A 113407-nucleotide genomic window follows, 5' to 3' on the forward strand; every position below is an offset into this window, starting at 1 on the left:
TACAGTGCTGGTACCAACAACCGCTGTTGAGTTGTTGGTAAGTTTAAGGGTTCCTGCAGACATAATTTCTCCTGATTACAGGCGTAAAAAAACCCGCCGTGCGGGTTAGTTGTAAGGTTTGTTTAATACATGCTTTCCAGTAACAGCACGTTCATGCCGGTTATCACATCTATCGGTACGGCGTATTTGTCAGTCCAGTATTGCGCCGTGCGCCCTTTGCCAGTGCGCACTGAATTTCCACTGCGAATAAGGCCCACATACTTCGCGTAACACCATCCGCTGCTTTTCGCCGACATTGCGCCGTAGCGCCCCAGCATTATGAAACGGTCACCAATATCCGCCCAGGCCTTCGACGGACGATAATAGGCATTGCTGTAGACAAAAGGACGGCGGGCCGTGCTGAATGTGCAGACACCTGCGGCGTTAATAAAGTTAAGCCCGCGGGCGGGCGTGGGTGCCACACCTGCAGCAAAAATTACGATATCGAGAGTCGCTGTTGCGTCATACCCCATATCCTCACTCTCGCCGGTAATAATGATCTGGTTCCCGTCATACTCCACAACGACCCCGTCTGCGCTCCATTTTGCAAAAACCATATAAGTGGCGCGGTTCCAGCCAGTGTCAGGTGGCGTCCATCTGCCTGATATGGCAACCCTGCCCCGCCATACGCACTGGCCAACCACACTGGCATCAGTTATTGCAGTAAAATCGGTGCTGTCGGATATCAGCAATCCCCTGTTTCCGCTCTGCGAGGCAGGCAGGATTTGCCACATCGTGCCGGTCCACAAAATGTCGCGAAACCCCGGTACATTCCACCAGGTGGATATCTGCATACTTCCGCCATTTTGTGCCGCAGACGTCAGACAACCGACGGCAGGGATTAAAGACGTTCCGTTGGGGTATATCACAGCGGTCTGGTGAGGTGCGTAGACCAGCGCCGATCCGGGTATATAACCGGGTGCGTTATAAACCGTGCCGTTACCGTTAACCACGCCACAGAAAGACGGGCAGCGCAGGCCAGCGGTGATTTGCATGGCCGGCCCGCCGTCCTTCAGGTCAATAAATAAACCACGCATCACCATTCTCCCAGGACGATACGCCCGCCATTGCTGAGATTTACCGTCACACCATTGCCGTTAATCACCACACCGTTTCCTGCGCCGGACATTGAAAACTGGCCTTCTGTTGCAATGATGGTTCCTTTGACGGTTACGCCGGCGAAGTAGGCATAACCGCTTTTATTGATGTGCCATCCACTATTCCCCGAGCCATCCCAGGTATTTGACTGAATATAGGCACCGATCTTCGCGTTAATAATGGTCCCGTCCTGGATAAAGCCGGAGCTGAGAAACACCTGGCCGTTAACGATGGCGAACGGCGAATACTGAACGCCGCCCTGACCCGACAGCATCACGAACTGATCGGCATTAATCGCAACGCGGGTTTTCACCCCGGAACCGTCCGCGATAACCGCGACTGACAGCCCGGCGTCGTAATAATTGCCGTTGTATTTAACACCCGTTCTCAGCGTGTAAACTGCATTGGCACTGGCAACATCAGCGTAGGCCGTGTACTTCTCATTGATGGCCGCTTCCTGCTGACCAAATTTCGCTGCCACCTGCGTCTGATACTGTGCGAACGCCTGATCCGCGCTGGCCTGTGCGTTCTGAATGGTGGTGATGCTGCTGTTAACACCCTTAAAATCCGCAGCCACGGTCAGCTTATATTCTGCAAAAGCCTCATCCGCTGACGCCTGGGCGGTTTTAACCTCGTTGATTTCAGCAGCACTTTCACCGAACTGAACGGCTACCAGCTCCTGGAATTGTGCAAACGCTTTCTCTGCATCGGCCTGGGTGATTTTTACCTGTGAAATCTCAGCGCGGGCCGCTCCCACCTGCTCATACTGGATCTGCGCCCCTTCCACCTGCGCCAGTGTTATTTGCATCTGGCCCGCCAGGCTGAAATCAATCTGCTCTGTCAGGCGCTTGCCGTCCTCCGACGTCAGCAGGTCTTTGGCAATATCCTCCAGGTAGTCTGACGCCTGGTCGTTAGCCATCCCCCGAATCCATTCCGTCCAGCCCGACTCGTTTCCGGTTTTGTCGACCAGCTGCGCGCGGTACCAGAAAATCTGCCCGGCACGTAACCCGAGCTGGGTGTATTCGGCCTGCGGGTATGGCACATCAGAAAGCAAAATCGGATCAGCATGGTCATCACGCGGCGTGTACTGAATTTCCGTTTTCAGCGTATCTTCCGTGTTAGCAGGAAATGCCCAGCTCAGCCGGATACCCCAGTTGATGCCAGTAGCCGTGAACGCGATCGGCTTCGGCGGGTTACCGACCTTGCCTGTCAGCGCTTTTTCCGGCGAGTATCCCCAGCCGCTGGATATCTCCGCCGCGTTGATGGCGCGGACGCGCACCAGGTAGCGCCCTGCATATATGCCCGGCACTTCAAACGACGTGGTCGAACTGCGCGGCACGTTCACCCAGTTCCCGTCGTTGCGGCGCCACTGCGCTTCATACGCGATCGCGTTCGGTGCGGGGTCCCAGCTGACGCGCATCGTCTCGATACTGATGGTCTGATTCACCACAGAGTAAGAGCCAATGGTGATGTTTTCCGGCGCAAACTGACTGCCCGGCGGGATCACGCTTACCGGACGCTGGTCAATGATGGCGCCGGTATCGATGCGGGCATACTTATCCGGATCGTGAAACGCGCCTGAGATGGTAAATGTGCCGTCGCTATTGTCGCTGACACTCACCACCCGGTACTGCTGGGCATACAGTTCGTCAGATTCCACTACCCATACGCTTTCCGCCTGCGGTATCTCTCCGTAAGCGATACTGACCGTAACGGCCTGGCCGTTAACTGCCTGGATTGTCCGCGCCTGTGACGCGCCGGACGGCAGGTTGAGAATAAGCCGATCGCCCGGCCGGGCATCCGGCACGCGGTCGAGGGTGATCACGCGCCCGTTTACCGAACTGATGCGCCCACCAGTGACTTTACCGGACAGCATTTCGTCAGCGACGGCGATGATATAGCCCGGCTGCGGGATATTGCCGTCCAGCCCGACAGAGAACGTGACGATGCGGTCTTTATTGTTGGTCAGAATGCCCCAGCGCCCCTTTCGGTTTGCCTCGCTCTGCCGGGTGCAGCCAATCGCGGTCATCTCAAGCTGGTTAAATCCGTAACGCGCAACCAGCGGTTGTTCAAACACCGGCTCCATGGCGTCGGCGTAGCCGTTAGCCGGGTCGGAATAAGAGACCAGCGCTGTGGTGTAACGGGTTTTGGTGGTGCTGCTTGAGTAAACGAATTCGCCGTTGACCACGTTGGCGCGGGTGTAGCTGTAATCAATATCGCGCGGCATGTCTGCCAGCGCCACAATCTGATTACCGCCCCAGTACGTCATGCCCCGGAAGATGGCGGCAAAATCGCGCAGCACGGTATAAGCCTCGTTGCGGTCCTGCACATAGACGTTACAGGTATAGCGTGGCTCCACGCCGTTCCCGCCCCGCCCGTCCGGTACCATCTGATCGCAGTACTGCGCCACCTGATACAGCGTCCATTTATCGATATTCGACGCCGTCAGCCGGTGGCCCAGACCAAAGCGATCGGCGACCACGATATCGTAAAAAATCCACGCCGGGTTATCTGTCCAGGCCCATTTAAACCCGCCCGTCCAGGTTCCGGTATAGGTGCGCGTCAGCGGGTCATAATTATCGGGGACACGGATAACGCGCATGGCCGGTTCGCATGAAATCTGCGGGATGCTGCCATTGAACTGACTGGAGTCGAACTCGATATACAGCAGCGCGGTGTTCGGATAGCGCAGCTTGGCGTCGATCACTTCCGTGTAACTCTGCAACGTCATGGTGTCGCCGATTCTGGCGCTGTTGGCATCCGGCGTCAGTTTTCGAAGCCGTAATGTCCAGGTGCTGGCGCCACGCGGCAGGTCGATACGGTGGCTGCGCTCATAACCTGAGGTGGTTTTACCGGTTACCGCCGTACTGATAACAGTCTGCCATGCTCCACCATTAGTCTGCAGATCGACCGCATAGGCAACTGAGTTACCCACCAGATCCCCGTTATCCAGCTGCTGGTAAAGTGATGGCCATTTGATACGCAGGCGAACGGCAGATAACTGCGTGTTGGTAAACGTGCGTGTCCAGGCAGTGGCACTGGATACCTCCGTACCGACACTGATTTCGTTTTCAGAGCCTGGCATGCCCTGAATATAGGGCTGAGCCTGATTACCCGGTCGGAAATCCCAGGCGACGCCGGAAAAGTTACGGGAGCCGTCCGGGTTTTCAATCGGGGTACCATCCAGAAAAATGTTGCGCCCTGTCAGCCCACCAGCAAACTCCCCCTCGCCCAGGGCGATAAGGATTTTTGCTTTTGCCACCGACTGGAGGTCGTCCGGCTGTTCTGTGGGCGTGCGCTGTTTCGAGCCGCCACCTTTGCGCCCTTTAACGAGTTTTGCCATGTTGTGCCCATAAAAAAACCGCCAGGCGGCGGTAACAGTGATGGAATAATCAGATAAGGGTTATTGCTGATCTTCGACGTAAATCCCGGCGGAAATAATCGCGCCACCAATGCGGCGTTTACCATAGCCAATAGGTACCGGATAACCCTGTGCGGCTGTATTTGTTACACCGCCAAACGCATACGATGCGCGGTTATCGGCGTCCTGTTTGCTGGCTAGCCCCGTTGGCTGAGGGGAAAGCATCTGGACAATACCGCCAGCCATCATCCCTACACCAGCAGCTACAAGCGCTGCACCACCATACGCATAGGTAATTGCACCCACCACAACAAGAACAGCACCAAGAATAGTTTGTAGTAATCCTGCTTTTTTACTGCCAATAATAACCGGAACAATACGAATAACTTCTTCAGTTACAGGAAAACCGAGGTCATCCTCCCCGATATTCTTTTTCCCACGAAATACTGCATATGTTAGCCCGCGTCGTTGACTGGAAATCATATATTGCTCAAATCCCTTAATCGTAGCAGCTAGCGCACGGGGGGCTTCATGAATAGTACTAATCAGGCGATAGTGTGTTTTGCCAAAGTATTTACCAAGCAAACCACCCAACTCAATTTGCGTCATAATTTCTTGCATAGTGTTACCTATAAAAAAGCCCCTTTATCGGGGCTATTTATGAAAACGATTATAGATTAATATTAACTAATGATTCTTGCGAACGTCTTATGATTTTAAACTTAACCGAATCCCCGGAATGATATTTCCCCATTGCCTCGGTCATATCTGCTTGGGTTCTAATACGATCATCACCAACTGAAGTGACAATATCACCAACAAGTAATCCAGACTTTGAGGCAGATGAACCTGACTGAATATCCGAAATAACAAGACCAGCCGAATATGATGGGTTCTCTACAACCTTACCATTTTTATCAGCCATTCCCATCATGGCACCAATTTTAATTGGCGAAAAATTATTAACAACCTCTCCAACATATTTGTTAAATTCTATAACTGACTGATATTGATCTGGGGTGCACCCGAACATATTTGCACAAGAAACTGTAATATTTATTGAATTCACACCATTGGGATGTGGATTTTTAGTTACTTGACATGACGTATTTGTACTATTCCCAATGGAATTGTACGTTTCAATATAGTCATTGCTATAGTTCTGTATTTTCATTCCGCAGTTTTGTGTAACCCATTGCCTTGCTGCTGCCCAAGCAGCGTCGCATTGCCTTTGTGATGAGCATGAAGGAATAGTTTGGTTTATTTCACCCTGTTGTTGATTCCTGACGGACTGTGACACACACCCAGATAATAAAAAACCCAGAACAAATACAAACGCCCTTTTCATTCTGATCTCCTTAATTATTAAGAAATCAGATATTAGCACAGGGACTTATGACGTAAAATCTTCATGGTGCGTTCAATCCAGTAACCGCCGTACGGCACCCGCTGACTGAGATGTCCGTACAGATGGTGAAGCAGCATATTGCCTTCGAGCAATACTCCGGCGTGGTTCCACTTATTCGACTGCACCTGCATAATCACAACATCGCCCGGTTGTGGCGCTCCGGTGAATTCCCGGAAACCGCACTCGTACCATTTATCCTGGTAAAAATTATCCGGGTACTGGTCCTCCCACCATGGGTAATCGACGCGATAATCCGTCAGCTCGATACCATGGGTCTGGCGATAATAGCTCATCACCAGACCCCAGCAGTCGTAGACGCCGAGAACGAACGGGCGTTCAAGCAGCGGAATTTCACCGCGTGGCATGATGGTGCGTAAATCGCCTTCCGGCCAGTTGACGATATGCCAGGGGAGCGCCGTCACATCACACTGCGCCTTGTCCGTTTCGCTCGGCTGGGTAGTGGCGTCGGGGTGGCTGTGCACGATGGCGGTGACCGCTCCCCAGTCCTCAGCAGCGGCATAGTCTTCCGGGCAAAGGACAAAGTTGTCCTCTGGTGTTGCGGCGAGGTTGCGGCACGGGAAATACTTCTCAACCCTGCTTTTCTGCACCACCACCCCGCAGCACTCGCGCGGATATTCTGATTCCGCGTGGGCCATGATGGCCGCAATGGTCTTTTTACGCATATCAACTCCGGATTAGCGATGTACCCGGGAAGCCGCCGAACGACAGCTCGTTACCTTCACCGAACCGCAGTTTGCAGGCGGTGAGTGTCCCGTTACATTCATCGCGGGACGGGTCGTCCACCGGGTTGTTGTTTTTGTCGAAATAGCGCGTCCCGGCGTAATCGCAGCCATCGCCGGTGCGATACTTATTGCGGATGCACCAGGTGCACAGGGAATGAAGCTGGCGCGTCGGGATCATCAGTCCCTGCAAATCCATTGGGCTGGATAACGCGAACTCCACCACCTCACTGGTTTCGGAGGTTTTCGCATCGATATACCAGACCTGCAGCTTTTCCTGCGTGGCGTCTGCCGTCGGGTTTCCACCGGCAAAGTTTCGCGCATCAAGGTACTGCGCCAGCGTGTCATGGATTGTCACTTTAGCCTGCAGCAGATCGTCATACGCCAGGCACAGCGCGGTGATCGAGCCGTCCAGGTTGGCAACCGATAATTTCGGCTGTGCGCTGCTGCCGCTGGTTGACGCTTCGATCCCTTCAATCTGGCACGGCCAGGCTTTATATTCCTGCCCCTGCCACCAGATACTTTTTGCAGGTAGTTTTGATTCATCGCCGCCAGCGGCCACGATCTCCGCTTCGGTATGGGGAACGTTGTTGCTGTGGAAACGCAGCACCTCTCCGGTACCGAACGCTGTGCCGTCGACAGAAAAAAGCCGGACTGCATTGCCCGGCTCAAGTTTCTGGTAATCACTGTTTAAGCTCATGGTTTATAAGCCTGCTCAAAGGTTGCGGAAAGATTAAACAGCCCGGCACCAAGCGGTGTCGGTGTGTAGGTATCACAGCGGTAGAGGCCGAGAGGCTCAAGTGGCGGACGCCACTGAAACGACTTTACGCCCTGATGCCGATCGAGAAAGGCTTTAATCGCCGCGATGTACGTTTCTGTCCCGGTAAACTGAAGATTCCACTTTTGCGATCGTGGATTAATCCCGTCACCGGATACCTGTTCGTATCCGTCACCAAACTTCGCAGTGCGGCGGCGGAACGTTACCTCCTGCTCAGCGTTGATGCGCGGGCACCAGCTAAACGTTTCTATAGCCATCAGCGGCCTCCTTTGGCCATATTCCAGACTGCACCGCCCGGCGAAATGTCCCGGCTAATCAGTTCGCGGTAGCGTCGATCGACATAATTACCCACCTCACGCCCGAACTGTTCATAGCCGCCAGTCGCCTGGCTTTGCGTGTTTCCGTTGCTATCTATATGGATATTGACCTGTGGCGCTCCGCCACCCGCCGGCGCGACGCCACCATTTCCCACAGCACGCACACCAAGCGAACCATCGGCGGCGCGGGTCAGCGGCATGATTGCCTCCGGCCCGGCCTCTCCCATCAGTCCAGCGCCTTTGGCGAACGCAAACAGCGTCGGAGAACTGACAACGGAATTACTGTACTGGCTGAGATCGGCGGAAGAGTAAACACCGCCTCTGGCGTTGAACTGAAGGGTGGAACCGTAAGACTGAAGCGCGGTACCGGAGCTGGCAGAGGACGCTGCGCCGCCAAACAATGAACCGACAGAGCTGGCCGCGTTTGCGATCATCATGTTCACCATCACCTGTTCGATGATTTTCAGAACGCTGATGCCCCAGTCTTTCCAGCTCGCTTTGTTGCCGTTGAGCATGTCGACGATGTTACTGCTGATTCCGGATAGCGCGCTCTGCATGGCGTCAGCCGCCAGCGTTGCATAGTTCGTGGAGTCATCCACCCAGTCGGCGAGCCCGTCCCGCGCGCCGGTTACCCAGTCAGCCTGCAGCGCATCAATTTGTTTGTAGTAATCCTCCTGGATTTCCAGCCTTTCAGCCTGGGCATCTTTCAAAGCCTGCGTTTCGCGGTCATAAACCGTCTGGCTGATATCACCGGCCTGATACTGCTTTTGCAGCTCCCGCTGCTGGTCAAGGTAGTCGCGCTCAATACCCAGCCGTTCACGGAGCCGTTCTCGCTGTCTGTTGCCAAGTCCGGCCCCCTGAATATCGACGCTCAGATCCGCTCGCGCATTATCGTTCTGCGCCTGCAGGCCAGCGACAAACGCTGCCACCTTCGCGTTTTCTTCATTGGCTTTTTTCAGCTGGTTCAGGCGGTCCACTTCCTGCGCCAGCTGCTGAAGCCGGACTTTTTGCGCGTCATTAATTCCGGTGAGTTTTCCCTCCGCCAGATCGAACTGAAGTTTCTGTTGCTCGGTCACCTCCGCCGTTTTTTTGCCGGTGGTGTCGATAAGGGCGATCTGGCGCAGGTAACCCAGCTCCATGGATTTGAACGCGCTTTCCAGCTTTTTGGCACTGGCATCAGGTGTCACCTTGCCATTGGACTCGCCCGGTGCAAGTGAGTAGTCACCCGTTCCGGTAACGGGCAATGTTGCTGAAGAAATGACAGGTGCCGCCCCGGCAATAGACTTCAGGCGCGTACGCTGCGCCAGCAATTCATTCAGCTCTTTCTGCTTCCCTTCCGTATCCATACCAATACGGTTAACACCCGCCAGGAAGCCTTTGTCGTTAAGGTCAGCCTCAAGATTTCTGATCCGCCGTTCAACTTCAAACAGCGAGGCATTAGCGGAGAGCTTTTGCCCGCCCTGGTAATTATCAATAAGGTTACCCAGCGCTGACGCCGCTTTGCCCAGCCAGCCAACAAGAGAAGCAATACCACCGACCATTTCCGCCAGGCCCTGAAGCACTTTGGGATCGGTGAATACTGCCCGCAGATCTCCCAGTCCGGCCTGAAGAGGCGAAAGGTCCACACGGGCAAGGCCAGTGGCAATTTCCAGTTTCAGTCCCTGCGCCTGTGTCTCCATGTCCTCAAAAAGGGAGTTTACCTTCACCAGGTCATCGATGGATTTCGGATCCGGCGCTACGCCATATTCCCGCGACAGCTTAAGAAACTGCTGAAGCTTCTGGCTGTTGTTATCAAAAAGCGGTAGCAATTTTGACAGGTCATTGCCCAGGCTTTCGAGGATGGTGATCTTCTCAGCGTTGGTACCCACTTTTTCCAGCGCACCGGCAATCGCCAGTAACTGTTTATCAGGCGTTTCCGTTGAAAGCTTCTTCGCAGAAAGACCCAGCGCATTCAGCGCATCAACGGCTTCACCCGACTGGTTAAGTACCGCATCACCAATTTTGTCGCCAATGTCCTTGAAAATATCCGCCATCTGCTCGCCTGACACGCCCGCTTTCTGCGAGGCGAACTGCCAGGCCAGCAGGTCCTGGGTGGACATGCGCAGGGATTTTGCGAGCCGGTCGCTTTCGGCGATCTGCTTTGAGGTGGTTTTTAACAGGTTGATACCCGCCACGCCTGCAGATACTGCCGCCGCTGCGGCGATGGTCGCCATTGACCCCAGCGCGGCACCGGCAAGCCGGACATCCTGCTGGACCCGGCGCCGCCAGCTTTCGGACTGACGCTCCGCGCGGTTAAGTCCTGCAGCAAAGCCACCGATATTGGCAATCAGGTCAATGGTCAGGGTTCCAAGCGATCTGGCTGCCATACCGTCTCCGTGAGTGTTTAAGACCAGGTCCGCATGGCCTCATCAAGCGTGACGGGGCCAGTGGTGGTCGGTGTTTTCGTAAAGTGCAGGGTGAAATCCGTGACGCTGAAAGGCGGCGTATCTTTGCCACGGTTCACGTTGGCAATGGTGCTGGAGACCAGCCCGGCGGCCCATTCCGTACGCAGCATCGGGTTAAGACTCCCGTAACGCTCACGGTATTTCACCCAGATCTGGAATTCCCGGAAACTCAGGACTTCCTGAGCCTGCGCGATGGTTTGCCCGCCGATACCGTTGAGGACGAGCTCGCACCAGAATTCATCGTCGGCGCTGAGTTCATCTTTCCCAGATCGTTAACCTCCTGGATAGCCACCAGCAGGGCAATGGTCAGCGCGCCATCCAGCGCGCCGCGCTCCGGGTCCGCCTCACCGGTAATATCCGCTGGCGTGAAGACAGGCTTGCCGTTCTCATCGCAGACGGATGCGGCGATCCGCCCCGCCACACCGTCCACGCGCCCGTTTGCCGCCATCACGTCCGTCATGGCCGAGTGGTAGCCCAGCGGGCGGATATAGACAGTGGCGCTGAATTCTTCTTCGCCCTGCCGCCAGGTAATTTCTTTTTCCACCGGGCGGCCGGTGAATGCCCCGGCCTCTTTCAGTGAATCGAGTGTCAGTTTCATTAATCGCTCGCTTTAGGTACCCAGACCGACGCGCCGGAACGCTGGATGGTGGCGGAAGTGGTCACCACCGTGTTGGCGGAGAAGTCGAAGGGGAAGTCAGAGACATAGCCACGAAAAACAAACCAGGTGCGGCTGTCCGGCAGCGTCAGCCCATCCACTGCGCCCGCTGCGCCCTGTGCGGCAGCCGTCGGTGATGCAGTGCCGTCAGACCAGCCCACGGCAAACGTCAGCTCTTCGTGGTCGTCAGAGTTTGCCAGGTTGTGCAGCATGATATGGCTGGCGTTTTCCGGGTCAGCATTCAGGCCCACCGTGGCCTGGCCGGGCGTGCGCAGGCCGACCTTATAGGTGCGGCTGTTCCGCTCGGAAAGACAGGTGTCTTCAATCTGATCCGCCGGGTTTCCGCCCGGTGAAAAACTGGTGATACATTCGATTTCACTTACCGCGCCCTGGGCGAGCACAAAAAACTGAGTGCCTTGCGTCAGTACAGACATGGGTTTCTCCGTGCATAAAAAAACCGGCACAGGGCCGGTATTGTGGGGTTATCGCTTCACTATCCAGTCGACATCGAAGGAGTAGCGGTAGCGCCTGGTTTCGGGGTCTCTTTCCTGTCCGCCCCAGCGCGTGATATGCGCGTGCGGTTCAATGGCATCCCGCAGCGCGGTGGCCACGGCAATCACTTCATCCGGGGTATCTGCCCAGGCATCAACCTGTAGCGCCCAGGTATCCGCATCCGGGCGCTGGCCGAGATAGTTCTCCGGCGCGCCGCTCACGTTCTGCCAGACGACATAGGGGTAGATGACGTTATCGTCCTGCTGCCCGAACGGGTAAAGCCGCACCGGCGAATCGCCAATCAGCGCCCGTACCGCCGGACTGGATGCACAGACGGAAAACAGAGGTGCAATCACGATCCGCCTCCGTTTCGCCGCGCACGCCGCAGCGCCCGGTCGATGCTTTTTTCATATTCGGTGGTGAACGTGGCGATCACCTCCTGCATGCGTGATGTTGCCGCTGCGCGTACCAGGGGCTTCGGCGACATTTTTTCGGTACCAAACTCCAGCAGACGCCAGTGCGGCGTGGGTGCATCCGCAGCGAGGCTGGGATTCTTTTTAAGCTTCGCGCCCTGCAGGATGCCTATTCTGAAGCCGGGGTTACCGGTCTGTTTAAACAGCCTGCCGTTCCAGCGCAGCGCCGCGTTATCCGCAATGCTTCGGGCCGTTTGCGGATCATCAAGGCGCAGGGCATTGGCCTTAATCTGGTTCACAATAACGTTACCGGCCTTGCGCAGCGCCGCGCGCCCGCCCTTTCGCTTGAGGTCGTAATTCACCTCGTTGAGCTTCTGCTTCAGCGACTCAATACCGGTGATCTGAACTTCAATACCGTCAGCCATCGTTTATCCCCCGTGAGCATGGCAGGGTCAGGTATTCCCGGCCGCTTTTGTCATCCTCCAGCACACCGGTGATGTCGTAGATCCGCCCGCGATGTACGATACGGTGTTTATCCGTGACATCATCACGCCAGCGGATGGTGATGCGCGTGGTGACTTCATTCTGCCCGGCCTGCGCCGCCACAAAGTCGCGCGCTGAAAGGTCGGTGACATTCGCCCACAGCTCAGCCACATCCGCCCAGCCGTTGACGATCGCGCCGGTGGTCGGGCTCTGCGTTTTAACAGGCTTCTGCAGTGTTACCCGCTTGTTCAGTTTTCCTGCCTGCATGGTTACCCCCGGGGCTTTCCGCTCAGATAGGTCTGCGGCATTACCCCGTCGTCACCCTCATCATCGACCATCGACTGGTAAATCACGGCGACCAGGGCTTCATTTGACTCCGCCAGGCGGTTTATCGCGGCGGTCTGTTCCATCTGCGCTTTCGCCTGTGCCTCCAGCGCTTTCAGCAGTTCGTTTACCTGTTGCTCGTTCATAGGCAATAGCCATCCATTTTTTCAGCCACTCGCGGCGGCGTTCGCAACCTGAGCAGGCCATCAGTGCCACCGCCGGTGTCGTATCAGCAGCGCTTCAACACCCAGGGGTGTTTCCGTAAGGCTTGAGGCAGCTGCTTCGCGGTTGGCGTACCAGTGACCAATAAGGAGGAGCATTGCCGCCCATATGCCGGAAGTAAAAAGAACCTCACGGGGAGGTTCTTCATCATCAGAAGCCGGTGTCAGCGATTCCACCAGTGCGCCGTCGCAAAACTTTTCGACATAATCGACAGCCGCAGCGGTATAGGCCGCAATAAGCGCATCTTCAGTGTTGCCATCAACCCTCAGGTGCGTCTTTATCAGTGTCATCTGTTCCGCGCTTATTTCCACCTTTACCTCCGGTTTTGGCTTTTGCAGGCTGCTCAGGATCGGAGGTTTTCGCCTTTTCGGGCTCAACCTCTTCTGCCAGTTGCAGTTTCACCAGCGCTTCGCCGATTTCTTTCTTCACCACGCGGGTTTCGCCCTGGGATACCGTCCCCAGGTGATAATGCGAGAACATACGGAGAGCTTTAATTTTCATGCGTTAAACGCGGCCATTGCTGACCGCGCCCTTCTGTTATGCGCCGGAGGAAACCGCAATGTCACCGGTGACGATGGCTGCGGGACGGTAGTGCGCCAGCGCCAGGCGCTCTTCGCACAGGATGGTCAGCATGTTTTTCACGAAGTTATCGCGATCCTGGTTGCTGATCTCAATGGTGGCATCCATGCGATCCCACACCTGAGACGCCAGGCCAAACGCGCCAACGGTGAATTTGCCTGCCGTCTGCGCCGTGGTCGACACCACCGGCAGACCCCAGAGCACTTTCGAAGCAAACGCCTGCGGGCCGCCAAGAATGTAGTTCCCGTTAGCGTCTTTCAGCAGCGCGATGCGGTGCCAGTCCGCCGGGTTCAGAATGATGCCGTCGGCTTCGAACTCACTCAGCGATACCTGATAGATGGCATGCGCCAGAACATCAGCACCGGTATCCCCGGTCGCGTTGAGTGCAGTTTCGTAGTCGTTCGCCACCACATTCAGCCCCTGCAGGTTATCGCCGGTGCCATCCCCGTTCAGCATCTGGTTCTCTTCCACCAGCGCCAGACCGTACATCATGCGGGAGTTGATGTAGGACTGCAGCGCCGGGGCATCATCCATGATCTGGCGCGATGCCTGGATCCAGTGAGCAATGGTTTTAACGTTCGCCGTTTCTTTGGTGAACGTGATGTTGCTCTCTGGTTTCAGGGTGCCTTCAGCAACCGGCGCGGCAGCGTTGGTGAACACATTCTCGCGAACATATTCCAGCGCGTTACTGGTGATGCGCCCCTGCGCCAGCAGGTCACGCACGGTCAGACGGCGCAGGCCCGGCATCAGGATGCCCGGTTGCTGCTGGGGCAGAACCAGTGCGCCGGCGGAGTTGGCGCCAGACCCGATCGCTTTATCAAAGCTGGTGACTTTCGCTTTGGTGCGGGAGCCGTCCCAGCCTTTCATCAGGTCTTCGGACACGCGCTCTGCGAAGGACTTCTGTGCAGTCTGCTCGGGTGAGTTGCCAGCCAGCTTCTGTTCAAGATCGAACAGCCGGGTGCCGGTGGTCTTCAGTTCGTCCTGGGCTTTTGCCAGGTCGGCCTGAAGCTGTTTGTTGATTTCGCCGTTCTGGTTGATGGATTTACGCTGTTCTTCGATGAGCTCCTTTACTTCTTTCTGGGAGTTCTCGATCGCTTTTTCCAGTACAGATAATTCAGACATGTGTTACTCCGTTAATGCGTCCGCAGGTTAGCGGCAAATGAGGTAATGCGCTGTGCCAGCGCGTCAATGTCGCCGCTGCCGAACTCGCTTCGGCCTGCGGACTTAACACGGGCGATAAACACCTGTGCTTCAGAGCGCGAAAGCCCGACTGAATCCCTCAGCCAGGCCTCTGCGTCACGAATGGTTTTAATGCCGTCGATACTCTTCATGGCGGTTACACCCGCCAGCTCGTTGGCCGGGAAAGTGCAGACACTGATTTCCCGCAGGTAAGAAATGTTTTTGAAGATGAGGCCGGACGAGCCGACGGTGTAATCATCGGGTCCGACGGAAAAACCCACCGACATGCCTTCGACGGTGCCGTGCTGCATGGCTGCCTTAAGGTCTTCAGCCAGGCTTAACCCGGGAGTGAGTTGCCCTCGGACGTAAAGCCCCTTTTCGTCTTCATGCATCGCATCCCATTTACCTACCGGGATAGCACGGGTCTGGTGATTAAAGAACATCGCCACTTTTCGGCTCTGGTTTGTCACCACACCTGCGAACGCGCCAGGCAAAATAATGTCGCCATCGGCGTCGGTGTTATTGAACACCGACGCATACCCCTCAAACGTGCCTTTGCTGCCATCGCCGGTAAACTTGATTTCGGTCTGGTCGAATGCCAGCGTCTTATGAATATCAGGCATTGAAGCCCCCATAAAAATTAAGCCCCTCCAGTGAGGGGCCTTGTGTTTGTTCCAAGATCGGTGATCGGTATGTTCTGCGACTGGCGTGTCGCAACGTCACCACCGGGTAGCGGCGGAAGGTTATCGAGCCTGCGTACTTCATTAACAGTGCGTATGCCAGTGTTAACCATGATTTGCATAAATGATGCCCGGCTTGTGGAGTCGCCCCGCAGCAGCCCGTCAAGGTTATGCTCAGCGTGAATAACGCCCTGCTCAGATTCTTTTACCAGCCAGCGTTCAATGCTGTACTCCCACCGGTCAAGGTAGGGCTTAAGGGTGTACTGAAGAAAACCGAGATTTTGCTGCTCAATGCCGCTGCCCCATGATGTGGTTTTCTCAACATCCCCCACCAGGTGCGGCGGTACGCCGTAAAAGCGCGCCAGTTCGGCGACCTGGAACTTTCGCGCAGCCAGAATTTCAGAGTCCTGAGGTGAAACACCGATAGCCTGAGTCGTAAAACCGCTCTCAAGGATCCACAGTCGTTTTTTAACCGGTCCGCCCGCAATCTCTTTGAAGTTTTCCTCGAGCTGCCCGCGCTGCTCTTTGGTCAGAACTTTGCCGTCGGTCATCAGTATCTGCGGGGATTTCGCGCCGTTCGCAAAGAATTCACGCTGGTTGTCTTCCATGGCAATGGCGACACCCGCTGACTTCGCGCTGAACGCCAGCGGGGAGAGTCCGGTCAGGCCGTTAAAACCAAATCCCTTAAGATGAAAGATTTCTTTCTGGGAAAAGTCAGCATATTCAGTATCGCGCCGGTAACGGTATATGATGTTTTTACCGTTATCGCTGAGCCGCACCTCCATGTTGGCGCTCATAAGCGGCACCATGCTTATCACGTCGCCTACACTGTTTCTCTCGACATGCGCATAAGCGTTGCCGTAGGCGCAAAGCTGCATGGTCATAGCTTCACGAAACTCAAGCGCGGTCATAAAGTTGTTGGGACGGAAGCGTAGCAGCTTTGCCAGGGGATGAGTGCCTGCTACTTTCTTTCGCTGATCGTCTCTGGTCTCGTAGACATCGAGGGGTAACGATGCAGTAACGGTTGAAATGAGCCTGATACAGGCCCACACCGTGCTGATTTGCATGTTGCGCTCATCAGTGACGACGGAATCACCAACCACACCGTGCGCAGAAGTACCTGCCATCTGAGAGCCCTTATCCGGCGTGACCAGCCGTCCGCCGGTCAGGATAGAGGCCATGCGCGCCCAGAATGGCGATCGTGTCCGCAGGTCAATGCTGTAATCGGTATCTGCCATTTTTACACGCTCAAAAAGTTGTAAATGAAATCGTTAACGTCGCCCGGATCCTCCACCTCATCACTGGTCTGCGCGCCGATGGACATCGCCAGCGCGACCATGCCATCGATACGCCCGCTGGATTTACCCTTCACAAACTTGCGGTTGCCGGCGGGGTCGGTGATTACCGTGGCGTTTTTGGCGCACATTTCGAGGATTGGGTGGTTGCCGTGCCTCAGCTGCGCGCCGAGCAGTCTGGCTTCCAGTTCCCTGAGCGCAGGCGACATGGATACAAAACCCTGGCCGAATTCCACGAACCTCTCGAGCTCCGACTCAGTGAAACCGGCGTCGATGAGATGCGGGCGAAGGAAGCGCATGTTGTAGCGGTCGAACGCCAGCACCCTGACGTTACAGATATCAAAAACACGCCGCAGCTCCCGGGCAATAAAGGCGTATTCAATGGCCTTACCTGGCGTCGTATTCAGCCAGCCCTGTTTCGCCCAGATGTCATAAGGCACGCGATCGTTACGCGCCTTGTCCGCTAGCCCTTCCTCAGGTAGCCAGAACTTACAGTGCACATCGCCCTGCGTTGTGTTGAGCACCAGCGCCGTCAGGTCCGATACGCTGGAAAGGTCCAGTCCGCCCCATACGGTAGCGCCCGCCAGTTCGCCGGGCTCTTCTTTGTTCATGTGCCAGACGGTCTGGCTTACGAACGGGCTTTTAGCCTCCACGCGACGGTTAAGCACCAGGTTCTCAAACTCTGCCTGGCGCGACGGGAGGCGCTTCGCGCTGGCGGCCATATCAAGCACTTCTTTCTGATTCATGAACACATCGAAAGCCGGGTTTGCCAGCCGGATGGCTTCAACAGAGAAAGGATCGATATCTTCCGGTGCGGTCTGCAGCCTGACTACTGTACGTGGGTCAGCACCGGTCAGCCCATCGTCAATCAAAAGACTCAGCAGATCGCTGGCATCGGGTGCCTGTGTACTGATAATCACAGAGATCGGGTTTTCCTGAGCCGCGGTTGCCGTTTCCAGTGCCTCATAAAGCGCATCGCGCGGCCCCCGTACCTGCCCCAGCTCATCGTGGGCGACAAATCGCGGCGAGAAACCGTAAGCCGTGGTGGCCTCAGCACTCAGTGCGCGGTAATACGACCCCAGCTCCGGGCAGTGGATTTCCTTCGCAGAATCCTTAATAGCCACATACTGCATCAGTACCGGATTCATCCGGCACATTTTTGAAGCCAGGTTAAACAGGATTGCAGCCTGATCGCGTGAACGTGCTGCTGAATAAAGCTGGGAGTTAGGTGCCGCTTCCGGCCCGACCAGGTAAAGCAGCATCAGCATGGCGGTTTCCACCGTCTTGGCATTCTTCCGCCCCCTGCTGATAATCGCGCGTCGGGTGCCATGCTTGTTGTCAAAAATGGCCCTGAAATCGTCCTTCATGAATGGGGCCATCTTCAGCCGCTGCCCAACGAACTTGCCTTCAGGGATCAGGATGTTCTGCTCACACCAACGGATGTTTCGTTCAGCCCGCGTAAGGGTCTTTTTAACCATCAGTTAATCAGCCTTAATCAATTTCCCAGGGCTTCTTCTCCCGCGCCAGGTTGTTATGTGCCCGTCCCACTGTTTTCGGGTCGGCGGTAGCCTGGCGGGTGATCCGCAGGCGGGTTGCCAGAGAAGACGCTGAACGTACCTCGCGTTCCCGCATCGTCAGTAACTTGTCGTAGCGCTTCAGGCCATCATCACGGGCCAGCCATTCAAGCTCAAACTCCTCGATCTGGGTGGTGAGCAGCCGTGCCTGCACCACATGACGGCAGTACATCTCCAGCATGTCGCGGTGCGTTTCGGTGAAAGAGCTGGCCGGGTTGTCGTTCACCAGCCTTACCCAGACATTGATCTCCGGGTCGCTGAGGTGCAGCGACGGCTGCAGCCTGCTTTCAGCCAGAGCCGGAAGCGAGACAGCCGACGTCGCGGCCAGAGATTTCCTGCCTCGCTGAGCCATCATTTTTCCTTTTTTTCTGGACGTTTTTAAAATGAAACGGGGGAGCGCGGTCTTTTAGATGCCGCAGCCAGAGTTTTACCCTCCCCCCTGCCAGTACCTGGATGATTTCAGTTACCAGATCACCCGGCCTTCGTTGTCGAATTCGGTCACCGTTCCACCCTTCTCCATGCGTTGCTTAACCGAGTCGTGACAGCGCTTGCACAGGGACTGAAGATTATCCGGATCATGAAACAATGCCTCGTCTCCCTTATGCGGGGTGACGTGGTCAACAACAGTTGCCGCAATCACCTGATTGCGTCTGAGGTGGAACTCACAGAGTGGTTGCTTCTGAAGCTGGTGATAGCGGAGCCGGTACCAGCGCTTGGTGTTATAGAGGTGGTGCCAGGGTGAATTAGAAGCCATAAAACTACTTCCGAAAATGCAGTAAACCGCCCGGCTTCAGTGCGTCCTGTATGGCATCGTTCACCACCAGCCTGACACTGGTCTCATTGATGCAGCTTGTTTCAGCATCTTGCGCCTGCCTGTCTTCAATGCACAGATTGTCAGGGAAGTATTCAGGGATGCCATGCACTTCAGCGCGTACACCATAGCGATCGTAAGTCGCAGAACCAGCAGCATGCTCCAGTCTGTAACCATCATCACTAATAATGACTCGCAGCTTATGCATAACATTCTTAAGCGGTAAGGGTTTCATGGTGGTTTCCTTTTAGATGTGAGCCTGTCGCACGGGGCAGTCGCCCGAGAGAAACGGTTTTCCCAGGCTCACGACTGAAAGACTCTCTTTGGTGCGCGTACGAGGCGCATAAAAAAGCCCCGCTAGTGCGAGGCTAAAAAATGCAACTATGACAAATAGTTGCCGCTTACGCTTGTTACTACAGCATTACTAACCATACTCAAACTTCCTTTAGCACAGGAAACAGGCACCACCGCTTGACCCTTTTCATTGAGAAAATAAAAAGTGCGAAATGCACATGCCATAGACAATTCCGGTTCGCCCTCTTGATGGGGGCGTTTTTTTGCTTTACAGAGCGCCAGCGTGAATACAGAACATCATCAGGTGAGTTCGTAAACGCGCCCTGGACTGGTCATTTCACGGCGTTGTAGTACGCCTGCCAGCGGTACTTGTCGAGTCGCAGCTGGCGCAGGCATTCTGCCGTTTCGATATCCGCCGGCAGGTCTTCATCGCTATTGGTACCGGCATTACTTGCCCTGCACGGTTCCTGCATCAAATCCGCTGATGGAGTTGGCAGCGTCGATGGCACGCTGACGCAGCCGCACAGACTCATCATCAAAATCACACCTGGTACGATCCGGAGACTGAACATATTTCACCACGTCGCGGGTTATGGTCCGGTAAATCACCTTCGCCTCGGCACTGGCCGCAGCGGCTTTCTTCTCTACCGGCTGGATGGCTTTCTCGGCCTTTTCTTTTTTGACTGCCGCCAAGGCGTTGATATGGTCGGCGTGCGCATTCCAGCCAGAACGCCATGCTGCTAATGCTGTGACCACCAGCATTATGAGAAAGACACCGACGATACAGGCTATCGCCTTAATACGCGTCATGACTTCGACTCCACAACAAAACCGCCCGCCTCCCTAAACTTTTTCAGAAGGTCTTCGACTTTATGTTCGTACTGACCGTACCCTGCCCCCGGCAGCGATGCCCAGATGTTGCTACAACGATCGATAGCCTGGCGGATATTGCCGCTGTCGATTAATTCCAGCGCGCGGCGCTCTTTAATCTGCTGGAGTGCTACGGCATCCTGGCTGGCCGGAGAGAAGTCTTTCAGACCAAGTTGCTTACGGTATGCATCCCAGTAGCGCGCCAGTAGTTGATAGCGCCCTGCCGCTGTGGATTTAATTCGCAGTCTCGGCAGGTCAATCATCTTGCGGGGGTGATCTGCGTAGTTGTTAAATAGCGTTCCGCCAACAATCACGTCATAACCGCGATTGCGCGTTGGCTGCCCAGGCTTATCCGTTCCCTCGGACCATGCCAGCATGTCGAGAAACGCTTTTCGCTGAGGGTTGATTGTCTGCATTACTCAGGCCTCAGTACGTGGAAAATTCGCGCGACGTTGCCCCGGGCGCGGAACACGGCAGCGCAGATGATTAAGTTGATGGCGACCGTTGCCCAGTGCGCATGCAGGTAGGAGTCAAAGAGGTACCGGAACGGCACGGATGCATACGCCAGTATAATCAGGTAGGCCAGCCATGAGGCCCACGGGTTATGTCGCCCGCCAGGCTTACGGAACATCATCAGGCGCAGAACAATGGCGGCACAGGCCACCACGTTCGTCAGCACCAGCGGATCGTTAGTTACCATTGGTTCCCCCTCTCCAGCGTGCCAGCAGCTTTAGCGGGTCCTGTTCACTGAAAAATGTCAGTGTCTTGATTGCCACGGCAGACAGCATTACCGCGCCGAGCGCATCAAGCGGTTTATCGGCATAGCCGGTTATGCTCGCCAGCCACGAACCCACCAGCCCGGAGCCATAGACGCCAGCAAAATACGACACAACGAAATACGCGGAACGGCGGAAAATCGTCAGGTCGGCGGCGGTGGCCACGTAGAACACGGCCCCGGCAAACGCGCCGAACACCACGCCGTAATCAGTGCCGGTAAGCAGTCCATAAATACTCGCGCCGGTCAGCGCACTGCCGGCAGCCGCGGTACCGGAAAAAGGTTCGGACATTACGCCCCCTCGCTATTGATGAGTCCTCTCGAATGAGGGGAAATAAAAAAGGCCCACCGAAGTGAGCCTCAACTGAGAATGATTTTGAGATGTTAATGCAGCATATCGCGTTTAATAACCTCTTCCGGAAGAGGTGTTGCCGCAAGGTTGGGAAGATCTGCCTGGGCAAACTCAAGCTGAATAAAACGTAATTCTGACATACGCACTTCAGCTCCATTCGGGTACCTTGCGAACCTGGTACCCTCAGAGTCTGTTACGTCAGAGACAAGAACTGGATAAAGTTTTTCCGATCCGGATGGCTGGGTGTGCTTTATAAGCATCGGGATCGGATAAAAAGAACGTGGGGGGCGCATAGTTTTTTCTGCAAAGGTTTGAGGAATAAAAAACCCGCCTTCAGGGCAGGTTAATTTTTAAACTGGGCCGCCATCAAGGGCTCGAACCCCGCCCCTACTGTAAATAAAGCAATACTCTGGCCACGCTGAGCTAATGGCGGATTCTACACGCTTAAACTGCGAACACATTTCCAGCCGAAGGGCCTTTCGGACCATCTTCAACAGTGAACTCGACTTTCTGACCTTCATTCAGTGATTTGAAACCACCGCCCTGGATAGCAGAGAAGTGAACAAAAACGTCTTTACTGCCATTATCAGGGGTGATAAAGCCGAATCCTTTTGACCCATTAAACCATTTTACCAAACCAGTCATTTTGTTAGACATAGATATTACCTCAATATAAACAGAGCCTTCCGGCGTAATGGTTTCCGCCACAGAATTTAATTAATAACGATAAGGAGGCTCAATTTGGAGGGTTATCTATGGATAACTCTTTAGATGAGGACTGCTTTACTAAACCGCTTTATTGGGTCTGTGTACCAAACCGACAACCCATTAGTCACACACATACCCTTTGATAGCAACTCTTATTTTATTATTTAATCAGAGGTATACGAAGCCGTAAAAAAACCCGTCAAAGGCGGGCTTTCGGAGCAAATCATTTCAGACGCAACACTCCATGATTAAAAGCATACAGGACAAGTTCGGACAAAATCAAGCCCTGTGTATCGAAATAGCTAAATATTGTCTTTATCATCATGAAAACCGGTAGCTTCCTGAAACGCCCTGTCCGCCTGTCTTTCACCTTTCTGGCAGATATCCACCAGCATCTCGTAAAAAGGCTTCCAGTTTCGGGTCCAAGTCCTGACGTGCAGATCGGGCACTTGTTTAATGATCGCTTTATACGCTGCTGTAGACGGTACCGACGAATATCCGTTGCCTCCGCAACGTTCACACGTCTTGTACACCGGCGCGCCATGTTCCTGGGTAGCTTTGCGATCGAGCACTTCGCCCTTCCCCCCGCACCGACAGCGGGCGCTGATTACTCCCTTCCCTTCACATGCATCACAAATGGCTGGCACTATTTCAGTTATCTCTGTCCATTTCTCCCAGTCCGACGGACGAACGGCGCGGGAGCGATTTGCCCAGTATGGCGCTTTTCCCCACGGGTAAGATACCTTGCGTGTGGTCTGGGTCCGGGTGGCGCGTCCGGTACCGTTGCAGGTGATGCAGGTGCAGCTGGTAGCCGCAGAACGCGAATACTCCGCGAACGCATATTGCGCCAGCAACAGCATGCAGGTACCAAATTGATCACCGGCTGCTTTGCGGACGTTTTTCGGGGCAACATCCATCGCGTGACGCGCCAGCGCCTGAACTGCCAGCTGTGCGTCTGTTTTACTGATCCCGGCTTTCCCGAAGAATGCCGCAAGCCCGAACCGCGCCCGGCTGCTGGTGGTACCGATAGCCGCCATTACGTCAGTACCAGTGATCCGCTCGGGTGAGGTTCCTTTCACGCTGTCGTTGATATGCATTCCCTGAGGTGAAAAGTGCTTCAGTGCTGCTTCAAGTTTCATTGCTCACACTCCCCAACCAGATTAATAATCACCGCGGCACCGTCATCTTCCATGTATTCGCCCTTCCCGCTTTCCAGGAACCAGTGACACACTTCTACGGCTTCAGCGCGCGTTACCGGCGGGATGGTTGCCAGCAATTTGTCCAGATAAAACTCGCGGTCATATACAGATCGATGATGCTCGGAATAACCAAACTCATAGCCAAGCTCTTTGCCTGCGGTGTTGCGTGCCTGGTAAAGCCAGTCCCAGTAAACAAACTCACGAACAACATCTGACAGGGTGTGAGGATCTGGCAGCGCGTCACGGTAGCCATCAACAAACGCGCGGCGCTGATCATCAATTTCAGTCATACGTCCACCGCCAATATGCCCGGACTCCAGTTCTGCGGCGGTCCAGCCCCAGTCGTAATTATCAATAAATTTCGGTGAGGACTTAATCACAAGCTCAGCTTCAACATCATCGAATGCTGTTTCGTAGCTGCCGAACTGCGCTCTGACTGCTGCCGCTTTTTTGATGTTCTCCCGCGCAGCCTCAATCGCCCGCGCCGGGTTATCCATGCCGATGGTACCGAATGCAACCTGGAACGGATCGGCACCATTCGCCAGCAGGTAACTTGAGTAACGTTTCTCAGCATCTTTAGGGGAGATTTTGATTTTCTCCAGCGCGGCTTCGGCAGCATCAAGATGTTCAGGCTCATTCAGGCGAATTACTTCCAGTACCCAAAGATAAGCGTCAGTCTGCTTATGTCCGGTGATTTTTCGTTGTTCAGGCAGCGGCTTGATGTTTGCGAGGATGGTGCAGTGCGCTGCCGTCGGAATAGTGAAAAGTGCTTTATGTTCGGTGTTATCTGTGCGCATTATGCAGCCACCTTTTTCAAAAATGTCATCTCGCGAACCTGATCGCCGTTGACCAGCAGATCGTTAAAATCCCCGTTGTCGCACCAGCGCACACTAACTTTTTCAATGTCATTTTTTGCCAGCAAGTTAGCGTGGGCACACTCGAACGCCGCCGCATGGCCCGTTGCTGAATGAGGGTCCATGTCGGCAAAAATGATGAGATGCCGGACGCCAGATGGTGCGCGAAACTTCTTCATAAACCCGCTGTTCAGCGTTGCCCAGGTATTGCAGCCGTATAGCTGTACCCCGGATAAAGCCGTTTCAATACCTTCCGCAATACCCAGTGTGGACGCGACGGGAAACATCCTCACCGCAACCGACTGGGCATGATCCAGATAGGACTCCTCCTGTAACGAGTAAAGGCGTTTCTGCCCGTCGCCCATCGGTGCCTTTTTATCGCCGTCAAGATAGGTCCGGTGCAGATAACACAGCTCACCCCGGTTATCTGTCGCCAGCGAATACAACGACTGATATACGTGGCCCTGATAGCGTTCCTTCGGACAAAACCGCACCGCTTCAGCAGGTAGCTTTGTGATCCCCCGGTTCAGGAGATATTGAGCCGCGCTTGTGCCGCGAGGACCTTCCAGCTTTGAAAATTTGCTCACCACCCGCTGTCGCAGGCTGGTGGCTGTGGTGTTGATCGGTGTTGCGCGATGCCGGTAGTCATTACCAAGCAGGGCGTCGATTTCCCGGCAGACTTCAGCGAATGATTTCCCCTGGGTCTGAACTACAAGACTGATCCCGTTGCCGCTGCCACATTTGCAAATCCACGTACCGTTTCCGTCCTGATCATCAATGCGGAAACTTCCCCGCGTGGCGCAAAGCGGACACTCACCCTTGAAGTGCCGCCCTCCGGTAACAGGCGGGAGTCCGTAATGTTCAAAAATTTCCGGCCATCGGCCTTTTGCTGCTTCAGTGGTTTTCAAGTTCTCTCTCCCGCATGATTACGAAGTTGTTCAAACTGCTTTTTAGCGCTGATGATCCTGCTGGTCGGACAGCCCTCAGGAATGGTTGTCAATTGCTGAGGCTGCCCCTCAGTTCGGTTGTGAACGACGGGCGTCTGTTGTAACTGCCGTTTCTCCTGTCCTTTTGCCCAGGCGATTTGTTTATGCCGGATGTAATTGCTGACTTCGGGGGTGATCTCCATCGGGAAATCGCTCAACCCGTTAGGCCACTCCCCGAATTTGTCCCGGAAGGTGTGAAGGCACCACCCGTTACTGACGGGTTTGCCGGTTGAAGCGCGCTGGCGCTGGTAAAATTTAATCTGGCTCCACCAGGCCTGTTTGGTGCTTTTCGTTGCAACGGAAGAGCCTTTAGAAAGCTTTTTAATTTTGCGTGAGGTGTCGGTGTCCACGTCGGAACCGGCCAGCGGTTTAAAGCCGCACTTGGGGCAAACGTAAACGCCTGCCGGCTTCATGAAGTGACATTCTGGACACTCTTTAGGGATTTTTTCGGCTCGCTCTTCCGCTGCCCGTGCTGCCGCCTCCTTCATGCCATCGCTGGAATCCAGCAGAACGTCGTATTCGATAGCATCGGGAAAGCCCAGGCGGTGAACGGTTCCGCTGTGATCGAAGATCAGACAGGTATCCTTGCCCGGCGCAGTGCGAAGCCCGCGACCGATACACTGTATCCACCGTATTTCTGATTTAGTGGGTCGGGCATAGATGATGCAGCGCACATCGCTGTCGAACCCGGCCACCAGCACGCCCACAGACACGAGGATTTTTGTCGCACCAGTTTCGAAGCGGTGGATCATTACCTGGCGCTGGTCATGGGGTGTTTCCGCTGTCATGACTTCAGCGTTCACCCCGGCTTTGTTGAACTGAATGGTGACGAAATTAGCGTGAGCCACGTTTACGCAGAAAGCGATAGTGGGGAGGTCGCGCCCGTTCTCAAGCCAGTTACTCACAATGTCGCCCACCAGATCAGAGCCGCTCATGATTTCTGCCAGTTGGGTTTCGTTGTAGTCCCTGCCAAAATCCGACGCGGACATTTTCACGCCCTTCAAATCCGGCTTTGTGGGCGCATAAAACTCAAACGGACTGAGGTCGCCGCGTTTGATAAGTTCGCTGATGGTGGTGGGCTTAATCAGACGCTGATAGTAGTTGCCCAGGAACGATGAAAAAGGGGTACCGGAAAGCCCGATAACCTTAACGTCCGTTTCGCTGGTAAGGCGTTCAATCTCTTTCAGGATGGTGCGCTTACGGAGATGGGCTTCATCGATAATCAGCAGATTAATATTGTCGGGAAAATCACGGCGGATCAGGGTGTCGGCGCTGGCAATCTGGATCAGGCGCTCCGGATCTGCCTCACCCTTATCTGCTTCGGCCCATACAAGACCAATCTCGTCAGGATTCAGTCCATAGCTTATAAAACGGCTGGCGGTCTGCCGCAGCAAAACAGTGTACGGAGCGACAAAAAGCACCCGCATACCACGGCTGACAAAGCCGTCAGTGATGAAAGCGGCCAGTCCTGTTTTACCGCTGCCGGTGGGTGCATATACCATGAAGGAATTCTGTGCCCTCCACTCACGACGCAGCATATTCAGTGCCCGGTCCTGTGCAAAATTTGGTGTGATTGTCAGCATCTGCCGCCTCTAACTCTGTGCCTGTAAGTGAGCCTGAACTTTTCCAGGAAAAACCCACCTGTCCGCCTTTCATGTTTAGCCGTCTAAATGGCTGTGCTGTTTTTTTTGGAGGAGGTTACTGCTTACTGAGATCTACTTAACCTATGTACCTGTCTCCTGGAAAAGGACGCTATACCTGCCCCTTCTCCCAACTCCCCCCTTACCCCCCTCTTCCCTCTTCCCCACTTTTTGGTGGTTTAGACATCCAGACACCTTTAAGTCTGAACATTCCAAGAGGTGATCATCACTGACCGAATGAAGGGGGCTTTTCTGTGTAACCCTGTAAAGCTCGGTGATACTTTCTGGCGTACTCACGAAGGCGTGTGTTTGCTTCGTGTCTTGCTTTGTTCTCTTTGCGAAAGCTCACTGGCTCGCTGTTCAAAAACTCCTCGTAGACTTCTCCGTAACGAACGATTGCCTTTTGCCTGGCTGATGGGGGTAGCGCTGATAACTGTTCCTGTATCCACTCCGCATCGGCTTTGCTGTATACCTGCGGCATCACCGCGCTGTTAACATGCATGGTTCGAGTGCAACAGTTCAGGCCAAATTTTTTGCCAGTTGTTAGGGCTAAGCGCTTTACGGGTTACTTTTCCACCGCTGTGTATTTCAATCTGAGCGCAAATTTCTGGACCTATCGGTTTACCTGTGCTCATGACCTTCCTCAGGTAATTGAGGGTGGTACCGCAGTTCTTTGCGAAAACCCTTTTTTCTTCAGGCGTTAAAGTCGCCATGTATTGCTTCAAAGTTTCCATAGTTAACCTCTGTACAAACATCAGGATTGATATTACCCGTAGGTATCAAGATAATCAATACCCATAGGTTATTTACCACCGGGTAACAAAGGTTAAAATGAGAGCTATGGATAAATACGAAAAACGTCGTTTACGACTCATCCAATTGAGGGATGATTACTGTGATGGGAACGCCTCAAAACTCGCGAGAAAGATTGAGCGAGAGCCTTCCTACGTTATAAGAATGCTATGGCCTGAGGGCAAAGCAGGTAGAAAACGCATAGCCGACGATATGATCGAAGTTATCGAAAAATCGTTCGGTTTACCCCGGGGGTGGATGGATGGTATCAGTCAAGAAAAATCGAATGTCGAACTAGTTCAACAACCAAATCCAGGGAAGAGATATCCAGTGATCAGTTGGGTAAGCGCAGGAGCTTGGGCAGAAGCTATAGAACCGTACACACTCAACGACGTTGAAGAGTGGTGTGAATCGGATGCCCATGTAGAAGGTGAAGGGTTTTGGCTCCGTATAAAAGGGGACTCCATGACATCACCTGTGGGCATGAGCATTCCAGAAGGTATGATGGTTCTCTTTGATACCGGTCGCGAAGCTATGCATGGAAGTCTCGTACTGGCAAAGCTCATAGATGCCAATGAGGCAACCTTTAAAAAGCTAGTAATCGATGGAGGCGATCATTTTTTAAAGCCGCTCAACCCAGCTTACCCACTAATCCCTATAGACGGGAATTGCAAGATACTCGGTGTGGCCGTAGAGGCCAGAATAAAAATTATTTGATTAAACCCGCTACGGCGGGTTTTTTATTACCTTAAAAATCAAATCGATAAAAAAATTCACCAAAATTATTACCCGTAGGTGTTGACGAATATTATTACCCACGGGTATTCTCATATCACAGGCAAACAACAGGTCTAACGTTATGAGCAATTCAGAACTCCAAAAACCTTTCGATATACATCAGAAATTGAGATCCAATGCTTCACGCTGGGGTTACTTACATGCAGCCGAACCCTGGCAGGGTGATTGTAATTTTCAACTTATTACAGATCTTTCGGGAGAAGAATGTGAGTACGCATTATACCAGCGCGTAGAAGGAGATTATTTCTGTTTGGTGGACTTCTTCAAGAATTACAACGAAGCGTGTGAAGAAGCAAAGAATATTATTAATAGCAACCCTAAATATAAAGCAGCAATTAATTATTAAATTCCCCCGATAATAATTACAGCTTAAATGCTGGGGATAAACTCACCTCAAGGAATTTAAAATGATTAAATTTAATAAAAGAAAAAAATTAGCTTTACACAGACTTCCATTTATCGGCGGTAAGTCTAAATCCGATTTTGGGCTCAGCTTTTGGAACGTGCCATCAAAAGGCGGCTACTCGGGAGGATGCATTACGGGAGCTGCATTGGCATGGATCTGGCTTAAGCATCTAGAAAATGAAGCAAGGGAAGGTGCGGGAAATACCCCATTCACTATTTCACGCATAGTGAGTGAAATAAGTGATCTGAGTGAAAATGATTCGTTAAAAGGGCAGATGATAGGATTCTTTGAAATCATCGAGGTTGTTCATTTTAAATTAATTTCAGATTCCAGAATTCATTTTACGAAAGACGAAAAAAAACTTATCGAACAAGCTAATGCGGGACTGAAAGATATACCGGAGGGAAAGAATAATGAGTTTCATTAAGGATGTGGCTGCATACAAATCAGCGCTTATGTACATGAGCTGTGGTCATGAAGTGATTGCGTATCTTTATTTACGCAAAGCATATGGGAGATAACCATGCCAACACGACAGGATATTCAGGATATAACGACCACAACAGAACATCTTTACGCTTTGTTAGAGGTCATATCCCAACAATATAAATCCATTAACTCTTATCAAATGGAAAACCTCGTAGAGATAGCTTACCTCCTGTCTGCAAAGGTTAATTCATGGGCAGTTAAGGAAGAAAAAATAGTTCTTGAGATTGAGGAGCATCAACGCAATGGAAAACGTAATTGACTTATACCGCCGTCGGATTGCTCACGCTGCATTAAACAGGCTCAAAAATAAAACATCGGGAAATCTCCTGATTGTGAATCTTCCGAATGGCGCAATCGAAACGGTGGAAATAACAGAAAGTGTAATGACTCAGTTACTGAGACGATTCGAGCTAATGGCTCGCAGTGAATTTGGCAATCGGAAGGAAACTGAATCATTTATTAAAGCCACTTACCAGAATGCAATTGGCATCAATAAGAACACTGAGTACCTGACCGAATCAGGGAAATTAATTGTCGATGATTTGTTTAAAGAAGTCACCGACTACGTGAAAGAGAAACATCTAAGCGGAGGTGTCCAGTGAAAGAGTTTACTCAGGAACAATTGCGCGCGGCTGGGCTCCGCTGCGTATGTCCGGTGGATCTGCACGTTGCACCGAATTTTACAGGACGCGTCGTCGTCCACCTGAAAGAGGGGCGGGCCATCTGTGATTGTCGCCTAACCCTGGACGATCACATCACAACCCTTCAGGGTTTTATCGAACTGGCCCGTGAAGCTGGCTGGTGCATCAGCCCGCCTAAAGAGGTTATGCGATGACACTGACAGCTATCCGCGTTCCCGAATGGGTACATGTCCAAGCGATTAACGTTCTGCGCCGTTACCGCCAGCGCCGGGTTGCGCCGTGTCGTATCCATTGCGGCAACCTCAGTCTGAGGGTCAACCGCCGTTGGCGCCTTCTTTCCCGCGACGGCGGCCAGAACTGGCAGGTTTTATCGCACGAGTCATATAACAAATTGAAGGACCGGAAATGAAAAACGATAAAAGCACGAACGTAAAGCAACTGGTTGAGCGTCTGAGGGAAATACAGAAGCAATCCGACATAACGATTCCTGGCTGGATGCTTGATGAAAATCGTTATGGGAAGGGTGAGCTTACTGTTGAAGAACAACGTGAGTGGGCCGAAACCATCGTCCAGTCCATGCGCGGTACGGTCGCCCTGCTCTATCTCATCAGCTGCGAAAAACGCTGGGGGTTACGTGAGGGCGAATACCAGATCAAGACCGGGGAATTTACTTTCGGCTTAACCCGAGAACTTATCGAAAATCTGCTCATTAAGCATGTTGAAAGAACACTGATTGAACACAGACCGCAGGAACAATATCTGGCGGTATTCCAGTTCTATTACGCCGACGATCAGCGCGTGAAAGACGGAGGCCAGTCCTGGTTCAGCAGCTTTCTCGACGATATTTTCGTTGATCTCGCGGTTCGATTACGTACTGGCGAAACGATGCCAGTTAAACCGGTTATGCACTGAGGAAAACGATAATGAGCACAGTAACCATTAACAACAAACAGCTTCCTGCAGTGGAATATCGCGGACAGCGCGTTGTAACTCTGGCGATGATTGATGATGTCCACCAGCGCCCGGACGGAACTGCTGGACGCAATTTCCGAGAAAACAAGTCTCGCCTTATTGAAGGGGAAGACTACTTCGAATTAGGTTCCGACGAAATTCGTCGACACCTCCCTGACGGCATTTTCTCAAAATTTGCAGCATCAGGAATTGTACTTGTCGAATCCGGTTATCTGATGCTGGTGAAATCATTTACCGATGATCTTGCCTGGCAGGTTCAGCGTGAGTTGGTTAACTGCTACTTCCGCACTCGCGCACCGCTGACTGAAATTGAGATGATCGCAGCGATGGCCGCTGATGCTGTTCGCCAGCAGAAACGTCTGAGCCAGGTTGAAGAACAAATCGAAGCAGTCACCGAGACGGTGGATAACATAAAGCGCGGCAACATGCGGGCCGGTTATGTTGGTTACCGCCAGGCAGTAGCCAAAAGTGGATTATCTGACGCCAAGTGCCGAACCCTTGTTAACGCTTATCGCATTCCTACGGATACGCACGAATTTATGACCCCTGACGGTCTGCTGTCACGTCGCGCCATTGTTGAGCTGGAGCCATTCATGAAGGCTTTCCGCCAGATGATGAGCGAAGCCGAGCCACGCGGCACACGCTGGTTTCACCCCAGAATGGGGTTATTCCAGGCGATCGGGTGGGAGAATAAACCATGATTAATCTCGATGTCATACCCATTACAAGCTACTGCAAATCTGTAGGCGAAACGCTGGATGCCGTTAACAAACGGTTACATCGTGGAGTATGGAAAGAAGGCGTTCATGTTTTAAAAGTTGATGGTTCCAAAGAACGATGGATCGACTTAACAGAGGTTGCAAAATGGGCACGCAAAAACAAGGACCCTTATCTCTCCCAAGAGGAATAACTGTCCGCAATCACAAAACAGGCTCCACGCTGGTTATCACTTTCACCTACAAAGGGGTTCTCTGCCGGGAGCCCCTATCCAAAATGGAAGCAAGCGCGCGCGGCGTGAAGTATGCCGAGCGCCTGCTGGGGGAAATACAAAATCAGATCGTCAGTGGCACCTTTGAATATGCAAAATATTTCCCCAACTCCAAAAAGCTGGAACTGTTCGGGGTAGTGAAGAAAACGAAAAATATTAAGTCCTATCTGGACGAGTATCTGAAAATCTGCGTGAACCGCAATCTTTCGCCGTCCACTATAAACGGTTATGAAAAATGCCTTTCGGCGCTGTCAGCCCTGCATAAACTCCATGTGTCAGAACTGACGCCAGCGGTCCTTAAAAACTGGATAGCCAGCCGGAAAACAAAGCTGAAAACGACCAGGAATAACCTTTCGTTTCTGCGCAGCGCCATAGATGAAGCGGTTACGGATGGCTTGCTGACCATTAACCCGGTAACCCTCGTCAGCGCCAGCCGGTACCACGTGATCGACAGCAGCCCGAGCGCCGACGATTACGAGGTTGACCCGTTTACGCCAGCGGAAACCCTCGCTATTTACCAGAGCTGTAGATACCCGGAATGGGAAAACCTGTTCCGCTTCGCCTTCAATACCGGTCTGCGGAGCTCGGAACTGTGCGCGCTGCGCTGGCCTGATCTCGATACTATAGCGAACACAGCTCACGTGCAGGCGGCCAGTGTCGTAGGGGTACTTAAAGGCACCAAGACAAAAGCCGGTACGCGTAAGGTGGAACTGAACAATGAGGCGTTGGCAGCCCTGCAGGCGCAGAAACAATTCACGTTTATGAAAAGCGAATTCATATTTAGCGACCCGAAAACTGGAGAGCCCTGGGCGAACGCCGACGCGATCCGCAAAAAAGCATGGGTTCCGACCCTTAAAAAGGCAGGCGTACGTTACCGTAACCCGTACCAGACCAGACACACATTCGCCACCAAGCATATTAGCCAGGGTGTTAACCTCTTCTGGCTTGCCGGGCAGATGGGCCACAAAGGGCCGGAAATGTTATTCCGCCACTACGGTTCGTACTTGGCTGTTTATGAGGGGCATACATCGCTTCAACATTCAAAGATCGAATAAAGCAAAGAGCATGCTGGTTCGTCGAAATTGCAATTTTATGAAGGTTGTACAAATCCTTTGGATTAAAGCATATTTTGCCTTGCAAACTTGACTCATATGACACTATTTTATAAGTGAACTTAGTGCAAAGAAGGGTGTCCTAAGTGTTGTACAGAAAGCACTCTCTTCCCTTCACTCACTGGGTTATGCTAGAATCCCGCGCCCTTTAAGTCGGGACTACAAGAGCCTTAAAAGGAAGCTTAAGGCCACAGAAGGAGGTCTTTATGTCTGAACTCGTCATGAAGATGTTTGGTTTGAGCGGCTTTGTCAAAGGCGGACAAGCCATGGCTGAGCGCTTGAACAAATCGGGTGTGAAGAACATTAAAGTTGTTGGTCGGGGCGCTGTTATCGTTGACGGTTCAGCGGATCCTGAAAAAATTAATCGCCTCAGAAAAGCTGCACGTAGGTTTATCGAACAGGATGCAGAGGCAGTAGCCGCAGCCAAAGCCACCACTAAGGACAGCGACGATTAACTAATGTTTGCATTACTTATCATACCGCTATTAATTAGCGGTTCTTTGCTAGTAACGTCGCCCCATAACATCAAACTTTTTTTTCGTTTACACCGATACGATGGCCAACTTCTTTATATGAAGGCGGCCACGTACGGTTTCTATGCATGCCTTTCGGCCGTCATCTTTGCATATTCTATCAAGTACCTTTTCCCTGGCTTAACTTTTGTCACTTGGTTATCGCATCTCATTGATGGCAGTTCTGACCCTAAAGAAAATCGCATAACCTCATGGCTCATTCTGCTATCAGTGACCACAGTGGGGCTTGCATGGCTTTGGTTGCAATACTGCCGGCTTCGAATTTATCTTGCCGCATGGCTAATCACTCACGAACCAAAAGATGAAGAGAGCATCAGCTTTTCAAAGCAAGTAATTAGGCTGAATGAGTTAGGCAAAATACTCTCTGATGGTTCACTTGGGCAGTTGTTTTTCGATTCAGCGACCGAAGATAGGCCTGTATTAGTAAGCCTAAAATGTCGAAAGGTCTATGTTGGTACCGTTAACATGATAAGCGAGCCCAACGAAAAACAAGGACCAAACCTCGAAATTTCGATTAGTCCCATCATGTCCGGGTACAGGGATAAAGATACACTCAGGGTGCTGTTCTCAAACGACTATAATGACCTTGAAGAGGTTGACACCAGTATCATTTTTCCGCTCAGCGAAGTATCACATGCATCCTGGTTCAATATGGACATACATGAGAAGGTCGATAACAATCGTGAGACGAAGCCGGTAAGCAATAGGAAGGCAAAGAGGAAGTACGGCAGAAACCGAAAGTAAAGATCGCGAAAGCGGTCTTTTTTTTGCTCAACGGAGCAATTTTTAATCCTAAATATTTCAAAATACTGGACAGAATCAGGACGTTACGAGGACAACAATATGCACGTGAAATGCACTTGAGACATTTAAAAATTGAGAAAGTGCTAATATTCAACGGGTTAAGTATATTTCAGACACGGGTTCAACTCCCGCCAGCTCCACCAAAATTCTCCATCGGTGATTACCAGAGTCATCCGATGAAGTCCTAAGAGCCCGCACGGCGCAAGCCCTGCGGGCTTTTTTGTTTCTGTTTTTTTTTAGAAAAATGGCCCGACAGAACTCCACCTCCACTACTATCTGATCACCCTCCATTCATCTAAATCTGACCTGCATTCCCATACAAAATCAGCGCCACACAATCCAGGAATCCATAACATTGCCTTTTAACCGCAGCGGGCATAATTTCAACATGCACCCTCACTTAGAAGGAAAACATCATGTTTAGTCATCGTCGTTTACGTCTCGCTTTAGCGGCTGCTATCTCGCTCTCGCTGCTCGCCGCGCCGGTTATGGCGAATCCGGGCAATGGGAATGGAGGCGGTAATGGCAATAGCGGCAATCATGGCAACAATGGCGGTAACCATGGTAATAAAGGCAACAGCGATAACCGTGGCAACAGCCAAAAGATGAACGGTAATGCATCCGACAAAGATGCGCCGGGCAAGCGTAAAAACTATGGCAAACCGGATCACGTTGAGGCCGATATCAGCTTTAACACGGCTCGCCAGCTGGCGGTGAATTACGGTCTGACCGGCTATGACTCGCTGCCTCCCGGCATCGCTAAGAATTTAGCCCGCGGTAAACCGCTTCCTCCGGGGATCGCCAAAAAAGCCGTTCCGCTCTCGATGCGTGATAGCCTGCCCTACTATCCCGGTTATGAATGGCGAATTGTCGGCGATGACCTGGTGCTGATCGCGCTGAGCACCGCTGTGGTGACCGCCATTATCAACGGCGTATTTGATTAAACTACGATGGCCCCGCTTACGCGGGGCTTTTTTTGACCATCAGTCATAGGTCAGAGTAAACGTCGCCGTCCCGTTCGCCGTTCCGCCCGTGAGGGTATTCTCCGTCTGGTAATACCGCGCCTTTAGAGGAATGGTGTAGCTTCCGGTGGCGCTGGCGGTACCGGTGGCAATCGGTGCGGCAAGCTGTAACGGCGCGTTGTTATACAGCACCTGGATACCCACGCCTTTGGCGCTGCCTTCGCCTGTGCTGCTGAGATTCAACACGCCGCGCGTGGCGTCCTTGACGTTGCCATCAATCTGCATCGCGACGCTGGTGCCGGCATAACAGGTCAGCGGCAATTCAAAATTCTGCGTATAGCTGTCTCCCGGCGAGGTCCCCTGCCCATGGAACGCATTGCTGGGAACGTCGCCCATCGGTACTGAAATAATCGTTTTATCCACCGTACAACCCAGGGTCGTAATATTGAACGCGCCGGATGTCACCGTCACCGCTGGCGAATACCACAGCAGGTTGTTGTTCAGCATGGCCAGCGCCCCGACTTGTTTAGCTGCCACCATCCCTGAACCCGTCACCGTCGCGGTTTTATAGTAAGTAATGAATACCTGCCCTTTGATCGGTTGCGTGGCCAACATCCCTTGCTGATTCGAACACAGCAATACCGTATCAATCCGGTTGCGGATAGTGCCGCTGCCCGATACCCAGCCCGACACGTTGCAATCCGACGAGATGGTGCCGCCAATGGCGTAACCGACCCCTTCGATATTGGTCTTATAGACGCGTCGCCCGTCGATCATCATCACGTATTCGCCATAAGCCTCTACACCCAGAAACTGGTTCGAGATGACGCCGCTCGGCGTGTTATAGCAGTTATAAGCATTAATAACGCCTGTCGCGACCTGGTTGCCAATCACCGAACCCACCGGTAAATTCGGCGAAATCACAATCGACGCCGCAGGTGGCTGGATTGTCACCGAGGGCGTCAGCGTGTCGCAATCCCACGCATTGGCCGCAGACGAAAAGAAATACAGCGGCCACAGCAGGGCGCTCCATAAAAATAAACGCATGAGTTTCTCCAAATCAGCGGCACTGAGCCGTTACCGTGGCCTGGCCATCGGATGGATTGTTAATCTGGTACGCCGCCTGGCAGCTACCGTTTTCCCAGCGCACGCTGAGGGTTCCCTTCTCCGGTACGCCGGAGAGCCAGACCCGCTGGCGGTCGTCCACGATGCTTTCCGTCGTGACGCTGCCGTTCTTCACGCTAACCGTCGCGCCAAAGGGGATTGTCGCGCCCTGTAAATGGAACATCGCCTTGTAGCCCGTCACCGTTGGGTATTCCGCCAGCGTCAGCGCGCCTTTGGTCGGCACCACCGTGGTGGTGTCGTTTAAAATGTCGGTCCGGCTGTTCAGGGATGAGCTGTCCAGCGTCAGGTGATTGCGGCGATACGGCGTGACGCTTGGGATCACCGCAAAGCCTTTGCTGTCGGTATAAATCCCGGTGTTGTTCGCCACTTTCACTTTGCTGGCGTCATCCGCTTTCACCAGCGCCATGGTTTCCCCCAGCGGCTGGGACAGCGACACGCCGTACGGGTGCACCACCACCCCGCCCATCGCCCCGACGGTAGTCTGGTGCTGGTGGCGCGAATAGTTGTAGCCCAACTGGTACTCGCCAAAGGACGCTTTGTAATCCGCCGACGCGCTGCCGGAAGCGTTACCGCCGCGGCTGTCATAGCCCTGCTGCACGTTCCAGCTCAGGTTATTGTCCGCCAGCGCCACGCCAGAAACGCCGGCGCTGGAGGCGACATCCCCTTTCTTATTGCTGCTGGCCGACATGTTCAGCCAGCTATTCGGCAGAAAGCGCGACAGGGGCACCTGAACGGTGAACGACACCACATGATCGCCATTGCCGTGCCAGGGCTGACGGGAATAGCTGTAATTCAGCCCGTAATTGATGGCGTCGATGCTGGTGTTGTAGCCAAAATTCACCGTCTGCTCTTTATCGCCACTCCAGTACTGCTGCTGATACAGCGAAAGGTTGATATTCCCCCAGTCGCCGACCTGCTGGTTAATATCGATCTGCGCCTTGCTGCGCTTATTCTGCCGGTGCTGCCAGTTCTGCTCGCCATTGGCTTCCTGGAAATCGTGAAAGCCTTCCGTCGAATAGCGATAGCCCATTAAGGTAAAGTGGGTGCCGCTCCAGGCAATGTCTTTGGAATATTGCGCCCGCAGAGATACCCCGTCGTCTTTGTTGCCGTCCGGCATATTGCTGTGCGCCCAGGTGGCATCAAAGGAGAGCGAGCCCCAGTCGCCGAAACTTTTCCCTATGCCCAACGCGCCGGAAAAATAATCTTCCGAGGCTATAACGCCGCCATACAGCGTGGTGGTCCAGGGCAAGCCGTAGCTACCGGTCAGTTGTAAAAAATTCGGCTCAGTTTGGCTGTCATTTGATGCGCGATATTTCCCCGCCGTTAGCGCATAGCTGAATTGCCCTTCGCGCCGCATAATCGGCACCGCGGAAAACGCCTGAGTGAACTGGCGAACCGTGCCATCCGCTTCGCGTATCGAGACCTGCAAATCGCCGCTGCTGGAAGTTGGATACAGATCGTCAATGGCGAACGGCCCCGGCGGCACATACGATTGCCAGATAATATTGCCGTTCTGACGGATGGTGACCTGCGCGTTGCTCTGGGCGATGCCGCGAATAACCGGGGCAAACCCGCGCTGGCTTTCCGGCAGCATGCCGTCATCGGAATAGAGCTGCACGCCGCGAAAACCAAAGCTGTCGAACACTTCCGAAGAGGTGTAGCTGTCGCCAACGGCAAACTGGCTGCGCAACGCTTTAATATCCCGCTGCAATGAGGTACTGATGCTGTTCCAGTGGCTGCCCCGGTCGCCGTCATTCCAGGTGGAATAGTTACGCAACCGCCACGGGCCGAGGTTAATACCGCTGCGCAGGTTGGCGTACTGGCTGTGGGTGCTGCCGTTTTCATTACTGCCCGTCGCGCCTGAATAGGCGTAGTTCAGGAACAGCGCGTTAAGGCCGTCATCCCATTCGGATGCAGGGACCGTGCCCTGCGGGTTACGCTGCATATACTGTTGCGGAATGGAAATCTCCAGCCGCTGCGCTTCAAAATCGAGGCGGGCATAGCTGCCCGGCAGAAGCGTCGATAACGTGTCGATTTGCTCATCATCCTGCATCGCCATGAATTCCGGCAGCGCATTCGCCTCCACGCCCCAGTGCAGCAGATCCGCTTTGGTGAGTACCGGGCTCAGTGCGTCATCCACCTGTTCAAAACGCACTTCCCGCTCGTCAACCTGCTGGTTATTCAGGGTGACCGTCACCAGCCAGCTGCCAGGCGATTGACCGCCCGCCTGGCTGAAGCGCGAAATATCAATATCACGCGCGATATTGCCGCGCATTTCAATCAGGTCCGGCGAGAAATAATCTGCCGCTTTGGCTGCGGGAATATGAAGCGCGCAAAAAATAACAGCGCTTAATATGCGTAAGGGATAACCATTTTGACGAACAGATATTAAATGCGACACGAATCTACTCAACCTATAGCTGTACTTTTACTGGAGCGGTAATCCCCCCGAAGTCATTGATTGCCTGCCAGTCAATCTGCTGTCCCGGAGAAACATTATTTGGCAATGTCATTTCCTGTTGCGGTAACACCATTGGCGCTTTGGATATCGCCTTGCCATTGATCTTTACCGCATGTAATGAAACGCTAAACGGCGTGGGGTTTTTCACCACCAGCTTGCCCGCCCGCTGGCTAAACTGAAGCTGCTGGTACGCCGTTGCCGGGTCGCCTTTAATGCCGGCGGGCCGGTAAATCAGTTTCATTTTGCTTTTCACCGCAATGGTTAATTCATTTTTCGCATTGGGTGCTGACGCAGGAATCGATTTAATATTTAACCAGTACACCGACTCTTTATCGGTGGCGGGCGGTTTTCCGCTTAATACTACCCGTACCGAATTTTGTTTATGCGGATCGAGCCGGAATAACGGCGGCGTGGTAATAAACGTATCATCGTTATCATCCGAATTTTCATTTTTATTTACCCACGCCTGAATGAGATAGGGTCTGTCATCCGGGTTATTTACGCTGATAGCAGCCTGGTTTTTGTTACCATCGTAAATAAGGCGGGTCCCGCCGATTTCCACGCCGCTAAATGCGCTGGTGGAAAATAGCGCCGCCATCAGCAGCGCTGCTTTTGAAACTTTCATCACTATTGCCTTCCTGAAAGGCAGGGCGGCTGACCGCCCTGCTTAATTCTTACTGATACGTAATGGTAAATGCCGTTGAGGAGTTCGCAGAACCCGCGCCGACGGCAGTTGCAGTCGACATATATTTCGCGATATAGCTCAGCGTATTACTGCTCTCTGAATCCAGCATCACACTCGCAGAAGAGGTACCGATCGGGATCAGTGTCGCGCTGTCTTTTTCATAAAGCGCGATGCCGACGTGAGTGGCGGTTTGGCCGCTGCTCAGCGCCAGGATCGCGCTGTTTTCCGCATGGGTCGTGCCATCAAAACGCACGCTGGCGCTGCTGACAGACTCTGGGCAGCTCTGAAGCACGATATCAAAGGTTTTGGCCGCTGCCGTAACCCCTGCAGTGGTGCCAAACGCCGTATTAGAAATGGTCCCCATCGGAACGGTCTGGGAAGCGGAGTTCACATCAACAGTACAGGCCTGATCGGTGATCGTACCGGTAAAGTTAATTGTGCCGTCGGCGGCCTGCGCAACAGACATAACAGAGCACGCGACCAGCGCAGAAATAAGAGCGATCTTTTTCATGGTAAAATCCAGTTAATTTTAATTGCAGTAAAATAATAAAATAGCGTTCAGATAATAAATAATAAAACAGGTCTCCTTAGGGTGTGCCTTCTCCTTTAATTCACATAGCTTTATCAGTGCGTTTATCACGCCTGTTGGGGGCAGGTACTTTCCAGACGCGCGATATTTCGATACAGCGAGATACGATTACCGACGCGTAATTTCAACACCATATTTCGTCGATGCGCGTAAAACGTTTTTATTTTCAATCCCATCAGCGAGGCGATTTCTTCCGCGCTATAGCCTTTATGCATATAGTCGAGGATTTGGTATTCGCGCTGTGAAAGCGCAAATTTAATCTGGTAATGATGCCTCATGTCATTAGCGACTAAAAAAGAGAGGATCTCATTTACCTTGCGCTTTCGGTCAATAAATAAAACATTGCCTACGGATTGCAGTGCATAATAATCAATATCATTTGAGATAAACGCGACCAGTTGCTTCCCTCTGGCGTCCAGTTTTTTCACTTTTGCGGCAAGTACCGTATCCATATCGACAAGAATAAAATTGTCATCAATAAGCTCTGGCGAAAGTAACGTGCAGATACCCACTTTGAAAAAGTGGTCATTGGAAATAATTGAGTGTGACAGCCGCATAGAAATCCCTGTTAGTTTTATCCCCTTTCGAAAACTCAATGATCAACATCTGCATTCTCTATTTAAAATTTACCTTATATTCCCCGGGGAGATCACCCGCAAAAAATTAGTGATTCCCCGATTGAGATCAAAACGATCGTTTAATTCAAGCAAAGCGACAAATTCAGACGGATAATCTGAATTCGACTAATAAAAATAAATCAATCAGAACAAAACCCTGGAATAATGATTTTCAGGGTGTTTTTTGTCATCGATTTTTCTTTATCATTTCTCCGCTTCGATAGCCTAAACTTGTCAATCTGTTAAAAATGGAATTTTCTTAGGAAATATTCCAGGACGCGTTTTGGAATATATTCCCCGCGACCTGTGAACAATTATACAGACGCCCTGATTCAACCCTATCGGCGGATGCTTATTGTTGTGCAAGCCAGGCCCTACAAACGTAAGCCGTTTCTTAAGAGGTGGCAATCACAAGGCTAATCCCCATCGCGGATAATACGCTGCGCTTCACTATCCAACTCATCCAACAAACCGTCCATACGTTGCAGCTTCGCTAACATCCCCTGGCTATTTTTGTTATCCACCAGATCCTGTTCGAGCCGGGCGGCCAGATCGTGTAACCGGATAGCGCCCAGCAATTGCGCGGTGCCGTTAAGCCGATGTAGATGGTGGCGCACCGCGACCCAGTTGCCCTGCTCTGCCGCCGCTTGCGCCGCTGACAGGTCGCGGCGATTTTCTCGTTGGGCATCTTCCAGCGCGTTTTGCATCAGCGCCTTGTTGTTCATGGTCAGTCGCGACAGTTTTTCCACATCAAGAACCGGTTTGTCCGGCAACGCCAGCGCCGCAAGCATGGCATGTAGCTGCGACAGACTCAGCGGTTTGAACAGGCAGGCATTCATTCCCGCCGCCAGACAGTGCTGCTGTTCTTCCTCCTGCGCCGAGGCCGTTAACCCCCAAATCACCAGGTGTTGCCCGGCGGCACGCAGGGCTCTGGCAAGGGCGATACCATCCATTTCAGGCATATTGAGGTCGGTGATCAACAGGTCGTACTGGCGCTGCCGGAGCGCCGCCAGCGCCTGCGCGCCATCACTGACTTCATCCGCCCGCTGCCCGAGCGCGTGCAGTTGTTCCTTTAACAGCAGGCGGTTGGTGGGATGGTCATCGGCAATCAGTATTGCCAGACGCTGCGCCAGGACATCGGGCTGGGCGGGCGCGTGCGACACCTTTTGCACCCGGCCACGCTGGCTGGCCGCCGCCAGTGCCAGAGTAAAGGTCGTGCCCTGGCCTGGCTCGCTTTGCAGATCCAGGGTACCGCCCATCTGCGCCAGCAGTTCCTTGCTGATTGCCAGCCCCAGGCCCGACCCGCTCTGCGCGCGGCCCGTATCGGTCTGGCTGAACGGCGTAAACAGCTGGCTCTGCTGCTCAACCGGAATGCCCGGCCCGGTATCGCTCACCTCAATAATCAACTCGACCTGTTTTTCGTCCACTCGCTGCGTCTGGGCCGTTACGGTGACGCTGCCCTGGTGGGTGAATTTCACGGCGTTGCCAATCAGATTGGTTAATACCTGGCGCAGCGGTTGCGGGTCCAGCCACAAGCGGAGATCCGCCAGCGTGCTGTTAACCCGTAATGACAGCGATTTTTGCGCCGCCAGGCCGCTGAATAATTGCGTGACCTCCGCCAGCAGCGCGTTGATATCCACCCAACGGGGCATGAGTTCGACTTTGCCGGATTCGATTTTCTCTAAATCCAGCACGTTGCCGATCAGCATCATCAGCGACTGGGAAGCCTGCCATGCGCGATCCACGGCGGTTTTATCATGCCCGGCGCGGATTTCCCGGGAACGGTGCAGCAGCTCCAGAAAGCCCATGATGGCGCTCACCGGGGTGCGGATCTCGTGGCTCATGCGCGCCAGAAAAACGCGCTTCTCTTTATTGGCCCGCAGGGCGTTGTCTTTTTCCTGCTCCAGCTGGTGCTGCGCCCGTTTTCTTTTGCGGATTTCCGACAGCAAATACAGCCCCCAGACCAGGCTGCTCAGCACCAGCAGCCCCGCCAGTAGCGCAACCAGATAAAATGGCCGGTTGTATAACTCCCAGGTGTCGATGGTGACATCGGGTAAGCGCACCCATTTACCGACGATTTGCAGGATCTCTTTTTGCGGGATGTTATCCAGCGCCTTATCGAGTATCTGCCGTAACTCGGGCTCTGAACGCGGCATGGCAAAACCAATCGCCGACGGCGGTTCATCGGGCAGCGGCGTAAAGGCAAGTTGGTCAGGATAATAGTGCTCGCTGAAGTAGCGCACGGTTAACTGGTTGGAGAGCGCCGCGTCCACCTCGCCGTTCGCCACCAGATTCAGCGCCACGCTGGCGTTATCCACCTGCCGCCAGCGAATGCCCGGATAGTTGGCGGTAAGCACCGGGATGAGATTGTGCAGCGAGGCGATGGCGACGGTCATGCCGGGCCGCAGCGCTATCGCCTGCGTCTGACCGCTTTTCATCACAATGACGTTGGGCGTGGTAATAAACGGATGGGTATAGGAAACACTATCGATACGGTTTAAATCCCAGGTCGCGGTCTGCATTAAATGCCAGCCGCCCTTGCCCATGGCCTCCAGCATTTCATCGTTGGATTTGACGACGATGGTTTCAAATTTCAGGCCGGTTTGCAGGCTGATTAAATTCAGGATGTCGCCAATAATCCCCCGGGTTTCCAGATTGCTGTCCAGCAGGGTATAAGGCGCGAAATACGGGTTAACAATGATCCGCAGCGTTTTGTGCTGGCTTAGCCACTGCCGTTCCCGACTGGTGAGGTCCAGCTTATCCAGCGCAAAAGTCAGGTTGCCTTTTTCAATCCACGACTGGGTGATTTGATTATGAAGGTGTTCATCAATCGCCCCGAGAAAACGATTGACGATTTGTTGCAGCGGTTCCTGCGATGGCGCTATCAGGAAATAGCTTCGCTTCTGCTCGTCGCCCCAGTATTTAACGGTGGTCAGCGCCAGGGCGAACTCCTGGGAAATGATCGCGCTGCCCGGCAAACTGTCGCCAAGAAAATAGTTGTTCTTCCCCTCCGCCACCGAGGAGAGCGCCGCATGGTAGCTGGCGTAGCGGTGAATCTGCGCATTGGGGAACGACTGATTAATCCACGTCTCGGGCGGATAGTCTTCTACCGTCGCGACGGTGACAACTTTCTCGCTGCGCAGCGGCTCCATCACGTTAGCCAGGGTGGTTACCAGCGCGGGCCAGGAGGCGATAACCGGCGCGGAAAGCATCACGCCCGCAGGCGGTTCAGGTTGATACTGCAAACCGGTGAGTAACAGATCGACGTGGTTCTGCTTGAGGGCCTCCAGCGCCTGCGCTTCATTCTGATAGCGCCACACTTCAAGAGTGATATCGAGTGAGCGCTGCATTAGCGCCAGATAATCGGCGTTCATCCCCCGGTAGCGACCCGATACCGTGTTGAGCACCAGTGGCGGAATATCCGGTGGGAAGATGGCCACCCGTAAGGTTTTTTTCTGCCGCAGCCAGCGGTTTTGCTCATCGGTGAGATAAAGCTGCACGGGCTGCAAGGGATTAAAACCAGAGAGATCGAGTTTTTCAGCCTCAGGCATTTGCGCTTGCGCCGGGGTAACCAGCGCGGCCAGCACAATGAACAAAATAACCAGCAGGCTTTTCATCGGTCAGATCAGCTTATTCTGGCTGGCAAAGGCCAGTAACTCGATAAGCGTTTTGCAACCCAGCTTTTCCATCAGCCGGGTTTTATAGGTGCTGACGGTTTTCGCGCTGATATGCATCTGCTCGCCGATTTTAGTGTTATCAAAACCCTCCAGCATATAGCGCATCACTTTCATTTCCTGCGTGGAAAGCAACTCGAGCTTTTCGCGATCGCCTGGCGGTACGCCGGTAAAATCATCCAGCACGAACGGAAAATAGCTGTAGCCATTTTGCGCCGCCCGGATCGCCGCCATGATGGTGGTCATTTCTTGTTTCTTGCTGATAAAAGCGTGCGCGCCCGCTTCGGCGCTGCGTCGGCTGTAGTAACGATCGTTTTTCGCCGACACCACAATCACAATGCCGCGGTAGTACTGTTTGCGCAGTTTTTCGATCAGGTCGATACCGTTAACGCCAGGGATATCCACATCAATGACAATAATATCCGGGCGTTCGTGGCGCAGCGCGTTAAGAGCTGCCGTCCCGTCTTCGAACTCCTGGGTCACGGTAATGGCGTGCGTTTCCAGCACGCCGCGGATCGCCATACGCGCCAGAGGATGATCGTCGATAATAATGGCAGTGGTCACGGGCGACATCCTCCTTCAGGCAGGAAACGCTGGGCACGGGCAGACTTTTACTGAGCATAGCCCAAACCGCAGCGCAGACGACAGCACATTCACGCGATCAATAGCAAAAAGAGGGGGTTACAGCGCGGAAGAAAACGGCCCCCCGCGGAGGCCGTTGAGGTTAACTACCGATAATGCCGCCGTCGGCTTTGACAATCACCACGGTGGACGAGCGCGGACGGCTCGTTTTATCGCCATCAGGCCAGGTGGACACGGCGGTCGGGTTAGCCGGATCGCTGATATCATCGCCCGGTTCGCCAGGATGCTGGATATTGATAAACAGCGTGCGGTTATCCGGCGTAAAGGCGATACCGGTGATCTCGCAACCGCGTGGCCCGGTGAGGAAGCGGCGATATTCATTGGTGCCCGGTACGGTGGCGAGCATCTGGTTATTGCCCATGCCCTCGTAAGCTTTTTTATTGATGGTGCTGGACGAGACGTCGGTCTGGATCCACAGCACGCCGCGATGATCGAACGACAGGCCGTCCGGGCTGCCGAACTCCGCGCCCTTCATCGAGCCTTTTGCCTTCTCGTCGGCGCTGTCCGGCTTGCCGCCCATCACCAGGATATCCCATTTGAACGCGGTGGATGCCGGGTCACTGTTCTCTTCGCGCCAGTGCATGATATGCCCGTAGACGTTATTGGCGCGCGGGTTGGCGGCATCGACCGGCGCTTTGCCCTCTTTGCCGCGATCGCTGTTGTTGGTCAGGGTACAGTAAACGCTGCCGGCGGCGTGCGGATCGACGGCAATCCACTCCGGGCGGTCCATTTTAGTGGCGCCCACGATGTCGGCGGCGAGACGCGTTTTGATCAGCAGTTCGCCCTGGCTGGCGAACCCGTTGCTGGCATCCAGACCCGATTGCCCGTAAACCAGCGGCAGCCAGCTTCCGCTGCCGTCTTCGTTAAATTTCGCCACGTAGAGCGTCCCTTCAGAGAGCAGATCCATGGCGGCGTCGCGCTGGCTGGCGTCGTATTTATTGGCGGAAACGAACTTATAGATGTACTCGAATTTCTGGTCGTCGCCCATGTAGGCGACCACGCGATTGTCCGCCGCCAGGGTGATGGCCGCGCCTTCATGTTTGAAGCGGCCTAACGCGGTATGTTTGCGCGGCGTGGACTGCGGGTTGTACGGGTCGATTTCTACCACCCAGCCGAAGCGGTTGGGTTCGTTCGGCGTGGCGTCGACGCTGAAACGCGCATCGGCTTCGCTCCAGCGGTAGGATTCGTCGCTGTCGCTGATGCCGTAGCGTTTTTCCAGCGCGTTCGGGGCCGCTTTCTTAACGAAAATATCCGACCAGTTCTCTTCGCAGGTCAGATAGGTGCCCCAGGGCGTGTGCCCATTGGCGCAGTTCTGCATCGTGCCGAGCACTGTTTCGCCCTGCGGATCGGCGTCGGTTTTCATCAGCGCATGATTTTTTGCCGGGCCGGTAAGTTTCATCGGCGTATTCACGGTGATGCGGCGCGCGAATTCAGACGGGCGCACCACGGTCCAGTTGTCGCCCTGTTTTTTCACCTCAATCACCGAAATCCCCATGGCATTCTGCCCTTTGCGGACCTTGTCGAGGTTCCAGTTGGCGACGCCGTCTTTAAACAGCAGGCCGTTATCAATATATTCGTGGTTCATCGCCAGCAGCCCGTGGTGCGGATCGTCGCCGCCCAGCGGCAGGCTGAACCAGGCCATCCCGTCGTGATGCATGCCCGCCTGTGCGGCCTGTTCATCGGTGGTGTTGCTGCCGTCGGTTTTGAATTCCGGCAGGTTGCCCTTTAAGCCCACCGCATCGCCCCAGCGATAGAAGGGACGCGCCACGTATCCCTCCGGCACGCGCACGGTATCGTCGGTCGAGACCGCGATACTGGTGAAGCCCAGCGAGGAAGGACGCGCCATCGCGGTTTCCACCGCCCAGGCCGCGGGTGATTTCATCAGCGCCGGGAAAGAGACCGCCGCACCAGCCACCACGCCCATCTGTAAGAAACGGCGACGGCTTAAAAAGGCGTTGGCGACATCGGAAAAGACGGGGTTAGCGCTGCGGTTATTGATTTCGTCGCTGTGTTCCTGTTTAAACAGCGGCTTAAGGGGTCTGCTCATCATGGCTTCCTGTCGGTATTGGTATCAGAAGTGAGCAGTGTAAGAAGTTTTTATTACAAATTTATAACAATGAAAAAGGGGCATCGCTGCCCCTTCGGTTTTTGCACGCTTAAAAGTCGTAACTCATCGAGACTTTCAGGGTTCGCGGTTCGCCCTGGAAGATGTAGGTGCCGCCGTCATCCACGCTCGACCAGTAGTTCTCGTTGGTGACGTTATCCACGCCCACCCGCCAGGTCATTTCGTTGCGATCCTGATTCAACTGCATTTTGTAGCGAACGCCCAAATCCAGCGTGGTGTAAGCGTCGAGTTTTTTGGTGTTCGCCGCGTTGGCATATTGCGAGCCGGTACGGTTAATGCGCGCCGTGGCGGTCAGCCCCTGTACCGGCTGGATGTCATATTCCGCGCCCAGCACCATCACGTATGATGGGATGCCGATCGGATCATTGCCTTTATTGACGCCGTTTTGCGTTTTGGTCAACTCGGCGTCAATCCAGGTAGCGCTGCCGTTAACACGCAGGCCCAGCAGCGGTTCGCCGAAAACGTTCAGCTCAATGCCGCGGTTACGCTGTTCGCCGTCCATTTTCCAGGTTGGCAGCGCATTGGGATCGCTGGAGGCGACGTTAAAGCCCGACGGCTTTTTGATTTCATACAACGCCAGCGAGCCGCCGATGCGGCCATAGTCCATTTTTACGCCCACTTCGTTTTGCTTCGAGTGAACGATGTCCGTGCTTTCGCCATAGTTGGAGGTGCCTTTCGGCGCGGCCTGGCCAGGCTGTAGCGCTTCGGTATGGTTGGCGTAGAAAGAGACTTCCTCCCAGGCTTTGTACACCATGCCGTAAGTCGGCATCCAGCGGCTCTGGTCATAGCGCGAGTTGGCGGTCTCCGCGCCGGTGGCGTTACTGTAGTTGCGCACCGCCACTTTCTGATGGCGCGCCCCCAGAGTCAGCAGCAGCTTATCATCCAGCACGCCCAGGGTATCGCTCAGCAGCCAGCCCTGAGTGCGGGTGCGGCCAGTGGTGAGCGGATCGCTGTAATTACCGCCTTTCAGGTCGGCATCAGGCATCGGCACATCCTGCGGATCATAGATATTCACCGGTACCGCCGGGTTTTTCGACAGCATCGCCCATGCGATATTGTCGCGGCGCAGCAGCGCGGAGTAGCCGACGTTGACTTTATGGGAGACGAAGCCGGTATCGAAATTACCGCGAATGCCGCCCATGCCGCTGTAGGAATCGCGGATGGCGTTCGTATCCAGACGGCCAATTGTGGCGTTGCCGTTGACGTTATTTAGTTTCGGCGAACTGTAGATTCCGGTTTCATGGCTGTGCTGCATGCCGAATCCAAGATAAGTGGTCCAGTTGTCAGTCAGATCGTATTCAGCACGCGCCAGGCCGAACTCGTTTTCGATATTGCTGTAACCCCACTTCTGGGCGTAGTTACTGGTGTTGCGCGGCGGATCGGGTATGAAATCCACGGCGCTGACGTTAACGCCCACGGTGCCGCCATGGAAGGTCTTTTTCTGGTAGCCCATGTCCAGCGAGCCGCGCAGGCGTTCACCCTTATAATCCAGCCCAACAGACGCCAGGGTGGTGCGGCGCTTATCGTCCTCAATCGGGCTTTCACCTTCGCGATGCAGCAGGTTGACCCGCGCGCCAAACTGGTTGTTGTCGCCGAAGCGGCGGCCCATATCCAGCGAACCGCCCAGCTGGGAGGCGGAGGTATAATCCACGCCGACACGGGTAATCGGCGTTTCGCTGGCGTGTTTTGGCTCAAGGTTGATCATCCCGCCCACGCCGGACGAGGCTGCGCCGTTGACCAGCGCGTTAGCGCCTTTAAAGATTTCCACACGCTCAAGCATGGCGGCGTCAACGACCTGGCGCGGCACCACGCCCGCCAGCCCGCCGAAAGTCATGTCATCGCCATCCAGCTTAAAGCCGCGAATGCGGTAGGTTTCGGCGTAGTTACCGTAACCCTGCACGTTCTGCACGCCCGCGTCGTTGCTGACCACATCGGCAATGGTTTTTGCCTGCTGATCTTCTATCAGCTTCGAGGTGTAGCCAATAACGTTAAAGGGCACGTCCATGGCGCTTTGTTCACCCAGCATCCCCAGCCGCCCGCCATTGGCCATCTGGCCGTCAAGGAAAGCGGGAACCAGCTCATCACCGCCGGGCGTAAAGTCGTTCCCGGCGGCCTGGACCACAATGGTGTCTTCCTGACTTTGTTTAGCGGTTTCCGCGCTAGCCGCCTGCGCGCCCTGCACAGTCGCGCCAATCGCCAGCGCCAGTAGTGTTTTCGTTTTTATGTTCATACCTGGTGACTCAAAAATGCAAAAGAGAATGCCCTTTAACGGAGCGGTTTATTGATTCAGCGAAATTCGCACAATGCTGTCCGGGCCTTTGGTGGAGTGATCCTTGTTAAAGCCCTGTTTGACGGTGACATAGAGCGTTTGCCCGTCGGCGGATAGCAGCAGGCTGTTAGGATGCGGCGGCAGATCGAAGTGCTTTTTCACTGCATAGGTGGTGGCGTCGAGCACCAGCACTTTTCCGCTTTCACGTTGAGAGAGGTAGATTTCGTGGCGCTTCGGATTGAACTTCACGCCCAGGGTGTCGCCGGTATCCAGCTTTTTGATGGTCTTACCGGTGTGGATATCCAGCACCAGGGTGGTTTTGGCTTTGGAGTTGTCCGTCACGAACAGGCGACCCGTTTCAGGATCTTCCGCCAGGTTCAGCAACAGCGCCTTATCTACGCCGAGCGGCGCCCAGCGCTGTTCAATGCGCTGCGTTTTGGGGTTAATAACCAGGATTTCGCCGCCGCCGTTAGCCGCGTAGAGACGCTGAGTCTGTTCAGAATAATGCAGGCCGGTGACCCATTTCCCCGCGTTATCAATACGTTTTTTCAGCTTCATGGTGTTGGCGTCAACCACCCAGATCACCGCCGGATCGGCTACGCCACCTACATACAGCAGGCCATCATGCAGCAGAATTTCACGCGCGCCGTAAGGGAAGCCCTCTTTATTCCGCTCTTTAAACAGGGTACGGGTTTTCACTTTGCCGGTTGCGGTGTCCAGCGCGCTGATGCCGCCGTCCAGCGAGTTGGTGACATACAACGTGCTGCCGTCCGGAGAAATCGCCGCGCCAAAGTTTTTCAGATCGGTATGGGCTTCGCCGAGGGTTTTCAGCGTCTTCGGATCGAGCTTGTAAACCACGCCGCCCTGCACGTCTTTGAAACTTAATGCGCTGGCGACATACAGCGCGTCGCCTGCCGGAGTGATGACCATTTCATACAGGCCATTCGCCAGTTCGCGATGGTTAATATTTTGATTTTTCTCCACGGCCTGAGTGGCAGGCGCGGCGGCGGTTTGCGTGGGCTCCGCTTTATGCGCGGTGCAGCTGACCAGCGACGCGGCAACGGCAAGTGCCAGCAGAGTGTATTTGATTTTCAATGGTAGCTCCTTGCTAACCATCCTGACGCGGGCTATTACCGCAAACGACAAGCGCCAGAACAGGAAGATGTTGTGTCAACCGGTTATTACTCAACCGCTTTTAGCCCACGGTTGAGTAATACCGGTCATGTTTTAGTGATTTATTGGCCTTGTCGGAACGAGTTGTGAGGCGCACCCTCTCTCACCCAGAAAAGCAAATGAGAATTGTACGCATTTACTTTCTCATGGCAAGCGTTGCGGCCCGCGGACGGGAAATGAGGAGAATGGGGTAATGCAGAATTATCGGGCGATAAGCGCAAATAACCCGGTCATACACGGGTTATGGCTGTGATTGCAGAGAAAAGCGTTACCGGGAACGCTTCCCGGCAGCAGTATCCGCCAGGATGTTTTTTAACGGGATTTTACATAGCGCATATGCAAAAGCGGGAAAGGACGCCCCTGGCCGTCCAGCGCGGAACGCCCAATAACCTCAAACCCACAGTGTTGATAGAACGCCAGCGCCTGCGGATTTTGTTCATTGACGTCCAACTGGTTTGCGCCCTGCTCTATGGCCCACGTTAGTAACGCGCGGCCAATCCCCTTGCCCCGGCTGCGGGCATCGATAAACAGCATTTCAATCGTCTCGCCCGCCAGGCCAACAAAGCCCTGGATTTGGCCCTGCGGATCGCGGCAGACGCGTAATGTCACCATCGGGAAATAGTCAGGAATTTGGGCGCGTAGCGCAGCGATGTCCTGTTCGGAAAGAAAATCATGGGTCGCGCGCACGGCGTTTTCCCAAACGGGGATCAGAGCGGGGAATTCTTGCGGTGTAATGGTAGTAATCATAATCATCCTTAATAGTACAAGGACGAAGCATATCAGAGAAGGAATAACAGATATAAAAAAACCCGCTCAATGGCGGGTCTTTATCGCTTTATTTAACTGCTCGGGTTAAACCGTCTTCGCTATCGTAAATCAAGCGAGAGATTCAGCACTTACAGAACAACAACGTTCGCAGCAGCCGGGCCTTTAGCGCCGTTCTCGATAGAGAATTCTACTTTCTGGTTGTCTTCCAGAACTTTAAAGCCGTTAGTCTGGATTGCGGAGAAGTGTACGAACACATCTTTGCCGCCGTTGTCAGGAGTGATGAAGCCGAAGCCTTTATCAGCGTTGAACCATTTTACTAAACCAGTCATTTTATTAGACATTGATACTTCCTCGAAAAAATATAGTGCCGCTTGATGCGGATATCGTGGCTCGCGTTGCAGAATTAACTTATTTAGAAGCTTAGGAGGAGACTCACGAGAAGGGGTATCAAAGATAACGCTCTAACTGAGGACTGCTTTACTAAAACTGCTTTCATAAGGTCTGTCTGACAAACCGAGGGCAATCATACAGGGGTAGAATAGTTTAGCAAGAACTATTTTCATCTGGCCGGTTCAGCAATGATTTCCTGATGTTTCAGCGTCTCGCTTGAAATCGCGGAGCCTGATGCCAGGCCCCGCTGCGGATCAGTACTGGTTAAACAGGGTCTGGATTTGTTGCGGATCGCGGGTCTGCGTCAACGCCAGTTGCAGTAACACGCGCGCTTTTTGCGGGTTGAGCGTCCCGGAGGCGACAAAGCCATATTTAGCGTCATCCACTTCGGCATCCTGCGTAGTAGAGCCTGTCGGTACGCGCGATGAACGCACCACGGCAACGCCGTTATGTGCGGCGGTAGCCAGACTGTCAAATACGGTTTTATACAGGTTGCCGTTACCCACCCCTGCGCTGACGATGCCCTGATAACCGCCATCCACCAGCGTTTTCACCGGCAGATCCGACGCATTGGCGTAGTTATACACGATCCCAACTTTCGGCAGTTCCGTCAGGTTATTGACGTTAAATGGCGTCTGGGTAGTGTGTTTACGAGCCGGAGCACGCTGGTAATCGACTTTGCCATTATGGATATAGCCCAGCGGGCCGAAGTTGACGCCTTTAAACGTGGCGACATCGGTGGTATTGGTTTTGGTCACATCGCGTCCATCCAGTACCGTATCGTTCATCGCCACCAGCACCCCGCGATTGGCGGATTGCGGATCGGCGGCGGTAATCACCGCGTTATACAGATTGAACGGGCCGTCAGCGCTCATGGCGGTAGAAGGACGCATGGCGCCGACCATCACCACCGGCTTATTGCATTTAACCGTTAAATCCAGGAAGTACGCCGTCTCCTCCATGGTATCGGTGCCGTGAGTGATCACGAACCCATCAGTGCTGTCGCAACTGCTGTTGATCTTCTTCGCCAGCGTCAGCCAGACATCATCGTTCATATCCTGAGAGCCGATACTAACCACCTGCTCGCCTTTTATTTGCGCGATAGACTTTAATTCCGGTACGGCGTCCACCAGGTTTTCAACCGTAACTTTACCCGCCTTGTACGCAGACTGGGTGGCTGACGCCCCGCCGCCTGCGATGGTTCCGCCAGTTGCCAGAATGGTAATATGAGGTAACGCCAGCGCGGCACTGCTGCATCCCATCACAAAAGCCGCCAGAATCGTCTTTCTAAATAACGCCATGTGCACACTCTCCATCGGTTTTAGTTTGCGCGAATTATCCCTGTCGGCCAGATAAAAAATGTGACATGCCGCCCTTTGCCGAACACTTACGCTAAGGAATTTCTAAATATTAGAGATAGATACCAAAAAACGGCCAGGAAGGCGTTGTATCGGGCAGGAGAAGTTGAGCGGGAAAAACAGTACGGCTCAGCGTAATGCTGAGCCGTTAATTTTTTACGGGCGCGACTGAACCCAAAATGCGTGAATCAGGCCAGGAATATAACCCAGCAGGGTGAGGATAATATTCAGTATAAAAGCCATACCGAATCCTTTACCCAATAACACGCCTAGCGGCGGTAAAAGAATAGTAATAACGATTCTCCAGAAACCCATATTGACGTCCTTATTATGCAGGTGATTATAAAACAACATGTTTTTTAAAGTTTAGCCTGCCATTAAAAAAACGCCACTATGATGACATTACTTTACCGATACTCACCCCACCCTACACATCACATTAAAAATACGCATTCCCTGGACAGATTTAAGAATATTACTATTTAAAAGTGCGCTCCAGCCTCTATTTCAGTCAACATTCTGTATCCGAAAAAAGGTTCTCAGCCAACTGCCTTTGCCCCGCCTGTATCCCGGCCTGGTAACTGACCTCCGTCAGTAACAACACAATCCGCGACGCCAGACTGATTAATTCCGCATCAGTTAATTTATCAAACCTCACTGCCTGCGGATCGCTGAACATAGATTTAATATTTTTGAGGTCCTGGGATAATTTATGCGGAAGATCATTCTCATTCAGATTGATTAACTCGTTAAAATAAACATTAAGTAACTTTTTATTCAAAGGCGCATCTTGCATTAATTCCACTATGAGATGTGCAAGCCGCCAGCTTACAGCTTGTAAATTCATTTTTTTCCTTCCTGAAACAGTATGGCGACAGAATAAGTTAAATCGTTCCAGCTTGCTATATCTCATCGATGAGAATAATTAACGAATTAACCTAATAATATTTAAAACATTGACCACGTGAATGATTGCGTAACACCTATACGCGCTAAAAATTGCCAGAAAAAACCGGAACGACAAAAAGTGTAACCGTTTGATTAATAATAAATTTATAAGTCAGCCAATTATTTATAGCGGCAACGCGCACAAAACGTTCATTTCAGAGAATTTTATCGAAAGAAAGCCAACAAATAAAAATTAATCACTAGTTGTTAGTTTTTATCCAGCAATATAATCTATTGAAAGGCTAAATACCAAACCATATAACTGGCATGATGATGTTAATCTTCATCACGCTACTTTTACGTTAACCACTTGTTTTACAAAGGAGTGCTGACATGTTCTCGCCCCACTCGCGCCTGCGTCATGCGGCGGCGGACACTTTCGCCATGGTGGTGTATTGTTTTGCTGTGGGGATGGTTATTGAGATTTTCATCTCCGGCATGAGCTTTGAACAGTCGCTCTCTTCCCGTCTGGTATCTATTCCGGTCAACATACTGATAGCCTGGCCTTATGGCATCTACCGGGATTTCTTTATCCGTCAGGCAAGGCGCGCCAGCGCCGGAAGTTGGGCTAAGAATCTGGCGGACGTGCTGGCCTACGTGACGTTCCAGTCGCCGGTATATGCGTTAATCCTGCTGTTCGTGGGGGCAGACTGGCATCAGATGGTGGCGGCGGTGAGTTCCAACGCGCTGATCTCGATGCTGATGGGCGCGGCTTACGGCTACTTCCTGGATTATTGCCGTCGCCTGTTCCGGGTTGCTGAGGCTCAGCCGCGCGTCCAGTTGTAACGGCGGCGTTGGAAAGCGTGGGTTATTGCGGCTCGCCGAATAAACCGGAGAGATAGCGCTCCAGCGCCATGCGGGAACTAAAGCCATGCGGAATGCCATAGTGCTGCTCTGCGTCCCCACCCAGATAGAGCGGGAACTGCTGATAGTGATCGCAGGTTTTGATCTCTGAGGCTGGCTCGGCAAGGGTCTGGCTGCGTTCTTTCAGCGTGGGATGGATCACCAGTGCCGTACGGCCCATCCGCGCTTCTCGATTCACATAAACATAAGCTTCACCACGGCGATAGCCATAGGTTTTCGGCGTTACCTCTTGCATGGTAAAGCCCACTTTCTCAAGAACGCGCGCTACCTCATCGGGTCGTAAATACATTTTTTTTCCTCGTCATCTTTTCACTGCATTGCCAACCTTACAGTAAGGAGCATTAGCAACGCTTTCGGAAAAGTCCATAAACCGCCTCATAAGGCGTGACCCACCTCAACGGCAAAAAATTCTGGTCTACACTGTTAAACACAGCTAACCCATTGGGAGAATTACAATGTTTAATAAAATAAACCGTAAGCAAGTCGATGATGGCGTTCAGGAAATAAATGACGATGTAAGCCGTCTGGCTGATTCGCTTGAAGAGGTGCTGAAATCCTGGGGAAGTGATGCAAAAGATGAAGCCGAAGCGGCGCGCCGCAAAGCAAAATCCCTGCTGCGCGAAACCCGCGCTCGGATGAGTGGCCGCAATGGCGTGAGCCAGGCCGCGTGCGACGCGATGGGTTGCGCCGATACCTATGTTCGCCGCAATCCGTGGTGCAGCGTGGGCGTCGCGGCAGCGGCGGGGATCTTTATCGGCGCCCTGCTCAACTGCGGCCGCAAATAATCGCCCCTGCTCCCCACACGCCCTGGCAGCCGCCGGGGCTTTTTTTTGCCTTCACGATGCCAACCCGCTGAAATTTTCGCCGCGCCCCCCGATTCAGGAATGCATCCGCCCTCTTCGCGCCTGGCAGCTACGTTTCGGTATCAGTTAGCTAAAATAACTATATATTGTGCGGTTGAAACTAAAACGATCTACATCTAGTATTCATTACATCAACCACCCCCTATGGCTCTGCTCGTTAACTACCACGCAGCGTCATTCTAGATGGAAATACGAATCATGAGCATTACTATTTACACTCGTAACGACTGTGTTCAGTGCCATGCAACCAAACGGGCGATTGAAAGCCGGGGCCTGGAGTTTGAGCTGGTCAATCTGGATACCCAGCCGGAAGCCATTGAGGAGCTGCGCGCCCAGGGGTTTCGTCAGTTGCCGGTGGTGATCGCCGATGCGCTGAGCTGGTCGGGGTTTCGCCCGGACATGATTAACCGGCTGCGTCCAGCGCAGCAGGCGGCGAACGCATGAGCCAACTGGTCTACTTTTCCAGCCGCTCCGAAAACACCCATCGCTTTATTCAGCGCCTGGGATTGCCGGCGCTGCGCATTCCGGTCGATGGTAAAGCGCGATTAAAAGTAGACCAGCCCTACATTCTGGTGGTGCCGAGCTACGGCGGCGGCGAAACCAAAGGCGCGGTGCCGCGCCAGGTTATCCAGTTTCTCAACGATGAACAGAACCGCGCGCTATTGCGCGGCGTGATCGCGGCGGGCAATCGCAACTTCGGCGAGGCATTCTGCCGGGCCGGCGACGTGATTGCTCAAAAATGCCACGTGCCCAGGCTCTACCGCTTCGAACTCATGGGCACGATGCGCGACATCGAAAATGTGCGTAAGGGAGTGAACGAATTTTGGCAACCATAGAAAACTCACCGGCGATCTCCGGCACACCGGATTACCATGCGCTGAACGCCATGCTGAATCTGTACGATGCGCAAGGCCGCATTCAGTTTGATAAAGACAAGCAGGCGGTGGCATCGTTTATGGCGCATCACGTACTGCCCAATAGCGTGGAATTTTCCAGCCAGCAGGCGCGGCTGCGCTGGCTGGTGGAGGAGAATTACTACGATCCGGCGGTGTTAACGCGCTACCGCGAAGAGTTTGTGATCTCGCTTTTCGCCCATGCCCACAGCGCCGGTTTCCAGTTCCAGACTTTCCTCGGCGCCTGGAAGTTTTACACCAGCTATACGCTGAAAACCTTCGACGGCAAGCGCTACCTTGAGCACTTCCCGGATCGCGCCTGCATGGTGGCGTTAACCCTGGCGCAGGGCGATGAAAACCTGGCGACCGCGATGCTGGATGAGATGCTCAGCGGACGCTTCCAGCCCGCGACGCCTACCTTTCTTAACTGCGGCAAACAGCAGCGCGGCGAACTGGTTTCCTGCTTCCTGTTGCGTATCGAAGACAATATGGAGTCCATTGGCCGGGCGGTAAACTCCGCCCTGCAACTGTCAAAGCGCGGCGGCGGCGTGGCCTTTTTGCTGTCGAATTTACGCGAGGCCGGCGCGCCGATTAAGCGCATCGAGAACCAGTCATCCGGCGTGATCCCGGTAATGAAAATGCTTGAAGACGCCTTTTCCTACGCCAATCAGTTAGGGGCGCGTCAGGGCGCGGGCGCGGTATATCTGCATGCCCATCACCCGGACATTCTGCGCTTTCTGGATACCAAACGGGAAAACGCCGATGAAAAAATACGTATCAAAACGCTCTCGCTGGGCGTTGTTATTCCGGATATCACGTTCCAGCTCGCCAAACAGAACGCGCAGATGGCGCTGTTCTCGCCCTATGACGTGGAGCGCCTGTACGGCAAAGCCTTCGGGGATATCAGCATCAGCGCCATGTATGACACGCTGGTAGCCGATGACCGGGTGCGGAAAAGCTGGATCAACGCGCGCGATTTCTTCCAGACTCTGGCGGAAATCCAGTTCGAGTCGGGTTACCCCTATCTGATGTTTGAAGACACGGTCAATCGCGCCAACCCGATCGCCGGGCACATCAATATGAGCAACCTGTGCTCGGAGATTTTGCAGGTCAACAGCCCGTCGCAGTATGACGAAAATCTTGATTACGCCACGGTGGGTAAAGATATCTCCTGTAATCTCGGCTCGCTGAATATCGCCCATGCCATGGATGCGCCGGATTTTGGCCGTACCGTAGAAATGGCGGTGCGGGCGCTGACGGCGGTTTCCGATATGAGCCAGATCCGCAGCGTACCGTCAGTTGAAGCGGGCAATAATGCCTCCCACGCCATCGGTCTGGGGCAGATGAACCTGCACGGTTATCTGGCGCGGGAAGGCATCGCCTACGGTTCGCCGGAAGGGCTGGATTTCACCAATATCTACTTCTACACCGTCACCTGGCATGCGTTGCATACCTCAATGCTGCTGGCGAAAGAGCGCAACACGCGCTTTGCCGGATTCGAACAGTCGCGCTACGCCAGCGGGGAATACTTCACGCCGTATCTGGCCCAGCAGTGGCAGCCCAAAACGGCGACCGTCGCCCGGCTGTTTGCCCAGGCGGGTATCACTATCCCAACGCGGGAGATGTGGCAGCAACTGCGCGACGATGTGATGCGTTACGGTATCTACAACCAGAATTTACAGGCTATCCCGCCGACCGGGTCGATCTCATATATCAACCACGCCACGTCGAGCATTCACCCGATCGTGTCGCGCATTGAGATCCGCAAAGAGGGCAAAACGGGCCGGGTTTATTACCCCGCGCCGTTTATGACCAATGACAACGTGGCGCTGTATCAGGATGCCTACGACATCGGGCCGGAAAAAATTATCGATACCTATGCCGAGGCCACGCGCCACGTCGATCAGGGGCTGTCGCTGACGCTGTTTTTCCCGGATACCGCCACCACTCGCGATATTAACAAAGCGCAAATCTACGCCTGGAAAAAAGGCATCAAAACGCTGTATTACATCCGCCTGCGCCAACTGGCGCTGGAAGGCACCGAAATTGAGGGATGCGTCTCCTGCGCATTATAACGCCATGAAATTAAACCGAATCAGCGCCATTAACTGGAACAAAATCCAGGACGATAAAGATCTCGAGGTCTGGAACCGGCTGACCAGCAATTTCTGGCTACCGGAGAAAGTGCCGCTCTCCAATGATATTCCGGCGTGGCAGTCGCTTACCCCGCAGGAGCAGCAGCTGACGATCCGCGTATTCACCGGCCTGACGCTGCTGGATACGGTGCAAAACAGCGTCGGCGCGCCCGCGCTGATGCCCGATTCCCTGACGCCCCACGAAGAGGCGGTGCTGTCGAACATCTGCTTTATGGAAGCGGTGCACGCCCGCTCGTACAGTTCGATTTTCTCAACCCTGTGCCAGACCAAAGACGTCGATGCCGCTTACGCCTGGAGTGAGAAGAACGCGCCGCTACAGCGCAAAGCCCAGCTGATCCTCGAGCACTATCGCAGCGATTGTCCGCTGAAGAAAAAAATCGCCAGCGTATTTCTGGAGTCGTTTCTGTTCTACTCCGGTTTCTACCTGCCGATGTACTGGTCGAGCCGGGGCAAACTGACCAATACCGCCGATTTGATCCGCCTGATCATCCGCGATGAGGCGGTACACGGTTATTACATCGGCTACAAATACCAGCAGGGATTAGCCGCCCAGGACGCCGCGAAACGCGAATCGTTAAAGCATTTCGCGCTGGATTTGATGATGGATCTGTATGAAAACGAAACGGTTTACACCCACGAACTGTACCACGACGTGGGATGGGTCGACGACGTTAACGCTTTCCTGTGCTACAACGCCAACAAAGCGTTAATGAATCTTGGCTACGAGGCGCTGTTCCCGCCGGAAATGGCCGAGGTAAACCCGGCGATCCTCGCTGCGCTGTCGCCTAACGCTGATGAAAACCACGACTTTTTCTCCGGCTCCGGCTCGTCCTATGTGATGGGAAAAGCGGTGGAAACCGAAGACGACGACTGGGATTTCTGACCGGTTTTTGACATTTTTATGACGTCTTAAAACGCACGCAAATTATATTCTGATTAGCGTGCGTTTCCTGTTTTGATTACCTTCGCGCACTATCCAACAGTCGTGAATAACCCCTGGCACATTATTGACAAATAAGCCTGCCGAAAACGTCGCTTTGCGTGGCAAATTCGCTACCGAAATCAAAAAATATTCATTTTTTTCGATTCCCGCTCAGCCCTTATATCATGGGAAACTCACGCCGTTCACTCGCTGTTATTGGCCTCCCATGCGGGTTCGCAAGGGTTGCCTCAGATTGAGAGTGTGTTAGGGTAATGGCCGTTCAATATTTCCTGCAGGAATGAAACCGTTATCGATAAATAACAGGACCACGACCATTGCATGGCAATTAAATTAGAAATCAAGAATCTGTATAAAATATTTGGGGAAAATCCACAGCGCGCCTTTAAATATATTGATAAAGGCCTTTCGAAAGAAGAAATACTGGAAAAAACCGGGCTTTCACTTGGCGTGATCAACGCCAGTCTGGCCATTGAAGAAGGCGAGATATTCGTCATCATGGGGTTATCCGGCTCAGGAAAATCAACCATGGTTCGCCTTCTCAATCGCCTGATTGAACCCACCCGGGGGCAGGTGCTGATTGACGGCGAGGACATCGCCAAAATATCAGACGCGAAGCTCTCTGAGGTGCGCAAAAAGAAAATTGCGATGGTTTTCCAGTCATTTGCGCTAATGCCTCATATGACGGTATTAAATAATACCGCGTTTGGCATGGAATTAGCGGGCGTAGGCGTACAGGAGCGCCAGCAAAAAGCGCTGGAAGCCTTACGTCAGGTTGGGCTGGAGAATTATGCTCACGCGTATCCGGATGAATTATCCGGCGGGATGCGTCAGCGCGTCGGATTAGCCCGTGCGCTGGCGATTAACCCGGATATCCTGTTAATGGATGAAGCCTTCTCGGCCCTCGATCCCTTAATTCGCAGCGAAATGCAGGATGAGCTGATTAAACTTCAGTCCCGACATCAGCGCACCATTGTGTTTATTTCCCACGATCTCGATGAAGCCATGCGGATTGGCGACCGAATTGCGATTATGCAAAACGGCGAGGTGGTGCAAATCGGCACGCCGGACGAAATTCTTAATAATCCGGCCAATGATTATGTGCGCACCTTCTTCCGTGGCGTGGATATTAGCCAGGTGTTTAGCGCCAAAGATATTGCCCGCCGGACGCCGGTTGGGTTGATTCGTAAAACGCCAGGCTTCGGCCCGCGCTCGGCGCTGAAACTGCTCCAGGATGAGGATCGCGAATTCGGCTATGTGCTGGAGCGCGGCCAGAAATTCGTTGGCATTGTCTCTATCGATTCCCTGAAAACCGCGCTGGCTGCGGGTGCTGGCCTCGACAACGCGCTGTTGGACACTCCTGCCGCCGTCGATGCCCAGACGCCGCTCAGTGAACTGCTGTCCGTGGTCGGCCAGGCACCCTGTGCGGTGCCGGTGGTCGGCGAAGAGGGGCAGTATGTGGGCATCATCTCGAAAGGGGTGTTGTTGCAGGCATTAGATCGTGAGGGGGCAACCAATGAGTAACGAAACCAATCCGTGGGATACCGGCAGCCAGGCTGCCGATAGCGCGGCCAGCGCCGCCGACGCATGGGGAACGCCTGCCGCCACGCCGCAGGATGCCCCCGCAGCCGACTGGCTGACCAGCGCACCGGCCCCCGCGCCGGAGCATTTCAACATTCTCGATCCGTTCCATAAAACGCTGATCCCCCTCGATAGCTGGGTGACGCAAGGGATCGACTGGGTGGTGATGCACTTCCGCCCGGTGTTCCAGGGCATTCGCGTGCCGGTGGATTATATTCTTGGCGCGTTCCAGCAGTTGCTGCTGGGGATGCCTGCGCCGGTGGCGATTATTCTGTTTGCGCTGATCGCCTGGCAGATCTCCAGCCTCAGCATGGGCGTCGCCACCCTGATCTCGCTGATCGCTATCGGCGCGATCGGCGCATGGTCACAGGCGATGATCACCCTGGCGCTGGTATTGACCGCCCTGCTGTTCTGTATCGTCATCGGCCTGCCGATGGGGATCTGGCTGGCGCGCAGTCCGGGTGCGGCGAAAGTGATCCGCCCACTGCTGGATGCGATGCAGACCACGCCCGCGTTCGTCTATCTGGTGCCGATTGTGATGCTGTTTGGTATCGGCAACGTGCCAGGCGTGGTGGTGACGATTATCTTTGCCCTGCCGCCGGTGGTCCGTCTGACCATTCTGGGCATCAACCAGGTGCCTGCCGATTTGATTGAGGCATCGCGCTCGTTCGGGGCCAGCCCGCGCCAGATGCTGTTTAAAGTGCAGCTGCCGCTGGCGATGCCGACCATCATGGCGGGCGTGAACCAGACGCTGATGCTGGCGCTTTCTATGGTGGTGATCGCCTCGATGATCGCCGTGGGCGGCCTCGGCCAGATGGTGCTGCGCGGCATTGGCCGCCTGGACATGGGGCTCGCCACCGTGGGCGGCGTGGGGATCGTGATCCTCGCCATCATCCTTGACCGTCTGACGCAGGCGATGGGCCGCGATGCCCGTTCGCGTGGCAACCGCCGCTGGTATGCCACCGGGCCGATTGGCCTGCTGATCCGTCCTTTCTCGAAATAACCGCAAGCACCTCCGGGGCGGCACGCGTTAGCCGCCCCGCTTCCCTTCTTTACTCAATAAAAGGAACAACGATGCGACACAGCCTGATTTTAGCCACAGCCATTGCCACCCTTGTTTCCGCGCCCTCTTTTGCCGCCGATCTGCCGGGCAAAGGCATTACCGTTCAGCCGGTGCAGAGCACCATTTCTGAAGAGTCGTTCCAGACGCTGCTGGTGAGCCGCGCGCTGGAGAAGCTCGGTTATACGGTGAATAAAACCAGTGAAGTCGATTACAACGTCGGCTATACCTCCATTGCTTCCGGTGATGCGACGTTTACCGCCGTTAACTGGCAACCGCTGCATGACGACATGTATAAAGCCGCGGGCGGTGCCAATAAATTTTACCGCGAAGGGGTATTTGTTACCGGCGCGGCGCAGGGATATCTGATCGATAAGAAAACGGCCGAGCAGTACAAAATCACCAACATCGAACAGCTTAAAGATCCCAAAATCGCCAAACTGTTTGACGGCAACGGTGACGGCAAAGCCGACATGATGGGCTGCTCGCCGGGCTGGGGCTGTGAAGCGGTGATTAATCACCAGAACAAAGCCTTTGAGCTGGAAAATACCGTGACCGTTAATCACGGCAACTACGCGGCGATGATGGCCGACACCATTGCCCGTTATAAAGAAGGCAAACCGGTGCTCTACTACACCTGGACGCCGTACTGGGTAAGCGACGTGCTGAAGCCGGGTAAAGACGTGGTATGGCTACAGGTGCCGTTCTCCTCCCTGCCGGGCGAGCAGAAAGATATCGACACCAAGCTGCCGAATGGCGCGAACTACGGTTTCCCGGTGAACACCATGCACATCGTGGCAAATAAAGCCTGGGCCGAGAAAAACCCCGCAGCGGCCAAACTGTTCTCCCTGATGAAACTGCCCATTACCGACATCAACGCCCAGAACGCCATGATGCATGACGGTAAAGCCTCTGAAGCCGATATTCAGGGCCACGTCGACGGCTGGATCAAAGCCCACCAGCAGCAATTCGACGGCTGGATCAACGAAGCGTTAAAAGCACAGAAGTAACTCGATCCCATCCCCACTCCGCGGCCAAAGCCAGTGGGTTTTAGTCCGGCATCAAAATCGCCGGGAGCGTTTTGAACAACGCTAGCTTTGGCCCGGAGGGATGAGACTCAAGGATGAGCCGACTAATCCGGGCCTGAGGGCGAGAAAAACAAAGGGGCGAAGCTTATACTGCCCCTATCCTGAACTCGCTACTATTACTGAATAAATAAGACTTAAATATATTACGCTGTCGCCCGGTGATTCCAGGCGTCTTTGTAAATGATATTTCCATCGCAATGTTTCCATGTAATGGCTTCATATCTTAACTGAATAGTTTCGCAGTGTGTTCCAGTACCAGAACCTGGGAATAAGTTCGGAGTAATCCCCGTTATTTTCACATTTTCTAAAATAATATTGAAGTATTCGGTTTCTACACCTGCATCAAGAATTTGATACATTTTAATGATTGCTGATTTTAATGTCTGTCCTTCGCTTAGCGCTTTATATAAAATCGGCGTTGTTTTATCAAAATCTTTCTGTATCGCAACAGGACGATGTACTCGGGTGCCCGTTAATGCTCCAGTGTTCCCATCTACAGGAATCGATAAGTGGTGCGTTACCGCTTTTAATTCAATCGCACCAACACGTCCTGTAACCAAACAACTGCCAATTATAGGGGAGCCATTTTCATCCGTTAACCAAAGATACGCTGGATTTGACATAATTATTCCTTATCTATAAAAGAGGGGATCCAAAACATTACGATTACCCACAAGAACATTCCAATAACCTTCACAGGCCAAGGTTCGAGAAAAACGATACAAGCAATAGCACCTATAATTAATAATGGGCCCGATAACAAATCGAAAGCCCCACTCGCTATACGAATTTTTTCAGGCAGAAATCTATTCAATACAAGAACAATGATATAAGCACTGCTAATTGTAATAATTACCGCGATAGTTTTATCCTGCCAGGAATCAAACTCTATGAGACAAGCCAAGCATACTGCAACAATATAACTACAGATAACAACATTTATGACCGAGGTAATTAATTTACTCATATTACTCTACACTCGCATTCTCATTCAAACGCTCTTCCAGCTTTTCCATAATACTGGAGAAAGCGGGCCTGCCCTCAGTGTATCCCGCATGGATGGCATCAACAAAAGGTTGAACTGCATCGGCAAAAAGAAAATAAAGCAGATCGTAGTCGCGAGGTCTTAGTAGTTCATATATCTCAGGTGCTTCACCTTTGAGGTTATCAGATGTTCTGATCGAACGCTCAGCCATCCCTCCCAATAAAAGAATAGTACTTAAAAAGGCAATTGGATTACCTTTGTCTTGAAATACTACATGCGTGAATGAACTTTTTTCTATGACGGCTTTAGCAATATTAGATGCGATGATATTGGTTGATATCCTGCCCACAATAGAGGTAATTACGCCTCTGTATATTTTATCTTGCTCTGATTCAGATAAATATTTATTAAATAGATGAAAGATTAACATAACTGCGTTAATGATATTTTTATAATTAAGGATGTCGTTTCTTATAGCCATCATCATACGGATTCTCTCGGTTTCACGTTCATATTCTGTATCCGTATCAAAGATACCGTAAATCAGATAACCATAATCTAAAGGAACAGATAATCCACCATTGATAAGTCCCGTAACTGTATCAGGAGAAACAATGATATCGTATATCCTCCGTGCTATTCCTTCGATGTCTACCATAGCAATCCCTTACTCAAATGCATTGTTCAGATAACATTCAATTTATATTTCACCGAGAAAAGAACCAGTCTTTATAAAAAAACAATAGGCGCTTTAAATGATGTTACAACAATGCAGTTGTTACAAAACATATCACCTGGAAAGATCATCTTCCTGTCTAGCAGGCCATTTTATTGTTTATAAGGTAATAAAGCGAAACTGTGTATATTTCCAAAGTATGTATTTATCCAAGTCATAGTTATTTCTCAGATATTAATTAGGTATTGAGGTTATTATCTAATTATTCCTCAAGTCAATGAATGTAGCGAAGCTAATGGTTATATATAATTGCGATGAATATCCCTGTTGTCCCTGACTGTTCAAAGCAACTAGCTGTGTGATTTCCATGTGTACCTTTCCTCTTCAGAGGAAACCTCTGACAGAAGATCGGTAAATACATGGCCCTGTGCGCCGGCCCCCCTCCCCCACCGCACATTCCGACACTCAACAATTTAATAACATCCCTCCATGATGCGTTATCATGCCCGCCTGGCAAGAATGTATGAACCTGAAAGCGAATAATGACCAAAACTTCCCAAGGGCTTAGCCCGGCGCTGATCGCGCTGATGTCCCTCGCTACCGGCCTCGCGGTAGCCAGCAATTACTATGCGCAACCCCTGTTAGACACCATCGCCACCGCCTTTGACCTGTCGGTCAACCAGGCGGGTTTTATCGTGACCGCCGCCCAGCTCGGCTATGCCGCCGGCTTGCTGTTCCTGGTTCCGCTCGGCGATATGTTTGAACGGCGCGCCCTGATTGTCTCGATGACGCTGCTGGCGGCAGGCGGCATGCTGATCACCGCCAGTAGCCACAGCCTGTGGATGATGATTCTGGGCACTGCGCTCACCGGGCTGTTTTCGGTGGTGGCGCAAATTCTGGTTCCGCTGGCGGCGACGCTCGCCAGCCCGGATAAACGCGGCAAAGTGGTCGGCACCATTATGAGCGGCCTGCTGCTGGGTATTTTGCTGGCGCGTACCGTGGCCGGATTGCTGGCGAATCTTGGCGGCTGGCGTACTGTTTACTGGGTGGCCTCAGTGCTGATGGCGCTGATGGCGATAGCCCTGTGGCGCGGCCTGCCGGTGGCGAAATCCCGCACGCACCTGAATTACCCGCAGTTGCTGCGTTCGGTATTCACGCTGTTTATTCACGATAAACTGTTGCGCACCCGCGCCGCGCTCGGCTGCCTGACCTTCGCCAACTTCAGCATCCTCTGGACCTCAATGGCATTTCTGCTGGCCGCGCCGCCGTTTAATTTCTCGGAAGGCACCATAGGCCTATTTGGTCTGGCGGGCGCGGCGGGCGCGTTGGGCGCGCGTCCTGCGGGGGGCCTGGCGGATAAAGGCAAAGCGCATCTCACCACCACCGCCGGGCTGGCGCTGCTGTTGCTGTCGTGGGTCGCCATCGCCCTCGGTCAGGCGTCGGTGCTGGCGCTGATTATCGGTATTCTGGTTCTCGACCTCACGGTACAGGGCGTGCATATCACCAACCAGAGCGTGATTTACCGTATTCATCCGGATGCCCGTAACCGCCTGACCGCAGGCTATATGACCAGCTATTTTATCGGCGGCGCGGCGGGGTCGTTGATTTCCGCTTCCGCCTATCAACATGCGGGCTGGAATGGGGTGTGTATCGCGGGCGCAACGGTAGCGCTATTGAATTTGCTGGTGTGGTGGAGAGGTTACCATCGCCATAACGGCCAGGAGTAAACCAGGCGGCCAGGCTTATCCAATTGTGCTTAAGGGTGTTATGACGCTTAAGTCTCTGTTAAGGTTATCAGGATGTATTCATCCCAGTGATTTTACCCTAGATAACTAATTAACTATAAATATGGACAATCCTGCCGCCGTTACCGATAGTCACGTCAGCAATGAGGCTTCATTGTGGGAAGGCGTGAAAGATAGCCTGCCGATCGTTATCAGCTACCTGCCGGTGGCATTCGCGTTTGGAATGAATGCCACCCGTCTTGGATTTACCCCTCTCGAAAGCGTTTTTTTCTCCTGCATCATCTACGCGGGCGCCAGCCAGTTTGTGATTACCGCGATGCTCGCCGCCGGGAGCTCCCTGTGGATCGCCGCGCTCACCGTGATGGCGATGGACGTGCGCCATGTGTTGTATGGCCCTTCCCTGCGCAGCCGCATTCTCCGCCAGCTTGAAAAGCCGAAAACCGCGCTATGGGCGTTTGGGTTGACCGATGAAGTTTTCGCTGCCGCCACCGCGAAGCTGGTGCGCGATAACCGCCGCTGGACTGAAAACTGGATGATCGGCATTGCCTTCTGCTCGTGGCTCTCGTGGGTCACGGGGACGCTGGTGGGCGCTTACTCCGGTAACGGTTTACTGGAGGGCTACCCGGCCATTGAAGCGGCCATGAGCTTTATGCTGCCCGCGCTGTTTATGAGTTTCCTGCTGGTGTCGTTCCAGCGCGCCCAGTCGCTGAGTGTCGCCGCATCGCTGACCGGCGCGGTGCTGGGGGTGACGCTGTTTTCTATCCCGGTGGCGATTCTGGCGGGCATTGTCTGCGGTTGCCTGGTGGCGGTGATTGAACATATCCGAAGGAGCCGCGATGCGCACTGATGTCCTGCTGCTCGGCCTGTTGGTCGGCCTGGTGAACTACTTGTTCCGCTATCTGCCGCTGCGGTTACGCGCGGGCAGCGTGCGCCCGGCAAAGCGCGGCGCAACCGGCGTGCTGCTCGATACCATTGGCATCGCCTCGATTTGCGCGCTGCTGGTGGTATCCAGCGTGCCGGAAATGATTCATGACGCCCGCCGCCTGCTGCCAACGCTGATTGGCTTTGCGGTGTTGGGTATCAGTTTTTACAAAACTCGCAGCATTATTATTCCGACGCTGTTGAGTGCGCTGGGCTATGGAATAGCCTGGAAATTATTGACGGTAATATAGCGTTGCCATATTCGTTGAAATAAATAATACATTTACATTATTTGTTACCGTCGTTACTATATCGGCTGCAATTAATGAGGTCATACCTGATGGATAGTTCGTTTACGCCCATTGAGCAAATGCTTAAATTCCGCGCCAGTCGCTACGAGGATTTCCCGTACCAGGAAATTCTGTTGACTCGCCTGTGCATGCACATGCAGGGCAAGCTGCTGGAAAATCGCAATAAGATGCTGAAAGCGCAAGGCATTAACGAGACCCTGTTTATGGCGTTGATTACCCTTGAGTCTCAGGAAAATCACAGTATTCAGCCAAGCGAATTGAGCTGCGCGCTGGGTTCATCGCGCACCAATGCCACGCGCATTGCCGATGAACTGGAAAAGCGCGGCTGGATTGAACGACGTGAAAGCGATAACGATCGCCGTTGCCTGCACTTGCAGTTAACCGAAAAAGGCCAGGAGTTCCTGCGCCAGGTGTTGCCGCCGCAGCATAATTGCCTGCAACATTTGTGGTCGTCTCTGGACGTGACAGAGAAAGAGCAGCTGGAAAACATTACCCGCAAGCTGCTGACCCGTCTTGACCAAATGGATGCTGACGACACCATCCTTGAAGCGACGCGTTAATCGCTAAGTCGCTCGTTTCGCAAACGCCCAATCGATACATCTAAGCTACAGTTACAGGCCAGCAGTTCACTGCTGGCCTTTTCTGACAACAGGTCGGCTCAGCCGACGAGAAAATAAGAAGATCGTGGAGAAAAACATGAGCGCAAATGCGGAGAATACGACCCCGCAGCAAACGGTAAATAAGAAAGGCAAACGTAAAAGCCTGCTTATCTTATTGACGTTGCTCTTTATTATTCTGGCAGTGGCCTATGGCATCTATTGGTTTTTAGTACTGCGTCATTACGAAGAAACCGACGATGCGTATGTGGCAGGGAATCAGGTACAGATCATGGCGCAAGTCTCTGGCAGCGTCACGAAAGTCTGGGCAGACAACACCGACTTCGTAAAACAGGGCGATGTGCTGGTGACGCTGGACCCGGTGGATGCGCAGCAGGCGTTCGAAAAAGCGCAGACCGAGCTGGCCTCCAGCGTGCGTCAAACCCATCAACTGATGATCAACAGCAAGCAGTATCAGGCCAATATCGACGTGCAGAAAACCGCACTGGCCCAGGCGCAAAGCGACCTGAACCGTCGAATCCCGCTGGGCACCGCCAATTTGATTGGCCGCGAAGAGCTGCAACACGCCCGTGACGCCGTAGCCAGCGCCCAGGCGCAGCTGGATGTGGCGATTCAACAGTACAACGCTAACCAGGCGATGGTGCTGGGGACCAAACTGGAAGAGCAGCCAGCGGTTAAACAGGCGGCGACCGAGGTGCGTAACGCCTGGCTGGCGCTGGAACGTACCAAAATCGTCAGCCCGATTACCGGCTATGTTTCACGTCGCGCGGTGCAGCCGGGCGCGCAGATCAGCCCGACCACGCCGTTGATGGCGGTGGTGCCCGCTTCCAATCTGTGGGTGGACGCTAACTTTAAAGAAACCCAGCTGGCGCATATGCGCATCGGCCAGCCGGCTACCGTGGTGAGCGATATCTACGGCGACGAGGTGAAGTACACCGGTAAAGTGGTGGGCCTGGACATGGGTACCGGTAGTGCGTTCTCGCTGCTGCCCGCGCAAAACGCCACCGGCAACTGGATCAAAGTGGTTCAGCGTTTACCGGTGCGCATTGAGATCGACGCCAAACAGCTGGAGCAGCATCCGCTGCGTATCGGCCTTTCCACCCTGGTGGAAGTGGATACCAGCAACCGCGACGGCCAGGTGCTGGCAAGCCAAACCCGTTCAGAACCCGTCTATCAAAGCAACGCCCGCGAGATTAGCCTTGAGCCCGTTAATACGCTTATCAACGATATCGTCCGGGCCAACGCGAATTGAGTGGCGGAGGGGTTATGCAACAACGTAAACCGCTGGAAGGCGCGCAACTGGTCATTATGACCATTGCGCTGTCGCTGGCGACTTTTATGCAGGTGCTGGACTCCACCATCGCGAACGTGGCGATCCCCACCATTGCCGGCAACCTTGGCTCGTCGCTGAGCCAGGGAACCTGGGTGATTACCTCGTTCGGCGTGGCGAATGCGATCTCAATTCCCATCACCGGCTGGCTGGCCCGTCGCGTCGGGGAAGTGAAGCTGTTCCTGTGGTCGACCATTCTGTTTGTGCTCGCCTCCTGGGCGTGCGGCGTGTCGTCCAGCCTGAATATGCTGATTTTCTTTCGCGTGATCCAGGGGATCGTCGCCGGTCCGCTGATCCCGCTCTCCCAGAGCTTATTGCTGAACAACTATCCGCCCGCCAAACGCAGTATTGCGCTGGCGCTGTGGTCGATGACGGTGATTGTCGCGCCGATCTGCGGCCCGATCCTCGGCGGCTGGATCAGCGATAACTACCACTGGGGCTGGATTTTCTTTATCAACGTGCCGATTGGCGCGCTGGTGGTCCTGCTGACCCTCCAAACCCTGCGCAACCGTGAAACCCGTACCGAACAGCGGCGTATCGACGCCGTGGGCTTAGGGCTGCTGGTGATCGGTATCGGCAGTTTGCAGGTGATGCTCGACCGCGGAAAAGAGCTCGACTGGTTTAGCTCCAACGAGATCATTATTCTGACCATTGTCGCGGTGGTGTCGCTCAGTTTCCTGATTGTCTGGGAGCTGACGGACGATAACCCGATAGTCGATCTCTCGCTGTTTAAATCGCGCAATTTCACCATCGGCTGTTTGTGTATCAGCCTGGCGTACATGCTTTACTTCGGGGCCATCGTTCTGCTGCCGCAGTTGCTTCAGGAGGTATACGGCTACACCGCCACCTGGGCGGGCCTGGCATCCGCGCCGGTGGGGGTGATACCGGTCCTGCTATCGCCGATCATCGGGCGGTTCGCTCACCGCCTGGATATGCGCCGCCTGGTGACGTTCAGCTTCATTATGTATGCGGTCTGTTTCTACTGGCGTGCCTATACCTTCGAACCGGGAATGGATTTCGGCGCGTCGGCCTGGCCGCAGTTTATTCAGGGTTTCGCAGTGGCCTGCTTCTTTATGCCGCTGACCACCATTACCCTCTCCGGCCTGCCGCCGGAGCGCCTGGCGGCCGCATCGAGTCTGTCGAACTTTATGCGTACCCTGGCGGGCTCTATCGGGACATCCATCACCACCACGCTGTGGACCAACCGTGAGTCGCTGCATCATGCCCAGCTTACCGAGTCGGTTAACCCGTATAATCCGAACGCCCAGGAGATGTATAACCAGCTCCAGGGCCTGGGGATGAGCCGGGAGCAGGCGTCGGGCTATCTGGCGCAGCAGATCACCAACCAGGGGCTGATTATCTCGGCAAACGAGATTTTCTGGGTCTCTGCGGCGGTATTCCTGGTGCTGCTGGGGCTGGTGTGGTTTGCCAAACCGCCGTTCGGGGCGGGCGGCGGAGGCGGTGGCGCGCATTAGCGCCCTGTTGATAAGCAAAAAAAAGCGCCAGCGTTGATGCTGGCGCTTTTTTATTACACCGACAACTAGATATGCAGTTCTTTCAGCGTTTCTTTCGGCAGAGCCAGCTCTTCATTGCTGTTCACGCCTACGCCACGCTCAACGATATGACGGGCGATTTCCTGCGCTTCTTCCAGAGAGTGCATATGGTAAGTGCCGCACTGGTAAACGTTCAGTTCCGGGATCTGGTTCTGCTCTTTCACCTTCAGTACGTCTTCCATCGCCGCTTTCCACGCGTCAGCCACGCGCTGCTCCTGCGGCTCGCCAATCAGGCTCATATAGAAGCCGGTGCGGCAGCCCATCGGTGAAATGTCGATAATTTCCACGCCGTTGCCGTTCAGGTGATCGCGCATAAAGCCCGCGAACAGGTGCTCCAGGGTGTGGATGCCTTTCTCCGGCATGACTTCCTGGTTAGGGACGCAAAAGCGCAGGTCGAATACGGTGATGGTGTCGCCGTGCGGAGTGTGCATGGTTTTGGCTACACGCACCGCCGGCGCCTGCATACGGGTATGGTCAACGGTAAAGCTATCCAGTAATGGCATCGGGTCACCTCCAGGCAGTGATATTTTTTAAATTAAAATGAACTATTGGTTTCCAGGCGAGTCTGAATAAGTGAAAGACGCGCATTTGTTATCATCATCCCTGTCTTCAGAGATGAAATTTTTGGCCACACCGAGTGTGGCCTTTTTCTTTTCTTAGCTCTGCTTCGCCAAAAAATCTTCAAACGATTCGCTATCCGCCGCCTCAATCGCGCGCTGACGCTCCCAGGATTCCCTTTGCTCTTTCGCGAAATCGGCTTCGCTCAGCACTTCCAGCGGCTCTTCACGCAGCTGTGCGCGATACTGCTCCGCCAGCGCCCTACCGGTGCCGCCAATCCCTTTTTCAATCATCGAACTCAGGATACGCGCCGAGTACGTTAATTCAGGATTGTCAAAACAGGCGACCAGCTGTTGGCAAACGTCCTGATACTGACGGTTACCCGCAATGCCGTCGAGCGTTTGGGCCACGGTCATCAAATCGCGGAACAGATCTTTCCCCACTTTCTCCAGCGGATGTTGCGCCGTTTCGCAGCCTATGCCCAGGGTTAAACCCGGCTTACGGCCTTCGAGGATCACGCGGTTCCAGTTTTTACGGGTGCAAAGCAGTTCATCGCTGCTCATCTCAGGCGCATCCGCCAGCACGCACCAGATCATAAACAGATCCAGGAAACGTACCTGCTGTTCGTCCACGCCCGTCGCTGAGAACGGGTTGATGTCCAGCGAGCGCACTTCAATATACTCAATGCCGCCGCGCATCAGCGCATCCGACGGCGATTCGCCTTTGCGGGTAACGCGTTTCGGACGGATTGGCGCGTACAGCTCATTTTCAATCTGCAGAATATTGGTATTGATTTGCAGGTGCTTGTCGCCATCCTTCAGGCCGATTTTCGCGTACTCTTCCGACGGGGTTTTGATCGCACGCTTCAATCCTGCCACATAGCTGTCGAGATCGTTAAACGTAATCCCGAGATTGCTTTGCGATTTATTGGTATAACCCAGATCGCTCAGGCGCAGCGAGGTGGCATACGGCAGGTAATACATGCCGCAGTCGGTTTTTTCAAACGGCAGCGTGGTCGGCTTGCCCTGCAGGAAAGAGGCGCAAATCGCCGGCGATGCGCCGAACAGATACGGGATCACCCAACCGAAGCGGTAATAGTTGCGGATCAGGCGGAAGTAGCCGGCAGAAATGTCGGCTTTACCGCTGTCGCTGTCTTTCACGCCGCACTTCGCCTGCCAGAAGGCCAGCGGCAGCGAGAAGTTGTAATGCACGCCGGAGATGGTCTGCATCAGCGCGCCATAGCGGTTTCTCAGCCCTTCACGGTACAGCGTTTTCAGGCGGCCAATATTGGAGCTACCGTACTGCGCCAGTTCGATATTCTGACCGTCTTCGATATAGCACGGCATGCTGAGCGGCCACATACGCTCATCGCCCAGCTCGCGCGCCACGTGACGATGGATATCGCGCAGCACCGCCAGCATATGGTCGATGTCGTCATCAACGGGAGTAATAAACTCCAGCAGCGCTTCCGCAAAATCGGTAGTGATCCACTGATGGGTCAGCGTTGAACCCAGCGTCTCCGGATGCCCGGTTTGAGCCAGATGCCCCTCTGGCGTCACGCGTAGTGTTTCGCGCTCCAGCCCACGACGAATGCCCTGAAGCACATCAGGATGATTTTCCAGCCAGGCCAGCGCCTGTGATACGTCCGGGATCAAATTGACCTCCCGCCTGTCGAATTCATTTTTATTAAGCATAATTGTAATGGTTGACGATTAAAGGTCACTCAAACAATCCAATTAGTGCCACCACGCCATCCCCTGGAGCGTTGCCAGTGCCACAATCATGTAGCGCAGCGCTTTACCCAGGCATAAAAAAAGTACCACCGGACCCCACGATAACCGCAGCCATCCGGCAAGCAGGCACAACAAATCGCCTATAACAGGCATCCAGCTAAGTAATAGCGCAACTGGACCAAAACGTTGTAGCCAGTGAACCGCTTTTTCCTGCCAGCGCGAAGTTTCGCGTAACGGAAAAAACCGCCCAAGAATAACGTTAGTCAGCCCTCCAAGGCTATTACCTATTGTTGCTATTAAAACGAGTAACCACGGCTCGCACTTCCCGGCCAGTAACAATGCGATCAATACCGCTTCGGAACTGCCGGGTAATAAAGTTGCGCTCAAAAAACTGCTGGAGAACAGCGAGAACAGTGACAGCGCGTCACTCACAGTAAGCGTACGTCCACAGCATCCATCCCTGCCAGCCGCGCAGCCTGAATGCCAAAATCGGCATCTTCAAATACCACGCATTTTTCAGGCGCCACGCCCAACAGCGCTGCGCAACGCAGAAAAGTGTCCGGTGCGGGTTTGTGATGCTGTACATGATCGGCGGCGACAACCGCCTGGAAATAGTGGCGTAAACCTAAATGCGCTAATAGCGCCTCGGCAATGGCGCTTTCACTGCCGGTGCCGACCGCCATAGGACGACGGCCATGCCACTCTTTGACGACGTCGATTAACGGCAGCGGGCGCACGGTATCGAGCAGCATGGCTTTCACCGCCAGCGTTTTTTCGCGCGCCAGTTCATGCGGATCGAGCGTTGCGCCATTCATGGAGATAATCTCTTGCGCAATGCGCCAGGTGGGGGAACCGTTAAGCGCAACCATCGCTTCGAGGTCAAACTGCATACCGTAACGGCCTAATACCTCACTCCACGCCTTCCGGTGTGTGGGTTCAGTATCGAGGATGGTGCCATCCATATCGAAAATGAGTCCGTCGTAACGATGATACATTGAGCCCCCAAAGCTGATTACAGGAGCGTTACTTTAGCGTAAACAAGGGTAAATGTCGCTGACTGAACCGGAGGTAATGTTTGGGCGATGAAGGATTGAGCAAAAAAGTTTTTGATAAGGAGAGAATGGTGCATCCGGGAGGATTACTCGGCTGCGCCTCGCCCTACGGGCCGTTGCTCACGCAACGTTATCCTCCCTGGTGCGCGCGATGTTATCGCAGATCAGCTTAACAACAGTGTCGCTGTTACCACGGAGAATAATGGTGCATCCGGGAGGATTCGAACCTCCGACCGCTCGGTTCGTAGCCGAGTACTCTATCCAGCTGAGCTACGGATGCATCGGGATTACTGCTGTACTACTGAATCAATGTCACTCATCATACCGCAACACTGATGAAGATGGTGCATCCGGGAGGATTCGAACCTCCGACCGCTCGGTTCGTAGCCGAGTACTCTATCCAGCTGAGCTACGGATGCATCGGGGATACTGCTTATAACCGCTGAATTGTCTTCACTGACACATCAGGGAGAATAATGGTGCATCCGGGAGGATTCGAACCTCCGACCGCTCGGTTCGTAGCCGAGTACTCTATCCAGCTGAGCTACGGATGCATCGGGATTACTGCTGTACTACTGAATCAATGTCACTCATCATGCCGCAACACTGATGAAGATGGTGCATCCGGGAGGATTCGAACCTCCGACCGCTCGGTTCGTAGCCGAGTACTCTATCCAGCTGAGCTACGGATGCAAATGGCGGTGAGGCGGGGATTCGAACCCCGGATGCAGCTTTTGACCGCATACTCCCTTAGCAGGGGAGCGCCTTCAGCCTCTCGGCCACCTCACCACACGCCTCTTGCGAGTGCCCCGAAGAACGTGTTTCTGCTCATCGGCGCTGCGTGGCGCACATATTACTTTCTGGGACTTATAAGTCAAACAATTTTTCCCGACTCTGTTTCGTTTGCACAATTCACGCGCAATTCGTCTGCTTTGCCAACAAAAAGGGCGTTTAATCAACACGAAACCGCAGAGAAACTGGATATAAACGTAGAACCACAGGCAAAGCGAAAAGGGAAAGTCAGAGAAGATAAAGGCAGGAAAAATGAAGTTGCGTCTCGCCATACAGCGAGACGCGATAACTTTAGAAACTGGACTGTTGCGATTTTTCAGCCTGGATACGCTGGTAGATCTCTTCACGGTGTACGGAAACTTCTTTGGGGGCGTTTACGCCAATGCGTACCTGGTTACCCTTTACCCCAAGAACCGTTACAGTCACCTCATCACCAATCATGAGGGTCTCACCAACTCGACGAGTCAGAATCAGCATTCTTTGCTCCTTGAAAGATTAAAAGAGTCGGGTCTCTCTGTATCCCGGCATTATCCATCATATAACGCCAAAAAGTAAGCGATGACAAACACATAAAGTGTAAGCAGTCACGGCATCACATTCTGTTAAACCTAAGTTTAGCCGATCCAGAAATTTTCAACCCGACTTTATCGTTATATACCCGTTCACATCCATGCTACAGAAAGTCCTACAACCCGTTACATCTTATCGCAAACATCCTCTTTGCGACGGACTCACGAGACCTGCCAGCTCACTGACACACGAGAAATAAGGGGTAACGTGGGTAGAGAGAGAAAGGCGCCATAACAACAGATTGTTATGGCGCCTTCGCCTATACCTTATACATTATGAAAGTCGCGATGCGACCCAGTTTTCTACGCTGGAAAGGGCTGCCGGCAACGCCTGGGCATCCGTACCACCGGCTTGCGCCATATCCGGACGTCCACCGCCTTTACCCCCGACCTGCGAAGCTACCATCCCGATCAGTTCGCCTGCTTTTACGCGGTCGGTCAAATCTTTCGAGACCCCCGCAATCAGAGAAACCTTAGCATCGGCAACGGTTGCCAGTACGATAACTGTGGAACCCAGTTGGTTTTTCAGGTCATCAACCATCGTACGCAGCATTTTCGGTTCAACACCGGTCAGTTCGCTGACCAGCAGCTTAACGCCATTGAGATCAACGGCTTTGCTGCTGAGGTTCGCGCTTTCCTGAACGGCCTGCTGCTCTTTCAGCTGCTGCAATTCTTTTTCAAGCTGGCGCGTACGCTCAATCACCGCACGAACTTTCTCGTTCAGGTTCTGGCTGTCGCCTTTGAGCAGCTGCGCAATATCGTGCAGCTGATCGTTCTGTGCGTGAACCTGCGCCAGCGCGCCTTCACCCGTGACCGCTTCAATACGGCGCACACCCGCTGCGGTGCCGGACTCCGCAACAATGCGGAACAGACCGATATCACCGGTACGATCGGCATGGATACCGCCGCACAGTTCAGTGGAGAAATCGCCCATGCTCAATACGCGTACGCGTTCGTCGTATTTCTCACCGAACAGCGCCATCGCGCCTTTCGCTTTGGCGGCTTCCAGATCCATCACCTGCGTTTCAATCGGCAGGTTGCGACGGATCTGTGCGTTCACCAGATCTTCCACCGCGCGGATCTCTTCCGGCTTCATGGCTTCGAAATGAGAGAAGTCAAAACGCAGGCCTTTATCGTTAACCAACGAGCCTTTCTGCGCGACGTGGGTGCCCAGCACCTGGCGCAGTGCCGCATGCATTAAGTGGGTAGCGGAGTGGTTCAGGCGGATGCGCGCGCGACGCGCTTCATCAACCTGCGCTTTCACGCCCTCGCCCACTTTCAACACGCCGCTGGCGAGTTTGCCGATATGGCCAATTGCCTGGCCATACTTCTGGGTATCTTCCACAGAGAAGGCAAAACCGTTGCCCAGCAGCTCGCCGCGATCGCCAACCTGGCCGCCGGATTCCGCATAGAACGGGGTTTCGTTGAGGATCACCACCGCCTGCTCGCCCGCAGCGATTTGCTCAACGGCTTTGCCGTCAACGAACAGCGCAGTCACCTTGCCGGTCAGTTCGACATGGTCATAGCCTTTAAACTCGGATGCGCCTTCAACGCGGATCATGGCGTTGTAGTCAGCGCCAAAACCGCTGGATTCACGCGCGCGACGACGCTGCGCTTCCATGGCGGCTTCAAAGCCCGCTTCGTCAACTTTGATGTTACGCTCGCGGCACACGTCAGCGGTTAAATCCACCGGGAAGCCGTAAGTGTCATACAGGCGGAACGCGGTTTCGCCGTCCAGCGTGTCGCCGGAAAGTTTCGCCAGTTCTTCATCCAGCAGCGCCAGGCCACGCTCAAGCGTACGGGCAAACTGCTCTTCTTCAGTTTTCAGAATTTGCTCAACCTGAGCCTGCTGACGTTTGAGATCTTCCCCGGCGGAACCCATCACGCTAATTAGCGGGCCAACCAGTTTGTAGAAGAAGGTGTCCTTCGCGCCCAGCATGTTGCCGTGACGGATTGCGCGACGAATGATGCGGCGCAGCACATAGCCACGGTTTTCATTGGACGGGATAACCCCATCGGCAATCAGGAATGCGCAGGAGCGGATGTGATCGGCGATAACGCGCAGGGATTTGTTGCTCAAATCGGTTGCGCCGGTTTCTTTCGCCACTGCCTGAATCAGGTCGCGGAACAGGTCAATTTCATAGTTGGAATTAACGTGTTGCAGTACCGCTGCAATACGCTCCAGCCCCATACCGGTATCCACGGAAGGTTTCGGCAGAGGTTCCATAGTGCCGTCAGCCTGACGGTTGAACTGCATGAACACGATGTTCCAGATTTCGATATAGCGGTCGCCGTCCTCTTCCGGGCTTCCCGGAGGGCCACCCCAGATATGATCGCCATGGTCGAAGAAAATTTCGGTGCACGGGCCGCACGGGCCGGTATCGCCCATCTGCCAGAAGTTATCAGAAGCGTAAGCCGCGCCTTTGTTATCGCCGATACGAATAATGCGTTCGCGCGGGATGCCTACTTCTTTTTCCCAGATTTCGTACGCTTCGTCGTCGGTCTCGTAAACGGTGACCCATAAACGATCTTTAGGCAGGTTAAACCACTGCTCGCCGGTCAATAACTCCCAGGCGTACTGGATAGCATCATGTTTGAAATAGTCACCGAAGCTGAAGTTGCCCAGCATTTCGAAGAAGGTGTGGTGACGAGCGGTGTAACCGACGTTTTCCAGATCGTTGTGTTTACCACCCGCACGCACGCAGCGCTGTGCGGTCGTTGCGCGGGAATAATTACGCTTATCGAGACCAAGGAAAACATCCTTGAACTGGTTCATCCCGGCGTTGGTAAACAGCAGTGTGGGATCGTTATTAGGGACCAGAGAGCTGCTGGCAACTACCTGATGTCCTTTACTGTGGAAAAAATCGAGAAACGCCTGACGGATCTCAGCGGTGCTCTTGCTCATAATTATCCTGAAATCAAGCTAACGAATTGTCGTAAGCCGGACATGATAAACCGACTGGTGAATCTCTGTCCGCCCTGACGGGAAAAAAGTGGGAATAAGATAAGTTTTCTGAGGAGGGAAGTAAAATCCAGTATGCGCTCAACTGGCAAAATTTCGGTATATCTCCTGGATATCCTCCATCAGGAAGCCTCTGTACAGCAAAAATCGCTGCACCTTTATCTTCTCGGGATAGCTGCGCGGCAAGGGCTCGCCAAATTTGCGCACGGCAATATCCTGGGTAATTTGCTGCCAGTCGATGTCGCATATCCGAAACGCGGCGTCGCAGTGCTCACGGGTCAGCCCTTTTTGCTGTAACTCTTGGCGGATACGCTGTGGGCCATATCCTTTGCGCGCCCGGCTCGCGATATAACGAGCAGCGAAGTTGGCGTCATCAAGCCAGTTGTGTTCATAACACCAGCGAATCACGTTTTCAACGTCTTCAGGGGAGATGGGATCAACCTGATCCTGGGGCGATTTCACCATAAATGGCGCAGCCAGCTTACGGCGCAGCTCTTGCTCGCTGTGATCGCGCATGGCGAGTAAGCGGGTTGCCCGGTCACATAAACGTGCATATACCGAGCGGCGAGGAGAACGATCAGTCATAGTTACTCAGGCGTCAGTAATGAAAAAGGGCTGCCTGGGCAGCCCTGTGTATCAGAAGTCTTCGTTCGTTTCTGACTCGTCTTTCTCATACTCTTCAGTAGAGAAAGCCGGTTTGTCATCCTGATTGTGCAGCAGTTGCTCACGCAGCTTCTTCTCGATTTCCTGCGCGATGGCTTTATTTTCCTTCAGGAAGTTAGTGGCATTCGCTTTACCCTGGCCTACCTTCTCGCCATTGTAGCTATACCACGCGCCCGCTTTTTCAATCAGCTTGTGCTTCACGCCCAGGTCCACCAGCTCGCCGTAGAAGTTAATGCCTTCGCCGTACATGATCTGGAATTCAGCCTGTTTAAACGGCGCCGCAACTTTGTTCTTCACCACTTTCACGCGGGTTTCGCTACCCACCACTTCGTCGCCCTCTTTCACGGCGCCGATACGGCGGATATCAAGACGTACAGAAGCATAGAACTTCAGCGCGTTACCACCGGTAGTGGTTTCCGGGTTACCGAACATCACACCAATCTTCATACGGATCTGGTTGATGAAAATCAGCAGCGTGTTGGACTGCTTCAGGTTACCAGCCAGTTTACGCATCGCCTGGCTCATCATACGTGCCGCGAGGCCCATGTGTGAGTCACCGATTTCACCTTCGATTTCCGCTTTCGGCGTCAGCGCCGCAACGGAGTCGACGATGATCACGTCAACCGCGCCGGAACGTGCTAAGGCGTCACAGATTTCAAGCGCCTGTTCACCGGTATCCGGCTGAGAACACAGCAGGTTGTCGATATCAACGCCCAGCTTACGTGCATAGACCGGGTCCAGCGCGTGTTCAGCATCGATAAAGGCACAGGTTTTGCCTTCGCGCTGTGCTGCGGCAACAACCTGCAGCGTCAGCGTGGTTTTACCGGAAGATTCCGGACCATAAATCTCAACGATACGGCCCATCGGCAGACCGCCCGCGCCGAGCGCGATATCCAGGGAAAGTGAACCCGTTGAAATGGTCTCCACATCCATGGAACGGTCTTCACCCAGACGCATGATGGAGCCTTTACCAAATTGCTTTTCAATTTGGCCCAGAGCTGCCGCTAACGCCTTCTGTTTGTTTTCGTCGATAGCCATTTTTACTCCTGTCATGCAAGGTGAAGCACCATCGCCCACGTTGCCGCTATTATTTCGATGAAGCAATTATACTGTATAGTCATACAGTATCAAGCCTTTTGTAGAAAATGTTGCCAGAGCGTTTTTAACGCATAAACCGTGGCCTGACGGCGCACCGCATCGCGGTCTCCGCTAAAGCATTGATGACGCGTGACGGTATCGCCGTGGCGGCTGGCGAAGCCAAACCAGACCGTACCCACCGGCTTTTGTTCGCTGCCGCCGTCCGGCCCGGCGATGCCGCTGATAGAGAGCGCATAACTGGCGTTCGCGGCGGCCAGCGCGCCCTCCGCCATCTGGATAACGACCGGCTCGCTGACCGCGCCGTGCTGATTGAGCGTGTCGACGTCAACGCCGATCATCTGCGCTTTAGCCTCGTTACTGTAGGTGACAAAACCGCGTTCAAACCAGGCGGAACTGCCCGCAATATCGGTAATGGCTTTCGCAACCCAGCCGCCCGTGCAGGACTCCGCCGTCGTCACCGTTGCGCCCTGTTGCTTTAACGCCTCGCCCACTGACTTGCTCAGTTGCTTCAATTCATCGTCTGTCATCACGGCTCCAATTGTAGTGAGGGCAATGCGCTTAGCAACGCGCATTGCCCCTTTTCAGCGATTACATTTTACCTTTACGAGAACGATTCCAGAATCTCACTACTGGACGCGCGCCATCGCCACCGCCTGGCCCAGTTGCCACACCGCCATAGCATAGTGCGTGCTGTGGTTGTAGCGGGTGATGGTGTAGAAGTTAGGTAACCCGTACCAGTATTGATAGCGCGTCCCGATATCCAGGCGCAGCAAGCTGACCTGCGAGTGATTACCCAACGGCTGTTGCGGCGTTAAGCCCGCAGCGGCCAGTTGAGCCGGCGAGTATTGGGTCTTGAAGCCGTTTTCTAAACCAGGCGCTTCGCCATTGGCCTGCACGGCAACCGGTTCGCCTTTTTCCCAGCCATGCGCTTTAAAATAGTTCGCCACGCTGCCGATGGCGTCCACCGGATCCCACAGATTGATATGACCATCACCATTAAAATCAACGGCATATTCTTTATATGAGGATGGCATAAACTGCCCGTAGCCCATCGCGCCGGCAAACGACCCTTTCAGCTCCAGCGGGTCGTCGCCTTCGTCACGCGACATCAGCAAAAAGGTTTCCAGCTCGCTGGAGAAATACTCGGCGCGGCGCGGATAAGCGAATGAGAGCGTCGCCAGCGCATCCAGAATGCGGGTCTTGCCCATCACGCGCCCCCAGCGGGTTTCCACGCCAATAATGCCGACAATAATTTCCGGCGGCACGCCATACACCATAAAGGCGCGGTTTAGCGCGTCCTGGTATTGATTCCAGAAAACAACGCCGTTCTGGACGTTATCCGGGGTAATGAATTTATCCCGATAGCGCAGCCATGCCCCGTTAGGCCCGGTTGGCGGCAGCGTGGTTGGCGCTTGCCGATCCATCAGGCGCAACACGTAATCCAGGCGCTTAGCCTGAGAAAGCACTTCATGAAGCTGTTGACGGTTAAAACCGTGCTTGCTGACCATCATATCGATGAATTTTTCAGCGTTGGGGTTATTGGCGAAATCACCGCTGGAGAGATAAACATCATGCTGCGGCTGAAGTAAAAATCCGCCTTGCGGGGTGCCCGCAGTCTGGGTGGCGGCAGTTTCCGTGGTAGTTTTAGGTTTACTGCTGCATGCGGAAAGCAGTACCAGCAGTGGCAAAAAAGCAGCATAACGACGCTTAATCATGAGTTATCCATAAAGCAAATCAAACGAGTGAATATCATGGTAGAACATTCGGCGCGGGAGGCGAAGCGCGGTAAACCCTTATGGGAAATTATCGGAATCAAAGCGGCGGCTTACGCAGCCAAAAAATTGACCAAAATCAAACAAAGTTAATAGCATACAAAAACTTACACAACTTTGGGCGGCGCGCTTTTGACTCTCCCCTAAGGGGAAGGTTTAGAGTCTGACCACAAATTGTACCCAAAGGAAATTATCATGCGACGCACATTACTGCTTTCTTTACTCGGCATTGCTGTTTCCGGCTCCGCCATGGCGGCGACATCGCAATCTGACTTTTTAGCCCAGTATGGTCTGGCGGGTAAAAACACCCAGCAAATCGTGGAAGCAATCGATCAGAATCCGCAAGCGCGCCCGCTGCCGTTTAGCGCTTCCATCACCAGTACGGAATTAAAACTATCCGACGGTAAACAGGCTTTCGCATTCCCGTTAGCCGACAAATTTTATCTCTCCGTCGCGCCCTACGAGCACCAGACGCATCCGTGCTTTAACCACAGTTTGTCGGGTTGCCAGGGTGAAATGCCCAACACCACTTTTGATGTCAAAGTCACCGACCTCAAAGGCAACGTAGTGCTGCAAAAAAGCGTGAAGAGCTATCAGAACGGTTTTGTTGGCCTGTGGCTACCGCGCGATATGCAGGGCACGCTGGATGTGAGCTATCAGGGGAAAACCGCCTCATCGCCCATCAGCACGAACAGCGATAGCCAAACCTGCCTGACCACGGTGAAATTATAAAAACCAGCCAGGCAACAGAACAAACAGACAAAACCCTTTGTCGGGGTAATTCCGACAAAGGGTTGTTTTACCGGAAAACATTAACGGCGTTGACTGGTTGTCCGTATTGCCGGTTGTGTACGACGCCCTATCATACCCATCACACTCGCCAGTACGGCTTCGACAATTAACATGAAGAAAGTGAACCAGGCCGCTTTCGCTGTTGCCGCTGCGGCTTTTTCGGCTAACTCACGGCTTTTTTGCTCAGCCTGTTGTTTAAGCTGTTCATATTTAGCCCGCGCTTCCTGATAATTTTTTTCTGTTTGTGCCACTATTTGTTCAGCTTCCGCATCGGTTTTACCGGTACGCGATTTAATGATATTTTTTAACGCTTCTCTGTCAGCAGCCTGAAACATCTCTTCATTTCTGTCGGTTAACCCTTTAAAGAAATTTGCTAACGCATCATCATTCGCATTTGGATTTTGAGCAGCTTGATTTTGTGCGTTATTCATTTCATTTTGAACATTTTCCTGTACCGCTTCCGGTTGTAATTCGGGCTTTCCGGTTTGCCTTAATGTTGTTTCTAATTCACTCTGGATATTATTAAGGTTAAACCCGCTCTCCTCGAGTTTTTCTTTCGCCATTTCGGTCACGGGCGGGGCGACAGCTTTTATCCCGCTGCCCACGGTTTGCAAACCCGCGCCGAGAATATTCATCGTCCCCATCACAGCGCTGTTAGCGACGACCAGTAAGAACCATGTGCAAACAATAGTGTTTACGCCAAACATCAGAAAACCATGTAATGCGCCTTCGCGCTGCGCCAGACGGCCAGTGACATAACCGCCTGCCGCTACGGCTATCAGCATACTTAAACCGGTCCAGATAGCCGCGCCAATTCCCACCCCCTCAAGCGGATTTTGTTCATTTAAGGGATCAATGGTGCTGGTACCAATTGCTGTCCCTAAAATAGCCAACAGAAGATAAATAACCATTGATACAATAACGCCAGAAAAAACAGCGCTCCAGGATATGCGTTTTAACGGAACGCCCGTCTCGACTCTGTACGCTTCGTTATCTTCTTTGCGTAGCGTTGTGCGATGTTCAACCATTTTGTCCTCCCCGTTTTAGACAAACGCCTGGCGAGCAATGAGGCGCAACATACAAACTCAATAATATTAATAAGATTAGCTTGCAGGGATGTATTAAGCGAGCGCACAGAATGATTAATCCTTATTTACTATTTTAACGAGAGCTCGCTAATAATCCTGGGAATTAAATTTCAGAATGTATTAATCAAAGCGAAACACAATATATAGCGCTTCGTTTAAATAAATTCATCCTCTTTATCTCCAGACTTACTGTCACAACGCCTTGCCGAAAAAGGTTTTATTTTTGAAGATATCTCGCAACTCTGTTGTTTATTCTAAAAAAGCCATTCCCGATATTGATAAAAACATGATAATCCTTGTTAAAAGGTGACGGACGCCCCCGGATGAACCATAACGGAAAAGAGTGTTAAGATATGTGCCTTGAAACCCTAATGCCGCTGTGCGATTTAAAACGAGCAAAATCAGATGATTGAGTGTACTGACAAGGACTTTACCGACCATACGCCGATGATGCATTGGTGTTTTATTATTGATTAAAATAGATATTTATTGAAATTTAATTAAAACCTACAATTCAACCTATAGTATATGCAAACAGTGCATACGAGATGCCCATAGTTTTCGGGATCTTTATTCATGGCGCATCGCCAGATACTTACAAGCCCTATAAGACCCCCCTTCCCACTTAATGCCCTACAAAAAATCTTTCTGTGTACAGCATGTAAGCTCTACGAACGTCTGCTGGGTGCCAGAAGCAGACATTGATGACATCGCCGAACATGACGGAGATCGCATCGAGGGAATCGGTGCGAAACGGTTCCGAATGGATGCATGTTGCTTTGATACCGAAGAGCGCCAGTTCGAGGCTGAGCAATTCGGACCAGCCAGAGTGGTCGAGCTTCGTTATATCTTGCTTGCGAGCGGAATTACGAGTTGCTTCACGATAAAGTAAGAGGGCTTTTCTCTGTTGCTATGAAAACCAGCGATCGCATCAAGGTTGCGTCAAGGCCTAACAGTTACAGTGCATAGGTTTAAGGTTTAGTGACAAGTGAAGCATCATCAGGTGCTGAGCCACAAACTAAACCTTTTGTGCTGCGATGAGTATTGCGACGAGGAGAGTGGCCCATCACACGCTTGAAAGCGATGCTGAACGCAGCTTCGGAGTTGTAGCCAACCGACAGAGCGACCTTGGCGACTGAGCTACCTTCGCGGCGCAATTCATGTTCAGCGTGGCGCATCCGCCATTCAGTAAGATAGGTAAATGGCGGCATGCCAGCAATTACACGAAAGTGCTTAGAAAAGCTGGTTCGAGACATGGCGCAAGCACGTGCCAATTCGGTCAGAGTCCACTTTCGGGCCAGATCACTGTGCATTAACGCCAACGCTGGGGCTAACCGCGAATCACAGGCGACTCGAAACCAGCCCGCCTCGTCTGACTCCTGTGCGGAAAGGTAGCGGCGCAATATTTGGATCAAAAGTAGATGCGCTAGACTTGAGCAGGCCATTTCAGCACCGGGTACACAACCGGCCGCCTCTTCAACCAATTCCCCGATCAATGCGCTAAGTCGATTCGCACCACTTTCGGAAGCAGAGAAATGTAAAAAATCAGGCAAATTCTCAGCCATCAAGCGCCCGCCTGCATGATTGGTATCAATGTGACCGCCCAGAAACAGGAAATCGTCACCTTGTCCCACTGGGATGATGGGTGAATTTCTACCCGTGTAAACCTCGCTTGAAGGCAGAGGTACTAGCCTCAAATCGCTCGCCACGGTAAATCCGGCGTTGCGTGTGAGTAAAAAAACATCGCCTGTGGCAAGTCGGAAGGGCGTTTCAATTCCATCTAGTGCCAGCAGGCAAGAACCACGACCGATCACAAAAAACTTGATCTTACGTGGTGGCGGGAACCGGATTGACCAATCACCGCCGCCAATGAAGCCACCGGCATAGATTGTTCGCGCCTCGACAAGTTCCAGTGTACGGGACAGAGGGTCATGCATTACGTTTTGTACTTTCGCTAAAGAAAAAAGTATTTTAGCGTATTAAACGTACTAATTCACAGGTGCACACTACGGTTTAAAGCAACTAACCACTGGAGTGCTCTATATGACCACGTTGCAAAAGCCGCTCGGTTCAGGATTTACTGCCTATACAACGGCAATTGACGTCATTCGAAATATTGACTTGACCGGACAACTCGCGATCGTTACTGGCGGTTACGCTGGGCTGGGTCTTGAAACTGCCCGAACACTCGCTTCGGCTGGCGCACGAGTGATTGTGCCCGCCCGCGACGTAAATCGCGCCCGCCAAATAATTACTGAAATCGGTGGAGGAATTGAAGTCAGGCCGATGGACCTGACCGACCCTGTTTCAATCGATACCTTCGCGCACGGCATAGTGCAATCCGGGATGCCGTTGAATATTTTGGTTAACAGCGCCGGCATCATGGCTTTGCCGGAGTTAGCTCGAGACAGTCGAGGCAATGAGATGCAGTTCTCAACCAACCATCTCGGCCATTTTCAATTGACCCTACGGCTTTGGCCAGCTCTGCTTCGCGCGCACGGCGCGCGCGTTGTATCCGTTTCCTCGCTCGGCCACCGTTTGTCGGATATCGTATGGGACGACGTTAATTTCGAGCGCCGTGCCTATGATGGATGGAGTGCGTATGGTCAGTCAAAGACCGCCAATGTACTATTTGCGGTTGAGCTGGATCGGAGGGGGCGTGACTACGGCGTCCGTGCTTTCTCACTGCATCCGGGAGGTATCGTGACCGGGTTGGCAAAGCATATGTCGATTGAGCAGTTGAAAAACATGGGCAATCTCGATGCAAACGGTAATCCCGTGATCGCTCCTGAACGCGACATGAAATCCATCCCTCAAGGCGCAGCGACCCATGTCTGGTGTGCGGTCAGCCCACAGCTTAACGGAAAAGGCGGCGTCTTTTGTGCAAATTCAGACATTACCGGGGTTCTTGAAGATGACATGCTTAACACATTCAACCAGCCGAAAGAACTAACATTAGATGCTATGCCTTATGCTATCGACCAAGTCGCAGCCCAACGTCTGTGGAAGCTGAGCGAAGCTATGCTGAATATTTCTTTTTCAAAGTAATCAAACGCCCATGGTCGACCTCTCGTTCTAGTCCATACAGCATTATATCTAAAGCTAAAACGGTCGAATTCGTGCCATATACCCATGAAACTTAAGTGGGTATATGGTAAGCAGCACCAGTGGAAATCATGAATGCATAAAGCTACGTCATTTTCAACTTTTCTTACTGTTACTGAGGTACTTCATTTCACTTGTAGAACTGAACAATGACATCTAAAAACAAAGGCTTTGTACGGTGATAAAGTAAACTTTAATAATCTTCCTGTTTCCCAGAGATGTTGTTTACAGCGCAGTGAGGAGACATTAAAACCTTGATAGCGGAAATGCCAGCCTCGGCCTCGCGGAGAATACTGATGAACTGTTCGTCAGAAAAATGCTTCTTTATGGGGATGTCCTCACGTTGCTGATGAAGACATTACTAACATCGTGGTGTTAATCAATTGGGAGCAGGTCAACGAAGGATGGGGTAGGCCGTGCAAGCGGCCTAACAAATTTCGTTGAGAACACTTATTCCTGTTGTTAGTTATTCTCCTACCGAAATTATTCTTCCAATTTCATTAACTATCGCCTCCTTGCATTGCATGAGTTCTTGCCGATAAAAGGTTTCATGTTTATGGAAACGTGGCGCTGGAACTAATAATGAGATAGAAAAACGACCAAAAAGTGTGTCCAGCGCTACCGCTATCGTGCAGACACCCTCAAGAGTTTCACCCAGATCTATAGCCAGCCCTCTGGCACGAACATCGGCGATCAGCTCCAGAAGCTGTGGAAGCGTTTTAACTGTCATTCCGGTGAGATCTTCATAGGCTTCGCCTACCAGTATGCGGACATCTTCATCACTTTCCATAGCCAGTAACACACGCCCGCCGGAAGTGCTGTAGAGCGGCAAATTAAGTCCAATACGAGGTACAACACGTAATTCACGTGATGCTACGACGTAGTGGATGATTGCCAGCTGTGTACCGCTGGCACGTGCCAGGGTCACTGTTTCATTAATATTGGCCGAAAGTTGCTCCAGGAAGGGACGTACAAGATCCACGACATCGCTGTGCACACTGGAAATAAGTTTGAGTAGTGCAGGTCCCAGACGCAGGCCACCGGCCCCGCTGCTACGCACAAGTTGAGCGCTATCTAAAGCCGCGACAATACGCTGCACCGTTGAACGAGGGAGAGCAACCTCCTGCGCAATTTCTCCCAGACTCATGCCGCCAGGGTGTTTTCCCAGCACATTCAAAATTGCCGCTGCGCGGGCGATAACCTGAATCCCGCCGGTTTTTTCATCCTCAAAGCTTGAAGCATTTACGGCCATATAGAGCTCCTTATTGTCCGGTCACGGACAGCCTGTTACCTCAGTTCATGTATTAATTATCACATTGCAATGGACGCTATCGCAATGTAAGATGTCACATCTGTACCACAATATGGTACAGTGTATCGATATAATGCATGAGAACTTTGTATGAATGCACAGCGTTCTACCCCACCTTCGCCCCCCTTTACCTGGCGCCTTGCAATGGGATTTGTGGGGATACTAATCGCAGCCTTAACTTCCGGACTTAATGGTCGGGTTATAGATATAGCGCTTGCGGATGTGCGTGCCGGAATTGGCATGACTTATGATCAAGCCAGTTGGTTCACCTCTGCCTACCAGGCCGCAGAAGTAGTGGCGATGATGATCGCACCATGGTTTGCTGTGACTTTTTCGCTGCGTAAATTCGCGCTTGCTTGCGCTGGCGGTTTTATGGTTTGCGGCATACTTTTACCCTTATTCCCGAATGCGCCGCTGTTTATTTTCTTGCGAACGATACAGGGCCTGTTTAGCGGTGCCCTCCCTCCCTTACTCATGACTGTGGCGCTACGTTTTCTGCCACCATCGATAAAACTTTATGGACTTGGCGCTTATGCTCTGACTGCGACTTTTGGTCCAAATGTGGCCCCTTCACTGGCGGCATTCTGGACAGATGATGTGAGCTGGATGTTCATGTTCTGGCAAGTGGTCCCCGCCATTTTGATTTCGATGCTCTTTATTGGCTGGGGTTTGCCGCAGGACCCGATTCACCTCGACCGATTTAAACAGATCGACCTGTTCGGTATGCTTACCGGCTGTTCTGGAATGGCGTTTTTGATAATCGCCATCACTCAGGGTGGACGTCTGGACTGGTTTGAATCGCCGTTATTTAGTGGTCTGTTATCCAGCGCCATCGTCTGCCTGACGATTTTTCTGATTAATGAATGGTTTCACCCCCTCCCTTTGTTCAAATTACAGATGCTGGAGAGAAGTAACTTTTTATATGGCCTGATGGCGCTTGCTGGGGTGTTGGTACTGGCGCTTGCTGGATCGGCTTTGCCGTCCAATTTCTTTGGCAAAGTAGAGGGCTTTCGAACAGTACAATTTGCGCCGTTGGCTTTGACCATTGGGCTCCCGCAGTTAATTATTACCCCGCTTGTTGCCGCACTGCTTAGTCTGCGCTGGGTTGATTGTCGCTGGCTGATAGCTTTCGGAATTGCCCTGATGATTTCCGCCAGCCTGATGGGTATGCAGATAACCAGCGACTGGGCACGCCAGAATTTCTGGATCATACAGATTCTGCAGACGATTGGATTACCGTCAATTATTTTACCGTTGCTTATGAGCGCAACCAGCGTTGTGGCTCCCCCGGAAGGACATTATGCCTCTGCTATGTTCAATACCGTACGGGGTTTTTCAAGCATCGCTGCTGGCGTTTTAGTGGAATGGTTTATAAATGACAGAGAGCAATTTCATTCCAATGTTCTGATCAATAACGTAGCCAACCGCCCATGGTTGATATCGACACCGGTCAGTGAGCAGGCCAGCAGCAGCATTCCTTTATTACACGACGGCAGCATCAGCAACACCGAGAACATCGCTGGATTTATCACCTTATTAAAACATCAGGCAATTGTTCTGAGTCTGGGCGACAGCTATCTGCTGATGACTGGCTTTGCCGTCCTGCTGTTATTACTCACTGTCTGGTTGCCAAAACGTGTCTGGCCGCCCCAGACATGTTTTCAACCTGCCATGACCAAATAGAGGTGGTTAAATGAAATCTCCTGTATCAAGAAGAACGATTCTGCTCAGCGCATTATTAATTCTGATGATGACGATGATATTTTTCGTCTGGTCGACAATGCTGAATAATGATACCCGTACCAATGATGCCTATGTAAATGCGGATTACACACTGGTAGCACCAAAAGTATCGGGTTATATCAAAAATATCTATGTCGCAGATAACCAACGCGTTAAAGCAGGGCAAACACTGGCCAAGTTGGATGACCGTGACTACAAAATAGCGCTTGAAATGGCGCAAGCTAATTTGCAGCTTAGTGAAGCAAAACACCTGAGCAGCCTTGCACAACTGGAGCAGCACCAATCCATTATTGCTCAGACTAAAGCGACTCTTTTAGCCAGTCAGGCATCGGCGCAGTATGCCAGTCAGAACGCTGAACGTTTTAACAAGCTTTATCAAAGAGGTACCGTCGCTGCGGACGATCAACAAAAAGCCCATTCAACGCAGCGTTCTGCATCCGCAGTCGTTCGTCAGAACGAAGCTGCTCTGACCTCAGCAGAAAAACAGGTAGGCGTGTTGAGAGCTGCATTACGTCAGGCGGAAGCCGATGTTGCAGTCGCGCAGGCAAAGGTCAGTCAGGCGAGGCTTAACCTTTCTTATACGCGTATTGTTGCACCAGTCGATGGGATGGTAGGCCAGCGTTCGGTGCGCCTCGGTGCCTACGTTAACGCAGGGACACGTCTGCTGGCCGTGGTTCCGCTACATCAAACTTATATCATTGCCAATTATCTTGAAACACAGCTGGCAAATGTTCAGCAGGGGCAGAAGGTCTTAATTAAAATTGATGCCATGCCTGGCAAAAAGTTTACTGGACATGTCGATAGTATCGCTCCGGCAACCGGCGCAACGTTTTCAGCCATCCAGCCAGACAATGCAACGGGTAACTTTACTAAAGTCGTTCAGCGTTTACCGGTAAAAATAGTGCTGGATGATAATCAACCCGATGCAAAATTATTGCGCGTCGGGATGTCAGCCGTTCCTGAAATTGAGATTCGCTAATATCCCAGATATTATCAAAAAATCGCTATATTTTTGAACGTCTGGCTTAGAAACGGTGTTCCCGGTGTCTATACGTAATATCCTGTAGGAAATATATGGCATCGACACCAGACTAAATTACTGTTAAAAAACGCATGTACCATCACGATCATATTTAGTCGCCCCTCATTTACAGAGAGTGAGCGACTAAATATTTTTATCAGGCAACAATACTGTTAAACAATAGATTATTATTCACGCCCGGCTGTCAAAAAGCTTAATGCTGCATAAGCTCCAGTGTTTTTCCCTTAACGCGCTGCAAAATTTTCTGCGCCTCTTCGGTTGAACGAATATTAGTGTATCCAATTACTAATCCATAACGTTTCTGTGTCTGCGTATACCAGCTCGAGAGTGGCCGGACGTAAAGCTCGTGCTGTGTCCATAATGCAGCTAATGCAGTGTCTTCAATGCCACGTTGCAGGAAGGCAACAATATGCATCCCGCCATCTGTAAGCTCAAATTCAAATAACCCTGGAAAGCTCGTTTCAATTGCTTCAAGCACCATGCGACGCCGCTGTTGATAGAGTAAGCGCATCTTTTTTATATGGCGGTAGAAGTGCCCTTCGCTAAGGAATTGCGCAAGTATTTTTTGCGGCAGTAATGGCAGACCCGTTTCAAGGATTTCGCCCAGTTCACTGAAACGGGCTACCGTCTCCTGTGGTATTACCATATAGCCGATACGCATAGCTGGCATTATCGTTTTACTAAACGTACCGGTATAAATAACCCGGTCATGCATATCGAGGCTTTTCAACGCCGGGATTACTTTTCGTGTGTAATGAAACTCTCCGTCGTAGTCATCTTCGATTATCCAGCTACTGTTTTGCTGTGCCCAGGCCAGCAGCTGATGCTTACGCGGTAATGAAAGGCTAACTGCGAGCGGACTTTGATGAGTGGGTGTAACGATAGCGAAGCGTGCATCGTTGTGATAGCGCTGAAGATAATCAACATCCATGCCCTGCCGATCAACAGGTATATAGTGCAGGTTGGATGCTATTCGCTTCAATAATTGCTGTCCATAAAAGTAGCCAGGATCTTCAAACAGCACTTTATCGTCAGGCTGTGCAAGTACCGACAGAATTAACCGTAAGTTGGCCCGATAGCCGCTGGTGACAAAGATTTGCTCCGGTCGGCAATTCAGTCCTCTTGAAATATTGAGATAACTTGAAATGGCCTCACGTAGCGGCTGAAAGCCCATTACCGGGGGCATGAGCATTTCTTCCGGACGAAGACTTCGTGCCGCTTTCCCCGATATTAGTAACCATTTTTTATGGGGAAATTCATCCAGGGCAGGGATTCCGAGCCGCAGATCCCCCTTCCTTTCAATAACCTGTGTGTTAAGTGAACAAGGCGATACAGCGTTGTCTGCGCTGACCGTTGAAGTCAGCCTGAGCTCCGGATTTATATAGGTCCCCTTCGCCCCCAGACTCACGAAATAGCCTTCTCCAATAAGGATTTCATACGCGGTTTCTACCGTTTTTCGCGCTACCTGCAACTCGCTCGCTAGCGAACGAATCGAGGGAACTCGCGCTCCCGGTTTCAAAAGACCGTCCTGAATCTGCTGACGATAGCGGGCATAAATCTCTTTGTACCCCATGAAATGCCCCCTTAGATGTCCTACGAATTAATTCAAATAATGGCCCTTTTTAACCAGACATACAAGATTAAGATATGGCTATTAACTAAGCCACCCAATATGAGGCGTCATGAGGATTGAACATTACGACACCGTCACTGACCTTGCCCGTTGCTTTGCGCTGATGCGGGAATTACGCAGCAAACTGACGAATGAGAAACAATTTATCGCCCAGGTACAGCGCCAGCAGGCGCAAGGCTATCGGCTTGCAGGGCTGGAGCAGGATGGCAAACCAATGGCGCTGGCCGGTTATCGACTACTCGAAAATTTTATTCACGGGCAATTCTGTTACGTCGACGATCTGGTAACAGTGAGCGAGGCTCGCGGTCAGGGAATTGGTGCAACGCTGTTAAATCACTTAGCGGTAATCGCACGTGAATACGGTTGTGGTCAGATGGTCCTTGATACCGCCATTAGTAATTCAGGAGCCCAGACATTTTATCAGCGTGTCGGATATACCGCCCTCGGCCTGCACTTTTATCGCGATCTCACCTGAGGAAAAAATGATGAAACTGCTTCACATTAAAGTCAGTCCGGATTTATCAGGATCGGCATCCCGCGCGGCGTCTGAACGCCTGGTAGAAAAATTACGCGCGCATCATGCCGAGCTTGAAGAATCAGTGCTGGACTTGGCTCAACGGCCGCTACCGCATCTTGATGCATTTACCATTGCTGGTTTTTTTACCCCACCAGACCTACGCAGTGAAGCTCAGCTCAACGCTATTAAGACTTCGGAACAACTGGTAGATCAGATTTTTGATTGTGACACGCTGGTTATCTCATCACCGATGTGGAACCTCGGCCTGCCTTCCGTGCTGAAGGCCTGGTTCGATCATATAACCCGCGCCGGACGAACTTTCGCCTTTACGCCAGAGGGCAAAAAAATAGGGCTAGTCAGCGGCAAAAAGGTGTATTGCGTTGTCGCCAGCGGCAGCGTATTTGCCCACGGTCCATATGTAGCAGATGACCAGTTCACGCCATACATTCGCGTAGCGCTTGAATATATTGGCATTACCGACGTGCAATTTATTCGGGTAGACGGAACGCATGATCCCGTCACTCGTACTACCGCATTACCCCATGCACTGCAAACCATTGATCGTTTATTTTAAAAAGAGGATTACAATATGTCGTCACGTGTGAATCATTTCAAAACCATCCCGGCACTGGCTAAAACACTTGCCGATGCTTCTATGGCATTAGGAAAAATCTCGCTGGATAAAAAACTTAAGCACTTAGTGGATATCCGTGCCTCACAGCTGAATCATTGTGCATTTTGTCTGGATATGCATGTTAAAGAAGCAAAAATGCATGGGGAGCGTGAACTGCGTCTTTATCACGTTGCAATTTGGCGGGAATCGCCATTGTTCAGCGCCAAAGAGAAAGCAGCTCTGGCACTGACTGAAGCTTTGACCCGCATTGGTGATAATGGTGTAAGCGAAGCGCTTTACAACGAATTGCGCGAACATTTCTCTGAAGTGGAAGTATCAGAGTTAACATTCACCATTGCTGTAATCAACGCTTGGAATCGCCTGCAGATTTTATCACAGATGGCACCAGGCTCGATGGATAGCGCTTACGGTCTGGATCGTGCTGAATTACATTGATAAATGTCCGCCGCCAACACTTCACGTTGGCGGCTTTATTTTTGAATCTAAGCTTGCATAAGTTTCCATACCTAAAAGAATGTTAAGATTGATTATTTTCATGACTTGCTGCTAAAAAATGAAAAACCGCCTTTCGGCGGTTTTTTCATTGGGGAAATTAATAACCAATCGCGAGAAGAAAACGAATGGTAATTTACGCCTTGGCCAGCGGCTTCATTCGATAGCTGATGCCCATACGATTAAGTGCATTCATTGTTGCAATAACGATGGTCAAGTCGACCAAATCTTTTTCACCAAATACTGAAAGCGCTGCAGAATACGCTTCATCCGAAGCATGTGTCTCACTTACACGGGTAACTTCTTCTGCCCATGCCAGTGCCGCTTGCTCCAGATCCGAGAATAAATAAGTAGCCTCTTCCCACACTGGAATCAGTACTATCTTATCTACTGACATACCACACTTTATAAGATCGCGTGTGTGAATATCAATACAATGCGCACAGCCATTAATCTGAGATACTCTTAAAAAAACCAAATGTATTAGCTCTTCCGGAAGATTTGTTCCTTTTGTGGCGAAATGATGCAGCGCTCCCAGTGCCTTTGAGCCTTCTGCAGATACTTGAAACCAATTTGGACGATTCATTTTCTTTCCTTTAGAGATAGTTAGGTAGATGATTTATCTACGGAAATAGCCCCACCTTTTTCAGAAGGGTTACTAACTGATACTTCAGAGTTAAATCATAATAATCAAAATTGACATATAAAAAAGACACAAAGAAGAAGAAAACGCGTAGGACATGATTACAAACGGATTCCCATGACTCTAATTTGAGTTTAAATTTATTTAGCAATGATGATTTTAGAATGGCCAGTTTTAATCTTTATGCTGGAACGGCACTTTGGGATATGACTCGGTAGATTCCTCATGATTGTGATTAAGAAGATACATGATATATCGCCGAAACAATATTTCGTCTCGCAGAACTGACGATTACCAGCATGCTAAAGCCTGGCTCTCACAAATGAAAATCGACGCTCTCAAGGAATAGATGTTTAATCCATCAGTAATTAAAGTAATTCTGTATGTCCGCCTCTCGCTCACAGCAGACATCCCGACACTTCAGGCGATCCACTTTGTGCCAGAGGCGGACGTTGGTACTTGTATAATTTCGAGCAGTATTAGCTACGATGGATGGTGTTTAATGAAAAAGCATCGCAAGTAGAACCAGGAACAGCAGCATGACATAGATTCGTGCGTGCCAAATATCAGGTACAGCAGGTATAACCCGACGGCTAAAAACTATTCCAGCCCAGCCTGTCAGTACCAACATACCTAAAATTTTCAGGCTGATAAAACCGAGAAATCCGCTCACTGGAATAATTTGCCAGCCAATAACTGCATACGTCACGGCACCACATAGCGCGACAGGCAGGGAAAGTGGATTAGAAGCACTAATACACTCACGCATCGCATAGCCATGTCGCCGCAACAGGGGTACCGTCATTACGCTGCCGCCCACTCCAAGCAATGCTGCTATCATACCGATGATCACTCCGCCGCCCGTTACAACAGGAAGTGATAATCGACGCGGAGAACTTCCTCTGAAAAAACCCTTACGCAACAAACAATCGCTGATTGTTGCCAGCATGTAGATAACGAACATCGTGCGAACAATATTCTCGCTAAATATTCCCGCCAGACAGGAACCCACGACACCCCCAATAGCTATAAACCATAGCATCGGGAACAATGTCTGCGATGAAAGCTTGCCAGCTCGCCAGTTTCGATAGCTGACCCAGCTCGCGTTAAATATCATCACCGCTGTAGAGGTAGCAACCGCGATATGCATGGCATTTCCTGCCAGTTCAGCCTGCCGCAGCATTAGTTGATAAACGAATGGCACCACAACAAAGCCGCCCCCGAAACCAAAAAGCACTGTGGTTATACCGGTAGTAAAGCCCGCCAACGCAATTATTGCGATATCGTTCAAAAGAATATCCTCGACCTGAAAATGATTCAGCAGCTTATGCCGGTAGCGCCCGGCTTCCCATTAGCGCCGTGCTCGATTACCTTTGTAAATCGGTCATAAGGAGACTGATGTGCGCAACGTAAAAATTGAAGAGGTCGATCAACTCGATCGTGAAGTGGTGGCGATAGGCAATGACTATGTGCAGGGATTTATGCTGCCACAGCATAAACATCGCCGCGCGCAGCTGCTATATGGCGCGACCGGATTGATGTATGTAATAACTCAGGGTGGGGAGTGGATTGTTCCTCCACAACATGCTGTGTGGATCCCACCCGAAACTATGCACGCCGTCAAATTTGTTGGCGTGACCACTCGCAGCCTGTATATAGAACCAGATTGCGTGGCCGCTTTCTTTAAATATCATCGCTGTGAAGTTATTAGCGTATCGCCATTATTACGTCAGCTATTGCTTGAGTCAGTGGATTTACCGCCCCTGTATGAAAGCACGCGCGACCGTGCTTTGATAAATCTGATGATACTGGAGCTGGCGGCAATGCCGGTTCGCGAATTCGATATTCCGCTGCCACAACATCCGGCTCTATTAGCTCTTTGTCAGGCGTTTTTACTCAATCCCTCAATCCATGATCCAGCAGAGCGCTGGGCCAATGCGCTGTACATGAGCTCCAGCACTTTTCGCCGCCATTTTCTTAAGCAAATTGGCATGTCATTTTCTGCCTGGCGCCAACGAGCCTGCGTGGTTAGCGCACTGGCATTGTTGATAACAGGAAAACCCGTAAATGAAGTAGCGTTGACCCTTGGATACGATAATGCATCATCTTTCGCAACGATGTTCCGGCGTGTCACGGGACAGCCACCTTCGTATTATCACCCGGCTTGATTTCAAAAGCTCCACAGGACAGGGCGCTCATCATAGCGTCAGCTATTTAGTGCCAATAGCTGACATTACTGAACGTATATTTTATTTATTTTCTCTTTACAGTTGCGTATCTCTTAAAGCTTCAGCAATAAAATCTACAAAGCTACGAACCTTGAAAGGAATGCGGATCGCACTGGGATACACTGCCTGAATGGTAAGTTCCGTTTTCTTGTACGCTGGCAGCAGCTCGATCAGTCTGCCCTGTTTTATATACTTACAAAAAACAAAACTGGGACCATATGCTATGCCTGTTCCGGCCAGGGCGGATTCAAGAAGCAACTGAATATTATTGGATGTGATTCGGCATGCACTTTCGATACGATGCAAGCTGCCCTCAGGGTCGTAAATTGTCCAGTCTCCCGCTGAAACTGCCTGGCTGAACGCCAGACGCGGCGCGCGGGAAATATCTTCCGGTGTCTCTGGCGTGCCGTGTTTTTTCAGATACTCTGGTGATGCACATAAAACCATCTTGCAGGGTGCCAGCCGCCGGGTAACCAGCGACGGATCGTCAAGACTCCCAACCCTGATGGCAACATCAATTCGATTTTCAAGCAGGTCTGCATATTTATCTTCAAGCACCACATCCAGACTGACCTCCGGAAATTGTTCCAGATAGCGTGACACGATCGCACCAAGATGCATTGCACCGAAGGCGACCGGCGCAGCAATGCGAAGTAACCCGCGCGGTGTTGCCTGAACATCACTCGCTTCCCTGTTTGCATCTTCCACAGCCTCAAGAATAACTTTGCAACGCTCAAAATATCGCTGCCCCACATCCGTCAGGCTCAGACGGCGTGTTGAACGCTGAATAAGCCGGGCATTTAAATCAGATTCGATAGCACTGACATGTTTTCCTGCCATTGCAGCAGAAAGCTTAAAACGTCTTGCAGCCGCCGCAAAACTTCCCTCTTCCACTGTCGCGATAAAAATCTGCATGCTGATAAATCTGTCCATAAAACCCCACCATTCGATAATTTGAGTATCGGCTATCGATATTATTTCACGGATTATCATTAATTGAGACTGTAATTAACATTATTTTCATTCCTCAGGAGGTATGAAACGATGAGAATTAACGTGAACAATACGGGTATCAATGTACAGCTACAGGGCAGCGGTGAGCTAGCGCTGGTATTTTTGCACTATTATGGCGGCTCATCCCGTACATGGGAGAGCGTGACAGGTCAGTTACCAGACCGCTACCGCACGGTTGCCATCGATCATCGTGGCTGGGGCTTGTCAGACGCTCCCGAATCCGGATACAGGATTGAAGATCTTGCAAGGGATGCTGAAGGCGTTATTTCAGCACTTGAGCTTAAACGCTACATTCTGGTTGGCCATTCAATGGGAGGGAAAGTTGCCCAATTAATGGCATCGCGCCGACCCGAAGGGCTTGAGGGTCTGGTTCTCATTGCACCCTCCCCACCTTCCCCTATGCTGCTTTCCTCAGAAGAACGCGACAGATTATCCAGCGCATATGACAACCGCGAATCAGTCGGGTTTGTCATCGACAATGTCCTGACGGCGCGGCCGCTCAGCCCCGCGCTTCGAGAGCAGGTCATCGAGGACAGTTTAAGAGCGTCCGCCGGGGCCAAAGCAGGCTGGCCCGGTGTAGCGATCAGCGAAGACATCACCCGGGAAGTCGCCTCCATTAATGTTCCGGTCAGAGTCATCTCAGGAGAACTGGACCGGGTCGACACCCCGGAAACTTTGCAAAGAGAGTTGTTAACCCGTATTCCTCACGCAGCGATGTATATTATTCCCGGTACGGGACACCTCTCACCGCTTGAATCACCCGGTGAGATCGCCAGTTGCATATCTGCCTTCGCTGCATCAATTGAAAAGAGTGCCGCGGTTTATCGCTCCCCTGGTGAAACCATCGCCGCCTTTGATGAAGCATTTAACGCGGGAAAAATTGATAACTTGATGTCCGTTTTCAGTAACCGCGCCACCATGAAAATGACTGATGGTACTGTCATTGAAAGTAATCCTGAAGCACTACGGATGGCTTTAATCACGCTCACAGCATCACGGCCGGTTATCAGGAACCAGATACGTAATCTCATCTCTGCAGGTGATCTCGTTCTCGCTCTCATTAACTGGTCGCTGACGACGACTTCAGATGACGGCACTGAACACGTTGAGCACGGTATCGCCACCCAGGTAATGGAGCAGGGTGCGGACAAAGGCTGGCGGATACGCATTTCAAACCCATCAGGGGTTGTCTGAGTGCTATTAAAGATGGATCGAACTTACGGATGAAGATATTCATATGCAGTAAATCATAGCAAGTCAGGGCCGGTTGTAGATGCAGCGTTTCCATTGACTGCATCCACAGGCTCAGAATATCGCCCCTGACGGTTCGGCAGAGCCTACCAGCTCTGCCGTTTTACTAAATCGGGCTGAAATCCCGACTGACCTGCTCCCCGTTGATTCACACTGAATGCTGTTAGAAATGCCCGTTCCTCGCTCACAGCAGACATGATGGTCACGCAGCCTGTCCGCTGCGTGCCAGGAACGGACATTGATGACATTGAGATATGTTAGCGTATAGGGAGCAGGTCAAACTCACAGCCAGAAGCGCTCATCGCTAACTAGATCTTAAAAAAAATACTATCAATGGCATATTTTTCTTACGGTATTCACGAAATGAGGTTATTGAAAAATATGGTCTACCCGCAGGCAGACCATGATTTTTATTTTTAGACTTTTAAGCAGTAACGACGTTTGAGACGTTGCCCACCACGGCTAATCTGCCTTGTGGACTTCCCGTCTGTATCAACAAATAAACGGTCCTGCTTGATCAACAAGGCTGTGATCTGCTTTAAATCACCATTAATATTTGCCTTAAAGAAATCTGCTTTAACAGCAAGGACATCCACACCGCCGATAGTGGTTGCGATGACATTAACTTCATTAAGTGTTTCGATGTCCAAGGTATCAGCGGGAAGCGGATAAGCATTTTCCTTCAGCGCCTTCTTCAACACCTGAGTGAATACCTCTTTTTTTTGTGGTGTTTTATCACAAGCCTGCATGTAGCAGTATGATATACCCTCCATGACCTCCTGTATCGTAAAAGGAAGTATCTTGCATTTAACGGCAATAGCACCACTCGCATAAGCCAAAGCAAACCTTTTGGCTATGCGCTTTTCAAGGCCGTTAAGTCCTTCAATATTATGTTGTTTCAAAAACATTTGGACATATTCGTCAATTTTATCGGCCAGGAAACCCGAGGATTTCTTGAGCAATGTTGTTACCAGGGCAGGCCCTGCCGTACCGTGATACCGTTGGCAGCTTGCCTTAATCCTTTCGGCATAATCGCTGGGGGCTGCATTATCCGGCACGGTTAAAAAAATACCGAGCTCATTTCCGCAGTCCACCGGGACATCAACAAACCTAGCCATTTCACCTTTCTTGCGCGGCATATCACCGTCTGCCGCATGCTGGGCAAGTCCGTTTTCCCCGTTGCTAATAGCAGTCAATTGCCATAAGGATTTATGCTGCTGAAAATTGACCGACCGTTGTTTACCTCCACCGGAGCCTAAAATGTATATCAATTTTCGCGCCTTTTGGGCTGCTTCTTTTGCATTTTTATCAAGCAAAATAAGCTCATCTAATATTAGCATTCCATGATTCCGCGATTCGGCCAACTCTTCAAATGCAGTCTCGGTAATATTCCAGTCACAGACGAACGAATCATTGCCATACACAGAGGCGGCTATCAGGAGTACAGTACTCTTCCCTTTAGAGCTGTCTCCATAAAAATGAAACCCGCCGGATTCAAAATCGGTAAAATAAATGCAGTAGCCTGCCATTGCACTACATAAAGCCAGCATGGCATAAGGGCTATGTATTGCAACGGATGCAACGTGTTTCTGCCACTGCTTAAGCGTGCCCTTTTGACTTTCTTCACACGTAAATGTATTCGCGTCAGGGTACGGCATGGGCGCGCACCCTTCATACTCACCAAAGACTTTACCACTTCCCGATAAGTAACACAGGGAGCCACCAACATTGATATATCCTGGCCTCATGCAAAGCTTCACACGTTCCGAAGAGACACTCTTAAGATGATCAACGATCTCCTTAAAATCACTATCAGTGAAATCTAGACTGAGACCTGCATCAGTGAGCTTTTCGAGTAACTTGCGTTTATCCATCACATCAGTTGCGGCAATCAGAAGCTGACGCCACTTATTGCTGTGACAATCATTCACCTCCACCAGGCGGTATGCGCGCTGAAGTTTGTTATTATCTGACAGTGCCAGCAAACGTACGGGCAGTTTATTTTTCTTAGCCATCATTTTTTCCTCAAGCCCTCCTTCAGTCCAAAGGGCTCAATCACCAAATCACTAAATCACCAAGCCAAACGTCAATGTTTAGCTTGTTTGAAAATAGAAGGTGGGAAACTATTCAGTGTTACCCACCACTTATGCTCAACTCATGCTCTCGATGCATCTAGCAGCTACGTTGAGGGCATCTTTACGAGTAATCGCTTTACCCAACTTGGACATTTACCCTGAATGTGAGTAATGCATCGCTCATGCGATCAAGCTTCACCAGTGATTTGGCAAACACACTGAGATTCCTTATCCGAGTTCCATTCTTAGTTTTCTTAAGTTCACTCTCAGCGTTCATAAACCACGTATATTCCTGCCAGATACCTGTCACACAATAGCTCAACGCATGGACTGAACTAGCGATGAAGTCATCTTTCATTGGCCGACTTATCCTTCCGGGCCTCATATGAAGATTCTTCTCACGCAACATGTACTGCCTCAACATTTCCAGCTTTTCAGGCTCATGGGGTATTAACATATGGAAATGCGGCATCCAGTGGCTACGTTCAGGCTCATGTGTATAGTTGTGGTAGTCCATCTCGAAGCCACCGATAACGGGTGCACTGAACCCTATGCGCTGTATAGCCTTAAGTAAGCGTTGCTTTAACATACCGAGATCCCAGGCGAGCAATGTTGAATTCGAGAACATATCTGCATAGCTAATTAGGGTGACGGCTTTGTACTCATCCTGATGCTCCTCAATATACGGGAGCCATTTCTGCATAAACTTCAGCCGGCGATACCGTTGGCACAGGCTGCACGCCATACTCCCGCAGGTTTCTTCCGGGTTACAGTTCTCCAGCTTATTCGCCAGTTGCAGGCGCTCCGTTTTGCTCCGCGGGTTGCCGAACTTACGCAATGCTTTCACACGTATGGCGTTTTCAGTCAGGGTCTGATGGATAGTCTCAAACTCTGGCATAGCCTTGCTGATAGCCTTAGCCAGTTTTTCCAACTCAGGGAATGCTGATGTATGACTCGTGTAATGTTGTCGTTTCATCTTATTCCCCCTTAACCTGCATACGGCTGGCAATCCAGGTGTCAATATCTTCGGAAAGCCAACCCACTGCCCGCCCTTGCGGTGAAAGCCTCAATTGAGATGGGAAGCAACCTTCTGATATATAGCGATAAAGTGTCGCGCTGGAGATGCCGCAACGGTGTAAAACTTCTGTCTTTTTGATAATTCGGCTAGTCATTTAATGACTCCTGTTGTGTGTGGAGCCAGCTCTTTAAAAGCCTCAACAGAATGAAAAGGAAAGCAGGATGCAAAATCGGCGCGGATCAATATAAGCAATTGAAATTACGCACTAAAAAAAATTATATTTTTTTTAGTAACATTGAGCCTCAATAGTGATATGTTGAGCCTCAACAACTTTTATGGATAATGGAACATCTAATGCCTGCTAAGAAACGGCCTTCAACGAAGAAGACACTCATAGCGCCGAGCGATAAGCCGAGCGCAGTCAGCCGTAGGACAAAAAATCAGCTCTATGCGCAGGTGGGTATCAAAGAACAGAAGGTATTTCTGGGAAAGGATGCACTTGATAAATTGAGATTCCTACTTCGCTTCCAATATAGTCACGAAGATGATGTTGACGACCGCGACCCGCTATTGTTGGGAGATGTGCTGAGTTACTGCATTAACGCCTGCTATAACTTGAAGTTTGTTAAGGCTGCGGGAACCAGTTATGCCCCCAAAACGATGACGGCGGCTAAGACGCCTCAAGGCCAGCGCCTGTATCGTTACCATCAGATGGCAAAAACCAACGATGCATTCGAGCTGTTGAAAACCTTTAACGCTTGCGATAAGAGAGGTAAACCCTATTTTCCTCACACAGACGATGTCGCTGCACACTTTGATTGGGGCGATGAATTTGGTGAAATGCTAGATGCTGAAGAGTCAGAGGACGGTGAGAATGAGGATGAAGATAGATGGCTAGCACATGAAATCCAGAAGCTACGTGATGCTAAAGCAGTAAGGGAATGTATTAAGAAATGGAATGAAGAGGCCTTTCCGACCAAGGATGAACAGCCCGTTTCATTGGACAAAGTTGGGGTAACCCCGAAATTAAAAAAGCCAAAAGTGAAGAAGCTTTCAGGTGATCTACCTGACGATGAGTATCCTGATTTTTGATTGATGCGCAAAAAGACTGGCATTCATGGCAACGCCTTGCACCCCAAGGGCTCTGTAAGAGAGTAATGTTATATTTCATGTTTTTTGCCGACACAGTGAAAACATCACATTGACCCGCATGACATAAGCGGAGGCCTTGGTGGATAAAGGCATAACGTGAAAAAAGCTATTTTTAGACAACATGATCGTGAGTCGGTTGACATTACCAGCATCGTAACCGCTGCGAAGCCATAGCCTTTGCTTCATACCCGCGATGATCATAGCGGGTAGTCGTGGATATGTCGCTATGCCCTGCCAGCTGCCGTACGGTGTTGATATCCACGCCTTGCTCCAGTAAACGGGTGATGAAGGTGCGTCGCATATCGTGAGGAGTAAAACGCACTATGCCTGCGTCCTGCTGTAACTGCTCAAGGATGCCGGTTAAACCGGTTGTTGTCAGAGGATGGCTGACACCCTTGCCGTTGCGCTGAATACGGTTAAACAATGCATCCCCGGCCTCTTTTGCGCCACTGGCTTTAATCCATGCGCGGATGGCTTTATCTACCGCTGCCGCAACGTGTATCTCCCGGTATTTACGCCCCTTCCCCTGCCTCACTGTAAGAATGCCATTGTTATAGTCCCGGCGCTCAAGGCTGACCAGTTCCCCGGCCCGCAAACCCGCACCGCAAAGGGTCATTACAATGGCGACATCACGACAGCAACGGATACGCTGCGGATGCCGTTTAGCGGCCTGAATGAGTGCGCGAACCTCCTCCCGGCTGAGTGCCCTGCCCTTACGCTGGTTATCGCCATTGACGCGCTTAACTGCCCGGATACGGGCAAGCGTGTCCGCCTCCAGGCAATTGAGGTTAAAGGCCGTCTGCGCAATGCCCCGGAGTGCTGACAACGCCATGTTGACCGACGATACGGCGTAACCGTCATCCAGCAGTGCCGCACGTACTTTAGCGACAGCGGCGAAGCTAAGTTGCTCCCAAGGATAACTGGCCGCATCCGCACCGCGTGTGAGTATGCTGGCGCTGCGATTTAACAGGCTCGTGATACCCCGCCGTCCCGACGGGGCAAGACCGCTGATATAAGCATCCAGCACGGTGGTTTCCACCACCGGCGCGACCTGGCGCAGTGCAGCCCTTCTCATGCGTTTAACCTGCTATAACATGTATTAAACCAGGTAACTGTCTGCATCACACCAGCCCTCGTTCAGCCAGTGACACCGTCTCAGCCCCGGCCACAATAAAGTGGTCCAGCAACCGCACATCCAGCATTTGCAGTAGCTCCTGCAGCCGCTTAGTTATCTGGATATCGCACTTGCTGGGTTCAGCCTCGCCGCTGGGGTGGTTATGCACAAGGATGACAGCGGCGGCGTTATGCCTGAGTACCCGCTTGATTACCTCCCGGGGATGAACGCTGACCGTATTTAACGAGCCCCGGAACAGCATTTCCCGATGCAGAAACTGGTGCTGGTTATCGAGCAGGATAATGCCAAACTCCTCATGCTCCAGCAGGGCCATTTCATACATTACGCACCGTCGTACATCATCAGGAGAGCAAAGCTGAACGCCACGCTGGTAGCACCGGCTGATAATGTCGCGCGCCTGGTCCAGGATGCGGGTTTCACGCAGAGTAAACGTCGTCATGTTCAGAACTCCCGTTCGATGAAGTAAATGGCTTCGGGAAACAACTGGCGGCGGGTCGCACCAGCACGTAAGGAGAAGGCTTTGCGGGGCATGGAGGTTCGCCCGTTGCTGTCGAAGAACCAGAGCGTTTCTTCGTCCATTCTGGTGATAAGGGACCAGTGAAACTGGTCGCTGAGCATAATCAGCCGGGAGTGGTCTGTGACCGCCAGAAACCGCCTCATTTCACTGAAAACCCGCCCTTCCACAAGACCGCGACTTCCGTCGAAAGGTTTGGTTATTTGGACCGGAAACTGGCGGTGGTAGTGGCCTTTCCGGAGTACCTGCGTAATCAGCCAGTCGAGCCGGTTTTCATCTATCCCTTCGGCCAGCCATTCATGCAAAGGCCAGCGTTGCTGATAGGCCTGAAGAAGTCGGTTCATGAGTGGTTTTCGCCTCACCCGACCGTCATACAGCCAGCTCAGCATATTCACCACACAGTACGCGCCGCAAAGACAGTCAAGCTCTCCCTGTACAGACGCGTGTATCCCTCTGTTAACAGTCACAGATAATGTCTCCATCAATAATTAGCTGTCAGTGTGGCGGGATTAGCTTTCCCACATAACGGTGAGGGTGTAGATATTCAGAAAGTGGTAATGAACGAAGTTTCTTTGCCAGAGTGCAAAAATGTCACGCCCTTCCCCTGGGGGTAAATCACCGGCATAGGAAAGGAAGACATAGCGCTGGCTCCAGCTGATATCGATTTCCTTTTCGAGCTCCGGGTCTGCCCCCATATATTTGAAGTCAGTGATGTAATCGAAATACCATTCATCGTTACGGGTAATAAGCCTTATTTCCACCGGATGAAACCCACCATTCTCAGCGCTGTAATTGATATCTTTGAACAGCAAAGTAACAGCACGAATATTCGGTTTAACTGGCGGCTTTTTACTGAGTTCAGCCAGTATAATATTAATGAGCTCCTGACTTACGGGCATGGACAGCCCTTCCTGACGGATAATATTCATTGTATTTATTCCGGTAAATATGCGTTTGGATTGATGACACAAACCACTAATTAACCCTAACCCGTACTGACTTTTCAGACGATAGACGTCCTCCCGCCAGAAGGGATATAAAATGAAACATTAAGTTGGCAATTAGTTTATGTATCAGCTACTGAATAATATGACACTATCCAGTAATGACATTTTACCAGGAACATACTTATAAAGCAAATAATTTCACATAGAAACTAATTTTAAATTTATTTTATGAATTCATCTAAAAACAGGAGGAGGCTTTTCCTTTTGCCGTAATCCATTTTGTTCCAGACTTGATCGAGGCGTTGTTTTAATTCTTTATCGAGCCCAGATAGATAGTCATGCGGGATATTAGAAACATTCAGATCCTCCATGCAATCAATAAAGAACCAACTTATTGGTGTCTTTAGAGACACTGCAATTTTAACTAAATGCGCAACATTGATCTTATTCGTTCCTCGTTCATAACGGGAAAGTTGTTGCTGAGATATATCGATAATTTCTGCAAGTTCAGCTGCGGTTAACCCGGCTTCCTTACGTCTGCTCTGAATACGCTGTCCTACCAGCTTATCAGCTGAATCTGCCACCAGTTTAACCATCATTTATTCTCCCGTCCGTCCATAAGCGGAAGTTTGGGTCTTTTTTACTCTTGCATGAACATCGCTAATGACCTTAAAATCCAATAAATACTCACTTATAGATCAAACAAGACTAGGACTGACGAGCTGAGTGACCAGCAGATGAGCCTTAGAACAAAGGTGGACAGAAAGGGGAACATTGTGGCAACCACCATTACTGAGATAACGGATTGCTTTGAGTACTTTTTCAGCTCCCTTTACCGGCGTGAATTTGTCAAAACACTGCGTCTGAATGAATGCAGCGAGCGGGAATTACTGCCATTAGTACGTTGCTATTTACTGGGTTGGTTTGCGGATAACGTCTCGCCAGAAGTTAAAAGCAGGCTACCTGGAACGGTATCCGGGCATGGTTTCATTGACTTTGTGATTGACGATGTGGCCGTTGAGTTTGCAGTCCGTAAGCCAACAGCAGCTCGTTCCAATGTCTCCGCAACCGTAAACAGCACGGAAGTGGAGAAGTTGATGAAGCACGACGGCAAAGCACTGCTTGTACTGTTTGACTTCTCTGACACGCCCTATTCAGAAGAACAGATCGAATCATTCCGTAACTGGCCCTCCCTGGGTCGGGGGAATCACCGTAAATCAGCTTTCAACGTTGTGTATTTCTTTGTGAAAAAACGCAGGCCGCTGGCACTGGGGAAAATCACCAAAAACATTCGTATTAGCTAACAGGATATTTAATGATGAAGAGAATTGTTACTGCATTAATACTGACAGCCTTAGCCTTCCCGACAATCGCAGCTCAATACGGTAAGCCTGGTGCAGTTTTAACGCTAAAGCCTGGGAACGGTAATGCGGAGTTCAGCATCAACGCATCAACCAAAGATGGCTCAGGGATCTGCAACATGGAAGGGACAGCACAACAAATAGCTGCTGGTGAGAATCAGAAACGCCGTTGGATCTGGAACGATAGTTCCAGCCAGTGTGTTGTTGTGCTCAGTGAAATGAATAATGGAAAAACCAGCGTAATGACTCGTGGTTGCGAAGGATACTGCGGGGCTTCGGCAGCAGGCGCAATGGATGGTCAATACAGCAAAAAATAATAAAACGGCACTTTGATTTGAAGGAAAACAACAAATGAAAATAAATATGCTTCTGGTACTGACTGCAGTGGGTTTAATAGTAGGCTGCGGCGATAAGACACCAAAATGCAATAGCGATGACGCCAAGAACCTAGTCGTTGATATTGCACGTAAAACGATAGAGAAAGGAATGACGCTTGATAAGGATGTCCAAATTTCTGTGGAAAATGTCAGGACATTAAGCCATGAGTCAGGTCTTGACGTTTATCAGTGTGCCGCTGAGCTAACTTTCGCCAAACCAAACATGAAAGACTCATTGCCTATTACGTATCGGGTACAGAAAACAGAAGATGGTAAAGGGCAGTTTTATATAAATGTATATGGCTTATGATAGTTAAACGGTCGAGGATACAAAGTGACATGGAAAGGTTCTTGATAGAGTTGTCTCGGTAAAAAAGATTTTTTTAGATGAGCAAAACAGCCCAAATGGGCATGCTACATATGCTCTTGAGAATCCAAATTGCAGGAGCATGAACACTAGACAACAGTAGTGTTGCTTGTATCATTACTACCATCCCGCATCATGAAGTTACTTAGATATAATATTTACAAAATCGCCATTATTCCAGATAATGGCGACCTACATGTAATTAATCTATATTATTAAACCCACCCTCTATAAACCATCGTTCAGTTAATAGCTTAGAATACAATGCATACTCCCATGAGTCTGGTCTTCTTTTAACCAAATCAAAACAGGTTTTAATATCTTCCTCTACAGCCCACCAATCTTTTGCCTCGAGGTATGGGGAAAAAGTTTCTTTCATGTCTTCAATTATAGTTATAGCGCTAGCCCCATAAAGCTCATCAAGTTTGAGTCTAGTAAAATGGTTTTTTAGCTTAGCCTGAGCTTCAGGTTTGAGATGGTCATTCGACTTGCAACGATAAATTATCTCGATAGGATCTTTACTTATAAAATCCATTTCAAACCAGCTAAATTTCGAAAAATCATCATAATATGGATGAATAAATTGTTTATCAAGACGATCGGGCATAGTATTTTTTTTGGCCTCATTGCACCGAGTGCAAATAGGCACCAAATTTTTAGGGCTGATAGCAAAAGAATAATATGTCTGCTTAGGGGCATGATGGTCTAAACAAGTAGCTGTACTTCCTGAACACATTGGGCACTTCTTCCGAGGGGCTGACGCGATAAGTTTGTTATATTCTTCGCGGCAAACACCATCCCGGCCAACTAATTGCTCAAGATAAAAGCTTTTCATCTTCTCACCTGTGAATTTACCAAATTCCACAGAGCGTTTTAAATCCACTATTCTCTGATTAGTCAAGCAGTCATGATAATCAGCATATAACTTTGCTATAATGGGCAATACTTCATCTAAATCCTCCTGCGAAAAATCATCGGGGTATGCCCTGACACATCTTTCAAAAATATCAATTTCGTCCATAGTCGGCAAAGGTAAATGTATCATCCTTCCGTCCTTTTTTTATTCTTTGCCTTTATCAAAGTGCGTGCTAATGCTCTTGCTTCTCCGCCTAACTTGTTATCGAAATGCATCGCTAACTTATCGAAATTATCATATTCCTCGGCGGCATCGCTTATCATCTTATAAAATCCAGTATTCACAACTTCATGGTTGAAAACCGCCCGAGTCAGTGCTCCAACGTTCTCACCAAATGTCTCTAGTTCAGGCCTGTCGGCACTCATATATCTTCCGGTACGGTTTAATACCCAAGCACAGTCAGAGCGAACCTCTTGCAAAACTACAGGTGAGTGCGTAGCCACTATAGCCACACCATTTCTTTCACTCATAAGATGCGATACAGCACGGATATAAGCGGATATTAAAGGAGGATGAAGATGTGCCTCAGGCTCATCAATGAGCGTCAACGAGCGGTCTTCAGTAACTTCAATTAATTTTGTAATACTAATAAGGGTAACCAAATGTCCAGAACTTAACTTATTCAAGAAAACACGAACATGTTCGGTCCAATCCTTAACGGATTTATCAACAGAATCTCCAGCCATAACAATTTCAACATTGGCTAGTTTAGACACGTCTGCTTCGCTGAATAAAGGGTCGTTTTCAAGAATTTTTAAACAATCTTCCCAGCGTTTCCTTCTGGCACCGACTAAGCATTGCGACATACTTTGGCAAAACTCATAATGTAACTCATCGAATGACTTAGGTCTTAATTCAACTCTACCTATATTTTTTTTACCATTTATATTATCCTTGGTCATTAATCCAATATACTGATATTTAACTCCTGAAGGAATAATATCAGAATCAACGGGGCCAAACCTGTCGAAAGGGCTATACGACAATAAAGTTAGAGAAGTAAAATAACTATGATTATTTTCCCAAGCTTCATTGCCAGAAGGCACCTGAAGCAAACCAACATGTTGTGCCTCAATTGCTTTCTGATTGATCACTCCTTTTATTAATCCAGCAAATAATGTGGTTTTACCAACTCCGTTCCTCCCTATAATAGCTTGAACATTACTTGGAGGAGTATCATAGGGACTTATATTGAATTTAAGACGAACAAAGTCATCATTAACGTCTTTGAAAGGAAACAAATAGGAGAAGTTGAATGGTTTATTGAAGTCATTCCCATACGCTATCTCATGCCAAGTTTCCCTTACGGTTCGTTCACTAATACTCCTTAGTAAGGAACCAGACATTGCAGGATGGTCTAGATATAAATCATAAATGTTTAGATTGAATGCGCAATCCCTTACTCCTTCCAAGATGGCACGCCTATCCATATCGGGAATTTCATTTAGAGTTTCGTAATAATTTTCACTTTGACCTAGCGAGAAAAACTCCTCACCCAAATAAGGAAAAGCATCAGGAAGTTCAGGCTTCCTCGCCCTAAGTTTTTCTTCATCAGAAGCACATTCTGACTCCGACTTCATCCTCTGTTCGGCGATTTTTAATTCGCCGACTCTGCTAGATACGCCATGCTCATCACAATATATCATTATGAACAATGTTTCCCAATAAAACCAATCATTCCAATTATCTTTTATAAGATAGACTGTTTTAGGAATCCCATGAGCTGGAAGGCTGCTAACACATTTAAAGTTCATGTCACCTCCGAAGAGTAATAAAATAATATGACGAAGCGAACTTGTACATCGGCATATTTTATATATTAAAAACCCGCTAATTGAACTGCCCCGACAGACGAAGACATATCCTGTCCTCACGACGGGGCCTGTTCAAAGGCCTCCAGACTAAGGCCACCGAGATGACTGTGAAGCCGGGCCCGGCTGTATAACACTTCAATATAATTGAAGGCGGCCTTCACAGTTATTTATTCACTCTTTATTAGGAGAGCCCGGTGTTCCTTATCAAAGGCGAATACCGCCAGATTTTGGTATTGCGAATTGCTCTGGTTCCTTGCCAAGCGGAAAACCGACTACGTAAAGCATGTTGACGGGCATTGGCTTACTGTCAGGCTCAGAGCCCCACTTCATCTGTATCTTGCGCTCAGCATAGCGCAACGAAACACCGAGCGTTCTGAGCATATTAATCTGGGATTGCATCTCGTCATACACCTCGAATTTCTGCGTTTCAGAATAAGCATCCGCACAATCTCTGAAGTCTCTGAAATAGTCCACTAGTAAGGCAAAAGCCTCGTTCGCTTCACGGGTCAGTTCGAAGGCAGGCTCGGACAAGTCCATAATGCAGACCTCTGCGAGTTTAGCCAACTGTTTGCCAGTGGTCAGCGGGATAGCCGCTAAGGTGACATGCTCTCGATCAAACTTTTCTTTCGCCGCTTTGACTTCGTCCTCAGAGGGAATGGTGAACGGCTTGTTGAGCACATCGATATCCTCAAATTCAAACGCACTGGCAAGAGCGCGGCGTGTATCGAAGCTGGCGGATAGACCTTGCTCCACCCGCTGAATTGTTCTCACGTTGAGGCCAGAGATATTAGCCAATTGCTCCTGCGACCATTTCCGCATCTCGCGGAACATTTTGATGCACATGGCCAGTTCAGCGGGCGTCAGCAAGCGGGCTTGAGTGTTTTCTGTAGCATTCATTTCGTGGCTCCTTTGTTCTCGAACGATGTGACACAGTATGTGGGGTCACGCGCAAGGCCAACACGACACGAGCCCGACAGCTACTGACAAGCATGCCGTACTTAAAAAGGCACAGACTGTGTCTTACTCCGGTGGCTGAAGCGCTTTTCTGATCTCAATCAGCCGTTGAAGAAGTTCGTCGAAAGTCACAACGATGACGTCAGATAAAGCATGCCTGACAAGTTCAAATGATTTTTTTTGAGAGTGTTCCGCTGGCATCATGCCGACGATCACTATGCAACGTATAGCATAACTATGAATGTCGTTGCGATTCATGTTGTTTTTTATGATCGGTAATTCGCTTTGGAGCCTGAAACGCTGATCCAGAATTTGGGCAATGGCTCCTCCAAACTCAGTTGAGGGCACATAGACATCGTCTCCTCGGTACGGATTTTTACTTAGCAGTTCTGCCCCCGGCTTTTTGATCTCAATAAGAGCTAGATTTCCCGTAGATGCGGACGCATACAAAAAGTCGGCAATTTTTCCTCCGCTTCCGTTTAGTCGCTTGCCACCTGTATATGCTTGCCCCTGCACCATCAGAGCAGGAACGGCAAAAGCCAGACTGAGGATAAAGGGATTTTCCAAAAAAAAGCTCTGCCACTTACCTTCAGCAAGCCCCTTTACAAGC

Annotated in this window: 124 protein-coding genes and 6 tRNA genes (1 of these 130 cut by a window edge); 41 read left to right on the forward strand and 89 right to left on the reverse strand. The window is 51.8% G+C overall.

The genetic code is table 11. The features are described from left to right. Positions 1 to 122: 122 nt before the first annotated feature. The 36 genes from FHW74_RS07995 to FHW74_RS22830 form a co-directional block, all read right to left on the reverse strand. Positions 123 to 1076, reverse strand: coding sequence for a DUF6453 family protein (locus FHW74_RS07995; protein WP_255459881.1), 954 nt, complete (start codon positions 1074 to 1076; stop codon positions 123 to 125). Then, positions 1076 to 4480 (reverse strand): host specificity protein J, encoded by a 3405-nt coding sequence (locus FHW74_RS08000; RefSeq protein WP_183169963.1) that lies wholly within the window; start codon positions 4478 to 4480, stop codon positions 1076 to 1078. The genes FHW74_RS07995 and FHW74_RS08000 overlap by 1 nt, the downstream gene beginning before the upstream one ends. 60 nt (positions 4481 to 4540) lie before the next feature. Then, positions 4541 to 5119 carry a tail assembly protein gene (locus tag FHW74_RS08005; RefSeq protein WP_183169964.1) on the reverse strand — a complete coding sequence of 193 codons (579 nt, stop codon included), beginning with the start codon at positions 5117 to 5119 and terminating at the stop codon, positions 4541 to 4543. A gap of 49 nt (positions 5120 to 5168) precedes the next feature. Next, complete coding sequence (locus FHW74_RS08010; RefSeq protein WP_183169965.1) at positions 5169 to 5846, reverse strand: PDZ domain-containing protein; 678 nt, start codon at positions 5844 to 5846, stop codon at positions 5169 to 5171. 32 nt (positions 5847 to 5878) lie between these two features. Continuing rightward, the gene (locus tag FHW74_RS08015) at positions 5879 to 6589 is read right to left on the reverse strand and encodes a C40 family peptidase (RefSeq protein ID WP_183169966.1); all 711 of its coding nucleotides are present in this window, start codon (positions 6587 to 6589) and stop codon (positions 5879 to 5881) included. Between the two features lies 1 nt (position 6590). Beyond that, a complete protein-coding gene (locus tag FHW74_RS08020; RefSeq protein WP_183169967.1) occupies positions 6591 to 7346 on the reverse strand; it encodes a phage minor tail protein L in 756 nt (251 codons plus the stop codon). Further along, positions 7343 to 7681 (reverse strand): phage tail protein, encoded by a 339-nt coding sequence (locus FHW74_RS08025; protein WP_151604585.1) that lies wholly within the window; start codon positions 7679 to 7681, stop codon positions 7343 to 7345. Before FHW74_RS08025 ends, FHW74_RS08020 begins: the two co-directional genes overlap by 4 nt. After that, complete coding sequence (locus FHW74_RS08030) at positions 7681 to 10107, reverse strand: phage tail tape measure protein (protein ID WP_183169968.1); 2427 nt, start codon at positions 10105 to 10107, stop codon at positions 7681 to 7683. The genes FHW74_RS08025 and FHW74_RS08030 overlap by 1 nt, the downstream gene beginning before the upstream one ends. Before the next feature lie 17 nt (positions 10108 to 10124). Beyond that, the gene (locus tag FHW74_RS08035; protein WP_183169969.1) at positions 10125 to 10295 is read right to left on the reverse strand and encodes a hypothetical protein; all 171 of its coding nucleotides are present in this window, start codon (positions 10293 to 10295) and stop codon (positions 10125 to 10127) included. A gap of 59 nt (positions 10296 to 10354) precedes the next feature. After that, a complete protein-coding gene (locus FHW74_RS08040) occupies positions 10355 to 10783 on the reverse strand; it encodes a phage tail assembly chaperone family protein, TAC (protein ID WP_125292255.1) in 429 nt (142 codons plus the stop codon). Then, a complete protein-coding gene (locus FHW74_RS08045) occupies positions 10783 to 11274 on the reverse strand; it encodes a phage tail tube protein (RefSeq protein ID WP_125292256.1) in 492 nt (163 codons plus the stop codon). The genes FHW74_RS08040 and FHW74_RS08045 overlap by 1 nt, the downstream gene beginning before the upstream one ends. Positions 11275 to 11322: 48 nt before the next feature. Beyond that, entirely contained in the window at positions 11323 to 11688 is a 366-nt protein-coding gene (locus tag FHW74_RS08050) for a DUF3168 domain-containing protein (RefSeq protein WP_183169970.1), read from the reverse strand. After that, a complete protein-coding gene (locus tag FHW74_RS08055; protein ID WP_151604575.1) occupies positions 11685 to 12170 on the reverse strand; it encodes an HK97-gp10 family putative phage morphogenesis protein in 486 nt (161 codons plus the stop codon). The genes FHW74_RS08050 and FHW74_RS08055 overlap by 4 nt, the downstream gene beginning before the upstream one ends. Next, on the reverse strand, positions 12163 to 12495 hold the full coding sequence (locus tag FHW74_RS08060) for a phage head closure protein (RefSeq protein WP_151604573.1): 333 nt from the start codon (positions 12493 to 12495) through the stop codon (positions 12163 to 12165). The genes FHW74_RS08055 and FHW74_RS08060 overlap by 8 nt, the downstream gene beginning before the upstream one ends. Before the next feature lie 2 nt (positions 12496 to 12497). Then, positions 12498 to 12698 (reverse strand): hypothetical protein, encoded by a 201-nt coding sequence (locus tag FHW74_RS08065; protein WP_151604571.1) that lies wholly within the window; start codon positions 12696 to 12698, stop codon positions 12498 to 12500. A gap of 60 nt (positions 12699 to 12758) precedes the next feature. After that, complete coding sequence (locus FHW74_RS08070; RefSeq protein WP_370527983.1) at positions 12759 to 13085, reverse strand: head-tail connector protein; 327 nt, start codon at positions 13083 to 13085, stop codon at positions 12759 to 12761. Continuing rightward, on the reverse strand, positions 13033 to 13275 hold the full coding sequence (locus FHW74_RS08075; protein WP_183169971.1) for a hypothetical protein: 243 nt from the start codon (positions 13273 to 13275) through the stop codon (positions 13033 to 13035). Before FHW74_RS08075 ends, FHW74_RS08070 begins: the two co-directional genes overlap by 53 nt. A gap of 36 nt (positions 13276 to 13311) precedes the next feature. Next, positions 13312 to 14475 carry a phage major capsid protein gene (locus FHW74_RS08080; protein WP_183169972.1) on the reverse strand — a complete coding sequence of 388 codons (1164 nt, stop codon included), beginning with the start codon at positions 14473 to 14475 and terminating at the stop codon, positions 13312 to 13314. Positions 14476 to 14486: 11 nt separating this feature from the next. Further along, complete coding sequence (locus tag FHW74_RS08085; protein ID WP_255459883.1) at positions 14487 to 15155, reverse strand: HK97 family phage prohead protease; 669 nt, start codon at positions 15153 to 15155, stop codon at positions 14487 to 14489. 17 nt (positions 15156 to 15172) lie between these two features. Further along, a complete protein-coding gene (locus FHW74_RS08090; protein ID WP_183169974.1) occupies positions 15173 to 16450 on the reverse strand; it encodes a phage portal protein in 1278 nt (425 codons plus the stop codon). A gap of 2 nt (positions 16451 to 16452) precedes the next feature. Further along, positions 16453 to 17985 carry a terminase large subunit gene (locus FHW74_RS08095; RefSeq protein WP_183169975.1) on the reverse strand — a complete coding sequence of 511 codons (1533 nt, stop codon included), beginning with the start codon at positions 17983 to 17985 and terminating at the stop codon, positions 16453 to 16455. A gap of 13 nt (positions 17986 to 17998) precedes the next feature. Further along, complete coding sequence (locus tag FHW74_RS08100) at positions 17999 to 18433, reverse strand: hypothetical protein (protein WP_183169976.1); 435 nt, start codon at positions 18431 to 18433, stop codon at positions 17999 to 18001. A gap of 111 nt (positions 18434 to 18544) precedes the next feature. Then, positions 18545 to 18835, reverse strand: coding sequence for an HNH endonuclease (locus tag FHW74_RS08105; protein WP_183169977.1), 291 nt, complete (start codon positions 18833 to 18835; stop codon positions 18545 to 18547). Between the two features lie 4 nt (positions 18836 to 18839). Then, positions 18840 to 19127 (reverse strand): hypothetical protein, encoded by a 288-nt coding sequence (locus FHW74_RS08110; protein ID WP_183169978.1) that lies wholly within the window; start codon positions 19125 to 19127, stop codon positions 18840 to 18842. Between the two features lie 391 nt (positions 19128 to 19518). Beyond that, positions 19519 to 19659, reverse strand: a complete 141-nt coding sequence (locus FHW74_RS08115) for a hypothetical protein (protein ID WP_183169979.1) — start codon at positions 19657 to 19659, stop codon at positions 19519 to 19521. Further along, complete coding sequence (locus tag FHW74_RS08120) at positions 19634 to 19948, reverse strand: hypothetical protein (protein WP_370527998.1); 315 nt, start codon at positions 19946 to 19948, stop codon at positions 19634 to 19636. The genes FHW74_RS08115 and FHW74_RS08120 overlap by 26 nt, the downstream gene beginning before the upstream one ends. A gap of 44 nt (positions 19949 to 19992) precedes the next feature. Further along, a complete protein-coding gene (locus tag FHW74_RS08125) occupies positions 19993 to 20472 on the reverse strand; it encodes a glycoside hydrolase family 104 protein (protein ID WP_183169981.1) in 480 nt (159 codons plus the stop codon). Next, positions 20472 to 20756 (reverse strand): phage holin family protein, encoded by a 285-nt coding sequence (locus FHW74_RS08130; RefSeq protein WP_183169982.1) that lies wholly within the window; start codon positions 20754 to 20756, stop codon positions 20472 to 20474. The genes FHW74_RS08125 and FHW74_RS08130 overlap by 1 nt, the downstream gene beginning before the upstream one ends. Next, entirely contained in the window at positions 20746 to 21123 is a 378-nt protein-coding gene (locus tag FHW74_RS08135; protein WP_142984831.1) for a phage holin family protein, read from the reverse strand. Before FHW74_RS08135 ends, FHW74_RS08130 begins: the two co-directional genes overlap by 11 nt. A gap of 416 nt (positions 21124 to 21539) precedes the next feature. After that, positions 21540 to 21616 (reverse strand) — tRNA-Asn (locus FHW74_RS08140). A gap of 11 nt (positions 21617 to 21627) precedes the next feature. Then, complete coding sequence (gene cspA, locus FHW74_RS08145; protein WP_183169983.1) at positions 21628 to 21840, reverse strand: RNA chaperone/antiterminator CspA; 213 nt, start codon at positions 21838 to 21840, stop codon at positions 21628 to 21630. 353 nt (positions 21841 to 22193) lie between these two features. Beyond that, positions 22194 to 23030 (reverse strand): antitermination protein, encoded by an 837-nt coding sequence (locus tag FHW74_RS08150; protein WP_183169984.1) that lies wholly within the window; start codon positions 23028 to 23030, stop codon positions 22194 to 22196. Next, positions 23027 to 23887, reverse strand: a complete 861-nt coding sequence (locus tag FHW74_RS08155; RefSeq protein ID WP_183169985.1) for a helix-turn-helix domain-containing protein — start codon at positions 23885 to 23887, stop codon at positions 23027 to 23029. Before FHW74_RS08155 ends, FHW74_RS08150 begins: the two co-directional genes overlap by 4 nt. Then, a complete protein-coding gene (locus FHW74_RS08160) occupies positions 23887 to 24852 on the reverse strand; it encodes a toprim domain-containing protein (protein WP_183169986.1) in 966 nt (321 codons plus the stop codon). The genes FHW74_RS08155 and FHW74_RS08160 overlap by 1 nt, the downstream gene beginning before the upstream one ends. After that, positions 24849 to 26513 (reverse strand): DEAD/DEAH box helicase, encoded by a 1665-nt coding sequence (locus tag FHW74_RS08165; protein WP_183169987.1) that lies wholly within the window; start codon positions 26511 to 26513, stop codon positions 24849 to 24851. Before FHW74_RS08165 ends, FHW74_RS08160 begins: the two co-directional genes overlap by 4 nt. A gap of 283 nt (positions 26514 to 26796) precedes the next feature. After that, a complete protein-coding gene (locus tag FHW74_RS22830) occupies positions 26797 to 27072 on the reverse strand; it encodes a hypothetical protein (protein ID WP_255459884.1) in 276 nt (91 codons plus the stop codon). 338 nt (positions 27073 to 27410) lie between these two features. Here FHW74_RS22830 and FHW74_RS08175 point away from each other — a divergent pair, with 338 nt between their 5' ends. The 13 genes from FHW74_RS08175 to FHW74_RS08230 all read left to right on the forward strand — a co-directional run bounded on the left by FHW74_RS08175 (position 27411) and on the right by FHW74_RS08230 (position 35049). Beyond that, the gene (locus tag FHW74_RS08175) at positions 27411 to 28079 is read left to right on the forward strand and encodes a LexA family transcriptional regulator (protein WP_183169989.1); all 669 of its coding nucleotides are present in this window, start codon (positions 27411 to 27413) and stop codon (positions 28077 to 28079) included. Positions 28080 to 28221: 142 nt separating this feature from the next. Next, a complete protein-coding gene (locus FHW74_RS08180; protein WP_183169990.1) occupies positions 28222 to 28506 on the forward strand; it encodes a hypothetical protein in 285 nt (94 codons plus the stop codon). 61 nt (positions 28507 to 28567) lie between these two features. Then, positions 28568 to 28993 (forward strand): hypothetical protein, encoded by a 426-nt coding sequence (locus tag FHW74_RS08185; RefSeq protein ID WP_183169991.1) that lies wholly within the window; start codon positions 28568 to 28570, stop codon positions 28991 to 28993. A gap of 96 nt (positions 28994 to 29089) precedes the next feature. Then, entirely contained in the window at positions 29090 to 29314 is a 225-nt protein-coding gene (locus tag FHW74_RS08190) for a hypothetical protein (RefSeq protein ID WP_183169992.1), read from the forward strand. Beyond that, the gene (locus FHW74_RS08195; RefSeq protein ID WP_183169993.1) at positions 29298 to 29657 is read left to right on the forward strand and encodes a hypothetical protein; all 360 of its coding nucleotides are present in this window, start codon (positions 29298 to 29300) and stop codon (positions 29655 to 29657) included. The genes FHW74_RS08190 and FHW74_RS08195 overlap by 17 nt, the downstream gene beginning before the upstream one ends. After that, a complete protein-coding gene (locus FHW74_RS22835) occupies positions 29654 to 29890 on the forward strand; it encodes a hypothetical protein (protein ID WP_370527984.1) in 237 nt (78 codons plus the stop codon). The genes FHW74_RS08195 and FHW74_RS22835 overlap by 4 nt, the downstream gene beginning before the upstream one ends. A gap of 211 nt (positions 29891 to 30101) precedes the next feature. Beyond that, the gene (locus FHW74_RS08200; protein ID WP_183169994.1) at positions 30102 to 30608 is read left to right on the forward strand and encodes a hypothetical protein; all 507 of its coding nucleotides are present in this window, start codon (positions 30102 to 30104) and stop codon (positions 30606 to 30608) included. 11 nt (positions 30609 to 30619) lie between these two features. Further along, complete coding sequence (locus FHW74_RS08205; protein WP_183169995.1) at positions 30620 to 31369, forward strand: ORF6N domain-containing protein; 750 nt, start codon at positions 30620 to 30622, stop codon at positions 31367 to 31369. Continuing rightward, complete coding sequence (locus FHW74_RS08210) at positions 31366 to 31578, forward strand: excisionase (RefSeq protein WP_183169996.1); 213 nt, start codon at positions 31366 to 31368, stop codon at positions 31576 to 31578. Before FHW74_RS08205 ends, FHW74_RS08210 begins: the two co-directional genes overlap by 4 nt. Next, positions 31533 to 32711 carry a site-specific integrase gene (locus FHW74_RS08215; RefSeq protein ID WP_183169997.1) on the forward strand — a complete coding sequence of 393 codons (1179 nt, stop codon included), beginning with the start codon at positions 31533 to 31535 and terminating at the stop codon, positions 32709 to 32711. Before FHW74_RS08210 ends, FHW74_RS08215 begins: the two co-directional genes overlap by 46 nt. Before the next feature lie 263 nt (positions 32712 to 32974). Next, positions 32975 to 33223: a hypothetical protein gene (locus tag FHW74_RS08220; RefSeq protein ID WP_183169998.1), complete on the forward strand. Its 249-nt coding sequence runs from the start codon at positions 32975 to 32977 to the stop codon at positions 33221 to 33223. Between the two features lie 117 nt (positions 33224 to 33340). Beyond that, positions 33341 to 34045 carry a hypothetical protein gene (locus tag FHW74_RS08225; protein WP_255459887.1) on the forward strand — a complete coding sequence of 235 codons (705 nt, stop codon included), beginning with the start codon at positions 33341 to 33343 and terminating at the stop codon, positions 34043 to 34045. Positions 34046 to 34521: 476 nt separating this feature from the next. Beyond that, positions 34522 to 35049, forward strand: a complete 528-nt coding sequence (locus FHW74_RS08230; protein ID WP_183170000.1) for an anti-virulence regulator CigR family protein — start codon at positions 34522 to 34524, stop codon at positions 35047 to 35049. Between the two features lie 39 nt (positions 35050 to 35088). Here FHW74_RS08230 and FHW74_RS08235 read toward each other — a convergent pair whose 3' ends face one another. From FHW74_RS08235 to FHW74_RS08305, 15 genes are all read right to left on the reverse strand, one after another. After that, positions 35089 to 36114, reverse strand: a complete 1026-nt coding sequence (locus tag FHW74_RS08235) for a fimbrial protein (protein WP_183170001.1) — start codon at positions 36112 to 36114, stop codon at positions 35089 to 35091. Between the two features lie 13 nt (positions 36115 to 36127). Next, the gene (locus tag FHW74_RS08240; RefSeq protein ID WP_183170002.1) at positions 36128 to 38593 is read right to left on the reverse strand and encodes a fimbria/pilus outer membrane usher protein; all 2466 of its coding nucleotides are present in this window, start codon (positions 38591 to 38593) and stop codon (positions 36128 to 36130) included. A gap of 13 nt (positions 38594 to 38606) precedes the next feature. Further along, positions 38607 to 39278 carry a molecular chaperone gene (locus FHW74_RS08245; protein ID WP_183170003.1) on the reverse strand — a complete coding sequence of 224 codons (672 nt, stop codon included), beginning with the start codon at positions 39276 to 39278 and terminating at the stop codon, positions 38607 to 38609. Positions 39279 to 39327: 49 nt separating this feature from the next. Next, positions 39328 to 39849 carry a fimbrial protein gene (locus tag FHW74_RS08250; protein WP_183170004.1) on the reverse strand — a complete coding sequence of 174 codons (522 nt, stop codon included), beginning with the start codon at positions 39847 to 39849 and terminating at the stop codon, positions 39328 to 39330. A gap of 125 nt (positions 39850 to 39974) precedes the next feature. Further along, positions 39975 to 40484 (reverse strand): helix-turn-helix domain-containing protein, encoded by a 510-nt coding sequence (locus tag FHW74_RS08255; protein ID WP_183170005.1) that lies wholly within the window; start codon positions 40482 to 40484, stop codon positions 39975 to 39977. Between the two features lie 476 nt (positions 40485 to 40960). Then, a complete protein-coding gene (locus tag FHW74_RS08260) occupies positions 40961 to 44161 on the reverse strand; it encodes a transporter substrate-binding domain-containing protein (protein ID WP_183170006.1) in 3201 nt (1066 codons plus the stop codon). A gap of 3 nt (positions 44162 to 44164) precedes the next feature. After that, complete coding sequence (gene evgA, locus FHW74_RS08265; protein ID WP_269772349.1) at positions 44165 to 44782, reverse strand: acid-sensing system DNA-binding response regulator EvgA; 618 nt, start codon at positions 44780 to 44782, stop codon at positions 44165 to 44167. A gap of 160 nt (positions 44783 to 44942) precedes the next feature. Continuing rightward, on the reverse strand, positions 44943 to 46907 hold the full coding sequence (locus FHW74_RS08270) for a PhoX family phosphatase (protein WP_183170008.1): 1965 nt from the start codon (positions 46905 to 46907) through the stop codon (positions 44943 to 44945). Positions 46908 to 47016: 109 nt separating this feature from the next. Next, positions 47017 to 49215, reverse strand: a complete 2199-nt coding sequence (locus FHW74_RS08275) for a TonB-dependent siderophore receptor (RefSeq protein ID WP_183170009.1) — start codon at positions 49213 to 49215, stop codon at positions 47017 to 47019. A gap of 48 nt (positions 49216 to 49263) precedes the next feature. Then, the gene (locus tag FHW74_RS08280) at positions 49264 to 50349 is read right to left on the reverse strand and encodes a YncE family protein (RefSeq protein ID WP_255459888.1); all 1086 of its coding nucleotides are present in this window, start codon (positions 50347 to 50349) and stop codon (positions 49264 to 49266) included. 390 nt (positions 50350 to 50739) lie between these two features. Then, entirely contained in the window at positions 50740 to 51174 is a 435-nt protein-coding gene (locus FHW74_RS08285) for an acetyltransferase (RefSeq protein WP_183170011.1), read from the reverse strand. Positions 51175 to 51323: 149 nt separating this feature from the next. Beyond that, entirely contained in the window at positions 51324 to 51536 is a 213-nt protein-coding gene (cspG, locus tag FHW74_RS08290) for a cold shock protein CspG (protein WP_125294852.1), read from the reverse strand. A gap of 303 nt (positions 51537 to 51839) precedes the next feature. After that, the gene (gene ansB / locus FHW74_RS08295) at positions 51840 to 52886 is read right to left on the reverse strand and encodes an L-asparaginase 2 (RefSeq protein WP_183170012.1); all 1047 of its coding nucleotides are present in this window, start codon (positions 52884 to 52886) and stop codon (positions 51840 to 51842) included. Positions 52887 to 53099: 213 nt separating this feature from the next. After that, positions 53100 to 53258, reverse strand: a complete 159-nt coding sequence (locus FHW74_RS08300; protein WP_125294917.1) for a YqaE/Pmp3 family membrane protein — start codon at positions 53256 to 53258, stop codon at positions 53100 to 53102. A gap of 196 nt (positions 53259 to 53454) precedes the next feature. Then, positions 53455 to 53790, reverse strand: a complete 336-nt coding sequence (locus tag FHW74_RS08305; protein ID WP_183170013.1) for a hypothetical protein — start codon at positions 53788 to 53790, stop codon at positions 53455 to 53457. A gap of 434 nt (positions 53791 to 54224) precedes the next feature. Between FHW74_RS08305 and alaE the strand changes: the two genes are divergently transcribed. Next, positions 54225 to 54677 carry an L-alanine exporter AlaE gene (gene alaE / locus FHW74_RS08310; protein WP_183170014.1) on the forward strand — a complete coding sequence of 151 codons (453 nt, stop codon included), beginning with the start codon at positions 54225 to 54227 and terminating at the stop codon, positions 54675 to 54677. Positions 54678 to 54699: 22 nt separating this feature from the next. Here alaE and FHW74_RS08315 read toward each other — a convergent pair whose 3' ends face one another. After that, entirely contained in the window at positions 54700 to 55044 is a 345-nt protein-coding gene (locus FHW74_RS08315) for a DUF2002 family protein (RefSeq protein ID WP_183170015.1), read from the reverse strand. Positions 55045 to 55210: 166 nt separating this feature from the next. Between FHW74_RS08315 and FHW74_RS08320 the strand changes: the two genes are divergently transcribed. From FHW74_RS08320 to proX, 8 genes are all read left to right on the forward strand, one after another. Continuing rightward, complete coding sequence (locus FHW74_RS08320; protein WP_183170016.1) at positions 55211 to 55540, forward strand: DUF883 family protein; 330 nt, start codon at positions 55211 to 55213, stop codon at positions 55538 to 55540. 276 nt (positions 55541 to 55816) lie between these two features. Further along, positions 55817 to 56062 (forward strand): glutaredoxin-like protein NrdH, encoded by a 246-nt coding sequence (nrdH, locus tag FHW74_RS08325; RefSeq protein ID WP_183170017.1) that lies wholly within the window; start codon positions 55817 to 55819, stop codon positions 56060 to 56062. Further along, on the forward strand, positions 56059 to 56454 hold the full coding sequence (gene nrdI / locus FHW74_RS08330; protein ID WP_183170018.1) for a class Ib ribonucleoside-diphosphate reductase assembly flavoprotein NrdI: 396 nt from the start codon (positions 56059 to 56061) through the stop codon (positions 56452 to 56454). Before nrdH ends, nrdI begins: the two co-directional genes overlap by 4 nt. Beyond that, on the forward strand, positions 56442 to 58586 hold the full coding sequence (gene nrdE / locus FHW74_RS08335; protein ID WP_183170019.1) for a class 1b ribonucleoside-diphosphate reductase subunit alpha: 2145 nt from the start codon (positions 56442 to 56444) through the stop codon (positions 58584 to 58586). The genes nrdI and nrdE overlap by 13 nt, the downstream gene beginning before the upstream one ends. Positions 58587 to 58590: 4 nt before the next feature. Continuing rightward, on the forward strand, positions 58591 to 59550 hold the full coding sequence (gene nrdF / locus FHW74_RS08340; RefSeq protein WP_183170020.1) for a class 1b ribonucleoside-diphosphate reductase subunit beta: 960 nt from the start codon (positions 58591 to 58593) through the stop codon (positions 59548 to 59550). A 378-nt stretch (positions 59551 to 59928) separates the two neighbouring features. Then, positions 59929 to 61131 (forward strand): glycine betaine/L-proline ABC transporter ATP-binding protein ProV, encoded by a 1203-nt coding sequence (gene proV / locus FHW74_RS08345; protein WP_183170021.1) that lies wholly within the window; start codon positions 59929 to 59931, stop codon positions 61129 to 61131. Further along, on the forward strand, positions 61124 to 62191 hold the full coding sequence (proW, locus tag FHW74_RS08350; RefSeq protein WP_183170022.1) for a glycine betaine/L-proline ABC transporter permease ProW: 1068 nt from the start codon (positions 61124 to 61126) through the stop codon (positions 62189 to 62191). The genes proV and proW overlap by 8 nt, the downstream gene beginning before the upstream one ends. Before the next feature lie 71 nt (positions 62192 to 62262). Continuing rightward, positions 62263 to 63258 (forward strand): glycine betaine/L-proline ABC transporter substrate-binding protein ProX, encoded by a 996-nt coding sequence (gene proX, locus FHW74_RS08355; protein ID WP_183170023.1) that lies wholly within the window; start codon positions 62263 to 62265, stop codon positions 63256 to 63258. Positions 63259 to 63479: 221 nt separating this feature from the next. Here proX and FHW74_RS08360 read toward each other — a convergent pair whose 3' ends face one another. The 3 genes from FHW74_RS08360 to FHW74_RS08370 are packed head-to-tail and all read right to left on the reverse strand — an operon-like array spanning position 63480 to position 64979. Next, the gene (locus tag FHW74_RS08360) at positions 63480 to 63959 is read right to left on the reverse strand and encodes a type VI secretion system tube protein TssD (RefSeq protein WP_183170024.1); all 480 of its coding nucleotides are present in this window, start codon (positions 63957 to 63959) and stop codon (positions 63480 to 63482) included. 2 nt (positions 63960 to 63961) lie between these two features. Then, the gene (locus tag FHW74_RS08365; protein ID WP_183170025.1) at positions 63962 to 64303 is read right to left on the reverse strand and encodes a hypothetical protein; all 342 of its coding nucleotides are present in this window, start codon (positions 64301 to 64303) and stop codon (positions 63962 to 63964) included. 1 nt (position 64304) lies between these two features. Continuing rightward, positions 64305 to 64979 carry a hypothetical protein gene (locus FHW74_RS08370; RefSeq protein WP_183170026.1) on the reverse strand — a complete coding sequence of 225 codons (675 nt, stop codon included), beginning with the start codon at positions 64977 to 64979 and terminating at the stop codon, positions 64305 to 64307. 560 nt (positions 64980 to 65539) lie between these two features. On the opposite strand from FHW74_RS08370, the gene FHW74_RS08375 reads away from it, so the two are divergent. From FHW74_RS08375 to emrB, 6 genes are all read left to right on the forward strand, one after another. Beyond that, complete coding sequence (locus tag FHW74_RS08375; protein WP_183170027.1) at positions 65540 to 66724, forward strand: MFS transporter; 1185 nt, start codon at positions 65540 to 65542, stop codon at positions 66722 to 66724. Between the two features lie 121 nt (positions 66725 to 66845). Continuing rightward, complete coding sequence (locus FHW74_RS08380) at positions 66846 to 67589, forward strand: AzlC family ABC transporter permease (protein WP_183170028.1); 744 nt, start codon at positions 66846 to 66848, stop codon at positions 67587 to 67589. Beyond that, positions 67579 to 67914, forward strand: coding sequence for an L-valine transporter subunit YgaH (ygaH, locus tag FHW74_RS08385; protein WP_183170029.1), 336 nt, complete (start codon positions 67579 to 67581; stop codon positions 67912 to 67914). Before FHW74_RS08380 ends, ygaH begins: the two co-directional genes overlap by 11 nt. 89 nt (positions 67915 to 68003) lie before the next feature. Then, positions 68004 to 68534 (forward strand): transcriptional repressor MprA, encoded by a 531-nt coding sequence (mprA, locus tag FHW74_RS08390; protein ID WP_183170030.1) that lies wholly within the window; start codon positions 68004 to 68006, stop codon positions 68532 to 68534. A gap of 136 nt (positions 68535 to 68670) precedes the next feature. Beyond that, positions 68671 to 69843: a multidrug efflux MFS transporter periplasmic adaptor subunit EmrA gene (gene emrA, locus FHW74_RS08395; protein ID WP_183170031.1), complete on the forward strand. Its 1173-nt coding sequence runs from the start codon at positions 68671 to 68673 to the stop codon at positions 69841 to 69843. 14 nt (positions 69844 to 69857) lie between these two features. Next, the gene (gene emrB, locus FHW74_RS08400; protein ID WP_183170032.1) at positions 69858 to 71396 is read left to right on the forward strand and encodes a multidrug efflux MFS transporter permease subunit EmrB; all 1539 of its coding nucleotides are present in this window, start codon (positions 69858 to 69860) and stop codon (positions 71394 to 71396) included. A gap of 65 nt (positions 71397 to 71461) precedes the next feature. Here the strand turns inward: emrB and luxS are convergent, their stop codons facing one another. The 15 genes from luxS to mltB form a co-directional block, all read right to left on the reverse strand. Next, positions 71462 to 71977 carry an S-ribosylhomocysteine lyase gene (gene luxS / locus FHW74_RS08405; RefSeq protein WP_183170033.1) on the reverse strand — a complete coding sequence of 172 codons (516 nt, stop codon included), beginning with the start codon at positions 71975 to 71977 and terminating at the stop codon, positions 71462 to 71464. Between the two features lie 153 nt (positions 71978 to 72130). Beyond that, a complete protein-coding gene (gshA, locus tag FHW74_RS08410) occupies positions 72131 to 73687 on the reverse strand; it encodes a glutamate--cysteine ligase (RefSeq protein WP_183170034.1) in 1557 nt (518 codons plus the stop codon). Between the two features lie 81 nt (positions 73688 to 73768). Then, complete coding sequence (locus FHW74_RS08415) at positions 73769 to 74197, reverse strand: YqaA family protein (protein ID WP_183170035.1); 429 nt, start codon at positions 74195 to 74197, stop codon at positions 73769 to 73771. Continuing rightward, positions 74194 to 74760 (reverse strand): fructose-1-phosphate/6-phosphogluconate phosphatase, encoded by a 567-nt coding sequence (gene yqaB / locus FHW74_RS08420; protein ID WP_183170036.1) that lies wholly within the window; start codon positions 74758 to 74760, stop codon positions 74194 to 74196. Before yqaB ends, FHW74_RS08415 begins: the two co-directional genes overlap by 4 nt. Positions 74761 to 75020: 260 nt before the next feature. Further along, positions 75021 to 75097: transfer RNA gene (locus FHW74_RS08425), tRNA-Arg, on the reverse strand. 62 nt (positions 75098 to 75159) lie between these two features. Further along, positions 75160 to 75236, reverse strand: a tRNA-Arg gene (locus FHW74_RS08430). Positions 75237 to 75294: 58 nt separating this feature from the next. Then, positions 75295 to 75371: transfer RNA gene (locus tag FHW74_RS08435), tRNA-Arg, on the reverse strand. Positions 75372 to 75433: 62 nt separating this feature from the next. After that, positions 75434 to 75510, reverse strand: a tRNA-Arg gene (locus tag FHW74_RS08440). A 3-nt stretch (positions 75511 to 75513) separates the two neighbouring features. Then, positions 75514 to 75606 (reverse strand) — tRNA-Ser (locus tag FHW74_RS08445). A 294-nt stretch (positions 75607 to 75900) separates the two neighbouring features. Then, on the reverse strand, positions 75901 to 76086 hold the full coding sequence (gene csrA, locus FHW74_RS08450; RefSeq protein ID WP_002434672.1) for a carbon storage regulator CsrA: 186 nt from the start codon (positions 76084 to 76086) through the stop codon (positions 75901 to 75903). Positions 76087 to 76452: 366 nt separating this feature from the next. Then, entirely contained in the window at positions 76453 to 79083 is a 2631-nt protein-coding gene (gene alaS, locus FHW74_RS08455; RefSeq protein ID WP_183170037.1) for an alanine--tRNA ligase, read from the reverse strand. 138 nt (positions 79084 to 79221) lie between these two features. Continuing rightward, a complete protein-coding gene (gene recX / locus FHW74_RS08460) occupies positions 79222 to 79725 on the reverse strand; it encodes a recombination regulator RecX (RefSeq protein ID WP_183170038.1) in 504 nt (167 codons plus the stop codon). A gap of 51 nt (positions 79726 to 79776) precedes the next feature. After that, on the reverse strand, positions 79777 to 80841 hold the full coding sequence (gene recA / locus FHW74_RS08465) for a recombinase RecA (protein WP_161660312.1): 1065 nt from the start codon (positions 80839 to 80841) through the stop codon (positions 79777 to 79779). Positions 80842 to 80930: 89 nt separating this feature from the next. Then, entirely contained in the window at positions 80931 to 81428 is a 498-nt protein-coding gene (pncC, locus tag FHW74_RS08470) for a nicotinamide-nucleotide amidase (protein WP_183170039.1), read from the reverse strand. 99 nt (positions 81429 to 81527) lie between these two features. Next, positions 81528 to 82616, reverse strand: a complete 1089-nt coding sequence (gene mltB / locus FHW74_RS08475; protein ID WP_183170040.1) for a lytic murein transglycosylase B — start codon at positions 82614 to 82616, stop codon at positions 81528 to 81530. A gap of 252 nt (positions 82617 to 82868) precedes the next feature. On the opposite strand from mltB, the gene cueP reads away from it, so the two are divergent. Beyond that, positions 82869 to 83405 carry a copper-binding periplasmic metallochaperone CueP gene (gene cueP / locus FHW74_RS08480; RefSeq protein WP_183170041.1) on the forward strand — a complete coding sequence of 179 codons (537 nt, stop codon included), beginning with the start codon at positions 82869 to 82871 and terminating at the stop codon, positions 83403 to 83405. 80 nt (positions 83406 to 83485) lie between these two features. On the opposite strand, the gene FHW74_RS08485 is transcribed toward cueP, so the two are convergent. Beyond that, on the reverse strand, positions 83486 to 84493 hold the full coding sequence (locus FHW74_RS08485) for a TIGR04086 family membrane protein (RefSeq protein ID WP_183170042.1): 1008 nt from the start codon (positions 84491 to 84493) through the stop codon (positions 83486 to 83488). Positions 84494 to 85524: 1031 nt separating this feature from the next. Further along, entirely contained in the window at positions 85525 to 86490 is a 966-nt protein-coding gene (locus tag FHW74_RS08490) for an AraC family transcriptional regulator (protein WP_048993024.1), read from the reverse strand. 106 nt (positions 86491 to 86596) lie between these two features. On the opposite strand from FHW74_RS08490, the gene FHW74_RS08495 reads away from it, so the two are divergent. After that, a complete protein-coding gene (locus FHW74_RS08495) occupies positions 86597 to 87601 on the forward strand; it encodes an SDR family NAD(P)-dependent oxidoreductase (protein WP_183170043.1) in 1005 nt (334 codons plus the stop codon). Between the two features lie 523 nt (positions 87602 to 88124). On the opposite strand, the gene FHW74_RS08500 is transcribed toward FHW74_RS08495, so the two are convergent. Continuing rightward, positions 88125 to 88910 (reverse strand): IclR family transcriptional regulator, encoded by a 786-nt coding sequence (locus FHW74_RS08500; RefSeq protein ID WP_048993028.1) that lies wholly within the window; start codon positions 88908 to 88910, stop codon positions 88125 to 88127. Positions 88911 to 89060: 150 nt separating this feature from the next. Between FHW74_RS08500 and FHW74_RS08505 the strand changes: the two genes are divergently transcribed. Both FHW74_RS08505 and FHW74_RS08510 read left to right on the forward strand, forming a co-directional pair. Next, positions 89061 to 90653, forward strand: a complete 1593-nt coding sequence (locus FHW74_RS08505; RefSeq protein WP_183170044.1) for an MFS transporter — start codon at positions 89061 to 89063, stop codon at positions 90651 to 90653. A gap of 10 nt (positions 90654 to 90663) precedes the next feature. Beyond that, positions 90664 to 91692 (forward strand): HlyD family secretion protein, encoded by a 1029-nt coding sequence (locus tag FHW74_RS08510; RefSeq protein ID WP_183170045.1) that lies wholly within the window; start codon positions 90664 to 90666, stop codon positions 91690 to 91692. 256 nt (positions 91693 to 91948) lie between these two features. Here FHW74_RS08510 and FHW74_RS08515 read toward each other — a convergent pair whose 3' ends face one another. Next, positions 91949 to 93328, reverse strand: a complete 1380-nt coding sequence (locus FHW74_RS08515) for a PLP-dependent aminotransferase family protein (protein WP_183170046.1) — start codon at positions 93326 to 93328, stop codon at positions 91949 to 91951. Between the two features lie 109 nt (positions 93329 to 93437). Between FHW74_RS08515 and FHW74_RS08520 the strand changes: the two genes are divergently transcribed. From FHW74_RS08520 to FHW74_RS08530, 3 genes are read left to right on the forward strand one after another with little or no spacing between them, the layout of a single operon-like run. Further along, the gene (locus FHW74_RS08520) at positions 93438 to 93863 is read left to right on the forward strand and encodes a GNAT family N-acetyltransferase (protein WP_048993035.1); all 426 of its coding nucleotides are present in this window, start codon (positions 93438 to 93440) and stop codon (positions 93861 to 93863) included. A 10-nt stretch (positions 93864 to 93873) separates the two neighbouring features. Then, positions 93874 to 94479, forward strand: a complete 606-nt coding sequence (locus tag FHW74_RS08525; RefSeq protein ID WP_048993037.1) for an FMN-dependent NADH-azoreductase — start codon at positions 93874 to 93876, stop codon at positions 94477 to 94479. Between the two features lie 15 nt (positions 94480 to 94494). Continuing rightward, positions 94495 to 94974, forward strand: a complete 480-nt coding sequence (locus FHW74_RS08530; RefSeq protein ID WP_048993039.1) for a carboxymuconolactone decarboxylase family protein — start codon at positions 94495 to 94497, stop codon at positions 94972 to 94974. 193 nt (positions 94975 to 95167) lie between these two features. Here FHW74_RS08530 and FHW74_RS08535 read toward each other — a convergent pair whose 3' ends face one another. Then, positions 95168 to 95617, reverse strand: a complete 450-nt coding sequence (locus FHW74_RS08535) for a carboxymuconolactone decarboxylase family protein (protein WP_048993041.1) — start codon at positions 95615 to 95617, stop codon at positions 95168 to 95170. 556 nt (positions 95618 to 96173) lie between these two features. After that, positions 96174 to 96965 carry a sulfite exporter TauE/SafE family protein gene (locus FHW74_RS08540; protein ID WP_048993043.1) on the reverse strand — a complete coding sequence of 264 codons (792 nt, stop codon included), beginning with the start codon at positions 96963 to 96965 and terminating at the stop codon, positions 96174 to 96176. Positions 96966 to 97074: 109 nt separating this feature from the next. Between FHW74_RS08540 and FHW74_RS08545 the strand changes: the two genes are divergently transcribed. Next, a complete protein-coding gene (locus FHW74_RS08545) occupies positions 97075 to 97842 on the forward strand; it encodes a helix-turn-helix domain-containing protein (RefSeq protein WP_048993045.1) in 768 nt (255 codons plus the stop codon). Positions 97843 to 97938: 96 nt separating this feature from the next. Here the strand turns inward: FHW74_RS08545 and FHW74_RS08550 are convergent, their stop codons facing one another. Beyond that, positions 97939 to 98835 (reverse strand): LysR family transcriptional regulator, encoded by an 897-nt coding sequence (locus tag FHW74_RS08550; protein ID WP_180295527.1) that lies wholly within the window; start codon positions 98833 to 98835, stop codon positions 97939 to 97941. Between the two features lie 111 nt (positions 98836 to 98946). On the opposite strand from FHW74_RS08550, the gene FHW74_RS08555 reads away from it, so the two are divergent. Further along, the gene (locus tag FHW74_RS08555) at positions 98947 to 100110 is read left to right on the forward strand and encodes an alpha/beta fold hydrolase (RefSeq protein ID WP_048993046.1); all 1164 of its coding nucleotides are present in this window, start codon (positions 98947 to 98949) and stop codon (positions 100108 to 100110) included. 473 nt (positions 100111 to 100583) lie between these two features. Here FHW74_RS08555 and FHW74_RS08560 read toward each other — a convergent pair whose 3' ends face one another. The 3 genes from FHW74_RS08560 to FHW74_RS08570 all read right to left on the reverse strand — a co-directional run bounded on the left by FHW74_RS08560 (position 100584) and on the right by FHW74_RS08570 (position 103414). Further along, positions 100584 to 102182: a DUF927 domain-containing protein gene (locus FHW74_RS08560; protein WP_048993048.1), complete on the reverse strand. Its 1599-nt coding sequence runs from the start codon at positions 102180 to 102182 to the stop codon at positions 100584 to 100586. A 196-nt stretch (positions 102183 to 102378) separates the two neighbouring features. Then, positions 102379 to 103218 (reverse strand): hypothetical protein, encoded by an 840-nt coding sequence (locus FHW74_RS08565; RefSeq protein WP_048993050.1) that lies wholly within the window; start codon positions 103216 to 103218, stop codon positions 102379 to 102381. A gap of 1 nt (position 103219) precedes the next feature. After that, positions 103220 to 103414: an AlpA family transcriptional regulator gene (locus FHW74_RS08570; protein ID WP_075201593.1), complete on the reverse strand. Its 195-nt coding sequence runs from the start codon at positions 103412 to 103414 to the stop codon at positions 103220 to 103222. A 200-nt stretch (positions 103415 to 103614) separates the two neighbouring features. Between FHW74_RS08570 and FHW74_RS08575 the strand changes: the two genes are divergently transcribed. After that, positions 103615 to 104352, forward strand: coding sequence for a hypothetical protein (locus FHW74_RS08575; protein WP_144882680.1), 738 nt, complete (start codon positions 103615 to 103617; stop codon positions 104350 to 104352). A 202-nt stretch (positions 104353 to 104554) separates the two neighbouring features. Here FHW74_RS08575 and FHW74_RS08580 read toward each other — a convergent pair whose 3' ends face one another. From FHW74_RS08580 to FHW74_RS08600, 5 genes are all read right to left on the reverse strand, one after another. Continuing rightward, the gene (locus FHW74_RS08580) at positions 104555 to 105487 is read right to left on the reverse strand and encodes a site-specific integrase (protein ID WP_048993053.1); all 933 of its coding nucleotides are present in this window, start codon (positions 105485 to 105487) and stop codon (positions 104555 to 104557) included. A 46-nt stretch (positions 105488 to 105533) separates the two neighbouring features. Beyond that, positions 105534 to 105986 carry a DNA repair protein RadC gene (gene radC / locus FHW74_RS08585; RefSeq protein WP_048993054.1) on the reverse strand — a complete coding sequence of 151 codons (453 nt, stop codon included), beginning with the start codon at positions 105984 to 105986 and terminating at the stop codon, positions 105534 to 105536. 2 nt (positions 105987 to 105988) lie between these two features. Next, the gene (locus FHW74_RS08590) at positions 105989 to 106405 is read right to left on the reverse strand and encodes a hypothetical protein (protein ID WP_239658924.1); all 417 of its coding nucleotides are present in this window, start codon (positions 106403 to 106405) and stop codon (positions 105989 to 105991) included. Positions 106406 to 106570: 165 nt separating this feature from the next. Next, entirely contained in the window at positions 106571 to 106990 is a 420-nt protein-coding gene (locus FHW74_RS08595) for a DUF2787 family protein (RefSeq protein ID WP_065420253.1), read from the reverse strand. Between the two features lie 239 nt (positions 106991 to 107229). Continuing rightward, entirely contained in the window at positions 107230 to 107604 is a 375-nt protein-coding gene (locus FHW74_RS08600; protein WP_048993078.1) for a helix-turn-helix domain-containing protein, read from the reverse strand. A 180-nt stretch (positions 107605 to 107784) separates the two neighbouring features. Between FHW74_RS08600 and FHW74_RS08605 the strand changes: the two genes are divergently transcribed. From FHW74_RS08605 to FHW74_RS08615, 3 genes are read left to right on the forward strand one after another with little or no spacing between them, the layout of a single operon-like run. Next, complete coding sequence (locus tag FHW74_RS08605; RefSeq protein WP_183170047.1) at positions 107785 to 108312, forward strand: hypothetical protein; 528 nt, start codon at positions 107785 to 107787, stop codon at positions 108310 to 108312. 14 nt (positions 108313 to 108326) lie between these two features. Then, positions 108327 to 108686, forward strand: a complete 360-nt coding sequence (locus FHW74_RS08610; protein ID WP_183170365.1) for an acyl-CoA dehydrogenase — start codon at positions 108327 to 108329, stop codon at positions 108684 to 108686. 34 nt (positions 108687 to 108720) lie between these two features. After that, positions 108721 to 109056 carry a hypothetical protein gene (locus tag FHW74_RS08615; protein ID WP_048993058.1) on the forward strand — a complete coding sequence of 112 codons (336 nt, stop codon included), beginning with the start codon at positions 108721 to 108723 and terminating at the stop codon, positions 109054 to 109056. Between the two features lie 259 nt (positions 109057 to 109315). Here FHW74_RS08615 and FHW74_RS08620 read toward each other — a convergent pair whose 3' ends face one another. The 4 genes from FHW74_RS08620 to FHW74_RS08635 all read right to left on the reverse strand — a co-directional run. Further along, a complete protein-coding gene (locus FHW74_RS08620) occupies positions 109316 to 110158 on the reverse strand; it encodes a hypothetical protein (protein ID WP_048993060.1) in 843 nt (280 codons plus the stop codon). Next, positions 110155 to 111783: an AAA family ATPase gene (locus tag FHW74_RS08625; protein WP_048993061.1), complete on the reverse strand. Its 1629-nt coding sequence runs from the start codon at positions 111781 to 111783 to the stop codon at positions 110155 to 110157. The genes FHW74_RS08620 and FHW74_RS08625 overlap by 4 nt, the downstream gene beginning before the upstream one ends. Positions 111784 to 112047: 264 nt before the next feature. After that, positions 112048 to 112740 carry a helix-turn-helix domain-containing protein gene (locus tag FHW74_RS08630; RefSeq protein WP_048993063.1) on the reverse strand — a complete coding sequence of 231 codons (693 nt, stop codon included), beginning with the start codon at positions 112738 to 112740 and terminating at the stop codon, positions 112048 to 112050. A gap of 123 nt (positions 112741 to 112863) precedes the next feature. Further along, positions 112864 to 113407: the end of a Shedu immune nuclease family protein gene (locus tag FHW74_RS08635; protein WP_048993064.1), read on the reverse strand. 845 nt of this gene lie beyond the right edge of the window; the window shows 544 of its 1389 coding nt (coding positions 846–1389); its start codon lies beyond the right edge, outside the window — the gene reads right to left on this strand; its stop codon occupies positions 112864 to 112866.

The sequence above is a fragment of the Atlantibacter sp. RC6 genome, from assembly GCF_014193285.1.
In the GTDB taxonomy this organism is placed as follows: domain Bacteria; phylum Pseudomonadota; class Gammaproteobacteria; order Enterobacterales; family Enterobacteriaceae; genus Atlantibacter.

Bases quoted from the DNA above. Each gene is read 5' to 3' on its own strand.
- FHW74_RS08110 (WP_183169978.1), bottom strand. From the start codon at position 19,127: ATGAAACCCTTACCGCTTAAGAATGTTATGCATAAGCTGCGAGTCATT.
- FHW74_RS08570 (WP_075201593.1), bottom strand. From the start codon at position 103,414: ATGACTAGCCGAATTATCAAAAAGACAGAAGTTTTACACCGTTGCGGC.
- FHW74_RS08375 (WP_183170027.1), top strand. From the start codon at position 65,540: ATGACCAAAACTTCCCAAGGGCTTAGCCCGGCGCTGATCGCGCTGATG.
- FHW74_RS08270 (WP_183170008.1), bottom strand. From the start codon at position 46,907: ATGAGCAGACCCCTTAAGCCGCTGTTTAAACAGGAACACAGCGACGAA.
- FHW74_RS08060 (WP_151604573.1), bottom strand. From the start codon at position 12,495: ATGCAGGCAGGAAAACTGAACAAGCGGGTAACACTGCAGAAGCCTGTT.
- ygaH (WP_183170029.1), top strand. From the start codon at position 67,579: ATGCGCACTGATGTCCTGCTGCTCGGCCTGTTGGTCGGCCTGGTGAAC.
- FHW74_RS08220 (WP_183169998.1), top strand. From the start codon at position 32,975: ATGTCTGAACTCGTCATGAAGATGTTTGGTTTGAGCGGCTTTGTCAAA.
- FHW74_RS08305 (WP_183170013.1), bottom strand. From the start codon at position 53,790: ATGAATTTACAAGCTGTAAGCTGGCGGCTTGCACATCTCATAGTGGAA.
- radC (WP_048993054.1), bottom strand. From the start codon at position 105,986: ATGACGACGTTTACTCTGCGTGAAACCCGCATCCTGGACCAGGCGCGC.
- FHW74_RS08225 (WP_255459887.1), top strand. From the start codon at position 33,341: ATGAAGGCGGCCACGTACGGTTTCTATGCATGCCTTTCGGCCGTCATC.
- FHW74_RS08520 (WP_048993035.1), top strand. From the start codon at position 93,438: ATGAGGATTGAACATTACGACACCGTCACTGACCTTGCCCGTTGCTTT.
- FHW74_RS08320 (WP_183170016.1), top strand. From the start codon at position 55,211: ATGTTTAATAAAATAAACCGTAAGCAAGTCGATGATGGCGTTCAGGAA.
- FHW74_RS08055 (WP_151604575.1), bottom strand. From the start codon at position 12,170: ATGGCTGACGGTATTGAAGTTCAGATCACCGGTATTGAGTCGCTGAAG.
- FHW74_RS08495 (WP_183170043.1), top strand. From the start codon at position 86,597: ATGACCACGTTGCAAAAGCCGCTCGGTTCAGGATTTACTGCCTATACA.
- FHW74_RS08615 (WP_048993058.1), top strand. From the start codon at position 108,721: ATGAAAATAAATATGCTTCTGGTACTGACTGCAGTGGGTTTAATAGTA.
- FHW74_RS08485 (WP_183170042.1), bottom strand. From the start codon at position 84,493: ATGGTTGAACATCGCACAACGCTACGCAAAGAAGATAACGAAGCGTAC.
- FHW74_RS08135 (WP_142984831.1), bottom strand. From the start codon at position 21,123: ATGTCCGAACCTTTTTCCGGTACCGCGGCTGCCGGCAGTGCGCTGACC.
- FHW74_RS08000 (WP_183169963.1), bottom strand. From the start codon at position 4,480: ATGGCAAAACTCGTTAAAGGGCGCAAAGGTGGCGGCTCGAAACAGCGC.
- FHW74_RS08235 (WP_183170001.1), bottom strand. From the start codon at position 36,114: ATGCGTTTATTTTTATGGAGCGCCCTGCTGTGGCCGCTGTATTTCTTT.
- FHW74_RS08025 (WP_151604585.1), bottom strand. From the start codon at position 7,681: ATGGCTATAGAAACGTTTAGCTGGTGCCCGCGCATCAACGCTGAGCAG.
- FHW74_RS08610 (WP_183170365.1), top strand. From the start codon at position 108,327: ATGAAGAGAATTGTTACTGCATTAATACTGACAGCCTTAGCCTTCCCG.
- FHW74_RS08560 (WP_048993048.1), bottom strand. From the start codon at position 102,182: ATGGCTAAGAAAAATAAACTGCCCGTACGTTTGCTGGCACTGTCAGAT.
- FHW74_RS08300 (WP_125294917.1), bottom strand. From the start codon at position 53,258: ATGGGTTTCTGGAGAATCGTTATTACTATTCTTTTACCGCCGCTAGGC.
- FHW74_RS08185 (WP_183169991.1), top strand. From the start codon at position 28,568: ATGATTAAATTTAATAAAAGAAAAAAATTAGCTTTACACAGACTTCCA.
- FHW74_RS08105 (WP_183169977.1), bottom strand. From the start codon at position 18,835: ATGGCTTCTAATTCACCCTGGCACCACCTCTATAACACCAAGCGCTGG.
- FHW74_RS08190 (WP_183169992.1), top strand. From the start codon at position 29,090: ATGCCAACACGACAGGATATTCAGGATATAACGACCACAACAGAACAT.
- FHW74_RS08175 (WP_183169989.1), top strand. From the start codon at position 27,411: ATGGATAAATACGAAAAACGTCGTTTACGACTCATCCAATTGAGGGAT.
- nrdH (WP_183170017.1), top strand. From the start codon at position 55,817: ATGAGCATTACTATTTACACTCGTAACGACTGTGTTCAGTGCCATGCA.
- FHW74_RS08065 (WP_151604571.1), bottom strand. From the start codon at position 12,698: ATGAACGAGCAACAGGTAAACGAACTGCTGAAAGCGCTGGAGGCACAG.
- FHW74_RS08115 (WP_183169979.1), bottom strand. From the start codon at position 19,659: ATGCAGGAACCGTGCAGGGCAAGTAATGCCGGTACCAATAGCGATGAA.
- FHW74_RS08130 (WP_183169982.1), bottom strand. From the start codon at position 20,756: ATGGTAACTAACGATCCGCTGGTGCTGACGAACGTGGTGGCCTGTGCC.
- nrdF (WP_183170020.1), top strand. From the start codon at position 58,591: ATGAAATTAAACCGAATCAGCGCCATTAACTGGAACAAAATCCAGGAC.
- FHW74_RS08255 (WP_183170005.1), bottom strand. From the start codon at position 40,484: ATGCGGCTGTCACACTCAATTATTTCCAATGACCACTTTTTCAAAGTG.
- FHW74_RS08285 (WP_183170011.1), bottom strand. From the start codon at position 51,174: ATGATTACTACCATTACACCGCAAGAATTCCCCGCTCTGATCCCCGTT.
- FHW74_RS08530 (WP_048993039.1), top strand. From the start codon at position 94,495: ATGTCGTCACGTGTGAATCATTTCAAAACCATCCCGGCACTGGCTAAA.
- FHW74_RS08580 (WP_048993053.1), bottom strand. From the start codon at position 105,487: ATGAGAAGGGCTGCACTGCGCCAGGTCGCGCCGGTGGTGGAAACCACC.
- FHW74_RS08555 (WP_048993046.1), top strand. From the start codon at position 98,947: ATGAGAATTAACGTGAACAATACGGGTATCAATGTACAGCTACAGGGC.
- FHW74_RS08150 (WP_183169984.1), bottom strand. From the start codon at position 23,030: ATGAAACTTGAAGCAGCACTGAAGCACTTTTCACCTCAGGGAATGCAT.
- FHW74_RS08600 (WP_048993078.1), bottom strand. From the start codon at position 107,604: ATGGTTAAACTGGTGGCAGATTCAGCTGATAAGCTGGTAGGACAGCGT.
- FHW74_RS08590 (WP_239658924.1), bottom strand. From the start codon at position 106,405: ATGAACCGACTTCTTCAGGCCTATCAGCAACGCTGGCCTTTGCATGAA.
- FHW74_RS08010 (WP_183169965.1), bottom strand. From the start codon at position 5,846: ATGAAAAGGGCGTTTGTATTTGTTCTGGGTTTTTTATTATCTGGGTGT.
- FHW74_RS08165 (WP_183169987.1), bottom strand. From the start codon at position 26,513: ATGCTGACAATCACACCAAATTTTGCACAGGACCGGGCACTGAATATG.
- FHW74_RS08315 (WP_183170015.1), bottom strand. From the start codon at position 55,044: ATGTATTTACGACCCGATGAGGTAGCGCGCGTTCTTGAGAAAGTGGGC.
- FHW74_RS08155 (WP_183169985.1), bottom strand. From the start codon at position 23,887: ATGCGCACAGATAACACCGAACATAAAGCACTTTTCACTATTCCGACG.
- FHW74_RS08620 (WP_048993060.1), bottom strand. From the start codon at position 110,158: ATGATACATTTACCTTTGCCGACTATGGACGAAATTGATATTTTTGAA.
- proV (WP_183170021.1), top strand. From the start codon at position 59,929: ATGGCAATTAAATTAGAAATCAAGAATCTGTATAAAATATTTGGGGAA.
- FHW74_RS08085 (WP_255459883.1), bottom strand. From the start codon at position 15,155: ATGCCTGATATTCATAAGACGCTGGCATTCGACCAGACCGAAATCAAG.
- mprA (WP_183170030.1), top strand. From the start codon at position 68,004: ATGGATAGTTCGTTTACGCCCATTGAGCAAATGCTTAAATTCCGCGCC.
- FHW74_RS08365 (WP_183170025.1), bottom strand. From the start codon at position 64,303: ATGAGTAAATTAATTACCTCGGTCATAAATGTTGTTATCTGTAGTTAT.
- proW (WP_183170022.1), top strand. From the start codon at position 61,124: ATGAGTAACGAAACCAATCCGTGGGATACCGGCAGCCAGGCTGCCGAT.
- FHW74_RS08040 (WP_125292255.1), bottom strand. From the start codon at position 10,783: ATGAAACTGACACTCGATTCACTGAAAGAGGCCGGGGCATTCACCGGC.
- FHW74_RS08210 (WP_183169996.1), top strand. From the start codon at position 31,366: ATGATTAATCTCGATGTCATACCCATTACAAGCTACTGCAAATCTGTA.
- cspA (WP_183169983.1), bottom strand. From the start codon at position 21,840: ATGTCTAACAAAATGACTGGTTTGGTAAAATGGTTTAATGGGTCAAAA.
- FHW74_RS08490 (WP_048993024.1), bottom strand. From the start codon at position 86,490: ATGCATGACCCTCTGTCCCGTACACTGGAACTTGTCGAGGCGCGAACA.
- FHW74_RS08120 (WP_370527998.1), bottom strand. From the start codon at position 19,948: ATGCTGGTGGTCACAGCATTAGCAGCATGGCGTTCTGGCTGGAATGCG.
- FHW74_RS08360 (WP_183170024.1), bottom strand. From the start codon at position 63,959: ATGTCAAATCCAGCGTATCTTTGGTTAACGGATGAAAATGGCTCCCCT.
- FHW74_RS08100 (WP_183169976.1), bottom strand. From the start codon at position 18,433: ATGGCTCAGCGAGGCAGGAAATCTCTGGCCGCGACGTCGGCTGTCTCG.
- recA (WP_161660312.1), bottom strand. From the start codon at position 80,841: ATGGCTATCGACGAAAACAAACAGAAGGCGTTAGCGGCAGCTCTGGGC.
- FHW74_RS08035 (WP_183169969.1), bottom strand. From the start codon at position 10,295: ATGCTGCGTACGGAATGGGCCGCCGGGCTGGTCTCCAGCACCATTGCC.
- FHW74_RS08370 (WP_183170026.1), bottom strand. From the start codon at position 64,979: ATGGTAGACATCGAAGGAATAGCACGGAGGATATACGATATCATTGTT.
- mltB (WP_183170040.1), bottom strand. From the start codon at position 82,616: ATGATTAAGCGTCGTTATGCTGCTTTTTTGCCACTGCTGGTACTGCTT.
- pncC (WP_183170039.1), bottom strand. From the start codon at position 81,428: ATGACAGACGATGAATTGAAGCAACTGAGCAAGTCAGTGGGCGAGGCG.
- FHW74_RS08525 (WP_048993037.1), top strand. From the start codon at position 93,874: ATGAAACTGCTTCACATTAAAGTCAGTCCGGATTTATCAGGATCGGCA.
- yqaB (WP_183170036.1), bottom strand. From the start codon at position 74,760: ATGTATCATCGTTACGACGGACTCATTTTCGATATGGATGGCACCATC.
- ansB (WP_183170012.1), bottom strand. From the start codon at position 52,886: ATGGCGTTATTTAGAAAGACGATTCTGGCGGCTTTTGTGATGGGATGC.
- proX (WP_183170023.1), top strand. From the start codon at position 62,263: ATGCGACACAGCCTGATTTTAGCCACAGCCATTGCCACCCTTGTTTCC.
- FHW74_RS08125 (WP_183169981.1), bottom strand. From the start codon at position 20,472: ATGCAGACAATCAACCCTCAGCGAAAAGCGTTTCTCGACATGCTGGCA.
- luxS (WP_183170033.1), bottom strand. From the start codon at position 71,977: ATGCCATTACTGGATAGCTTTACCGTTGACCATACCCGTATGCAGGCG.
- FHW74_RS08245 (WP_183170003.1), bottom strand. From the start codon at position 39,278: ATGAAAGTTTCAAAAGCAGCGCTGCTGATGGCGGCGCTATTTTCCACC.
- recX (WP_183170038.1), bottom strand. From the start codon at position 79,725: ATGACTGATCGTTCTCCTCGCCGCTCGGTATATGCACGTTTATGTGAC.
- FHW74_RS08205 (WP_183169995.1), top strand. From the start codon at position 30,620: ATGAGCACAGTAACCATTAACAACAAACAGCTTCCTGCAGTGGAATAT.
- FHW74_RS08250 (WP_183170004.1), bottom strand. From the start codon at position 39,849: ATGAAAAAGATCGCTCTTATTTCTGCGCTGGTCGCGTGCTCTGTTATG.
- FHW74_RS07995 (WP_255459881.1), bottom strand. From the start codon at position 1,076: ATGCGTGGTTTATTTATTGACCTGAAGGACGGCGGGCCGGCCATGCAA.
- FHW74_RS08565 (WP_048993050.1), bottom strand. From the start codon at position 103,218: ATGAAACGACAACATTACACGAGTCATACATCAGCATTCCCTGAGTTG.
- FHW74_RS08005 (WP_183169964.1), bottom strand. From the start codon at position 5,119: ATGCAAGAAATTATGACGCAAATTGAGTTGGGTGGTTTGCTTGGTAAA.
- FHW74_RS08625 (WP_048993061.1), bottom strand. From the start codon at position 111,783: ATGAACTTTAAATGTGTTAGCAGCCTTCCAGCTCATGGGATTCCTAAA.
- FHW74_RS08080 (WP_183169972.1), bottom strand. From the start codon at position 14,475: ATGTCTGAATTATCTGTACTGGAAAAAGCGATCGAGAACTCCCAGAAA.
- cueP (WP_183170041.1), top strand. From the start codon at position 82,869: ATGCGACGCACATTACTGCTTTCTTTACTCGGCATTGCTGTTTCCGGC.
- FHW74_RS08630 (WP_048993063.1), bottom strand. From the start codon at position 112,740: ATGAATGCTACAGAAAACACTCAAGCCCGCTTGCTGACGCCCGCTGAA.
- cspG (WP_125294852.1), bottom strand. From the start codon at position 51,536: ATGTCTAATAAAATGACTGGTTTAGTAAAATGGTTCAACGCTGATAAA.
- FHW74_RS08275 (WP_183170009.1), bottom strand. From the start codon at position 49,215: ATGAACATAAAAACGAAAACACTACTGGCGCTGGCGATTGGCGCGACT.
- FHW74_RS08260 (WP_183170006.1), bottom strand. From the start codon at position 44,161: ATGAAAAGCCTGCTGGTTATTTTGTTCATTGTGCTGGCCGCGCTGGTT.
- FHW74_RS08095 (WP_183169975.1), bottom strand. From the start codon at position 17,985: ATGGTTAAAAAGACCCTTACGCGGGCTGAACGAAACATCCGTTGGTGT.
- FHW74_RS08535 (WP_048993041.1), bottom strand. From the start codon at position 95,617: ATGAATCGTCCAAATTGGTTTCAAGTATCTGCAGAAGGCTCAAAGGCA.
- FHW74_RS08180 (WP_183169990.1), top strand. From the start codon at position 28,222: ATGAGCAATTCAGAACTCCAAAAACCTTTCGATATACATCAGAAATTG.
- FHW74_RS08195 (WP_183169993.1), top strand. From the start codon at position 29,298: ATGGAAAACGTAATTGACTTATACCGCCGTCGGATTGCTCACGCTGCA.
- FHW74_RS08515 (WP_183170046.1), bottom strand. From the start codon at position 93,328: ATGGGGTACAAAGAGATTTATGCCCGCTATCGTCAGCAGATTCAGGAC.
- FHW74_RS08380 (WP_183170028.1), top strand. From the start codon at position 66,846: ATGGACAATCCTGCCGCCGTTACCGATAGTCACGTCAGCAATGAGGCT.
- FHW74_RS08200 (WP_183169994.1), top strand. From the start codon at position 30,102: ATGAAAAACGATAAAAGCACGAACGTAAAGCAACTGGTTGAGCGTCTG.
- FHW74_RS08015 (WP_183169966.1), bottom strand. From the start codon at position 6,589: ATGCGTAAAAAGACCATTGCGGCCATCATGGCCCACGCGGAATCAGAA.
- FHW74_RS08075 (WP_183169971.1), bottom strand. From the start codon at position 13,275: ATGAAAATTAAAGCTCTCCGTATGTTCTCGCATTATCACCTGGGGACG.
- FHW74_RS08505 (WP_183170044.1), top strand. From the start codon at position 89,061: ATGAATGCACAGCGTTCTACCCCACCTTCGCCCCCCTTTACCTGGCGC.
- emrA (WP_183170031.1), top strand. From the start codon at position 68,671: ATGAGCGCAAATGCGGAGAATACGACCCCGCAGCAAACGGTAAATAAG.
- FHW74_RS08500 (WP_048993028.1), bottom strand. From the start codon at position 88,910: ATGGCCGTAAATGCTTCAAGCTTTGAGGATGAAAAAACCGGCGGGATT.
- emrB (WP_183170032.1), top strand. From the start codon at position 69,858: ATGCAACAACGTAAACCGCTGGAAGGCGCGCAACTGGTCATTATGACC.
- FHW74_RS08090 (WP_183169974.1), bottom strand. From the start codon at position 16,450: ATGGCAGATACCGATTACAGCATTGACCTGCGGACACGATCGCCATTC.
- FHW74_RS08595 (WP_065420253.1), bottom strand. From the start codon at position 106,990: ATGAATATTATCCGTCAGGAAGGGCTGTCCATGCCCGTAAGTCAGGAG.
- alaE (WP_183170014.1), top strand. From the start codon at position 54,225: ATGTTCTCGCCCCACTCGCGCCTGCGTCATGCGGCGGCGGACACTTTC.
- FHW74_RS08020 (WP_183169967.1), bottom strand. From the start codon at position 7,346: ATGAGCTTAAACAGTGATTACCAGAAACTTGAGCCGGGCAATGCAGTC.
- alaS (WP_183170037.1), bottom strand. From the start codon at position 79,083: ATGAGCAAGAGCACCGCTGAGATCCGTCAGGCGTTTCTCGATTTTTTC.
- nrdI (WP_183170018.1), top strand. From the start codon at position 56,059: ATGAGCCAACTGGTCTACTTTTCCAGCCGCTCCGAAAACACCCATCGC.
- FHW74_RS08575 (WP_144882680.1), top strand. From the start codon at position 103,615: ATGCCTGCTAAGAAACGGCCTTCAACGAAGAAGACACTCATAGCGCCG.
- FHW74_RS22830 (WP_255459884.1), bottom strand. From the start codon at position 27,072: ATGCATGTTAACAGCGCGGTGATGCCGCAGGTATACAGCAAAGCCGAT.
- FHW74_RS08230 (WP_183170000.1), top strand. From the start codon at position 34,522: ATGTTTAGTCATCGTCGTTTACGTCTCGCTTTAGCGGCTGCTATCTCG.
- FHW74_RS08510 (WP_183170045.1), top strand. From the start codon at position 90,664: ATGAAATCTCCTGTATCAAGAAGAACGATTCTGCTCAGCGCATTATTA.
- FHW74_RS08045 (WP_125292256.1), bottom strand. From the start codon at position 11,274: ATGTCTGTACTGACGCAAGGCACTCAGTTTTTTGTGCTCGCCCAGGGC.
- FHW74_RS08030 (WP_183169968.1), bottom strand. From the start codon at position 10,107: ATGGCAGCCAGATCGCTTGGAACCCTGACCATTGACCTGATTGCCAAT.
- csrA (WP_002434672.1), bottom strand. From the start codon at position 76,086: ATGCTGATTCTGACTCGTCGAGTTGGTGAGACCCTCATGATTGGTGAT.
- FHW74_RS08550 (WP_180295527.1), bottom strand. From the start codon at position 98,835: ATGGACAGATTTATCAGCATGCAGATTTTTATCGCGACAGTGGAAGAG.
- FHW74_RS08215 (WP_183169997.1), top strand. From the start codon at position 31,533: ATGGGCACGCAAAAACAAGGACCCTTATCTCTCCCAAGAGGAATAACT.